The following is a 96,963-nucleotide window of genomic DNA, read 5'->3' as shown; positions in this document are numbered from 1 at the left end:
CCGGCCGGGCTGGGAACGCAAGCGGCCGCCATGCTGTTTTTCTGGTCGACCTACGGGGACCGCGGTGCGATCGTTGCTCTCGGTCTGGTACTGCCGGTCACGCTGACGCTCACGCGCGTGCTTCTCGGATTGCCCTACCTCGCCGAGTTTCGTCGGCTGCGCAGCGCCCAATAGGGAGCACGGAATGTCCGATCCCGTAAACCCATTCATCCGGAAATTCGCGACCGCGACCATTATCTTTGCTGCGATTCACTTTGTTCTTGAAGGACTCTACACCCTCCGATTCGGGCAACACTTCCTGGGATTGCTTCCCGACCTCGTGGCTGACGCACTTCTGCTTTGGGGCAGTTTCCTGGTTCTGCGGGACCAGCGGGCGACAGGAATCCTCTGTGGGGCCTGGGGCTTCACTCTTTGCCTGCACTACCGAGCGTTTGCCTGGAGGCTCGAGGAGTTCCTTGCCGGAAACGCAGATGATGTGATTACAGGGACGATGGTTGTCCTCGGGTCAACGATGGCGATCTCCGTGATCTGCTTCGGGCTGACTTTGCAGATGTGCCTTCCGAAAGGTGGGGAGGGAAGATGAGCAGGATTCTGACCTCGATTGCGTTGTTTGGCGGAGCACTTCTGCCGGTTTTCATAGACGTCAGCAGTTCGCACCTTTTCAATGACCTCTGGGATGCCCATGCGCGCGCCCATCTGGCCTGGATGTTGGCGACCAACGCGCTGCTGTTTTTTCTGGGCATGTATTATCTGTGGGTGAGGGGCAATGAGTTGTTCCCCGCCTTGATCAGTTTATGCATTCTGGTCGGCTACCAAATCTCGGGCATCACGATGCCTCTGTACGGGGGAGTCTTTCTGGGAGAAGGCGGCGTGGAGCCGATGCCGCTCGGCGTACCCATCAACATCTGGCATTTCTCCGGGATGCTGATCCTGCAGCTGATCGCCTTCTGGTTGATCATGCAAAGAAAAGAATCGAACGCCTAGTTTTCCGAACCGCGCGCCCCGCAATGGTTATCGTTGAGAATTTTCGCGACATTCTGGCTGCCGAGATTGCAACCCAGTACGTTGTGCTCGAGGTCTCGGAACCCTATGCCACCACCCGCGGGGAGACACGTTGACCCCAAGCAGAGGAATAGGCAAAGAAGCTGCCTATGAATTCCCCCGAAAGAAATCGTCCGAGTCAAACCCCCTCGTCCCGACAAATCCGTCTTCTCGTTGCCTGCGCTCTGCTGTCGGGTTGGGTGCTTCCCGGAACCGCCACACACGCCGCCTCGAAAATCGAAGCCACGGCATACGCCATGACCAGTGCGGCTAAAACTCTGCAAGAATCCTTGCCCACAGATCAACGCGAGCAGGCGTCCTACAAATTCGCCGACACCGAGCGATATGATCTCCGGCTCGCTCCGTTCTTGCTCGAGGGGCTTGAGATGGCCGATATGAGTGACCCCTCGCAGGCCAAGCTCACCGAGTTGCTTTCGGCATCGCTCGGGACAACCGGGCTTCGCAAGGCAGACGAGGTGCGCGCACTCGAGGCCGAGGTCAAACGCCAGGAGGCCTGGTACCGGACAGTCGCCATCGGTCTTTTCGGCGAAGGCGGTGACAAGGCCTACTTTCTGTCGCTCTACGGAGACCCCGTTCACGATCAGCCATGGGGCTACCGCTTTGACGGCCATCATCTCTCCCTGAATTTTACGACTCTCGAAGGTGGCGTCTCGCCCACTCCGTTTTTCCTCGGTGCGGAACCGCGCAGCATTCCCCAAGGTGGCGTCGGCGGGCCGGTGGGACTGCGAGTATTGGCCGACGAGGAAGATCGCGCTCGCGAGCTCTACGAATCTCTCGACGACCTCCAACGCGAGAAGGCCACGCTCGCGCTGCAACTGGACCGCGGCCTCTTTGTCGGCAGCGGCGAACGCGTCGACCCCAACCTGCCTCGAGTTGGAATCGCGGGAGCCGATTTGGGCGATGCGCAAAAAAAACGCTTGATGGCATTATTGGAAACCTATTTCGGCAACGTCGCGCCCGGGCTTGCGGCCCGCGAAAAGGCGCGACTGGAGGCCGCAGGGATCGACTCCATTCACTTTTCCTGGGCCGGCTCGACCACGCCCGGCGCCGAGATGTACTACCGCGTGCACGGCCCTACGGTTCTCATCGAATTCGACAACACCACGGGAGACGGCGAGCATATTCATACCCTCTGGCGCGACCCGACGCGAGACTTCGGACGCGACTTGCTGCGCCAGCACTATGAGTCGGACCAGCACGAGCATTAGGGCGCAACGATCACCAAAGCCCAGATCCGCGGCGGTTTGCGCGCGGCACAGGCGTGCGGCATCGTGCTGAGACTTGGCATGGTGCCGAGACTTCCTGCCGGGAGGGCCTGCGGATGAAGAAGGTACTGAAATGGATCGGGATCGCACTGATCACGCTCGTACTCGGGGTATTCCTGCTCGACTCTTTCGGGGGCTACTTCATGGACGGGCCGCTGGGGCCGATCCCCGGGGGCCGGATGAGTGGCCCCGTGGTCGATAGCGACCAGCCCTTTGATTGGAGCGGCGTGGAGGAGGAAATCGCGATCGAGGTGCGCCCCGAGAAACCCTGGTCGCTGACGGTCTGGCGTGCCGTGCTCGACGGGAACCTCTATATCCCCTCAGGCAACGGTGCCGAGCGTCGGTGGACCCAGGTCACACTCGCCGACCCGCGCGTTCGTATCCGCAGTCAGGGACGGATTCAGGAAGGATGCCTCGTGCGCATCGAGGACCAGGCCACTCGCGGACGGGTCCGCGCCGAGTTGGCCAAGATCTATCCACTGCCCAGCGGTGGGGGGGAAGACGACGGCTCCGTGTGGCTGTTCCGCGTGGACCCACGCGCAACCTGTAGCTGAGTCCCTCGACCGCCGATTGAGAAATCGTTTATCGGTATCGAATCAAGGCATGGCCGTGCACATCCGAGACCCCGATGGTCTCGGACAACCCAACAGTCGAGCCGACTTCATCCAAGGGGAAAGAACCAATGGACGAAAAAGCAATGGAGCTGGATAAATCGATTCGGGAGCATCTCGGCCCGGGCGCCTTCGCGGTGGGCGGCGGTCGGGATCTCTTCATGGAAGTTTCCGACACGGCAACCGGTTTGGTGTGGATGTCGACTTCGCCGGTCACGCGCGCAGAGTTCGACGGCCTTGCCGTTGAGCAACCGCTGAAAAAGGTTGGTATTGGCCGCGCACCTATGGATCGCGCCGTCTTTCTATGGTCACCGGGAGCACCTGACCAACCCGTCCTGCAGCGCGAGATCGGCGGCCGGGAATGGATCAACGTCGCCACACCGCAGAAAATCACCCCACCTGACGTCCCCGACGCTCCGGCACGCGTGTCGGTCGACAAGGCCCACGTGATCGGCTTCGAGGCCGGACGCGATGTCTCGATCCTGCGTCTGCCTCACGGCGATTATGTGGAACTGGTGGGCGACGAGACCGAAGATGATCAGCTCGTCCTGCCCGAAGGTGGCGTCATCGAAAAGGTACACCTGAAGGAACCTTGGGTCGTGCGGCTTCCCACGCCGACAGATGCGTATTTCTGGTTCAGCCAGAGGATGCGCAGTTTTCAGGGCCCTGTAGAGGACAGACCATGACCATCGAAGCCTTGCGCACACCGGAGGAACGTTTCGCCCTGCTACCGGGATTTCCCTGGGAGCCTCGCTACGCCGACGACCTGACCGGATACGAAGGCTTGCGGATGGCCTGGGTCGACGAGGGCCCGACGGACGCCGACCATGTCTTTCTCTGCCTGCACGGCGAGCCGACCTGGGGCTATCTCTATCGCAAGATGCTGCCGGTATTACTCGAGGCCGGCCACCGCGCCGTGGTGCCGGATTTTTTCGGCTTCGGTCGCTCGGACAAACCTGTCGAGGACGCCACCTATACGATTGATTTTCATCGCAACAGCCTGCTGCGACTGATCGAGCGTCTGGACCTGCGCAGAATCACCCTGGTCTGTCAGGATTGGGGGGGCATCATCGGTCTGACATTACCGATGGAGATGCAGGAGCGGTTCGAGCGGTTGATCGTCATGAACACGGCATTGCCGATCGGCGAGTTTGTCTCCGACGGGTTTGCGGCCTGGAAAGGTTTTGCTGCTGCCGCCCCCGACATTCCCGTCGCCGGACTGATCGCCACCGATGCATTGGCGCAGAACAACCTGATGGATGCGCTGGCCTATGACGCGCCCTTTCCCGATGCGCGCTACAAGGCCGGCGTCCGGCGTTTCCCGCAGCTGGTTCCGGTCGAGCCGGGCATGGCGGGCATCGAATATACGAAACGCGCGCGCGCGTTTTTTCGCAACGAATGGTCGGGCAAGAGCTTCATGGCTATCGGGATGCGCGATGCTGTTTTAGGCGAGGCTGTCATGCAGGAACTCCGCGGCATCATTCGAGGGTGCCCCGAGCCGATCAAGGTTTCCGACGCAGGCCACTTCGTGCAAGAATATGGCGAACCGGTCGCCCGGGCAGCGCTTGCCTACTTCAGTACAGAATGAACCCGGGCCCTCAGGCGGGTTGGCTCTCCACCAGCTGAGCCTTGGTGCCATTAACGAACCGCTCCCGCTTACGAACAGAGACCCCGGACTGCCAACTCAGACGCCGTGGCGATGGCAGGTAACAAGACCTGTCTCAGGGGACCAGACGAAAAAGCCAAACTTCGGAAAACTGGGTAGGATCGCGCAAGAAGAAGCCTTGACTCGTCCAGACTTTGCCAAAACGAGCGATCTCTTCCTTATCCTCGACCCGGACTGCCCGAACCGGATAAATTTTTCCGTCGAGGCGAAGCCGGACATTCGGGTCGGCGATGACATTCGCCGCCCACGGGCTCTCGCGGCCACCGGCATTTACATACATCTGACCATCCACCAACGTGCAGGATACCGTAACCGAATACGGCTCCTTTGGATTCGTTTCGATTTCGCAGATCTCGGACTCGCCAATCCCGGCCCAATCCGCCGCGCGGACAGCCGGCACTCCCTGTAAACGACCTCCAGGAAATGGACCCAGCGGTCCTCCGGCGCAACCGCTTGAAAGCCCCACGAAAACGGACAGCATTCCCCCGACGATCAGCTTTCTGGAAATCCTCATCATAACGGACTTTTGCCCTAAGGATTGTTTACCCGTCAAGCCGCCGCACAAGAATCTTGCAGATCGCAGATCCCGAATTTGACTTTGGAGCTGCATCCGAACTAGGGTTTATACCTATGACCAAGATCTCTCAGCTTTTCCGTTTCTCGATGCTGCTTTCGGTGCTCGCTCTAACGATGGGGACAGCTCCCGCGGCCAACGCGTCGCAGGAAAATGGTTACAGTTCGTTGTTTATGGGTCACAGCTTTTTCCGACCCTTTGCTGACGGAATGCCCGATCATACGGAACGAGCCGGGATCGCCGAACACACCCAAGTCGTGGTGTTCAGCGGCGGCTCGGGCGGCGCACCGATGGCCTTGTGGAACAATGCCAGCAAGCGCACGCAGATCCAGGCCGCACTCGATACCGGCGAAATCGAGTTGTTCGGCATGACCTACGAGCCCACCTATTCAACCACCGAGGGATATGAGCTTTGGTTCGACTACGCTCAGACCAACAACTCGGATACGATCTTTTCCGTCGGCCTTCCCTGGCTGGATTACCCGCAGAACTATAGCGACGAGGATTATATCAACATCTGGATGGCCGGCCGGGACACCCTCTGGCAGGACTTCATGGGCAGCCTGCGCGAACTTTATCCGGACAGCGAAATCTTCACGATCCCCTACGGACAAAGTGCGATCGAATTGCGACGCCTTTGGGCCGACGGCAACCTTCCCGGAATCAATCTAACCGGCAACGCCAGCTCATCGATTTTCACCGATGCCAAAGGTCATCCGGGGCATATTCTCAGGGATCTCGGTCGACTGGTCTGGATCGACGCCATCTATGGCGTCGATCTGCTGAACTATTCCTGGGATCACGGCTGGAGCGTCGACCTGCAAGGCATCGCCCACGACATCATGGAGGAATACCGGGACAAGTATGGGCCCGAACCGGAGATCGCCCCTATACGTGCAACCCGTTTCCAGATGAAGGACGATCGCTCCAACCCGAGCGATCCGCGTAAACGTCGCTTCTCCTTCCGCTCGTCTGCCTACCGCGGCAGCCCCTCCGGCCTGGTCGTGCCCGAGTTCGGCAGTGAAGGCGATCCGACCTCGTCGGGCAACAGTGGAGGCGGCGCCACACTCACCATCTATCCCACCGCGGGTGACCTGAGCGACGCCGTGGAACTCGACCTGCCGGCGACGCGCTGGGAACGCAGCGGCTCGACCTCACGCCCGGGCTATCGCTACAAGGATTCCCAGCTGAGCGAAGGCCCGATCAACAAGGTTTCGCTGCGCAACGGCACGCTGACCATCTCCGGCAAAGGGGCGGGACTCTATACACTTGAGGAGGCTCCCCAGGGCGAAATGGCCTTGCGTCTTCGACTCGGCACGGGCGAGGTTTTCTGCGCCGCAGCGGAAGCTCGAGATCCCGCCAGCAAGAACGACTCGACGTCCCGTTTCATGGGGGTCAAGAATTCTGGACAGCCAGATCCCTGCCCACCCCTGAATGCCGCGCCTTATGGTTCGGCTTCGGCGGCGTTCCTGAGCGCCCCACCAAGCCTGCTGGACTGAAGCAAGCGGTCGTAAGCGAAACCTTTGCCCCTCTTGGAACGAAACGGGTTGACCCCCTTCGGCCCAACTTGATACGCCGTATCAAGGACATGCTCCGATATGCGCTGTTCATTTGGGGAGGTTCGGGTCGATGAGATCAACAGAAAAATATCTATGGGCCGTGGCCCTGACCATCGCTCTTGTCACTGGCGGCTGCGGCGACAGCGGTTCCGAGGCCGATCCTCTGGCCGGAATGCAGTCGAACTTCACGCACAAAATGATGCAGTCGACCGGCGAGAACCCGTTTGCCCAGCTCGGCTACGAGTGCCGCGAATGCACCTGGGAGCAAATTCAAGCCATCGTGCCACCCCCAGGTTGGACCAAGGGGCCCACACAGATCTTGATCCCCACCGGCGAAATGCGCAGTCGCCCCTCCTTCGAAGGGGTTCCAGACTCAATGGATTTCGTTCCCGAAATTCCCGGCAACGAATATCTGCTGATTGTGAAAAACGTCGACGCCCGGATCATCGAGATCGGAGCCATGGGTGTCGTCGTTGAAGCTCAGGTGATGCGCGACACCCTGCTACGCTTTCCGCCAACAGCCCTCGTCCATGAACTGACCGATCCCGACGGCAACGTCTTCGTTCTCTTTGTCCACGGAATCGACCCCAACGACCCGTATCGAGTCAACTATCTGGACCCCGACGCCCTCTCCTACCTCATCCCACCCGAGGGATGGACCTACAGCAACCGCGTCCTCACCGAGGAATTGCTGCTCGACGCCGACGGCAGCACCACCGTGGTGGCGATCCGCGGCGAGGTCGACTCGACCTGGGAGAAGCGCTAGCGATCCCGCCGGGCTGCCCCACCAATTCGCTCGTTATCCAGTCAACGTCTGCGCGGCAGGCGTTTGGCGACGACCAGCCAGTCCCAGGGGTACGGTGCTCGCATCCATCGCGGAGCATCTCCGAACTCGCTGTCCCAAGCGTAGGGCACCTTGTCGAGATGCTCGATCTGGAGACGCGAGCCCTGCAGCATGAGGCTTAACTCCTCGGCCAGGTAATGCTTTGTCGGCACCCCGTCGATTCGCATCACGCCACGCAAAAGTTCCCGACTGGTGCGCTTCGAAGGCGCGCGCGCATCGTCTTCTGCATCCGTCTCGGGATCCTCGGAGCCATCACGACCGTACCATTCGACCAGACGGCGATGGGCGAGGAGAGCACTTTCCAGCGAGGGAACCACCAACACGAGCCGGCCCTTCGGCGCCAGCGATTTGCGAGCCGTATCGAGGATCGCTGAGCGAAGCTCCTCGTCGGCCATGATCAGCACATTCGCACAAACAACCACATCGGCGCGGACCATCGTGGTCGGTCGCCCCTTGGCCGCATCAAGCATTCGGATGTCGACATGGCTGCGGTGCCCGTGTTCATGTCGGGCGATTTTCAGCAACTCTTCGGAGTGGTCGACGGCAACGACCTGACCGAAACGATCGGCGAGTGGGCCGATGTACTTGCCGACTCCACAGCCCAGATCGATAGCCGTCTTTTCGGTCCCGGCAAGTTCGTCTAGGCGGTGTGCGATGATACCGGAGAGATCGGCGTCAAAAGAGCTCAGAACCGCCTGATCATACGTCGAAGCAAGGCGATCCCAGTACAGGCGATCCATGCGCGTGGACGTCATGCAGTTTATTGGTCACGAATCGGCCCGGATTCCAAATGTGGTCGTGACGCAATTCGTACAGATTCAGAAACCAAAACCTGCCAGAAGCACGACCAGATAGATCACGATATACCCGGCCAGGAAGACCCAGAAGACCGGTTGCGAGATGCCCCCGGGATGAAGGTGCTCCCGGCCCAGATGTCGGCGCAGGAAGACTCCTTCAAAAACAAGGGCAACCAGAAGGACTCCGGCGAAAGAGACAAGAACTCGCTGCACGGAAGCGGTCGGGGCGGCGTAGAGGAGCAACAACCCGATCAGGGGATGGCTCAGGGTCCGCGGAATACTGATCAGATTGGACAGATAGTCCCGCATCAACCAACGATCGCGAATGTCGAGGATCTGCAATGGGGTGAGCACAACCAGCATCAACCATCCCGCGATCTGCATGGTCGTGGTGGTTGGCTGGTCCCCGGCAAAGCTCCAGGTGCCGTCGAGATACAAAGCTGCCGGCGCGATGGTGCCCAGCAGGTAGGCCGCAAGCTTGCTGAACCGTTCGGCGCGGCCCCAAGGACCCCAGGAAACCCAGCGCCAACCGGCTTGCCGATCATAGGTGGCCTTGTCCACGGGGCCCGACAGCGAAGCAATGAATGAACCTCGAGACGGCCCCCGCAACGAGTCCTGTTCTCGACTCACGTCGCCTTTCGCCATCGGGTCTGGCCCTGCCCGGTCGGCGACGGAAGATCCAGCGGCGTCAGGATTCCTGCCGAAGCCGCTGCTACGGCGGGAATCGCATTGACCATGCGGGCTGCGGCAGTCCCGTTGCCGCCGGCAGCGGCTCCTGTCTCGAAATGATCATCGGCATGCAGCGAAAGTTCGAGATGCGGATTCGCGTCGAGCAGGACGCGATGGGCACCCTGGCCTTCGGGTGGGTAGGGCCACTCGGGCGCGCACGCATCATCGATGCGTGTCACGTGCTCGGCCACAATGCGGGCTGTGCCGTCGACCATGCCGCGCACCTCGAAGCGGAAGGCACCCTGCGTGCCTTCCGCAAAATGACCCATGCCCGGCACCTCGACATCGCGCTCGAGCGCGCGTTTCTCAACTACGGTTTCGACCGCATCCAACGACTCGCCAAGGGCTTCGGCGATCAAGCGCAACATCGGGCCCCAGACCATCTGCAAACCGAAATCCAGCAACATGGGCGGCGTGGCATCCATCGGCTGGCCGAAACCAGCCAGGTCCCGCACGGCCTCGGGCTGGTGGTACAGAGCGTAGTTGAACAATTCCTGCATGCGAATTTCGCGAATATCGGCCACGACCCCGGACAGTAAAATTGGCAATACATCCATCACCCATCCGGGATCCATCCCGGAGACGAAAATCGACGCATCCCCTTCTCGGCAGGCACTCTCGATCGCGGCGCGCACTTCCTCGGGGCAGAGGTCCGGGTGCAACAGCGGATAGAACGACGTCGAGACAACATCCACGCCCGCGCGCAAAAGCCGCTCGAGATCCGCCAGAGCCTCGGCGGGCCGCATATCCCCGCTGGCCGTATAAGCCACCACATCCAGTCCGGCGGCCAGAGCCTGATCCACGTCGCGCGTCGCCTGAACGCCCAGCGGGTCCAGACCCACCAGACCACCCGCATCCTGACCGTCCTTGTCCGGCGATGAGACCATTACCGCCGCCAGCTCGAGTTCGCCATGACTGACCACGGCGCGTACGGCCGGTCGACCCACATTTCCAATGCCCCAGACTCCGGTTCGAATTGCCATCGCCGGAAGCTAGCAGAAATCAGGCGCGAGCTTCTACTCAGTTTGAAGTTTCAGATTTCTGCTCGCGCAACAGAACCATCGGGTCGCGAAAGTCCACAGAACCCGCAACCCCACCACCCGCGTCAATCGCATCATGCATCTGGTAGCCGAGAAGCGCCTGTACCCGCTCGGGCAGGTCCCGCGCGACCTCCATCGGAATGTTCAGATAGTTATTCTCCTCGGTGCGGATCCAGCCGACAATAAAACTGAGATGAATCCCGCGACGCCATCGATCCACTGTGCGATTGGTGCCCGCCCCGTGAATTGTACTGCCCAGATAAAGGGCCATGGAGCCGGCTGGCATCTCGGCAATGGCGACCTCATGGGGCTCGGCCTGGCGCGAGCGATCCTCCCAGAGGTGGCTTCCGGGCACAAAACAGGTCGCTCCGATCTCTTCGGTGAAATCGGTCAATGCGGTCATCGATGCGATCTGAAACGTGGGACATGGCTTGGGCATATGTGGCCAGACATCTTCGTCGCGGTGCAGAAACTGAGCCACGGCATCCGGTCCAACTTCGAGTACCTGCGCGACGTTCATCTGGTAGCTGGAACCCGCCTTGAGCAGAATTTCCTCACAGATCTCGGCCAGCCGCGGATGGGTGAGAACGTCGCAAAAAGTCCGCGACTTGACCGGCAAGGCACCCATCCGGCGCGTCTTGTCTCCGTAGAACATCTGCAGCATCGGATTCATATCCGGGACGGTGGTCGCGGCCTCGCGCATGAAAGGGTCCAACTCCTGATTCATGCGCTGAAGCTGTTCGGGCGTCACCAGCCCCTCCAGAATCACCACACCGTCGCGTTGGAGAACTTCGAGCAACTCTTCTTTCGATTCCGTCGCTTGCCGATGTTCGATCTGCTCTGCCATACGCGATTCTTACGCCGGTAGCCGCGAGAATTGCAACCGGACTCCATGGACTCCGACGAGTAGCGGTCTGTCGGATCGCCCAAGACCGAAAGACGTCTTCTGATCCCCAAGTACGCAAAGATCCTGCCACATTTCTCCTTGAGACCAACACGCATCCCCATATGATCGGGCATTCCGAAAGGGGATCTGATGAAACGAGCACACCAAACCAAAGGGACCATGGAACGGGCACGCCGGCGGACCTTGGGCGCCGGCATCGCCGTGAGCATCGCAGCCTTGAGTCTCGGCGGCATCGGCTGTGCAACGCCCACGGGACAGGCCAGGCACCACCCCGCAGAGCACAGTACTCAAGTCCGCGATCTGACGCTGTACGAAGTGACGCGTGCGGAGCAGCCGACCTCCTATCTCTTCGGAACGTGTCATATGGGCATTTCTCTGGTGCAAATGCTTCCTGCGAAATACGAAGCTCTGCTCTCCGAGGAGATGTTCTTTGTCGGCGAAATCGATGTGCAGGATTCCAGTCTCACTCCGGACTTGCTGGAGCTGCCCGATGACCAGACCTTGAGCGAGTACATGGGCGAAGATAAGTGGTCGGAAGTGGTGGACGTTCTCGAAATCGGACCTGCCGCCACGAAACTCGATCGCATGCACCCCTTTGTCCTGCTCGGGATCTCTACCCAGAAAGGCATCGCGAACCAGATGTCCGAAACCGCAGGTATCGGCGTGGATCAGGAATTGCGAGCCATCGCCCGGGATCGGTCGCTGACCACTGCATGGCTGGAGACACCCGCGGAGCAATTGGCCATGATGAAGAGTCTTCCCATGGAACAATGGATCGAGGTGCTGCACGCGATGACAGATCCCGAATTTGACACCAAACGAGAAGAATCCATGACCCGAATGCTCGACGCGTGCAGCACAGGCGAAGCCAAAAAGTTCTTGATCGCATTGCAGAAGATGGACTCCGAGGAAGATGCGTTCGACGAATGGAAGGAACTCTTGACGACCAAACGCAATCAGAACTGGACACCGAAACTCGACACGATGTTCTCCGAGGGCCCTCATTTTGTGGCTGTCGGCGCACTCCATCTCTACGGAGACCAAGGGTTGGTCGAGTTGCTGGAACAACGCGGGTATACAGTCCGACAACTCAAGGGGGTGACGGCATCCTCGCCGATGGTCTCGCAGTCCGCCTTCCTGCAACAAACCGAACTCCAATATAATGCGATGTTCTGCACCGAGACAGGCGTGATCCCCCAATGTACCGGGGCCACGCCAAAGGAGTGCAAGTGGCAGACCGCGGCAAACATCCGCGACTGCACAGCGCCCGCAGTCGCTGCGATCAGCGAGACCGCCGCGAACACGACCACACGAATGTCGCCCCAGGCCGCTGCCAAGTTCGGGCAGGAATTGGGAATTTGTCTTGGACTGAAAAACTCGGAAAACCTGCTTCGCAGCATGCCCCAAGCCAAACCGGGACCGGGCTGCCGAGCCGCGCTGGAATCGCTGCAGGAAATGGCGTCCCAGATGCAGATGTGATTTGGCGCATCCAGAGTAGCGACGCTCGGATTCCGTCCGCGGCCCCCGTGGATTTGATAAAAGATCGCCGAGGCACGCGTTTCGATAAAGCCATTGCGGCGTCCATTCATTTCGAATGGCCGCCGGGGTGTAACGATAGCAATAGCGCTTGGGAAAACTTCCTGAGAAAGCGCAACCGGGAACTTTCGCAGAAGTCCCGGCCGCGCTGAAATCTCGGTCTAGAAAATTTCGAACAGTCCGGCGGCACCCTGCCCGCCACCGATGCACATGGTCACAACGCCCCATTTGGCCTTGCGACGCTTGCCTTCAAGCAGGAGATGACCCACACATCGCGCGCCGGTCATACCGAAGGGATGGCCGACCGAAATGGAGCCGCCGTTCACGTTGTACTTCTCGGGGTCGATCCCGAGCGTGTCACGGGAATACAGGCACTGGCTGGCGAACGCCTCGTTGAGTTCCCAGAGGTCAATATCGTCGACGGTCAGGCCGGCGCGCTCGAGCAGGCGTGGCACGGCGTAGACCGGACCGATGCCCATTTCGTCAGGCTTGCAGCCGGCGGCCGCAAAGCCTCGAAAGGCACCCAGAGGTTCCAGGTTCCGCTTGCTGGCTTCGCCTGCCTCCATCAAGACGAGCGATGCCGCACCATCGGATAGCTGCGAGGCGTTACCGGCGGTAATATAATGCTCTTCTCCGCGGATCGGCTTTAGTCCGGACAAGCCCTCAAGGGTGGTGCTGGGGCGATTACATTCATCGCGTGTCACCGTGTAGGCCTTTTCCGAGGTCTCGCCTGTCTCTCGATCCTTCACGATCATCACGGTGTCCATGGGAACGATCTCGTCCTTGAAGAGATCGGCTTCCTGCGCTGCGGCCGTGCGGCGCTGGCTCTCGAGAGAATATTCGTCCTGCGCCTCGCGACTGACGTTGTAGCGGTCCGCCACGATGTCCGCGGTCTCGATCATCGGCATCCACAGTCCGGGGTATTCCTCGGCCAGCGGCTTGTCGACCTGCAGGGTAAACCCCTTGCCGGTCATGCTATGCGTGATCGATTCCACACCGGCACCGACAACGATCGGCGCGCCGTCGACAATGATCCGTCCCGCGGCGGTCGCGATCGCGTTGAGACCGGAAGAGCAATGGCGGCTGACGGTCACGCCGGCGGTTTCAATCGGACAACCGGCCTTGAGCGCCGCTACGCGACCAATATTATTGCCGGTCGTCCCCTGCGGGTTTCCGCAACCGAGTACGACTTCTTCCACCTCGGCAGGCTCGATGCCCGCGCGCTCGATCGAGTGCTTGATGGCATGGCCTGCCATGGCGGCCCCGCCGGTATTGTTGAATCCGCCACGATTGGACTTGGCCAGTCCGGTTCGCGCGGTCGAAACGATGACTGCTTCACGCATATTAATTTCCTCTCTAATCTCGGGGATCGGCCCCGCCGATCGACGGAGACCCTGTGTTTCATATCACCGGAAAACCGATCTGGCACTGAAACCCGCGCGGCGCACTCGGAACAGTATATTTCGGGCAATCCTGCAGACCCGGCCTCATGCCCCTCGGGGGGGGGCTGTATCCCCAAGCGTGGGGACCCATGTCCTGGCGAGGAAAAAGCTCCATGGGACTGCCCCATAAACGCTCGATGGTTTTCAGGAAGCCTCGGAAAGTCGCGGGGATGTCGTCAGCGCCCCTCTTCCCTGACCGGATGCGCTCGAATATGAGGGTCAGTGCTGGGGCGTACAGACGTAGCAGGGTTCGTTTGCACCAGGCGGGCACGGTCGCACCTGACAGACGCCAATCGGTCCATCTGGTCGCTGACAACGCTGGCCGATCGCCGAACACGAATCCGAAGGGGGCGGCTCGACCATCGAGCCCGGATCGCAGCCAGCCAGCACCACCAGTGCGACCAGCAGTGCCGACCATCGGAGGACCACGCCGAGGAGTGCGCAAAAATCCCGGCCTGAAGTCATGGGAATATCAGCTTGCATTCCCTCCACCTACTTGGAATCAACGAGCAGCGAAAGCTGATGCCAGAAGGAGACCCTCGACGATGCATTTTCAGCACGGACACTTTCACGCCCTACAACCAAAAACACCCTCGCCAAAGGCCTTCCCCGTGCACCGGGTCCGTATTCGCGAAGAATTGAATATTGCGTATATCGCCGAAGGCGCAGGCTACCCCATCTTGTTGCTGCACGGATGGCCGGAAACCAAGCGGATCTGGTGGCGGAATATCGAACCTCTTGTTCAGGCCGGCTACCGCGTCATCGTTCCGGACCTGCGGGGCTTCGGGGATTCTGACGTCTCTCAGGACGATCGCCACGATATTACGGAGTACTCGCTCGACTGCCAGGATCTCATGACGCGCGTGCTCGGCCATGACCGCTACTCGATTGCCGCGGGCGATGTTGGCGGCGTCGTCGCAATCGATATGGCCTTGCGCTTCGATACCCATGTGGACCGTCTCTGCTTTTTCAATAGCGTCCCCCCTTTTCTCGGAGCCGCCTATACCGATCAAGGTTTGGACGAAGCAGGTTTGCGAGGTGATGCCACCGGCGACTATCGCCAATGGCAGGGCCATCAGCCCGACGCACTGATCGAGCAACTCGACACTCCGGCCCGGCGACGGCGCTGGGTCGCCGATATGTATGGGCATCGCCTTTGGGCGGCCCCCGCCACCTTCACCGAATCTGACATCGATTTCATGAGCGAACCTTTTGCGGATGCGGCCCATATGGAGGCAAGTTGGGCGTGCTACCAATTGGAAGCAGGCACGCGAACCGCCAGAGAATTCCCGCGACTTCTGGAGAAGGTTCCGACGCGCACATTGCTACTTTATGGCCCCGAAGATCACGTGATTGGCGATGATTTCGTGAGCCGCTGCGAGATTGCCTTTCTCGACCGGGTCGGTCCTCTTGTCGTGCCCGGCGCGGGACACTTCCTGCAATGGGAACGTGCCGATATCTTCAATGACCTGCTGGCAATGTTTCTCGGAGACCTGCGCTAGGCCTGATCGGCCAGCAGTTCTTGCACTCGCTGGGCTACAGCGACCAGAACCTGCGCACAGGGCTCGCAATTCCCGCCGCAACATTCGGGCCATTGCTTGCGAGGTAGCTTGATGATCGGTCGCACCAGATCCCGATAGTAGGATTGCAGACCGAGTTCATCGCTCGCCTGGTCGAGTGCGTGGGTGAGAACATCAGACACGGGTTGTTGCTAACAACAGCGCCCCACCAACTCCAGAAAAACTCTCCGGCAATGCCGCGCGACGAAGCTCGGATCAGGAGCGGCGATCCCGAATCAGAACTTCCTGACTGACGGTCGCCACCAACTGCCCCTCGCGATCAAAAATTGAGCCGAGAGCCATCCCGTGGGAACCAATCAGGCTCCGGCATTCAAACGAATGCAACTGAAACTCATCGGCGCGAACGGGACGATGAAACCAGATCGCATGATCGAGGCTCGCGTTCCAGAGCATATCCTCTTCCGACTCAAAGCCCTTGAAACTGGGGTGCCGCACCATCACACTCTCACAGGGAAGATCGTCAGAGAGGTAGGCCAGAGCGCAGGCCTGGACAAGGGGGTCGGCGTCGGAGAGATCATCACAGATTCGCATCCAGATACGCAGCGAATCAGCCCTCTCAACATCCCGACGTTCAAAAAGTTGTGTCCATGAAGTATTGGCGACAGAATCGGGGCCAGCGACGTCCGGGATCGACAGCTGCTCGTAATCTTTCGGTGTCTCATGGCTGAGCTGAAAGGAAGCCGAGAGGTTGAGGATGGCACCGTTCGCCTGTCGCGCCACAACGCTTCGTGTCGCAAAGCTCCGCCCGTTGCGAATCCGATCAACCTCAAAACGAATCGGCTGCTTCGAGTCCCCCAGACGGATAAAATAAGCGTGCAGCGAATGCACCTCGAACCCGGGGTCTACTGTTTCCCCCGCGGCACGGAGAGCCTGTGCGACGATCTGGCCGCCGTAGAGTCCACCCCAGGGATAATCGGGACCGTGGGCCACGAAGGTATCCGGACCGTGCGCCTCGAGCCGCATCATTTCAAGAAAGTTCATGAACTCTTCCTTAAATGAGCCGATGACCGATGTCCCGTCGGAGCCCGACCCTCAGCAACTGGCACCCGGGAGTTTCCCTCCCGAACGGGTGTTCCTCAGGATCTCCGCCAGACGACGCTATGATTATTGGCCGGCATCGGGACCGTCTCCAGACGAGAAAATCCCCAATCGCGCGCGACTTTGGTCACATCGTCGATCGAGCGGACCCCCCACTCCGGATTGCGAAAGCGAAGCGAAACATCGAAGTTCTCGTTGCTGGGCACTGGTTCACGACCCGGGAAACGATAGGGGCCGTATGTGACCACCACGCCGCCGTCGCGCAGGATCCGATCCGCACCGCGAAATAGGCCGATGCAGCTCTCCCAGGGGGCTATATGAATCATGTTCGAACATAAGATGGCATCCGCCTCGCCGACGCCCCATGGCTCTTCGCGAGTGTCCAGCTCCTGAGCCGGTTCCAAGTTGGCCAAGCCCGCGTCCTGACGCCAGGCCTCAATACTCTCTCGTGCTTCGCTGTCCGGATCGGTGGGCACCCACTGCAGATCCGGAAGATTGCGTGAAAAATGTAACGCGTGCATGCCTGTGCCGGCCGCGATCTCGATCACGCGCCCCTCATGCGGAAAAACTCGACGGAGCACATCCAACAAAGCCTCTCGGTTTCGCTCACAGGCCGCCGAGTATATTCGCCGGTCAGACACTTGCTCCTCGCCTTCGAACGCAATTTTTCCCTTCGTCATGTCTGGTTCGACGTCTACCCCCGGATTCGCTTCGAGTCGTCATTTATATTTCATCCCCTAACCCTTCATTTTTGCGCATAGCGCATAGATTCTGGCAAAAAAACCCGGAGCGATCGCAAGATCTCGTCGATTCCCGATGCAATGTGGGTCTAAGGGGGCGTTTACCGACAATACAGCCGCCGCCCTTTCGCCGACTGCTCCAGTCCAGTATCTCCCCTCGAGTTGTGAACGTTCTCGAGAACCAGATTACTCAGGAAATCCTGCGCCGACGTACGTTTGCCATCATCTCCCACCCGGATGCCGGCAAAACGACCCTCACCGAAAAAATCCTGCTTTTCGGGGGAGCCGTGCGGGAGGCTGGCGCCGTCCGAGCCCAAAAAGCAAGCAAGCATGCGACCAGCGACTGGCTGGAGATCGAAAAACAGCGCGGAATTTCCGTCTCGAGTTCCGTCATGCACGCAGATTACGCGGGCATCAGGATCAATATCCTCGACACCCCGGGCCATCGCGATTTCAGCGAAGACACCTACCGGACGTTGATAGCCGCCGACAGCGCGGTCATGTTGATTGACGCGGCCAAGGGCGTGGAAGCCCAAACCCGACGACTCTTCGAAGTCTGCCGGATGCGCAAAATCCCCATCTTCACTTTCATCAATAAGATGGATCGCCACGGGCAGGACCCCCTCGATCTGCTCAGTGAAATCGAAGATGTTCTGGGCATCGAATCCGTGCCGGTCAATTGGCCTGTTGGCGCAGGCAAGGAATTTCGCGGCACCTACGATCGGCTGTCCCGTCGTCTCGATTTGTTCTCCGGAGGAAACCACGGAACCACAACCGTCGACCAGCAGTCCGTAGACGGCGAACCCGAGAGCGAAGAAATCCAGAAAGCCCTGGGGCATCTCTCGGAGAGCGTCATGGAAGGGCTCGAACTGCTCGAAGGCGCTGGCACCGAATTCGACGAGGGCCGTATCCGTCGCGGCCAACAAACGCCTGTTTTTTTCGGCAGCGCTCTGACCAATTTCGGATTGAAACCCTTTCTTGATCGCTTCGTGGAACTCGCCCCTCAGCCCTTGGCTCGACGTGCGATGTCTGCCGAAGAGGTCGACCCGACGACTGGAGGGTTCTCCGGCTTCGTTTTCAAGATTCAAGCGAATATGGACCCTGGCCACCGAGACCGCATTGCTTTCATTCGCATTTGCTCCGGAAAATTCGAGCAAGGGGTTCAGGCCGTCCACCGGCGAAGCGGCAAGACGATGCGATTGAGCAAATCGACACTACTGATGGGTCGGGGTCGGGAGGGCGTCGAGGAAGCCTACCCGGGTGACGTCGTCGGCCTGTTCGACCCAGGCTTTCTCCAGATTGGCGATACGATTTGCGCGAGCGGCGATTTCGACTTTCCCGAATTACCGACCTTCGCACCCGAACATTTCATGCGCGTCGAATTGGGCTTGGTCTCCAAGCGAAAAGCCTTGCAAAAAGGCCTCGATCAACTGGCTCATGAGGGAGCGATCCAGATTTTTTCTGACCCCGAGGGTGCCGGAGCTACAATTTTGGGCGCGGTCGGACCGCTGCAATTCGATGTCCTCAAACACCGTCTGGCAAGCGAATACAAAGTCGAGCTTCGCCTATCACCGCTGACGTTCTCGGTGGCACGTTGGGCGACCGGAGATTTCAAACCAGAAATGGTTGGACACTCGCGGTTGAGCAAGCTGGTCTACGACCATGTCGGTCGACCCGTTCTCGTATCGCAGGGAGTCAATTTTCTCGAGCGAATCCTCGCGGAACACGAGGGCGTCGGACTCGCTGAAACCCCGCCGATGCAGGCTTGATCGAAACAATCAGGAGCCATTACCGTGACAAATGAAAACGAGGGCAACAGCCCGATCGTGGATCCCGAAGCGTGGATCGCCCCGTCCGTGCAAATGTTCGGAAAAATCCACATCTCGGCCGGGGCCTCTGTTTGGTACAACTCGGTATTACGGGCCGAAAGCCATCATATCTCTATCGGTCGCATGACGAACCTTCAGGACTTCGTAATGGCACATATCGGTTACGCCAGCCCGACGATCATTGGCGATTTCTGCTCGATCACGCATCATACAACGATTCATGGCTGCACGATTGGCAAAAATTGCCTGATCGGGATCAATGCGGTGATCATGGACGGAGCAGTAATTGGCGAGGGCTCGATTGTCGCAGGTGGGGCTCTGGTGACCGAGGGAAAGGAATTTCCGCCCTATTCCATTATCGGTGGTGTCCCCGCAAAACTGCTGGCCACAAGAGACAGCACGCACGCCAACCGCATGAATGCCTGGTACTACCACCGCAACGCCGAAGCGTATCGCAACGGGGACCATCGCGCCTGGAGCGGCGATGCTCACGCGCTATGGCTCGAAAAAAAGATGCGCGAAATTCAGGCGGGCACCGACGAATAGTCGCCGAGAACTGCCGGACTTGTCTCCCCTCTCGTGACCTTCTAGGCTGCCGCGATGCGATGGGAATATCAAAAAGGACTCCATGACCTCGGCAATGGCTCCTACGCATGGCTCGCTCCGGATGGCACGTGGGGCTGGAGCAATGCAGGCCTGATCGTCGATAGCGGGGAATCCCTGCTTGTCGATACTCTTTTCGACCTTCGCATGACGCAGGAGATGCTTGACTCGATGCGGAGCGCCGAACCCCAAGCCGCCGCTTCGATCGGGACGCTGGTCAATACGCATGCCAATGGGGATCATTGCCACGGCAATGAGCTCGTTCACGGAGCGGAGGTGATCGCCTCGAAGGCCAGCGCCGAGGAAATGGCCGAGGTCACGCCCGAGATGCTCGCAGGCATGATGGACATGGCCGCGGATGGCGAGGATGATCTTTCCGGCTACCTCCGACATTGCTTCGGTGCCTTCGATTTTCATGGGATCCGCCACACCCCTCCCACCCGCACCTTCACAAAAAACCTCAGTCTCGACGTCGGGAACAAAAAGGTCGAATTGATCGAAGTCGGCCCCGCGCATACTCGGGGAGATGTCCTGGTCCATGTCCCCGAGGACCGAACCGTGTTCACAGGAGATATCCTTTTCATTGGGGGCACCCCCATCATGTGGGCCGGCCCGGTCGAGCGCTGGATTGATGCCTGTCGTCGTATCGAAGAGATGGATGTGGAAACGGTTGTTCCCGGCCATGGCCCGATTACCGATGCACAAGGGGCCGCCGAGGTGCGCGGGTATCTGGAGTGGCTGCGCGCGGAAGCCCGCGACCGCTTCGATGCCGGCATGGAGGCCGTGGAAGCCGCCAAGGATATCGCATTAGGCCCCTATGCCGACTGGTCGGATGCGGAGAGAATTGCGGTCAACGTGCATACGATGTTTCAAGATTTCGCCGCCAAGGACACGTCCCCAAGCACGCTCGAGCTCTTCACCAGCATGGCGACCCTCAGGCAGTTCCAGACGCGATCCATCAACTAAAAAAGGTTCAGAATACGCGCGAACCTCAAATTCTCGATTAAAAATAGTGCTTTTTTATTTTAGCTACACACCTGTGTATCATTGCACTCTAATGTAAAATGGCGATAGATTCTCCTGATGGGTGCTGCAGAAGCCATCGCGTTGGGAGAATCCACCTCCCGACGGGAACGAAAAAAACAGGAACTGCAAAACCGCATCCTCCAGAGCGCACAACAGTTATTCGAGGATAAAGGCGTATCCGCGACCACCGTGGCCGAGATCTGCGAGGTTGCCGATGTCGCGACCAAGACCTTTTTCAATCACTTCTCCACCAAGCAACAACTGGTCGAGAGACTGGCCCATGCTTCGCTGAATATTTTCCTTGCCGACCTCGCCTCCCTCCGGACCGAAGCAACCGATCTTCAAGATTGGCTGCTTCGCTTCTTTGCGAAAATGGCCGACACTGTAACGCAGGCCGGGCCCATGCACCGAGAACTGGTCAACGAAATCGTTCATGCGATCTCGAGCGACTCAAACGAGACACGACAAAAGTTGCAACTGCGCGAAGCCTTTCTCGACGTCGTCCGCGACGGAGTCGCGCGCGGCGAAATCGGCACGCAGCACGACGCAGAAACTCAGAGTGAACTGATCATCGGAGCCTTCTATTCCCTGATGTTCAGCTGGACACACCTCGAAGAATATCCAATTCGCGAGCGCGCACGCGCACTCGCGCTTCTGCTTGGCGATACGCTGCGAACCCAAAATCAAGACAAGGAGATACCCCATGGCTCGGCGTGAAGACGAACACGTACAGCTTCCGATCCCCAACGGCTGGTATGCCGTCTGCTGGAGCCGCCAGCTTCAGGATGGCGAAGTTCAATCCGTTCATTGTTTCGGCGAGGATCTGGTCGTCTTTCGGACCCGCTCGGGGCAAGCGCGAGTGCTGGATGCGTACTGTTCCCACCTCGGCGCTCACCTTGGCGAGGGGGGTCGCGTCGTCGGCGAAACGATTCAATGCCCGTATCACGCGTGGCAGTATGACGGCGAAACAGGGGTATGCGCGAAGATTCCCTACTGCGAGCAAATTCCGAAAAAAGCCCTTGTACGTCCTTGGGAAGTCCGCGAACGAAACGGATTTGTCTTCGTATGGTACCACGCGCGGCAAGAGCCGTCGTCGTGGGAAGTGCCCATTCTGGAGGAGATCGGCGACCCCGAATGGACCGAGCCGCGCGAGTTCGAAATCGAAGTCCCCATTCATGTGCAGGATATTCACGAGAACAATAATGATCCCGTGCACTTTCAGGTTGTCCACGGCATGGATGATATTATGGATACCGAAGAGATCGAGTATTCGGCCGATGGCAGAATCTCGAAGCTGATCGGCCATAATGAAAGGGTGACGCCAATGGGCACCTTCCAGACAACCTTGGAGCGCGAGTCCTTTGGCATCGGCATGAGCACCGTTCGAACCATCGGCATTCCCGGCGCCGGCCTCCTGCTCTTTTCATCGACAACCCCGATCGAACCCAATCGAACGATTTCACGCTGGCTGATCACCGTCACAAAAAATCTCGTCGATCTCGTCGGTGAAGAGTTCCAGCAAAATCTGGTCAAGGGTGTGGAAGACGATATGCGTATCTGGAAACACAAAGTGCACCGCAAACAGCCCGTCTTCTGCAAAGAAGATAAATTCCTCGGCGAGTACCGCCAATGGGTCAAGCAGTTTTACGTCTGAGCTTGGAGAAAACAGAAATGAAAAATTATATTGTTGTTTCGAGCGATGGTCACGCCGGGCTCAAACCCGAAGCCTATCGCAACTACGTCGACCCCGAGTTCCGAGAGACGTTCGACGTGGCATTGCCGATTCAGATCGAGCAAACCCAGATTGCTGCAAAAAAGTTCCTGGTCGACGAAATTAACGAAGATTGGCGTCAGGGACACGAGCGAGGACTGAGTGGCGCGTGGGACCACCAGGCCCGCAATGAGGTTCTGGATGCCGACGGTATCGCAGCCGAAGTCCTCTTCCCCGACGGTATTACCGAGATGAATGCCCCGCCCTTCGGTGCCGGCATTTCTCTTCCAACGGAAAATATTGTTCCCGAACTCCAATGGGCTGGCGCCCGCGCCCACAATCGTTGGCTGAGCGAGTTCACGTCGCAGCAACCCGATCGTCGGATCGGCATCGCCATCGTGCCCGCGCTCTGGGATGTCGACGAGGCCGTCGCCGAGGTCCGATGGGCCAAAGAGAACGGACTGCGCGGCGTCATGCTCCCGGTTCAATGGGGGAAGCTGGCCGGCTATCACGACCCTAAATACAACCCCCTCTGGGAGGCCATCGAGGATCAGAACCTCGCCATCCACTTCCACTCCGGCCCCGCGCCGACCGCCGAATACTTCGGAGATCTGACCGACCCCGATGCCAAACCTCTCCCTGGAGCCATGGGGATCTATGTCTCGGAAGTCTGCTGGTTCAACGTAAGACCGTTGACCTTCATGATTTGGGGCGGAGTCTTTGAGCGCTATCCGAAACTCAAAGTAGCGATCACTGAGGGAACGATTGTCTGGGTTCCCGAGTACCTCAACCTGCTTGAGCATCGATATGCACAAACTCGCGAGTCGCAAAAATTAGGAGACTATACGAGCCACCTCTCGATGAGTCCTACCGAGTATTTCAACCGCAATGTGAATCTCGGCGCCTCCTGCCTGTCACGACGCGAGGCCGAGATGCGGGGGGATATCGGCACAAGCAATATAATGTGGGGCAGTGATTACCCCCACCCCGAAGGCACTTGGCCCATCACCAGGGAACAAATGCATACTTCGCTTGATGGACTTCCCGATAACGATATCGAAGCCATCCTCGGCCGCAATGCGATCGAGTTCTATGGCCTCGATGAAAAAGCTCTCCTCCCGCACGCCGAGCGGATCGGTCCGGCACGCGAATCTTTCCAATCGAACAAGGCCTAGAAAGGAAAAATCTATGGCAATCCTGCGCTATGTGAAATCCGCCGAGCAGATCGCAAAAGCGGCTGACGCCAACCCCGAATTCATGGAGTCAACGGTATATTCGATCCGCTGCGTCTATGAGACCGACCCCGCAATCCACAGAGCCGTCCTGCCCCAGCCTCTCGAGCCGGCTGACAAGCCCGAAGTTTGTCTGACCTTCTCGAAAGTCGCGATGCATATCTCTCCGGAATTCACCTTCGAGATCGGATCAGCCGTATTTGGTGTCCGCGCCAGCTACGAAGGAGTCCCGGGCACTTACCTCATCACCATGCCCATGACGACCGAGCAGGCCGTGGTTCCCGGACGCGAAACTTTTGGCGAGCCCAAAAAGATTGCCGAAATTGATTTCCAGCACGAGGGCTCTTCCGTGTCCTCTGCTGTCTCCCGGATGGGCATGACCTATCTCTCCGCCAGAGGCACTCTCGGCAAGGAACTCGGTCCACGCGAATGGAAGGAATACGGGTACTGCTTCAAGGCCCAGCCTTCCTGCGAAAAAGGCAAGGCCTTCGACGTCGATCCGATTCTGGTTCGTCTGGAATGGCGCCATACCAACAAGCAAGTCTGGGAAATTGAAAATCCCGAAATCATTTTGGGCGAGTCTCCTATGGACCCGGTCGCTGATATTCCGGTTCGCAAGATCATCAGTTGCGTTTTCGAAGAAGGCTCCAGCGAAAGCAACGGGAGCGTGCTGCGCTCGGTGCCCGGCGACTGGCTGCTGCCCTTCCTCCACCAACGCTATGACGATACCAGCGGCGAAGGCGTCGAGATCGCCGGCTGAATCGGGGACCCATGGACTATAAAGGAAAAACAGCCGTCATCACCGGCGGAGCCAGCGGCGTCGGACGAGCCATGGGTGCGAGATTTCTCCGCGAGGGCATGAAGGTTGTCCTCTCGGATGTCGAGTCCGGGCCTCTGCAGGCCACCGTCGATGAGCTTCTTCCGCTCGGATCTGTCTCCGGCGTCACCTGCGACGTCTCCAAATTCGAACAAGTTGAAAATCTGGCGAGCGAGGCCGTGGCTCGCCACGGCAAGGTACACCTGCTGTGTAATAATGCCGGCGTCAGCGCCTACGAGGACGTCCCGGCGTGGGACCTGCCAATCAATGATTGGCGCTGGGTCTTTGACGTCAACATCATGGGCGTCGTTCACGGGATCAAGGCCTTTGTACCCGGGATGATTGCCCACGGTGAAGAAGGTGCTGTCATGAACACATCGTCGGGAAACGGCGGGCTTCTGGTTCTACCTTTCACCCCCAGTTACTCCGCCAGTAAAGCGGCCGTAAGCAGCATCACCGAAACCTTGTACCACCAGCTGAAGGTGAATCAGACCAGACTACGCGCTCACGTTTTATATCCGGGGCCGCATGTGGTGGCGTCGAATATCTTCACGGCCTACCGCAATCGCCTGCCGGGCTATGAGAGAGGGCAGGAGCAGGCGGCGCCCTATATGACGATCGACGACCTGAAGACGATGTACGAAGGTATGGGGCGACATTTTGAGACGACCACGCCGGAGGAAGTTGCGGATCACGCTTGGGATGGTTTGCAATCCGGAAGCTATTTTATCAACCCAACTTCCGACGAACTCATCGAACAGATGAGGGCCCGGTTCGAAGCCATTCTGGCAAAACAAGACCCTCCGGGTTGAGCCGAAATCGCCTCAGCGAGCCACGGGATCATGGGGTCCCGTGGCTCCTTTGATTATTGGCCCAGAAGATTACCCAGAATTCCCTTCGCCGCAGCGCCCGCCTCGCCACCGAGATGCTCGTCGACCAGCTTGCCAATTTGCTTCTCGGCTTCTGCTTTCGCGACAGCCGTGCCGACTTTCGAGACATAGGTCTGGGCGATCGCCTGAGCGAGCACTTCCGGCGCGGCTCCCGCACCTCCGCCCACATTGGACTGACGGAGAGCGGGGACCTTGGCGTTGAAATCCTTGCCCCCAACCGCCGACAGATCAGCTCCCAAGCTGGCACCGGCAATCTCCAACCGGTTGATCCGCACGCGGAGGTCACCCGAGGACGCACTGCTCGAGGCTGAGGAGGGTTTGCTCGAAGATCCCGAGATATTCGCCAGCAAGGCCTGGATATTGGTGGAACCGTTCGCCGCAAGGATCAGCTTCACGGAAGGAGACTTCACGGTGACCTCGGTAATCACGATAGGGTCCTGAGATAATATCGACGCCGGGTCGATCCCGATGACGATGTCCTGAAACGAAATTGCTTCGCCGTCAAAGCCCTTCGGGTTGGCCACGGTCAGACCGGCAATCGAACCCTTGGCCTCCTTGAGCGAGATCTTGACGTCCGAGACACGCACGGTCGTGCCCAATGCCTTGGATCCACTCTCCTCGATCAAACTGGCAACAATCCCGTCGAGCGAATTGGCCAGATAATAGAGTCCACCACCGGCCAGCAGGACCAAAATCACCAAAAACATTCCAATTTTACGCATTTATTCCTCCCCCTTTTGACTCTTACCATCGAGGGTTCGCGGCCTGGAATCAAGGCGAGCATGATTCCCCTGCACACTCGCGCCCTTGCCCGCGGCCGCGACTAACGCATCGCAGCATTATTTTTCGCTTGTCACCTGCCTCCCGCAGGAGTAGCGGTGGGCACGCATAGATAAATCAATCGATTGAACCAGAACCGCCAACCGGAACCCTCCAGAGGAGTCAAAATGACAGGAACTGCGAAAATGAAACTCTCGAACGGATTTTTCTATACTCTCGTCGGGGCGATGACGGTGGCACTCGTGGGCATGGCACCGGCCAACGCCGAAGCCAAGGACAAGCTCATCATGAGCATGACGCAGGACGGATCAGGGTCCGACCTTTTTGTCGGCTGTCAAAGCAGCGGCCTGGTGAAAATGATGGGCCCCAAGATTCAGGTGCAGCTGAAAAAACTGGCCGGAAAACCGAGCGGCGACGGTATTCTATGCACGGACGATGACATTATTTGCATTATCGAATCGGACGTTCATATGTCCGGTGCTCAGGATGTTTTTGTTTCGCGCACCGTGGTTCGAGGAGATCTCAAAAGAGGAAACCTGAAGATCAAGCACGATACCTGCGACGATAACCCGGCCCTTTGTGCAGTTCCCATTCTGGATGTCCGAACCACGGGTACGCAGGTTACTTGTTTCGAGGCCGATCCCGACTTCGTGACGCCGACATTCAGCGGCGGCCCGCTGCATGCTTGCGCAGGCGTTGCTCTGAGTGCCTTTCCCCTGCCGACCAGCCAAGTGATTGCAGAAACCGGGATGATGGGGACCTGCGACGGTTGAGCTCGCACTGAATGCCGGAAAAGTTTGACTCGCTGGCGGCGCCACATTAGGAAGGGAGTTCCACTCAATTCGGAGGCTCCGCCTGCCCTTCAAGGGCCGTTCCTGTCCCCCATCATGTTCGATTCACTTTCTGAAAAACTGGATAGCGTATTCCGCCGCGTGCGAGGCACGGGCAAGCTGACCGAGGCCAATATCGAGGAGGCCCTGCGTGATGTGCGCCTGGCGCTGCTCGAAGCCGACGTTCATCTCGACGTCGCCAAATCCTTCATCGAGAAGGTCAAGACTCGCGCGATGGGCCAGGAAGTCCTTCGCAGCCTCACCCCCGAACAGCATCTGATCAAAATTGTCGGGGAAGAGTTGGTCGCCATCATGGGCGGCGCCACCGGTAGTCTCGATCTTTCAGGCGAGGGCCCGGTCATCCTGATGCTCGTTGGCTTGCAAGGTTCAGGCAAGACCACGACGACCGCCAAGCTCGCCAAGCATCTGATCGCGTCGGGGCGGCGCCCCTATCTGGTGCCGCTCGACCTTTCTCGCCCGGCAGCCATCGAACAGCTGAAAACACTGGCCGGTCAGGTGGGCGACGGGTGCGCCGTCCACGATACGCCCAGCGATACCAAGGACGCTGTCGCTGTCGCCACCGCGGCTGTCGCAGCAGCAAAAGCCGGTTTCCACGACACGATTCTGGTCGACACCGCGGGCCGTCTTGCCGTTGATGAAGCCCTGATGTCCGAATTGACTCATGTTCGTGACACCATTCGCCCGCAGCAAACTCTGCTGGTCGCGGACGCGATGACCGGTCAGGACGCGGTCGCGGTCGCCACCGGATTCCGCGATGGCGTTGGTATCGACGGAATCATCCTCTCGAAAATGGAGGGTGATGCCCGCGGCGGCGCCGCGCTCTCCCTCCACGCAACCACGAGCAAGCCCGTATTGTTCACCGGTATCGGCGAAAAATTGGAAGATCTGGAGGTCTTCCACCCGGATCGCGTTGCCAATCGCATTCTCGGCATGGGCGATATGATGTCCCTGATCGAGAAGGCCGAGGCCGCCTTCGACAGCAAGGAAGCCGCCAAACTCGAGAAAAAACTCAAAAAGAACGAGTTCACTCTCGAAGATTTCCGTGACCAGCTCCGGACCATGAAAAAGATGGGTTCGGTTGGCGACCTGATGAGCATGATCCCGGGAATGAAAAAAATGGCGAAAAAGGCAGATCTCGCCGGTGCAGACTCCGAATTGAAAAAAATCGAGGCGATCATTGATTCAATGACGCACCAGGAACGTCAAAATCACCTCATTCTCAATTCGAGTCGCCGAAAACGCATCGCTGGCGGCAGCGGGACACGCGTTTCCGACGTGAACCGTTTCCTGAAGCAGTACAACCAAACCCGGAAAATGATGAAATCGCTCACCAAAGGTGGCGGGCGAGGCCTCCTTGCCCAACTCGGAGGCGGGCGCTAAAGGGAGGGTCTTGCGTCGGGTGGAATAAGCCGTCCGTCGTTGTCCCTCGGTTAATTTTAGAGATTCAAGTCAGGTTTCACGGAGAGTTCTCATGGCAACCACCATTCGCCTTGCACGTCACGGATCGAAAAAACGTCCTTTCTATCGTATCGTGGCGGCTTCCAAAAAGTCCCCACGCGATGGGCGCTTTCTGGAGCAACTCGGCCATTATGATCCGACCTCGGAACCTGTGAATCTTCGTGTCCATCTCGACAAAGTCGAGAAGTGGATCCGAAACGGTGCGAAGCCGAGCGACACTGTGGCCATCCTCCTCAAGCAGGCGGGATGGACGGGACTTCCCGCCACAGAAGCTGCTCCGGCCGCTGCTGAGGGCTGATATGATGAAAGAACTGGTAGAGTTGATCGCCCAGCATCTGGTGAATAACCCGGATGCGGTGGTCATCACCGAGACGGAGGGCGAAACCGCCTCCATCATCGAACTTCGCGTCGCTCCCGAGGATCTCGGACGCATTATCGGGAAACAGGGACGCACCGCTAAATCCATCCGTACTCTGGTGAATGCGGTGGCCTCGCGGCAGAGCCGCAAGATCGTCCTCGAAATCATCGAAGAGAAATAGCTCACGAAACCCCCGAGATCAGATACGGATCCTTCTGCAGCCATCGAAGTTGCTGCCGTCGAAGTTGTTGCCGAGCAAGGCTCAGCAAAACAGCCTCCAGACGAAGCCATTGCCGTTGGCAAAATCGTTGGCGGGCATGGTGTCCGAGGGCTCGCCAAGATCCACCCGTTCAACCCCGGCTCCCCTGGCCTCCTTTCGGCCGATACGATCACACTGATCAGCCGAGACGGCAGCGAGCAAAAGGCCTTCCGAGTTCTGGAGAGCCGACCTCACAAGAACATCATTCTTATGGGCCTCGCAGATATCGAGAGCCTGAATGCGCTGCAGCCCTGGGTGGGTTGCGAAGTCCGCATCGAGCGAGACGGACTGCCGGAAGCAGGAGATACCGGCATCTATCACTGGGAGGCCATCGGTCTCGAAGTGCGCACGAAACAGGGACAGCTGGTCGGTCGTATCGAGGAGATCCAGTCCATGCCGGCCAACGACCTCTGGATCGTACGTCTCGGAGATCGCGAATCTCTGATTCCGGTTGTCGAGCCGATCGTGGTCGAGATCGATCTGCCCGGACGCACCGCGACCATCGACCCGCCTGAAGGCCTCATTCCGGAAGAATAGACTCTGGTGCGCATCGATATCCTGACAATTTTCCCGGAATACTTCTCCGGCATTCTGCAAACCAGCCTGATCGGCAAGGGCATCACTGCCGGCAAGATCGATATCCGCTTGCACCAGCTGCGCGACTGGGCGACCGACAAGCACCATACCGTTGACGACACCCCCTATGGTGGTGGGCACGGCATGGTGATGAAAATTGAGCCATTGGTCACAGCGATCGAGGAGATCGCATCCCCGACCACCGTCAAGCTCCTGTTGGCGGCACGCGGCGAGAGCTTCACGCAAAAAAAAGCGGCCCAGTTAGCTGAAACAGACCAGCTCCTCCTGATCTGTGGACGGTACGAGGGCGTCGACGAGCGACTCGACGCCTATATCGATGGACAGATCAGCATCGGGGACTACGTCCTCAACGGTGGCGAAGCTGGCGCTGCCGTTGTGGTGGATGCGGTCACGCGACTCGTACCGGGAATCATAGGCAATCCCGCGTCGCTGCAAACCGAATCCTTTAACGAAGAATTGCTCGAACACCCCCAGTTTACGCGACCGGAAGTTTTCCGCGGCGAGGCGGTGCCCCCGGTGCTGCTGTCAGGGAATCATGCCGAGATTGAAAAATGGCGCCAGGAAAAATCCCTGGCCGATACGCGACGACGACGGCCCGATCTGGTTCCTCCCAATCGAACCCGCAAGGGCTGAGACGGTCGCCTTATGCCAGCTCGGTTCTATATCGCCCTCCTCCATCACCCGGTCGTCAATCGTGACGGTGAAGTCGTTACGACCTCCATCACCAATATCGACGTCCACGATATCGCTCGATCCGCTCGGACCTACGACGTCGACGGGTTTTTTATCGGTCATCCTGTTCTGGGAATGCGGAAACTGACCGAACGTATCCTCTGGCATTGGATGGAAGGCCACGGCGCGACCTACAATCCGACGCGCGGGGACGCCCTGCAATTTGTCCGGATCTCCTCCGATCTCGACCAAATTCTCGCTCAGGTCGAAAACGAGACCGGGTCTTTACCCACCATGATCGCAACATCCGCACGGCCCGGTATCGGGACCATTGGCTACCCTGCGATGTCCCGCGAAATCGCGGAAAGCGAGACCCCCTTCCTTCTGCTTTTGGGCACCGGCTACGGGCTAACGTCGGAAATCCTGGAACGATGCACCCGACGCCTTGCGCCGATCGACGGCGCCTCGGACTACAACCATCTGTCGGTCCGCGCCGCCGCCGCGATTATGTTGGACCGCCTCTTTGGCCAGCGAAAACAATGAATTTTCGGGGAATTTCCTTCCAGCCGCGGCTATCCATGCAATCTCGATCGCCAATCGTTAGAAGGAGTCTCTCGGAGGCACCTCTCGGTCAGGAGTGTGGACGCAATTCTGCGAACACCCCGCATGGCGCGACGTGATCCGGTCCAATTTTCGAGGAAAATCATGGGCAAAGGCGATATCATTGCGGCGATCGAAGCCGAACAGCTGAAAACTGACCTTCCGGAATTCCGCCCGGGCGACAGCCTGCGGGTCCACGTGAAAGTCGTTGAAGGCGAAAAAGAACGTATCCAGATCTTCGAAGGCGCCTGCATTCGTCGACACCACGGCTCCGTGAGAGAGACCTTCACCGTTCGAAAAGTCTCCTATGGCGTCGGCGTCGAGAGAACCTTCCCGCTCCATTCGCATCGAATCGACAAGATCGAAGTCGCGACGCGGGGCCGGGTCCGACGGGCCAAGCTCTATTACCTGCGCGAGCGATCCGGCAAGGCCGCTCGCATCAAAGAGCGCCGACGCGACTGAGTTCGGCCCGAGCGCCGATCTCATGCCGACGGACACACCACTCGATCCTCAGAGATCGCCCTCCCAGCAGGACCACAACGAGACGGCTCGCGGCGAACCGCAGTTTCGCCATGAGATCGCGTCCGACGTTGTTCTTTCCGGAAGGATTCACTTCCCGGCCGACGCACGGGTGGATGGGCGACTCAAAGGGGAAGTCCATGCCGACCAATTGCTGCTCATCGGACCAACGGCAGAAGTCGAGGCCAGGATCCGAGCACAGGATCTGGTCATCGAAGGAACTCTGACCGGTGATGTGATCGAAAGCGGCGATGTCCGCATCGCCAGCACCGGGAGTGTCTTCGGCTCCATCCAGGCGCGATGCCTGACCGTTGACGCCGGCGCCCGCTTCGAAGGACAAGTGCGTAGCCAGGCAACCGCCCGGACCGAGCTTCTGACCGTCGAGGAAAGCGCCGGTGGGAAACAGCCGTCGGAACAAGAGCCTGCCGCCCGAAGCCACTAGCCCCGGAGCTTGCGCGATCCCCTCGAGGAAGGAACGATGAGGCTATAATGTATACGGGAATCACTCGCGGGGCCTTCCCCGTAGCCAACGTCTCTCGACAGCCAGACCTTCTCACTTACGATGTAGAACTGCCGGAAGCTCTGCTCGAGGGTCTTGTCTCTGGTGCCAGCGTCTCTATCGACGGCGTCTGTCAGACCGTCGTCGCCATCGAGGGGTCCCTGGTCCGGTTTGATGCAATTGCCGAAACCCTGCAACTCACAACACTCGGCGATTTGGCACCCGGTCAAAAAGTAGCCGTCGAGCGCAGCTCTCGGGTAGGCGATGAAGTCGGTGGCCACGACGTCGCTGGCCACGTGAGCGGCACAGGCAGGATCAGCTCACGAAAAGTCGATGGCCACGTCTGGGATCTCGAGATTACTGTGCCGGCTCGGTGGATGCGCTATATCAGCACCAAGGGGTTTATCGCCGTTGACGGCTCGAGCCTGACGGTCGGAGAACGCGACGCATCGGGCTCTTTCTGGATCCACCTCATTCCGGAGACCCTTCGACTGACCAATCTCGGCGAGAAGAACGAAGGCGACCGTGTGAACATCGAGCTTGATGCTCGCACGGTCGCGATCGTTGATACCGTCGAACGAGTCCTCGCCGAACGCGACGCCTGAAACTCAGCGGCCAAAGCCGATGACGTCATACCCCTTGTCCGTCATGCATTTGCGGACGAAGGCCTCATAGTTTTGAGGGGGCTGCGCGCCTTTCGAAAGACCGCGCAGCAGGCCCAGCCCTGCCCCGACGCCGGCTCCAATTGCGGCACCCTTTCCGGCGTTCCCACCGATGGCCCCGCCAATCGCGCCGAGAGCAGCGCCGCCCGCAGCACCTCCGACCGTGTTGCCGGCGGCGTCCGCGGCTGCGTTGTTTTTCTGCAGGTATTGCTGCGACAACGCCTGACAATAGGCGATATCCTGCTTCGCCTGAGCGTCACCGACCTTGCGCAAATGAGCGTTCGGATAGAGCTCCGGCTGGGGGTCTCTGGCCGAACAACCAGACGGCAAAACCAACATCGTTACCAAACCCAAAACACTGACGGTCATCCCTGTTTTCTTCATCGCAATCACTCCTAAAGTTTCTTCTCCGGTTTATCTTGGCCTTTTGTTCCGCCGGGGGCAACGGGAGACCCATCGAGTGGAAAATGACAAGCAATGGCATGGCCCGGATCCCGATCCGACAATGACGGCTGCTCCTGACGGCAGCGATCAGCGGCATAGGGACAACGGGGGTGAAACGCGCATCCCGAAGGTGGACGGAGGGGGCTTGGCGGCTCCCCGGCGAGTTGCACCCGTCCCTGGTCCACAACGCCGATTTCCGCCACCGCGGAAAGCAGGCTCTGGGTATAAGGGTGGCCCGGCCGCGCGATCAGAGCATCACGATCAGCCAATTCCACAACACGACCTGCATAGAGCACCGCAATTCTGTCACTGAAATGTGCGACCACGCGCAGGTCATGGGCCACGAAGAAGTAGGCCAGTCCCCGTTCGCGCTGCAAATCGGCCAGCAGGTTCAGAACCTGCGCTTGAACGGATACATCCAGCGCCGATACAGGCTCGTCCAAAACGATAAAACGCGGGGAAACCGCAAGCGCGCGAGCGATCCCGATCCTCTGGCGTTGCCCACCGCTGAATTCGTGGGGGAACCGCCGCCGGTGATCGGAGGAAAGCCCCACCTCTTCGAGGAGGCGAGCAATGGTGCGAGAGCGTTCTTTCCCCTCTGCCAGTCCATGAATATCCAGACCTTCCCCGATCAGATCCTCTACCCGGAATCGAGGGTCGAGCGAGCCCACCGGATCCTGGAAGACAACCTGCATTTCTCGTCTCAGCCGCTGCAACTCGAGGCGAGGCAACCCTGCCAGATCCTGCCCATCGAAAAAGACCTGACCGGAGGTCGGCGGCAGCAATCGCAGAAGCAATCGGCCGAGGGTAGACTTTCCGGAGCCGGACTCCCCGACTACGCCCAAGGTTTCTCCCGCCGCTATCCGAAGGCTGATATCGCGGACAGCCGGTACCATCCTTCGACTCCAACGACTGCGGCCGGTCGCAAACGAACGTGAAACTCCGCGCGCCTCCACAAGCGCCTGTTCCCTTTTCACAACAACTCTCCGGGCATCAAGCGATGCTGACAAGCGACGAACCGAGAACCCGCGAGGTTCTCCAACTCGGGCTCCTTCGGCGCACATGCAGCGGTCACCCGGGGACAACGATCCCGAAAGCGGCAACCCTCGGGGCGCTTGCCAGGCTCCGGAACCGCGCCCGGAATCGCGACCAGACGGTCGCGACGCTCGTAGAGCCGGGGAAGAGAGTCCAATAACATACGGGTATAGGGGTGTGCCGGTGCCGCAAAGAGATCTTCCGTCCGCGCCCGCTCGATAATGCGGCCCGAGTAAAGCACCGCAACTTCACTCGCCCGCCGAGATACCACACCCAGATCGTGGGTGATGAGAAGCACACTCATGGAAAACTTTTTCTGCATTTCGCCCAGAAGGTCTAGGATCTCGGCCTCAATGGTCGCATCCAGGGCGGTCGTAGGCTCATCCGCGATCAACAACTTGGGCCGACAGACCAACGCCATGGCGATCATCACGCGCTGTCGCATTCCGCCCGACAACTCGTGTGGATACGCCGACGCCCGATTTTCCGGATCGGGAATCTCTACTATCCGCAACATCTCGACCGCTCGGCCCCAGGCCTCGCGCCGTGAAACTCTTTCATGGTGCCGAACCACCTCTGCTATCTGGCGCCCCACCGTAAAGAGTGGATTCAACGACGTCATCGGCTCCTGGAAAACCATCGAAATCTCTTTGCCCCGCACCCTGCGGAATTCCCGCGCGGAGAGCTGTAAAAGATCTCGCCCGGCGAATTGAATCGTTCCCGAGACCACGCGTGCAGACGGGCTCAGAAGCCCCAAAATCGACAGGGCAGAGACGCTCTTGCCCGAGCCTGATTCGCCGACCAACCCGAGGGTGGCCCCCGATGAAAGATCAAATGACGCTCCATCGACAGCTCGAGCAACCCCGTGTGGCGTGTGGAAATCCACCACAAGGTCCGTCACCTGCAGAATAGGGGCTCCCTTCATCGGTCAAGAACTCTGGTTTGGGGATCGAATCGGTCCTGCAGACGATCACCCAAAAAATTGAAAGCCATCGTTGCCACAACGATCAAAATACCCGGGGCCAGGACCCACGGCCTGTAATCAAGATTGGTGAGATTCTGCGCGTCGCGCAGCAAGGCTCCCCAACTCGTTCCCGGCTCCTGGATCCCGACCCCCAAAAGCGACAAGGCACTCTCGCCGAGAATAAATCCGGGAATCGCCAGAGTGGCCGCAACGAGGGTGTAGGAGAAAGTTGCCGGCAGCACATGCTGCAGGACGATTCGCGTGGGAGAGGCCCCGAGCGCACGGGCCGCCTGCACATAATCTCGTTCGCGAATCGATGCCGTCATGCCACGAAGAACCCGAGCCAAACCGGCCCATCGGATAAAGCTCATCAAGGCGACCAGCAGAAAGAACGTTTGCACAGGCGATAGCCCCGGCGGAATCACGGCAGCGAGAGCCAGAAGGAAGAAAAACGAAGGCAAGGCCATCATCACCTCGCACAATCGCATCAAGAGATGATCAACTCGCCCGCCGGCATATCCCGCCACCACCCCGACAAAAATCCCGATTGTGAAACTGATCACAACTCCGACGATACCGATCGACAGGCTGACACGACCGCCGAACAAGACGCGGGAGAAGAGATCTCGCCCGAGGGCATCCGTCCCCAGCAAAAAGACATTTCCATTCCCCGGCTCAGGCGCCAAAAGATGTCCGTGGACGAAAAACTGCAGAGGGATTCGCTGCTCGAGGTCCACCCTGTAGAGACGGCGCATGGGATCGACCAGGGTCTGAGGATGGACGTAGAGAAGACTTTCCGAAATCCAATTCTGAGGCGGAGAAAGGTGGAGAATCATCGGCGGCGCGTCGGGGGACTGGCGGTCCTGAGTCTCCGGTGAATGGAACGCGATCCATGGTGCGAAAATAGCCGAAAAATAGAGCAGAAAGAGGATTGCCCCACTGAGCCCCCAAGAGGGCCCTCGCCATGCTCGAATGCGCATCACGAATCTTCCAGTCGCTGGAAATCGATTCGAGGGTCCACCCAAACGAGGAGCAGATCGGCCATCAGATTCCCGAACAGCAGAAGCAACGAACTGATCAACACCGATCCCATCACCAGATAGATATCGAGAGAGAGAACCGCGCCCAGCATCAGCGATCCCAGCCCCTGCAGGTTCATGACATTCTCGACCAATGCGGCGCCACCGAGCAACGCCCCCAACTCGTAGCCGGCAAGTGTAACGAAAGGATTGAGCGCATTCCGCATTATATGGATGAAGAGAACTCGTCCTTCCCCCAAACCTTTGGCCCGGGCCGTGCGCGCAAAGTCCGAACGCTCCAGTTCAATAACCGCACTGCGCATCAGGCGCATCAAGCTCCCCATACCGGCCGTTCCCAGCACGATCGTCGGCAGAACCAGATGGTGCAATCGATCAGCCACCTTGGCGAGCGGTGCGAGTTGCTCATAGTCCAGCGAGAAAGTCCCACCCACGGGGAACCATCCGCTGTGCAACGCCCAGCGCATCAGGAGAAAGGCGAGAAAAAAATTCGGGATCGACATCCCGAGAAAGCCCAAAATCGAAAGAATTCGATCCGAGAGTCGACCGCGACGAACGGCGATCCAGACACCCAGGGGAATCGCAAGAGTCCAGGTAAAGAGCGCCGCAGACAGGGAAAGTATCAAGGTGTTGCCGGCGCGTTCCGCGATTAATGTGAGCACACTGACCCGATGAGAAAGGGAAACGCCCAGATCCCCCTGGACGGCCTGCCAGAGCCACTTTCCGTAGCGCAGCAGCAGCGGATCCCCGTATCCAAAATCAGCCTTCATCGCCTCGATTGCCTGTGGCGAGATCGAGGGATTCATTGCGAGAGAATCAAAAAAGTCGCCCGGGGCGAGTGCCACAACAAGAAAGGAAATAAAGGTAATTCCCAATAAAAGGGGAATCATCGTCGCCAGACGATGCGCCAGAAAGCCAACCATAGGTCACTGCGATATCAGCATGCCGCGTCGAGTGCTTGCTCTGCACGAGCCTTCGCACGTTTTATTACGTGCCCGCATATGCTTAATGCCCATGGAGACTAGAGGGGAATCGAACATGGCGAACCTGAAATTGAAAGAGCTGGAAGAAGCGATGGAAGTGATGTCGGACGGGGGCTCTGCCGCGGCCACACGCGACAAGTTTGTCCGGCTGGGTGCTTTCCATTCACGACGAGGGATCGGCAATTTCACAACTCTCGCCAAGCGCGTCTATACCCTCAGCGGCGGCTTGCAGCGCGAAGGGCCGCCGGCCGCAGCCTTTCAGGCCCTTTGGGGTGATTTCATGCACCAGCGCCTCTCGGAGGACAGCGGGGGTAAGCTCGACGAATTGGCACAGGCCATCAATGAACATCTGGATGACGCGGAGAGAATCAAGGAAGGGGCGCAGGCGGAATTGGAGACCGCCCTCGAAAGTTACGAGAGCTTCCTCGCCACCAAAGTCGGCGGCCCTGCCGCTCGACTCGACACCCTGCAGAAAGCGCTACCTGAGGTCGCCGAGATCCTGCGCGCCAAACCCGTACAAGATGTCGTGGCCGAACCCGATGCCCAAGACGACGAAAACTGAGCCAATTCAGGACAAATGAGCCCTCCGAAAATCCGTTTCGGTATTACCCTTCCGCAGCATAATGCCTCCTGGGAGGAAGCAAGATCGACCGCAATCCTTTGCGAGGAAATCGGCTTTGACTCCCTCTGGGCCGTCGATCATTTATTCAGCATTCCTGACCCGACGGATACGCTGCTCGAAGGCTGGACCGAGATCACCGCAATTGCCGCGTTGACCAATCGCATTCATATAGGCCACCTGGTGCTTTGTATGAACTACCGGCACCCGGCTCTCCTGGCGAAGATGGCTGCCACGCTGGACCAGATCTCCGCGGGGCGGTTCATCCTGGGGCTGGGCTGTGGATGGCATGCCGAAGAAGCTCAGGCATACGGCATTCCGTTCCCGCCGGTGCGCACTCGTTTGCAACAACTCGACGAAGGCATCTCCCTGATCAGGACCATGTGGCAAGAGTCTCCCGCCGAGTATTACGGAGAACAGTTCCAGATCGAAAACGCATATTGCCAACCAGCCCCCCTGCAGAAACCGCACCCCCCGATTCTGGTCGGTGGGGGAGGCGAGAAGGTCCTGCTCCGGATCGTCGCCGCACAAGCCCAGATCTGGAACAATCTTGGTATCGACCAGCCACAGCTCGAAAGAAAGACACAAATCCTCCGGGAGCATTGCGACGGCGTGGGCAGGGACTTCGCCGAGATCGAAATTTCCCAGCAAACAACGGCTGCGATCGGCGCCACCGAGGCAGACGCCCGGAAGGCAAAAGAAAAGATTCTGACGGATCTGCCTTTTCTGGGCGGCGGCGAAGACTGGGTGATCGCCGGTACACCCGAGCAATGTATCGAGCGTGTACAAAAGACGATCGACGCAGGAGCCACCACCCTGCTTCTCAATTTCGGTCGAAATCCCGCTCACGAGACCCTGCGAATGTTCGCCGAAACCGTGATGCCGACATTTCGCTGATCAGTTCGACCGAGCCCTTGCCGCCATGCTACCCAGAGGCATGACCATCTTCAGATTTGTTTTCGCCCTCACTCTGATCGGCACGCTGGCGCCGGAGGTTTCGCAAGCGGAATGCCTGGTGCCACCCTATCAGGCCAGCTTCGAGGTCAAGGCAATCGGCATCGACACCGGCGCGAGTCACGAAAAGACAACTCGTACCGGAGATCGTTTCGAGATGGTGACGCAAGCCGACGCGCACGTTCTTTTCTACCACCGGAATGAGGTGGAAAAGTCGGCCGGCGTCATCGCCGGCACGCGTCTCGAACCTGAGGTCTATAGCTGGAAAACCGTCGACGGAAGCGACGGCAAGGTGAAAGTCAAGAAAGGCCATCTCGACACCCTCACTGTCGGCCTCCAACTACGTGTCGATCTCTCTCGTGGTAAACTCCCCAAGAGTGTCCAAGTCACTGACGGCAACGACGACACACGGACAGCAACTGTCGAATTGCTACCCGGCAATAAAAAACTGACCACGAAAATCGGAGATTTCGAGACGCAGGTCGTGAAGGTCACGGGGCTGCCGCTTATTCGTGAGCTATGGTTCGACACCGCCGACCGCCATCGCCTCGTGCGCATCGTGGTTCACGACACCGCGGTCGGCAAGGTGGAGATTACGATTTCCGAATACAAGGAGCTCGCCTCCGCTTGTGTGATCGAGTCCTGATCCTCCGAGGTCATTGCCGCGTCGAGACACCGCCTGCCGCTCAGAGGAATCCGCCGACTTTATGGGTCTGCAGACTGAGCCGCCATTGTGGGTGATCGCGACAGTATTCGATCGCCATTTGCATATTCCTCTTCAGGTCAGGACCATCGAGCGGCTGCAGAAAGAATCGATCAAACCTGAGCGATGAGACACTCTCGGGCGTCACTTTCTGAGGAAAGACCAGCTTCAACTCCTGGCCTTCCTGTAGAACAAGATCCGCCAACGTCTTGGGACTCACCGTCACCCAATCGATTCCTGCGGGTAGTTCGAGCGTACCGTTCGTTTCGACAGCGACCTCGAAGCCCGCCCGATGACAGGCTTCCACCAACGACTCGTCGAGTTGCAAAAGCGGTTCGCCACCTGTGAACACCACATAGGGTGCCCCCTCGGACCCCGCCGAGGGGGACCAGGTTTCGGCAACGGCCGCCGCAAGATCATCGGCAGCAGCAAAGACGCCCCCGCCCGGCCCGTCGGTGCCGATAAAATCCGTATCGCAAAAATCACACTTGGCTCCGACACGATCCTCTTCGCGCCCGGTCCAAAGGTTGCAGCCGACAAAGCGGCAGAATACCGCGGCCCGACCGGCCATCGCACCTTCCCCTTGCAGGGTATAGTGAAGTTCTTTTACGGAGTACGCCATGCGTAAATCCTTCTACACTGCGCGGAAGGGCCTCGCATCCGTCGCCAACTAGCGATATCACCAATAGCCGTTGACTTCTTCCAACCAAAACCCCACGAACCATCCGCGCCTCCCCCAGATCGATATGGTGAAGGGCTGGGCGATTATCGGCGTGACACTGATCCACTCGTGGGTGCTCGCCGACTCCCGATGGATGACCTTTCTCTTCTATCATTCCGTCCCGGTTTTCCTTGTTCTTTTCGGTCTGAATTCGGAAGGCTGGTTCGAACGGCACGAAGGAAAGCACCGTCTCCAACGATGGTACGGGCGCGGTTTCCGACGCATTCTCATTCCCGCATGGGCGAGTTGCCTGGCTTGGTGGGCGATCGTGATCATCCTGCGCCCGCCCGAAGAGATGGTCCGGCTGAAACTGACGCTGCCCTTCTGGCACCTGATCGGGTGGTTCAAACAAATTGGCACCAGCTGGTTCATTACGCTGATCTTGCAGCTTTTTGCCATATTCCCGCTCTTCTTCGCCTTTCGCCGCAAATTTGGCTGGACGGCGCTTCTCGTTACTGCGTCAGCGATCACTCTGCCGATCACCATGTTCCCCCTCGACGTCAAGGGCGTTCTGGGCGATGCGGGGTGGCTGATCTTCGCGCCTCGGTTCGCGATTCATGTCGCCTTCGGCATGTGGCTCGCGGCCCGCGTCGATCGAATAGGTCCTCGCTCCGTTGTTCTCGCCGTGCTCGTCCTCCTGCCGCTATACGCGATCGAAGATCGGCTGATTCTTCCTGCATGGTGGCGCGTTGCCGACAGATTTCTGGAAATGCCGCTCTCGGTCGTCCTGCTCGCCGGAATGGCCGCGCTCTCGCGAATCGCCTCGATCGAAAAACCTCTATCGTGGCTCGGACAACACTCGTGGGGGCTCTACCTCGGCCAAATGCTCACCCACAACGCGTTTCTCTACCGCTTCGGGGGTGGCTGTAATCTCTATGGGTGCAGTGAGGGAATTTTCGAACGCTGGAACCTCTGGATCTATTCAGGCGTTCTTCTCGCAGGATCGATCGCCTTTGTCTGGTTCGGGAACTGGCTTGTCGAGCAGAACGAGCAACTCCGGCGCAAGGGTTGGGCACTGCCCTCGCTGGCCGATTAGCGATCATTCCCAGGAGCCGAAAGACGCCGGAAGCCTGACCTCCGCATGTTCACTCAGGCGGGACAGGTCGGCCCGCTCCAGCAAATCATCCAGCGAGGAGAGAGGATGGCTCCGGTCCCCATTCACCAGACCCAAAAGGGAGGCCATTTGTTCGACAATCCTCAAGGGATCGTCACCAGCAAGCTTCCTCGCACCTAGTTGAAATCGACGAGAGCGTTTCGCCAAACGACCACCCTCCCCGTCCAGGACCATCGGCAGATGTGCGAAAGTCGGCGCAGCGGAGTCGAGCAGTCGAGCCAGCAGGGCCTGCCGCGGTGCCGAGGAAAGAAGATCCGCGCCCCGAACCACCTCGGTCACTCCCATCCGCAAATCATCCACGACTACGGCAAGCTGATAGGTGGTCACGCCATCGCCGCGCCGCAGGACGAAATCACCGACCTCTCGAGACACCTCTTGCTCAATTTGCCCCTGCCACCGGTCGACGATGGCCATCGTACCCGAGGGTACCGCCAGACGAATCGCCGGAGGACGGCGAAAGTCCCGGCGGCGCATTCCAAAGGCACGGCAGCTGCCCGGGTAGACCGTATCGCCCTCGCCCGGATGAGGTGCGCTGATCTGGTCCGCAATTTCCCGTCGGGAACAGTCGCAGTAGTAGAGAAGCCCCTTTGCCTCGAGGTGGGCGAGAGCAGCATCGTAGAATTGGCTCGCCTCGGATTGCACATGAGGCGCGGACGGCCCACCCGTATCGGGGCCTTCATCCCAATCCAGACCCAACCAGCGAAGATCTGCCATTTGCTCGGCCGCGGCTCCGGTCACCACGCGCGGCTGATCGAGGTCTTCGAGACGAAGCACCAATCGGCCGCCCACCTGTCGGGCGGCCAACCACGCGACCAACGACGCGGCGAGACTGCCCAAATGCAGCGCTCCGGTGGGGGACGGAGCAAAGCGGCCGACATAATTTCCCATTGCATGGCCGTGCTACAACAGCGGCGGTCGGGAAGCTACGATACCTTCATGGGTAGCTATCCCGAGGGACATCGCGCATTCGATCTGAGCGGGAAAACCGCTGTCATCACCGGCGGAAGCCGTGGGCTCGGCCGTGAAATGACATTGGCCTTCGCGGCACACGGCGCAAACGTGGTCATCGCAAGCCGAAAATTGGACGCCTGCAAAGCTCTGGCGAAGGAAGTGCAGGAGAAAACCGGCCGCGAGGCCCTGCCGGTCGCAGCCCATGTGGGGAACTGGCAGGAATGTGACCAGCTCGCGACCACCGCACTGCATCATTTCGGCAAGATCGATATCCTGGTTAATAACGCCGGGATGTCGCCTCTCTACGCCTCCCTGCCGGAAGTCAGCGAGGCGCTTTGGGACAAGGTGATCGCGGTCAATATCAAGGGGCCTTTTCGGCTCTCCTCGCTTTTCGGAAGCGCCATGGTCGAAAGTGGCGGCGGCACGATCATCAACATCTCCAGCATTGCCGCGATCGCACCGACAGCCAGCGAAGTTCCCTACGGCATCGCAAAGGCCGGACTGAACAATATGACCGCGAGCCTCTCGCGAACCTTTGCTCCCAGCGTTCGGGTCAACTGCCTGATGCCGGGGCCGTTCCTCACCGATATCAGTGCGGCATGGCCCGAAGAGGCCCATGAGCACTTTCGCAAGACAATCCCCCTGCAACGAGCGGGCAACCCTGACGAAATCGTCGGTGCCGCGCTCTATCTGGCCAGCGACCTTTCGAGCTATACGACCGGAGCCGTCATCAAGATCGACGGCGGCAGCACCCATGCCCCCGCATAGGTGCCGTCGGGATCTCAGGCCGCAGCGGAGCCATCCTTTTTCTGCTCGCTCTGCTGTTCGGTCTGATACTTCGAAAAGTTCGTCCGAATCAGCCAGCCATCCTTGACCTTGCGTCCCACAGCCATCAGGCGGCGGGGGGCCGGGGTTTCAGCATTCGGGCGACGGGTTTCCTCTTTCATATTCATCATGATCAATCTCCTCGCTGCCCTGTCATTGCGGGATTCATGCCAAGAGAGGACCGGGAAAATAGATTGATTTTACTGACTTTATCCCGGCAGAAGGCTCCGGTTGAACAGAATTGGACCGCACAAATTGGAACGTTTGGACGGAATTGTCCGGCTCCGACACAACCGCTTGACCCCCGGAGTCTTCCGTGGCGGTTAAAGACCCATGTCTTCCGTCTGGTCGCGCTGTTCCCTGTGGCTCTCGCTACTGCTCTTTCTCCCCGTCCCTTTCTGGGCTTTTGGCACCGGTTGGGCCTCTGTCGCCTGGCTGGCCGAGATCAGCGGGTTTACCGCGATCATATTCCTGGTCGATGGGGGCTTGGTCGCAACGATGATGACCGCAACCCTGGTCACGCAAACCATCCTTTGGGCTGCCGCCCTGTTTTTCGCCAGCGCGCGAATCGTCCACTACGTGCCGGGTTCCCGCCGTGCCGGATTTATAGCGACAACCGGTCTGCTCCTTCTGGCGGGTTCCCTGCTTTTCCCGGTCTATGCGACCTCCTTTGTCCGAGACGGCGAGCCCGTTAACCTGATCGGACTTTTCCAATGATCTATCGCCGATCGATCTGGGTCCTGATCGCTCTCTTGCTGAGCGCCCCTCCTGCCCGAGCGGAGACCGTTGCGGTCCTCGCCCCGCCCTTGGCCCTCCCGGCCGGGCTCAATCCCGAGGGCCGAGTGGCCTGCGCGGATCGCACCCCTCTTCGCAAGGCGCTTTTTGGAGATCTCCATGTGCACTCCACGCTCTCGCTGGATGCAGCGACTCAGGGCACGCGTAATCGGCCGCGCGACGCCTATCGCTTCGCGCGCGGCGAGAGGCTCGGTATCCAGCCTTATGATGGAGACGTGGCGATGCGCGAGGTCCAACTGGAAAGACCGCTTGATTTTGCAGCAGTCACCGACCACGCGGAACTCTTCGGCGAGTTGCATATATGCCGCACGCCCGAAGCCGAGGGCTATGATGCAACCGCCTGCAAGATTTACAGGCGCTGGCCACGACTCGCTTTCTTCCTGATCAACGGATCCATGACCGACGGGAGCAGCTTCGCTTTTTGCGGCGAGAATGCTGCGATCTGCCTGAAAGCGGCGAAGGGCCCTTGGGAAGAGACCATCACGGCAGCCGAGGAGGCCTACGATCGCAGCTCCGCGTGCAATTTCACCAGTCTGGTTGCCTACGAGTGGACCGCTGCCCCCGAAACCAACAACCTGCATCGCAATATTATCTTTCGGAATGGAAAGGTTCCCGAACTACCGATCAGCTCTCGTGACGCGCGGAAAGTATGCGACCTCTGGGCGGCCCTCGATGAGCAATGCAATATCGAGGAGAACGGCTGCGAAGCACTGATCATTCCCCACAACTCAAACCTGAGCGGCGGCGTCATGTTTGCGGAAACCGAGGAGGATGGAACTCCGTTTTCGAGAGATTACGTCAAACGTCGCGCCGAAATGGAACCGCTGGTCGAACTGAGCCAGCATAAGGGCGATTCCGAGTGCCGCATCGGCGTGGGAACGCGCGACGAATTTTGCGACTTCGAACTCCTGCCCTACGGCAATTTTGGCGGCAAGTTTGCCGACTTCCAAAACGTTGCTCCGAGCGAGGGGAGCTTTGTGCGCAATGCTCTGAAGAAAGGACTCGCGCTGGAGAAATCCCTCGGAACAAACCCTTTCCAAATGGGCGTGATCAGCAGCACCGACACCCACCTGGGTACGCCGGGTGCGGTGCGGGAAGATCAGCACCCTGGACATGGGGGGGCCGGTGCCCCTTCTTCTGTAACGATGCCGCGCGGTCTGCCCGACGATATCGATTTCAATCCGGGTGGACTTGCCGTCGTATGGGCCGAGGAAAATTCGCGCGATTCTATTTTTGATGCGCTCCAGCGCCGGGAAACATACTCAACGACCGGCCCCCGGATGAAGGTCCGATTTTTTGCCGGCTGGAACTACGCCGATGATCTCTGTGCGCGAAACGATTTTGTCGAGAAGGGCTACGCCGGAGGCGTACCCATGGGCGGGATATTACCGCCCATGGCAAGCTCGGCGCCGCGCTTTGCCATCCAGGCCTTGCGGGACAGCGGAGGATTGGAAACGCCGCTGCAACGAGTCCAGATCATCAAGGGATGGTTGGACGACGCCGGGAATGTTCATGAAAAAGTCTACGACGTCGTCGGACGCGCCGCCGGCGAGGCCACGGTGGACTCGCAAACCTGCACCACCGCAGGTCCCGGTGCCGACGAACTCTGTCAGGTTTGGACCGATCCCGACTTTCGCCCCGGGCAATCCGCTTTCTGGTACGCCCGCGTTCTGGAGAATCCGACCTGTCGTTGGCAAAGCTATATCTGCAATGCCGCCGGTGTGGACTGCAACGATCCCGGGACGATCGGCGAGGGAATGGCCCCCTGTTGCGACACCTCCTTTCCCCGAACGCTTCAGGAGCGTGCGGTCACTTCAGCCATCTGGTTTCTCTCCGACCCCGTTCTTTAGCGCTTTGCGACCCTCCGGACCTGTGCTATCTCCGCTTTAGACCTGGTGGTTTTTAAGGGAAGCTGGTGAAAATCCAGCACGGCTCCCGCCACTGTAAGTCGAACGAAAGCGTCGGAATGCCACTGTCCTTGATGATGGGAAGGCGACGTCAGTAGGAAGACGACAAGTCAGGAAACCTGGCCACCGGGAATGATTGAAATAGATCCCACGGGAGTCCGGGTTCTGGCAGAGAGTTTTCCTGATTCTCTGGATTCGGCCCTGCGGGTATCCCCTGAGCGCTGCGGGCAGCAGCCAGAAGGAAAGCCCCATGCAAACCCAAACAATCGCCCTGGCACTCGGCCTGCTGTCCACGATTCTCGTTGGCTGCGGCTCCAGCAACGCACCTGCACCGATGCCCGAAGACGATACGACGGCTTACGTGCGGGGAGAACACAGGCTGGGAACTCCACTCCAGAGCGATCTCGCGTTCGCCGGCACCCATATCTTCGTCGGCCAGGGAAGCTACGGCGCGGGGACCGAATCCATCCAGCGCCGCGGGCATGGCGGCCTTCTCGAGACTGCCGTGAGCGGATTGAACTCGATCGGTGGCATGGCCTACGACAGCGAAAGTGGCACCTTGTACTTCACGGATAATGCGGGCGATTTTCCGGGCGCCATCACCGGCGATACCGTCTACGCGCTCCCCGACGCGCTCAGTGCGAACAACGTGAACGCAGCGGATCTCGAAATCCTACCCAGCGGATCAATTCCCTTTGCTGCTCAAGTGATCGTCATGGATGCGGAGACGCTTCTGGTCTCGGACGCAGGCGGTCCCCCGGGCCTCGGTGGCGTGATCTCGGTTGATCTCGCTACGGGCACCTTTGCGTATTTGATCGAAGGCCTCGAATACGCGGCCGGAATCTCGGTTTTGCCCGAGGGAAACCTGCTGGTCGGCAATGTCGACGGAAATTTTGTTGGCTTCATCCTCGAGTACACAGCTGAAGGTACCCCGGTTGACGCCGGCGGTTCGGCCATTGGTGGAATCGAACTCAGCGGCGCAGCCGATCAGGTTCTGAATCAGCGCGGCAGCCTGCTCGTCACCGGAGGAAGTGCACCGGACTTCTCGAGCTCGATCGTCGTCTCTCTCGACCAGGACGGCATGCCCTCCACCATTGCCGAAGGGTTCCAGTTCTCGCTCGGTATCGATATCGATACGCCATCGGGACAGATCGGTATCGTCGACTCCTGCTTCCCGGAAGGTTGTCCGGAAATCACACTCCTCACCCCCACCAACCGCATGACCGGCCTCGGGATGGATGCTGAAGACTGCCAGGCCGCGTTCTGGGGGGGCACGCCGCATAGCCCTCAGGGCAACGTATGGCGATGCCGCGACGGTGAGATTGATTGTGACCGCGACCGCGAAGAAAACGGTTCCTGCACCTTCGAAGTTGGTGCCTGCTTGCGACTCGCCGATCCCAACGATTCGACCTGCACACCGGAGAATACGAGTTCGGTCGCCGTGAGACGTTCTCCGCGTGTCGACCCCGATGGTCTCTTCCTCGCCATGCAATTGCGCGTCGACGCAATCATCCCCGGTAACGAAGCCGCCTGCTCGGGCAGCACCATTGTCGAGGTGGACAAGGGCAAGAAGGTGGAAATCAGCATGGAAGTTCTGACCGTGGATGGAACGACCGATACAGACAGCCTCACGCTACGTTGTCGCTGATGTTCTCGATGGCGGCAAGCCCGAGCCTTCGTCGACGAGCCTTCGTCGCCACGGCTGCATTGGTGCTGACATTCATCGGGGCAGGGATAGCGAGTGCCGACCCCTGCGCCGATGAGCTGACCCAATTTGAGCAGGGCAATGATGGCGGGTGGATCAAGAATGGCTTGCGGCTTCCGGACGTGGTGCTTGGGCTGCCGCGAGGCGGGAGCGAGTTTGCACAATCTCTGGACGTCCTCTCGCTTGGCACCGGAGGTTCTCTGACTCTGGGATTCCTCGACAACGCCATCATCGATCTTCCCGGCGATGACTTCCGCGTTTTCGAGAATGCCTTCCGCAATTCACCTACCGCCGTATTCCGCGAGGCCGCCTACATCGAGGCCAGCGAAGACGGCCTCAACTTCTACCGTTTTCCCGTGACCTATGCCGACGGGAGCCTCGCCACATCAAACGACCTCGAAGCGACGCCGGTCTTTAACTCGGAGGGAATTCGCGGGCTCGCAGGGCTGAACCCCGGACTTTCCCATCCCGACAACGGTATCGACCCCAGAAGCCCGGAAGCTGGCGGCGATGGTTTCGACCTTGCCTCGATCGGGCTGCAGGAGGCCCGCTATATCCGTATCGTCGACGCCGGAAACTCGATCAATGACGAGGGCAACCAGTTCCCGATCGTCGGCCAGGGAAAAGCTGGAGCCGATATCGATACCGTCGTGGCCATCCATTCTCGCGACACCTGCGGTCGGTGCTGCGATGCGGTCTTTGATGGTGCTCTGCTGGCGCAGGACCTCCTCGCCTTGCAGCGGGTTGCGAAGGGGATCGATACCGCGGGGGCCTGTGGCCCTCATCCGTGCCAAGCCAAACAATGCGGCGATATGGACGATGATCAGGATGTCGATCCGGATGATGTCTGGCTTTGCGTCGATCGTGCGCTGGGGGGCGACGTACCCTGCCCAGCCGGAAACTGCGATCTCGCGCCTGCAATTTCGGGGCGACGCGCAGCGATCAGCAACACGTCTTCGGCACTGGAAATTCCGTCGCCCGGCAGCATCCAGAGCGGCATCGGAATTGTTTCGGGATGGAAATGCTCAGCGGGAAAGTTAACCGCGACATTCGATGATGGCGACCCTCTCGAAGTCGCCTACGGGACAACCCGCGGGGATACCGAGACAGTCTGCGGAGACCAGAACAACGCGTTTGTCATGCTCTGGAATTACGGCAACCTTGCCGATGGGCAACATACACTGCGCCTGTACGACGACGGTGTCGTATTCGCCTCGTCCACCTTTGAGACCCGAAGGCTTGGGCAGAGGTTCCTTTCCAACGAACAAACTTCCGGCGAACTCGAGTTCACCCTCACAAATTTCCCTGACCCCGCAGTCGACCGCGGCGTTCGTATCGGATGGCAGACGGCCTCACAATCGTTTGGCATCCTCCAAACCGAAGCAAACCCCGGAGCTTCGGAGAGCCCCCTCGAAAATCTGGCGCAACCTGCGCAAAGTACTCCGGGAAGCTTGGAGATTCCAGCTCCGAACAGCACCATGAGCGGCATATCGCTGGTCTCCGGATGGCGATGCGATGCTGGCGAAATCACCGCAACCTTCGATCAGGGGGAGCCGATTCCGGTAGCCTATGGAACGTCCCGTCGCGATACTTTGTCGATCTGTGGTGATGAAAATAATGCCTACGCCCTGCAATGGAACTTCGGGCTTCTCACAGCGGGTGCCCATACGTTGGAGATGCGCGACGACGGCGAAGTTTTTGCCACAAGGGAGTTTCTGGTTTCCGGGCTCGGCGTTCCCTTCTATCGTGGGGCTCGCGGAACCTACGCACTGCCCGACTTTCCTCGCGACGGGGAAAGCGTTGTAATCGAGTGGTCCCAATCAAGCCAGGGATTCGAAACCATCGACTACCAGCCGGAAGGCCCCACAACACCGACCCCCGAACCGACGCCGGAGCCTACGCCGGAGCCCACGCTGGTCCCTACGCCAGAACCCACGCCGACATCGGTGGCTCCAACACCCGGCAACTGCACCGGGAGCCTGGAGGTCGGAATCGCTATCGATGCACCTGATCCGGCCGCGATGATCCTGCGACTATACTATCCCGAGAATGTGAGCCTGCCCGAGTCGCTGGAGACAAGTAGTGCTCCGTCGCGGGTGGAGATCCTCAGCGAACCAATTCCGGAGATCAGCGCCTTTGCGCACCGTGGCAATCATGTCGCAATCGGGTTGGTCGACACCGAAGGCATCGCCAGCGGCGCTCTGGCGAGGATCCGTTTTGACTGCAACGGAGTCCGTCCCGCGAGCGATCTTTTCCGCTGCGAGTCCGATGTTTCAGATCGCAGCGGTGCAATCGTTAGCGGGTCCTGCCAGATCAACCTGGAATAGCCCCGCTTCTCAGCGATGAACTTCAGCCCAGCTCACGCCGTCGAGCGAAGCAAATATCCTCTCATCGCTGCCCACGGTCACGAACTTCTCATTCCCGAACGTAACGCCATTGAGCTGCTCGGCACCCGGCACACCGGATGAGTAGAAGCGCGAGCCGTCGACCGTCTGGAGGACGGCGCCGTTTGCCCCGACCAAAATAAAGATGCCTTGTCCGGCGGTAATCCCGAAAATCGGTTGCGTCGCGAACACGCTTTTCTGCGACCAATCTTCACCGCCCAAAGACTGGAGAATGACACCCTCCGCGCCCGAGGCGAGGAAAAGACCCTCGCCAAATCCGACCGTGAGAAGAAGGGTGAACTCCCCCTCGGGAAGCACGGCTTTCACCCAGGTCCGGGCGTCCGCCGAAGTCCAGATTCCACCCGCTTCGCCAACGGCGACATATTTGTCGTCGCCCCATGCAACTTGACGAAGTGTTTCCAGAATCCCGGTCTCGATTCTCTCCCAGGCGACGCCATCCTGCGTGAGAAAAACAACACCGCCGACACCGACGGCAAGAACGCCCTGCGGGCTGTTGGTCAGCCCATAAATATCGTTCTCGGCACCAACCGTTCCCGTTGACCAATCCTCCGGAGATGCCCACCAGATGGTGTTCCCACCACCGCCGGCCGCGATAAAGAGTTCCCCGGTCCAGACCACGCTGGTCAGTGTCGGCAGGGCAGCCTTGCCAGCGATCAACTTCCAGTCCGTCCCATCCGATGAAGTCAGGATATGACCGTTTTCACCGACAGCAACGAAACCGTCATCGCCCCAGGCCACGGCATTGAGCGCTGGTTTACTCTTGGAATCCCCGCCGCACGACGTCAGAAAAAAGGGTAGGATCGCCAGAACCAGCACGGCTAGACCTCTTTTCAGGCCGAGGCTTTCCGGGCGTGCCTGATGCATCGGTCTCGAAAGCTTCTTCTGTATGCGCGATTTCATCTCGCCTTCTTGTACATCGCCACGACCGCAGCACCACCCAAACCGAGATTATGCTGCAAAGCGACCGTCGCCCCATCCACTTGGCGCGCATCGGCTTGCCCGCGCAATTGCCAATTCAACTCGGCACATTGCGCCAGACCGGTCGCTCCCAGAGGGTGGCCTTTGGAGATCAGGCCGCCAGAGGGGTTCACGATGGTTTTGCCGCCATAGGTAAACCGCCCCTCGTCGATCGCCTCACCGGCTTTACCCTCGGCACAAAGACCGAGACCTTCGTAGGTGATCAACTCATTTGCGGCAAAGCAATCATGCAACTCGACCACATCGACGTCTTCGGGACCAAACCCCGATTGCTCGTATACCTGCTGGGCGGCCTTTGCGGTCATATCGTAGCCAATCAACTTGATGCAGCTTTTCTCATCGAATGTGCTCGGGAAATCTGTGGTCATCGCCATGCCGATAATTTCCACAGCCTTGTCCCACAATCCGTTCTTCTCGACGAAGTCTTCGCTGGCCACAATCGCAGCCCCGGAACCATCCGAGGTCGGACAACACATCAACTTGGTAAGAGGATCGTGCACCATCGGCGCCGCCTCGATATCCGCCAACGAATACTCGTCCTGAAACTGCGAGTAGGGGTTGTTGACCGAGTGCTTGTGGTTTTTCCAGCCGATTTTGGCAAAGTGCTCCGGCTTGGTGCCGTACTTTTCCATATGCTCACGACCTGCGTTCCCGAAGATCTGGGCCGCAGGGGGGCCGGACTCGAATCCGCGGAGCTCGACCATCAGCCCGAATTGCTTGTCCATCGGGTTGGTGCGGTCGGTGTATTTGGTCCCGAGTGAACCTTTCTCCATTTTCTCGAAACCGAGAGCGAGGGCGCAATCTGCGATACCGCCCTCGATAAATTGCTTGGCCATCAGCAGGGCCGTCGATCCGGTCGAGCAGTTGTTGTTCACGTTGTAGATCGGCACGCCCGTAAGTCCGAGGCCATAGACCGCGCGTTGCCCGGTGGTCGAGTCTCCGAAGCAATACCCGACAGCGACCTGCTCGATTTGATCGTACCGGATTCCGGCATCTGCCAGTGCATTTTCACCAGCTTCCTTTGCCATATCCGGATAGTCCCATTCCTTGCTGAAGGGCTTCTCGAACTTCGTCATACCGACGCCGACAACATATGCTTTTCGTCCCATACGATTCTCCTCGCTTCTTCGGGGTTTTCCGACCGGGGAAACCCGACTCCGGAAACGACAGCAAACCCTCTCCTCAGCCGCAAACCCTGCTCGCATCCCGGACAGGACGCAGGCTATGGTAGGTGTATGCCGGCACCGCTCGAGATCATTGCCTACTCCGACTTTCTCTGCCCCTGGTGCTTTAACTTCAGCGTGCGTATGCGGCGGCTGGAGCGCGAGTTTGGCGACCAGATCGACATTCATTGGCGCACCTACCTGCTGCGGCCCGAACCTCGATCCGGGCGAGACTCCGAGCGCTTTCGAGAATATACCCGCGGATGGCAACGGCCTGCGGCTGAAGAAGACGCCGGGCAATTCCGGACTTGGACCGGTGATGCTCCCCCCCCCTCGCACAGTATCCCCGCACATATCGCCGCCAAGGCTGCCGAGACGATCTCCTCGGCGGGTGCAAAAACGCTTCACGACAACCTTCTCTCTGCCTACTTTTCTCAAAGCCGGGACATCAGCAGCCACGAGGTTCTATCCGATTTATGGGCGCATGCAGGACTTCCAGCAGAAACCTTTCCGGAACTGAACAACCCGGCCTTGATCGAGGCCATCCAAAGCGAACATGCCGAAGCTCTGGCGCTTGGGTTGACCGGCGTACCCGCAGCGCGCCTCGCCAAAAACCCGGCTTTCGTGACCGGCGCATTACCCTACGCGATGTACCGCCGCTGGGTGGAAAGACACCTCCCCTAGCTTCCCAATACCCCCAAAAAGCTGCTAGATTTTCGCAACAAGCTCGCCCCGTGATGATGAGATCTGCCCCAAATGCCCGGACTCGGGTACGACCAACCGCCTCCGGCAGGCGAACGGCCAATGGCCCGATCGCCTCAGTCGTGCGGCATCTGGCATGCTGTGGAGGTCTGCTGCTCGCCCTGCTCTCCGCGCCCCCGGCATCTGCCGAGAGTTTTTTGGAGGTCACGGAATCCGCCGATGGATTCACCATCGAAGCCGAAGAAGTCAGCGTGGCGCGCATCCTCAAGGCGATCGCAGCAAAAGCGAACTTCGAAGTGGTCGACGCCACCGGTGTCGCCGAAACCCTCGCGATATTTTCAGTCGAAAACCAGCCTCTCCCGGAGGCTCTGCAATCGCTGCTGGCCAAGCAGAATCACCTGATCGTATACGCCGGTAGCGAGAATCCCGAAGCGCAGGGGAAAATTGCCAAAATCATCCTGATGCGCCCGGCATCCGAGACTCGACCGGGAGCTACCCGCGGTCGGGGAGCATCCCCTCTGGCGGGGCCTGATGCGAAGCCCGCATCTCGAGAGACCCGCGACGCACCAGCCGCGAGAGGTGCAAGTTCCCCGACGGAAACTCTGACGGGAGATCCCGGGGAACTTGCCAATCCACAGGACTTCGCTGACCCCGATGAGGAATTCGACACCTTGCTCGACAGCCTCGATCCGGCGGATGCAGATGAGATTCGTCAGGCTTTGCAGGCCGAATTTCGCGCCAACGAAGAGTAGGGCCACAGCGTCGAAGCTGTTTTCCACCCTCAGCGACTCTTGTCGGGTCAAAAAAAGAGTTGCCAAAAGAAGTTTCCCATTAGATCCTCGGGAGGTGACCTCTTTTTTGCAAATCCGAAAGACAACGACCCGATGGCGCAACCTACTCCTGCTGGCCATCGGCTGGCTCGGCATGGGAGCCCTCTCAGCCGCGGCCGAGCCCATCCAGGCGCGCATCGTCAACGGCCTCAATACCAGCGACTTTCCGGCAACCGGAGCTCTTCTGGTCGGAGGCGATGCCGATACGGCGTCGAGCTGGTGCAGCGGCACGCTGATCGGCTGCAACACCTTTCTGACCGCAGCCCATTGCGTCGAAGGCAACAGTAATCCAGCTGGATATCAGGTGTACTTTCAGCACGCCGGCACCTTCTCGGTCACGAGCATCAACTCACACCCCTCCTACGTGTTTCCGAAGGCAGACGTCGCGGTGCTCTCGCTCGGGGAGACGGTCACCGGGATCGAGCCGATTCCTCTCAATGACATCAATCCCAACAACCATATCGGGACCGCCGGGCTGATTGCGGGCTTCGGGCGCAGCGGTGGCAACAGCGACGACTACGGAGTCAAACGTTGGGGCACCGTCCAGACGATTGACTGCGCCGATATCGGCCGGAACCGAAACCAGCTGGTGTGCTGGCAGTATGAGAATCCGGTTGGCGCACCCGGCGACGATTCCAATACCTGCAACGGAGACTCGGGCGGACCCCTGTTCATGGATCTGGGTGCCGGCACGACCGTCGTCGGCATTACCTCGGGCGGCAACAACTTCAGCTGCCTTGCTACGGATTCCAGCTATGACGCCAATGTCTACAACTACCGCACGTTCATCCGGCAACATCTGGGGGCCGACCCCATAAGCAACTGCAGTGCGCTGCCTGTGGTGGGCGACAATGAGGTCGCCGTGACCGGATTCGAGGGGCAGCTCGGCGGCGGCAACACCGTGGCCAACCATGTCCTGACCACGACCATCCCCGCCGATCAATTGCGCATCTCGCTCAACAGTGCTGATGACGGCCTATTCAACGCCGACCTCTATGTCCGCCAAGGGGCGGCCGCCACGACGAGCATCAACGATTGCGCGCGCGACGGGAGCGGCCCGCACGGCACCTGCATTTTCGATAATACCGCGGCCGACGATTGGCATATTCTGGTCCGGCGCACCTCGGGTTCAGGCGAGTACCAGATTACCGCCACGGAATTCGCCGACACCGACACGGTCTGCGGCAACAATATCCGCGAATGGGGCGAAGACTGCGATGGCACGGACGCCGATAGCTGCTCGGGCCTCTGCCAGGTCGATTGTACGTGTCCGGCGCCCGTCTGTGGCAACAATGTGGTCGAGACAGGCGAGGTCTGCGATGGCACCAGCGATGCCGCCTGCCCCGGTGAATGCAGCGGCTGCGGTTGTCAAAGCGACCCTTGCACTGGATCCGGCATTGCCACCAACGCGCGCCTGACGCTGAGCCGAATCGACCGCCCGGATGGGGACCAGAGCCTGACCTTCACGGGCGATCTGGTATTCCCCGGAGGCGGCAACTCAATCAGCCTGGACCCGATCGCCACCGGCGCGCAAATCATTGTTCAGGACATCGGCAACGCCCATGCGCGGATCCTCGACCTGAGCCATGACACGACGCCGATCCCGCCGGGGCCGACCGGCATCGGCTGTCACCCCAATGACGGTTGGACGGTCAACAAACAAGGCACCACGTTTACCTACCGGAACAAGACCGGCGACTTTGATGGCGGACCCTGCATGTCGGGCAAGCCCGAGAGGCTGACGGTGAAATTCATCGACAAACGCGCCAAGACCGGAAAGATCCGCTTCACCGTCAAGGCCAAGAAATCTGCTCTGGGCGGAAATCTGGTCGGACCGTTTCGGGGCACGATTGCTCTGGGCGAGATGGCCAGCGATATGCAAAGCACCTGTGGCGACTATGAGTTCGCACCGGGCGATTGCACCGACAATATCAAGGGCACGACCAAGAAGTGCCGCTAAGGCCGGAGTCGCTCATTTCCAGACGCCAGAGGACCTGAAGGGAAGGTCCTGGCGCGAGGAGCGAGGAGTGAGACGCGAGGACTGCCGCGCGAGGCATGCCGCACCGGCATCCCTCACGCGGCATGGCCTGTGCCACATCCACGGCTGATCCTGCCGGCACTTGCTCCGCTGCGGGAATTTTTTCTCGACACCGCATGCGTTTCCTTCCACAATCCGATCGATGTCGATGCCCGAGAACTCCTCACCGCCAATCGACGCGGGCGCGAACATGACTCGGGTCGAAGCGTGGAACGCCGGGCTGCGCGAGGGCATCCGCGGCTACCGCGGTTTTGTCATGATCGGACTGATCGGACTGATGGGAGTGATCGACGCGCTTGATTTCCCGGAGTCCTCATTTGGCGTAAAAGTCGTTTGCCTGCTGGCCCCTATCGTGGCGATCGCAATGGGCGTGTTTACCCTTGAAAATTGCTCATCGCATCTGCCGCATATGGAGAGACCATGGGCTTTTTCGCTCGGGGTACTGACACCACCAATGATCATCGTTCTGTGTGTCTCGGGGGTAGTCTTGACCACGCTGAACGTATCTCCGTTGCGGGTCAGTCTTTCAGTTCTCGGATTTATGTGCGGAGCCACACTTCCGTTATATTTTCTGATCAACCGCACAACTTCCCAAATACTCAAGGATCCTATGACGGGCGGACTGTTGGTCATCGGAGCGGAAGCCGCGACGTCTCTTGGGGAACAGTACCCTCTCGACGCTTTTCTGCGGTCACTAGGCTTCGCCTTATATTTCTGGCACCTTCCCGACCTGTACGCGAAATGGAAGACCAAACGGGCGAAAACCAAAACCCGCGATCCTGACACTCTCGCTCATGACACCGGCTTGACGGACGCCGCCGGCTCGATGCCGGATAACGCAAGCGAAGGCAGCCAGCAGGTGCCTGCAAGCACGCTCTGGTGGTTCTTCCCGGCAAGTCTGGTCGTCTACGGCGCGTTTTTGTTTTTTCGCACCTCCGAGGGGCCAAAAAACCCGCCCGAAGCATTGCTCACATCCATGCCCCTGATCGCGGTAGTTTTCGGGGCGCTGGCCCTTGTCATGTATCACCGCAGCGGGGGACGCGAGGCGATGGCGGGGCCTTCGGGCGTTGTCGCGACAAGCGGCGTCATCACGTGGTCTCTGGCCGAGGCCGTCGCCATCTGTGGGTTGGTCGCGGCCACGCTAATGGCCTACCCGCTCTCGTTTCTGCCCTACGCGTTGGCAAGTCTCGCATTGCTGCTCTGGACGCGCCCGCCGGCTGCCTGATCGAGCGACCTCCGCGAATTTGCCTTAGCGAATTTGCCTCAGCGAATTTGTCCCAGCGAAAGGGCGCGTCCTGCCGGGCGCTCGTAGGCAAGCGGGCGAGCGCCGGCCTCGCGCAGAACAAGGTTCAGAAACGCATCCTGCTTGCGGCGCGCCTCCGCGACCGGCAGGCCGTGGTTGAGGATGACAAAGGTGATCCGGCCAAAGCGACGGGTCGAGACCACGCCCGCCAGGGCCGAGACCTCTACCGAGGGAAGGGTGCCGGTCTTGCCCACGACCGCGCCGCGGGCGCTGGCGCCACCCAGGCGATCGGCCAGCGTGCCGGGGTCAACACCGGCTACCGGCAGCACATCGCGGAGCCGAGCGCCTTGGGCGGCAAGGACGTCTTCCAGGATCTCGATCTGGTCCACGACAGCCCGGGCACTGAGACGATTTTCCCGACTCAGGCCGGCGCCATTTTCGATCACGATCTCGCCTGCCGGCAGGTCCGGGGAACGCTGGCGCGCATCGGCCTGCACGAAGCCGACGCCTCCTACGGCCTCGGCAAAGTCGTGGAAGACGTTATTGGAATACGCGTTGAGTTCCTTCAGGATGGGCAGCAGCGGTGGCGAGATATAGGTGAGCACGACCACCTCGCCGGCATCCGGGAACGATTGGCCGCCGAACGCAACCAGCGGGCCGGGCTGCATCGCGCCGGGAAAGATCGCCTCGGTAGCCGCGCGCTGGGCGGCAGAAGGCTTGCGGGTCAGGAGTCGGCGGGTCGCGCGAGGGTCCGCCTGCGGTTTCCAGTTCAGAAAAAGAGGGCCGCGAACCTCAAGCGAGCCATCGAGACGCCCGTAGCCGCGCGCGGCTACCTCCGAGCCGATCCACAGCAGGCTTTCCGAGACCAGAAACGGGTCACCCGAGGCCTCGACCACCAGGTCACCGGGACGGGTCGCGGTCGAGGCTGCCGATCCTCCGCGGTAGATCACACGGGTCCGAAACCTGTGGTCGGGGTCCAGCCGGCCAAGGATGGCCGTGGTTGCCGGGATCTTGCTGAGCGACGCTGGAATCAGCGGGCGGTCCGGCTCGATCGCCACCAGAGGCGACCCCACCTCGGAGACAAAGTAAATCCCCTGATCTTCTCCGAAGATCTCCAGAGCCCGCGCCTGCAGCCTGGACTCGAGTGCCAGGCAGGCAGATGGGTCGGCAAGCAGCCCGCCTGCCATGACGACAAATATGTTCAGAACCCAGACTGCGTGACGCCCAATCATCGGCCTCGTTTTGGCAGACGGCGTCACGCCTGGGAAGGCGCCGGGTTCAGCCCCTCCCGATGTCCAACAACTTTCCCACATCCCGCAAGGTTCGGTTGTGATCGTCGAGGGAACCCGTCACCAATGCCTCGCGCAGATTCTCGGGCGAAACGCCGATCGCTTCGCAAATATTGGCGAATGAGTAGGGCCAGTCGCGATTGGAAGACAGAATCCAATTGCGTGCCTTGCGATAGACCCGCTGCTCGCTCTCGCGCAGAGAGCGTCCGAACTTGCAGAAATCGACGACGGCGAGCTGCAGAACAGCGATCGCTAATCGAGGCTCGGGATCCGTACGATTGGCTCGACCCCAGAGGTCTCCAAATTGGTCGGGTAGTGCAATATCAGGGGTGAGTGATTCGAAAGAATGGTCCAGGGCATGTTTGGAAAGTCCGTCCATGATGAGTCCTCCAACCGGCCTGACCGAGTACCCCTCCCCCGAGGGAACGTACCTGAAGGTCAGGCCTCTCTTTTTCGAGAAGTCCCAAATTGTCTATGGGTTTTCCTTTATAGGGAAATGCCTAGATAAGGGCAAGCTGCTACCCCCTATCGTAGATCCACCCGGTAAAATCGTTGATATTACGGATAAAGCGCAATGAAAACGGAGCTTTTCTGTCGAGGGGCTTGCAACGAGTCCGATTCAGAGACAGTCAAACGATGTGGCTAATTGCTCTTGGACAAGGAACCTGCTGCTGCTGATGCTGGCGCTGCTGATCCCCGCGCACGCCTTGGCGGAGGTAAACCTCGACGACGGGACCGCCATCAAGGGGTTCGACCCGGTCTCGTACTTCGATGGCGTGCCCCGGATGGGAAAACCGACGATCACCGTGACCCACGAAGGCGGGCTCTATCGGTTTTTTGATCAGCGGAACCAGACGCGCTTCCAGAACAACCCCGACCGGTTTGTTCCCGCCTATGGGGGATATTGCGCGTGGGGCGTGCTGGACGACGATGATCGCGAAGATATCCAGCCCGGCAGCTGGAAAATCGTGAATGATCGTCTCCTGCTTTTTCATAAGAGCTACCTCGGCGACGGACGCCGGGACTGGAACGCGGCTGCGACAGAAAGAGGCGGGGATGCCGCCCTGCTCGAGCAGACCGACCTCGCCTGGCAAAAACTCGAAGCCGAATAAGGGCAAACCGGAGCAACCATGCCTCTCGATGAAGATGTGCGACAAATTTTGAGCGTGATGTCGCCCCCCGATGCGCCCGATCTGGCAGAGCTGACCGTGGAGAATGCCCGTTTGGCCATGGGCGCAACCTCGGCTCTCAACGCGAACCCGGAGCCGGTGGCCAAAGTTGAAAATCGCACCATCCCGGGGCCCGAGACTCCTATTCCCGTGCGCATCTACACACCGGACGGCCAAGGACCGTTACCCGTACTCATGTTTTTCCACGGCGGGGGATGGGTCCTCTGTAATCTGGATACGCACGACGGCACCGCGAGACGACTGGCCAATCACGCCGGCTGTATCGTGATTTCTGTGGACTACCGCCTCGCGCCGGAAAACCCCTTCCCCGCCCCGCTCGATGATTGTTGCGCCGCCACTCGCTGGGCTGCCACAAATGCGGCCTCGTTAGGCGGCGACCCGAGTCGATTGGCCGTCAGCGGGGATTCAGCCGGTGGAAATCTCGCGGCCGCGACCGCCTTGCGCCTTCGCGATGAATCAGGACCGGCGCTCTCGCACCAGCTATTGATCTACCCGGCAGTCGACTCCCGTTGTGCCACACCGTCATTCGAAGAAAACCGCGAGGGCTACTTCCTGACCGCCGAGGCCATGCGATGGTTTTGGGGGCATTATCAGGGATCCCCGGCCGACCGGAACAACCCCTACTTCACCCCGATATGCAGTCAGAATCTGGCCAACCTTCCGTCAGCCACGGTGCTGACCGCCGAATTCGATCCGCTCCGCGATGAAGGAGAAGCATTCGCGCACAAACTGATCGAGGCCGGCATTCCTTGCGATCTGATGCGCTACGACGGCGTCATCCACGGGTTCTTCGGCATGCACGATATGCTCCCCAAAGCCCGACAGGCCGTCGAGCGGGCTTCGCAAAATCTCCGGGAAGCCTTTCGCACCGCCTGAAATTCTCTTCGCCAACCCGCAAGGCGCGCCGCGTCATCTCCGGCGCTAGTTTGATTTGACGGCTGGCGCCAGAGAGCGCCCTGCAGGACGCGGTGCGTCAATTCTGTCTTGAAGAAATTATGGAAATCGCCACAATTTCGGACCTGATTGGCAAATCAAACGTTGACCTCGGAGCCAAGTGTGTGGGAGGGATACACATGACGAAAGTCATGCTCTCGCCCCATGACACTCGTCATGACCAAAAACCGCAATTCAAACCAAGTCGTGTCCCACAGGAGGATCACCATGCACCCGTCTCTCTCCACGAAACTTACCCTGGCAGTCGTGGCCATCGGTATCGTCTCGCTGCCCCAGACCGCAGCCGCTGCCTTCACCTGGAATGGTACGGTCGACCCGCCTGAAATTACCTACGCGACGGTCCCGTCCAAGGACGCCCAAAAATGTCAGAAGCGTCTGGTTCTGGAATCCAAGAAGTATCTCAAGAAAATCACCACGGCGCAGAACAAATGTATGGCGAGCTCCAAGGTCGCCCCGCAGGATTGTCTGACGGCGAAAGATCAGGAAAGGCTCGACAAGGCCTACCTGAAGATTGTGGAGTTGGTCGACAAGGACTGCGGTACGGCCGCTGTCGCGGACGGCGCCCTCGACAACGTATGGGCGTCGGCACCTTTTCGCGGCAGTGGCGCCGAGACGACCAGCTGCCTGATCGGTCAGGTTCATACCATCGGCGAAGTGCTCTCGGGCAATACACACGGTATCTCGCTCGAACTTGGCATCGAAGATTCCGACCTCAAGAAATGTAGCCGACGAGTCGCCAGCGAAGGCATCAAAGTGTCCACCGGGGCTATCACAACCATCTCTCGCTGCATGGGCAAGCAGATCAAAATCGGCACGGCCGGAGATCTGGGCCAGGTCTGCTTTGGCTCTGTAGCCAATGGGACCTATACGCCTCCGACCGAAACCAAGACGGCGGAAAAGCTCCAGAAGCTTTTCGACAAAGCCGAAGAAAAACTCCAGAAGGACTGCGGTCCGGTTCAGACGACGGGGCTGATCGAAGTCATGTCGGCCTGTAGTGGATCGACGACCGTTGCCGATCTCAGCGCCTGCGTAATCGGCGAGAGCTACGGCTATGGCGCCCATGTCGCCGGACTGGCCTACGGCGAGAAAGCCACTGTCCTCAGCAACGCCGACAGCGTGCAGGATGCCGCCGATGCGGCCGCCGATGGAACCAAATTACTCCTTCGCTCCGGCAGGTACACCCAGTCCGTATTTCTGGATCGCGGCAACCTTGAATTTGTCGGCTGCGGTTCGGCTCAGGATCAGCGCCCCTTGTTCGTGCCCGCGACAGCTGGGGAAGCGAATGGCTTTAACGCGACATCCGCCCCCCCGCAGCTGCCCCTCGAAAATCTCGTTTTCCAGTCTCTGGCCTTCGGCGAAATAGGCAATGCCTGGGCTGAGAACGGTGTCTTCGTTTCGGGCGCCGACCAACTCGTGATGCGCGATCTCACGGGTGAAGGAGACCGGGAATCGACCTACCTTGTCTACCCCGTCAAAAGCACCAACGTGCTGGTCGAGACCACTGACGCCAATAGCACCGTGGATGCCGGGATCTATGTGGGCCAAACCGTCGATTGCGAAGTTCGTTTCAACAAGGCCTGGGACCATCCGGCCGGCGCCGAAATCGAGAACTCGGGTCGATGCGACGTCCATAATAATATCGCCTACGACAATACGGCCGGTCTTCTGATCTTCAAGCTGACCAGCCCGCGCCTGCAGATTTCGCGCGATCACGATATCCACCACAACTATATCGCGCAGAATAATATCTCGAACCATTGTGAAGGCGGTGCGGTCTGCAACGCGGTTCCGGGCACGGGCATGATGACCATCTCGGACCGATTCACGCAGTATCGGTTCAACGAGATTCGTGACAACAGATCGGTCGGTCTGCTCATGATTGACCAGGAGACCGTTAATGTATTCGTGGCGCCGGGGAGCTTCGATCCAACCAGCGACCCACAGGCATTGGAAGGCAACTGTTTCCGGAACAACTATCTCTTCAACAATGGCTACGATGCTGACGGCGGTATTCCTTCCGGCCTCGAAGGGCAGGCCTTGATCCTGCCGCTCGGCGGCCAGACGAACCCCGCCTACGTCAATGCCTGGAATAACAACATTACCGTTCAACCGTCCTACACCTCGACGCTTGGAACGGAATGTATCGATCCGGCAACCGTTGTGCCGCAGCCGGGCCCTTATCCCGATCCGCTCTTTCCTTCCGTGAGTGGTTCCTTTGTGGACGGGCCTGTACTGTTCTGAGGTTTTTCGCAAACCTGAACTCAATTCAATGAAAAAAGGAACCTACGTTTTCCAGCGAGGCGCATCCCTGTGGTGCGCCTCGCTTTCCTTTCTGGTGCTGGCCCTGATCGCGGTCAGCAGCCCTCAAAGTCAGGCTTCTCCCTATCCCACCACGATGCGAGATTTCCTGGCTCCCGGCACGCAACCTTTGATGCTCGACCATCCGATCTCGGATCCGTCGTCCTGCACCAACTGTCACTCGGATTATAATCAGGACGAGGTGGAGCCCTACCGAAACTGGGCCGGCTCCATGATGGCACAATCCGGTCGTGATCCGCTTTTCTGGGCGGCGCTCGCCGTCGCCAATCAGGATGCGGACCATTCTGGCGAGACCTGTTTGCGGTGCCACCTTCCTGGCGGCTGGCTGCAGGGGCGCTCCAGCCCTGAAGATGGCTCGCAAATGACGGCCGCGGACCGCGAAGGCGTGCAATGCAATATCTGCCACCGAATGGTCGACCCCCTCGGTGTCGCCGGAGCACCGGCCGAAGATGCGGCGATCCTCGCCGCTTTGACCGAACCCGTCATGATATTTGCGAATGCGATGATGGTGATCGACCCGAAAGACCGCATGCGCGGGCCTTTTGATGTTGTTGCCGACAACGGCGGAGATCCTCATTTACCGAACCGCTCGACGCTGATCTCCCCCTTTCATCAAAGCGCGGACCTCTGCGGCACCTGCCATGACCTGCGTAACACCATGTTTACGCGCGACAGCAATGGGGATTATGTCATCAACGAGCTCGACGAGCCGGGCAATCCGGACGAGGGCTTTCCCGAACAGCTGACCTTCACCGAATGGAAACTGAGCGAGTTCGCAACCAATGGCGTCGTCGACCCTCGGTTTGGCGGCAACAACCCGCTGCTGACCACTTGTCAGGATTGTCATATGCCCGACGTCACTGGGCGGGATGCCAAAAATGCACCGCTTCGCGATGATATGCCCCTGCACAGCCTCCTGGGCGCCAACACCTTCATCCCGAAGGTGCTGCCATACCATCCGATTTTTGGCGATGAAGTCGACGCGGCTCTCCTCGACCGCAGCGCGGCTGCGGCGACCGACTTTTTGCAACGTTCGGCCGACCTGAGCACGCATTTGGAAAACGGCGAGCTCGCGGTCCGGATCATCAACCGAACGGGGCATAAATTACCCACTGGCTATCCCGAAGGCCGGAGGATGTGGCTGCACGTGCGTGCCTTTGATGCCGACGATCATCTCGTCCTCGAGTCCGGTCGCTATGTCTTCGCAACAGCGACTCTGATCGGGGCCGAAGCGGAACCTGGCGATGTCGATCATGACCCAGAGCTGGAGATCTTTCAGGTCCGCATGGGGATGACCGAAGATTGGGCCGCTGAAGTCGGCAAGCAAGCCGGCAAGAGTTTCCATCTGGTCCTGAGCAACGCCATTTTCGAGGATCGCCGGATTCCACCCCGGGGCTATGACGAGGCTGCCTTCGCAGCGGTCGGCGCCGAGCCCGTTGGTGCCGACTTCGCGGATGGAGAGTATTGGGCCGACGCCGTCTACGACGTGCCAGGCGCCGAGCGCGCCGAGGTCACTCTCTATTACCAGACCTCGTCGAAAGAATACGTCGAGTTTCTGAAAGACGAAAACACCACCAACGCCTCGGGACCGATTCTCTTCGATCTCTGGGAGGAGCACGGCAAGTCCGAGCCGGTCGCCATGGCACGGTCGGTGGTCACAGCCGATAAAAAAATTGAAGCCTCCTGTGTCAAAAACGTCGACCGAACGCAGGCCAAATACCTCAAATCGTGGACGAAAACCTGGAACGTCTGCCTTCTCCGCGAGGCCCGTGGGCTCAGCTGCGATACGGCAAGCCGGGACGAAAAACTGAACTCGGCTCGCGCGGATATCGCCAGTCGCATCGGCGGGCTTCGCGACTCCAAATGCGCTGGCGAAGGGCTGACAGGCCAGTCTCTCGGACATCAGGCCGTATGCCCCGCGCCGTGTTCCTGGTCGACCACCCTCAACACCGTCGAGGACCTTGGGACATGTGCGCAATGTCTGGCTGAGGCCTATGGCGGCGTCGCACTGGAATCTGCCTATGGCGAGGCCCCGCCGACATTCCCGACAACCACGCTCTCCCGCGACGCACAGAAATGTCAGCTGCTGCTGGCAAAATCTGCTGAAAAGGAAGCGCTTGGCTGGGCCAAGGAAATTTCTCGTTGCGAGGCCGAACGACTGCCTGGCGACTCCAGCCTGAACTGCCAGACCAATCGAGCGGCAGCACTCGCCAAACTCGCAGTGAAAACCGAGAAGCGTCTCTCCCGTTGCAAGGATTGGACAGGACTCGCAGGATGCGGGGCTACCGGTAACGCCACGGACGCCGCTGCCTGCATCGCCAGCAATCTGGCGGCGTCGATCGACGACTTCACCGCGGCCGCCTATCCGACCGGTTCGCCCGAAGGAGACGCCTCATGAGGCAATCACTTGCAGCGCTCGCCCTCCTCACCGCAAGTCTGATCGCACCCCTGCATCAAGCTGAGGCAAGGCCCACATATTTTCTTGAGATGAAGTCATTTTTCGCGGTCCCCGACGATAGCAACGTCGATCACTGCAGTGTCTGCCATGTGAACTACGAAGGCACCGGCACGCGAAACCCTTTCGGAAATGCGGTTCAGCAACAGCTATATACCGGCAAGTCCATTCAGGAGACTCTTCCTCTTGTCGCCAGTCTCGACAGCGACGGCGACGGCTACACAAATGATGATGAGTTGCGCATCTATCTGACCCAGCCCGGATTCAGCTGTGATAATTTCGAAGACGCCCGCGGCGAGCCTCTGGATTTCGACGCCGGCGTCACGCCAAATGTGGCCACATGTCGGGCACCGACAGAAATCAAAGTCCTGCCAAGCAGTGCCGGTTTTGTGACAGACGCCGGAACCACGGACGCTCTGGTGATCGACATCTGGAATCTCGGGTATAGCGATGACCTGACGATCTCCGACCTGAACCTTTCGGACCTGAACAATGCGACTCTCAGCCTGGCCAATGGGCCGGCCCTGCCCATTGTCCTGGCGCCTGGCGAACAAACCAGTGTCGAAATCGTATTCGACCCGATTGGCACCGTCGCCAGTGCGGGGCAGTTGAATATTGTCTCCGACGACCCCGCGACACCATCGATCGTGATCCCCATCAACGCGCTCGGCGTGCAACGCACACTGAGTTCGCTTGAGGACCGCATTGCCTGTCGGCAAAGTATCCAGAAGCAGTTTTCCATATACAGTCGTATGCAACTCAAGGAATCGCTGAATTGTCTTGCACGACAAGCCTCCAACGTTCGTTGTGCGCAGGCCCGGAGCGATCAGAAAATCCAGCGCGCGGCGATCAAGCTCGCCAGCTTCGTCGGTGGCGAGAAGGACTTGCTGTGTCTGGCAAAGGGCGTCACGGCGTCACGGCTGGATATGCCGGCAACCTGCGGCGGCGGATGCAGCGATATTGCACTCACCGGAATGGCCTCGGTCAACGCATGCCTCATCTGCCGTCAGAACGAGACGACAAACGCCGTCTTGCAGGCCACTTTTGATGCGAGCCCTCCCGACGCGCCGTCAGGAACCTCGACGGCGGCGGCCCGCAAATGCATCAAGTCGATCTCAAAGGCTGTCGCCAAGGTAATTCCCGCGATCCAGAAGGAACTTGCGGAGTGCGCCGGCGACAAGATGCAAAACGGCGAGGATGCCTCGACCTGCACCAGCGAGCGGGCCGGAAAAATCGCTCAGCTACAACTCAAGATCGATGCCACCGTTGCCAAATGCGCTGACGTCGATAGTGTCCCGGGCTGCTCTTTTGCGACGCCTCCTTCTTCGAACTGCCTCAGCGATGCGGCATTAACGGCGGCCGAGAGTCTTGTTGAGGCCGTGTGGGACGAGTATTAAAATTTCCTCGCATTCCCGGAATTCAGGAGCCGGAACCGGCCGAGTCTAACCAATCTGAAGATCTCCGCGACCTGGATCTTACCTCTCTGGCGTATCAGGAGAATCCTGCACCCTGGCTGCACCGGATTCGCGAGGAGGAACCGGTCTTCCATACTCGACATGGATACTGGTTGCTCACCCGCTACAGCGACGTGAAAGTCGCTCTCCGCGATCCGCGCTTCTCCAGCGACTGGAGCCGCCTGCGTGGCGTTCCTCAGGGCAACTCGCGGACCAATGCCAACAAGAGACTGGTCCAGAGCTCCTTCAACATGAAAGATCCGCCGGAGCATACGCGCATGCGGTCGCTGATCAACCTGGCTTTTGCGGGAATTGCAGTCGAGAGCCGTCGCAACCGGATCGCCGAGCTTTCCAACCAACTTTGGCAAGCGCGTGGACCACAAGCGGAGTTTTGCCTCGTCGAAGACTTCGGCTTCCATCTTCCCATCATCGTAGCGGCAGAAATGATCGGCATTCCGATCGAGGACCGTCTTCTTTTCCGGCGGCTTTTCGAAGATGCAGAGCTTCTGTTTCTTTCAGGGCGAACGCCAGAGCAGGAAGAACGCGGCCGGAGGGCTCTGGCCGAACAAATTCGATATATCCGCGCGCTGGTCGCAGACCGCCGGAACCACTGGCAAGACGATTTAATCAGCGAATTGGTACGTGCCGAGACTCAGGACGCTCCACTTACGGAAGACGAGATCATTTCTACGGTCGTCACAATCTTCACCGCGGCGGGCACAACGACAGAGCGGTTGATCTCCAGCGGCCTGCTCGCGCTACTGCAACATCCCGAGCAACTCGCCAAACTGCGCGAAAATCCCTCACGAATCGATGGTGCTATCGAGGAGATCCTGCGCTGGCACCACCCCGACCAGTCAACCTCGACACCCCGATGGACGACCGAAGACGTTCGGGTTGGGGGCATCACGATCCCGAAACATGCGACCGTTCGTCTGTCGCTGGGGGCCGCAAACCGTGATCCAGCCCAGTTCTCCGACCCGGATAAATTCGATATCACGCGCGCCCCGAATCGCCATTTGGCGTTTGGCCGAGGGAACCATTTTTGTCTCGGCGCCAGTCTCGCTCGCCTCGAAGCCAAGATCGCGATCCAAACGGTGGCCTGTGCCGACGGCCGCGTCGAACTGTTGACGAAAAACCCGCATCGGGACCCTCGTCGACCGGATCGCTACGCAAAAATTCTGGTTCGAGTGCGGCCAGGCCCCGATCCTCTCGGCTGACGAGAGGCCGACACCACCCCGGGCCGACGGGCTAGCATCGGGAACGAGACGATCAAGCCAATTCCAAACAAACGATCATTTGTCATCTGCGTCAGGTGTAGTAGGAGCGAAGGAACGGCGAGTGCTCGGGTTCCGGTGATATTCCGGGTCCGAATCCGAAGAGGGCAACTCCCCTCCGCCGCAACAACGCAAACAGGGGAATAATCATGTCGGACGCTCAAAATGAAGGCGCCTTGCGCGCCGAACACGTCTTGGAATATCCCTTCCGCCGCTCCCTCGGCCCAATCCTTCAGCGCTTCTTCACAGGATTGGCCGAGCGGCGGTTCGAAGGGGCGCGAACGCCGAGTGGGAAGGTCATCGTACCGCCAGCCGAGTACGACCCGGACACATCGGAATCCATCACCGAAGCCGACCTTGTTGAGGTCGGACCCGGTGGCACCGTCACCACGTGGACGTGGGTTGCCAAGCCGCGCGAAAAGCAGCCCTTCGCACACCCCTTTGCCTTCGCCTTGGTCAAACTCGATGGAGCTGACGCACCCATGTTGCACGCAGTGGACGCAGGCGACGAGTCGCGGATGAAGACCGGAATGCGCGTCCAACCCCGTTGGGCCGCCGAGCCCCAAGGCAGCATTCGCGATCTCGAATGCTTTGTTCCCGAGGAGGCATGAAGATGGCAGACCCGGTAAAAAGTATCGTCACCCCGATTCAGCTCACCTATGATTTCACACCTGGCGTCGCTGCATCGAAGTTCTTGCACGGCTTGGCCAACAAGAAAATTCTTGGTGGTGCCTGCCCCCAATGCAAGGCCGTCATTGTCCCGCCCCGCGGTTCCTGTCCAATGTGCGCTGTCGCCACCGAAGAAGTTGTTCAGGTCAGTGACCACGGCACAATCGTGACCTTCTCGATCGTCCGCGTCCCGTCTGACAATCTGGACTTCGAACTTCCCTATGCCTGCATCACCGTGCTGCTCGATGGCGCAGGCTTACCCTTCTTTCACGTCGTCCAAGGTTGCGATCTGGACGATGTGCGGATGGGCATGCGCGTCAAAGCGGAATGGGTCGAGGACGACCAACTCGAAACCTCGATCAGTTCGATCAAATGCTTTGTCCCCAATGGAGAACCCGATGCGGACTACGAGACCTACAAGGAGCATGCCTGATGCGTGATGTAGCCATTGTTTCCTTCGCTCAATCGTCAGCCGCCTTCGAGGACGAGCGCAACGAGGTCGAGATCCTCCTGCCGGTCGTGCAGGATGCCATCGCCGACTCCCATCTCAAGCGCTCGGAGATCGAGTTTACCTGCTCGGGCAGCAGCGACTTCTTGCAGGGACAGCCCTTTGCTTTTGTCATGGCGCTCGACGCCGTAGGGGCCTGGCCACCGATCAAGGAATCCCATGTCGAGCAGGATGGGGCGTGGGCGCTCTATGAAGCGTGGGTGAAAATCCAGACCGAAGATGTTGATTCCGCGCTTGTTTATGGCTTCGGCAAGAGTGCCTCGGGTGATTTGCCCGAAGTTCTCGCGCTCAGCATGGACCCTTATTGCGTAACGCCTCTATGGCCGGACATGGATAGCGTCAGCGCGCTGCAAGCCCGCCAATGGATGGAGAAAAACGGCAAGACCGAGCGAGACCTTGCGGAAATCGTCCAGCGCAACCGGCGAAATGCGACAGACAACCCGCATGCCATCCACAAAGGCGCGGTGTCGATCGAGGAACTGCTCGCCGAACCGCACATAGCCTCGCCATTGCGCGCTTCGGATTGCGCGGGCAAGGCCGATGGCGCAAGTTGCGTCGTCCTGATGGCCGGCGACAGGGCACGCGAACTCTGCGAGAGACCTGTATGGATCCGGGGATTCGACCACCGCGTGGATCCCGCCGCTCTGGGGGTCCGCGACCTCACGACCTCTTCTTCTGCCAAAATTGCGGGCGAGAAAGCCGGGGTCGGCAAGGACAAGATCGACTTTGCCGAACTCTACGCGCCGTATTCCCATCAGGAACCAATTCTGGCGGAATCTCTCGGCTTGGGAGAGGACGTCCTGTTGAACCCATCTGGTGGGGCTTTGGGAGCTCATGTTCTGATGTCATGTGGCTTGCAACGAATCGGAGAAGCCGCGCAACGAATTGCTTCAGGTAAAGCCGATCGAGGCTTGGGTCATGCAACACACGGTGCCGCACTTCAGCAAAATCTGGTGTGCGTTCTGGAGGGAGAATAATGGCTGAACTCTGTGGAATCGTCGGAATCGGTCAAACCGAACTCGCGGCCAAGCGCATCGACGTCTCGATGCCCGGTCTGGTGCGGGAAGCCGCCGAACGCGCCTTGCAGGACGCCGAGCTGACTTGGGCGGACATCGATGCCGTGGTCGTCGGAAAAGCCCCGGATACCTTTGAAGGCTGCCTGCTACCCGAGCTCTATCTAGCCGATGCCCTTGGTGGCGCCGGCAAGCCGATGCTGCGCGTGCACACAGCCGGTAGCGTGGGCGGGTCGACCGCCAACGTGGCTGCCAGCCTGATTCAGGGCGGCATTCACGATCGGATCCTGACGGTCGCTTACGAAAAGCAATCCGAGAGCAACGCGATGTGGGCACTCACCATCTCGGCACCTTTTGGTGTCTCGGTGGTCGCTGGCGCGGGAGGATTTTTCGCTCCCTTGATTCGTGGCTATATGCGGCGCTCGGGAGCCCCGGAAGACACCGGCATCCTCACCGCGGTCAAAGATCGTCTCAATGCCTTGAAGAACCCATACGCGCACCTGAAGCTGCCGGACATCTCGTATGACATGGTGAAGGAATCCCCGATGCTCTGGGATCCGATTCGCTACCTCGAAACTTGCCCTTCCTCTGACGGCGCCTGCGCCATGGTCATGGCCCGCGAGGACTTGGCCGACAAGGCATCCAAGAAGCCTGCTTGGGTACATGCCACAGCCATGCGTTCGGAGCCGACCATGTTTGCTGGCCGCGATGCAATCAACCCGGAAGCGGGCAAACAATGTGCGCGCGAGCTCTACGCCAAGGCGGGCATCACCAACCCGCGTAAGGAAATCGATTGCGCGGAGGTCTACGTGCCTTTTGCCTGGTTCGAAGCCATGTGGATGGAGAACCTGGGCTTTGCACCCGAGGGTGAGGGTTGGAAGGCCGTCCATGACGGCTCTACCGAACTTGACGGTGACATTCCCTGGAATATGTCCGGCGGCGTCTTGTCCTCCAACCCGATTGGAGCCTCGGGCATGTTGCGCTTTGCCGAGGCAGCGATGCAGGTTCGCGGGCAGGCCGGCGAGCATCAGGTCGATGGAGCCAAGGTGGCATTGGGCCACGCCTACGGCGGCGGGTCGCAATACTTCTCCATGTGGCTGGTGGGCGCTGAAAAGCCCTAGGGAAACGCAACCGGGGTGAAGCTTCACAGAGAAGCTTCACCTCGCAGCTTCACCTCGCGGCTTCACCTCGCAGCTTCACCTCGCGGCTTCACCTCGCGGCTTTTACTCGAAACTTCATAGCCACACTCCACGCGGGAAACCCTTCGGATAATCATCGCTAAAAAGGAGCTCGAATGGCAGCGGACTGGGGAACGCAGGAACGGCGCCTTGGCCAACACGTCAGTGTCCTCGTCGGAGCCGATCTCGGGAAATATCCCTCAGGCAACAGCCTGCTGGTCCGGGGACACACCGAAACCATCATCATCGACCCGTCGATCGATGTTGTGAATCGCGGGGGGGCCCCACTTCCTGTGGATGCCGTGCTCAACAGCCACGCCCACGAGGATCATCTCGCTGGCAATAGTCTGTTTCACGATGCGCGTATTCACATCCACGAAGCCGACCTCCCCGGAGCCCAATCCATTGATGGCCTGATGGGCATCTACGGATTCGAGGGAGAAGGCCGACACGCATTCGAAAAGATCGTGGTCGAAGAGTTTCACTTTGCCCCGAGACCGGATGCGGTTGGATTCAGCGATGGCGACCGGTTCGATCTGGGTGGCACAAGTATCGAGGCGGTTCACCTGCCTGGCCACACGCGGGGTCATAGCGGGTTTCGGATCTCGGACGGTGTTTTTTTCCTGTCGGATATCGACCTTACGGGATTTGGTCCCTACTACGGTGATGTCTGGAGCGACCTCGAGGATTTCGAAGCCAGCTTGCAGCAAGTCCGCGACGAAGAGGCCGATTTCTATGTCACCTTCCACCACAAGGGCGTCATCGAGGGCCGGCCGGCTTTCCTTGCCCTGCTCGATGATTTTGCCGCCGTCATTCCGCGCCGCCATGAAGCCATGCTCAAATACCTCGGCGAGCCGCATACGATCGAGGAGATGGTCGCACACCGATTTATCTACCGCCCTCATATTCAGTCACCCTATGCCGATCAGGTCGAGCGCCGTTGCGCCCATCTCCACCTCCAGCGCATGCAGTCCCGGGGCGAAGCCAAAGAGGTCGAACCGGGGCGCTTTCAGCATTGCAGTTAAGTCCAGCTGTCCTTCCCCAGGCCTTCCCCGCGGGCAGGTTGGATTCCAGCTGTCGGGACTCTAGACTCAGCAAGTGATTTGGGACCGAATCCGAGCAATCGCTCGAAACTGCATTCTTGCCAGCTTGCTCTGGATCACGCCTCTAGCTGGATGCGAGACTCGAAAAGCTCTCATACCGCCAGAGGCCTGTCGTGATTGCAACGTGATCCTCGTCACATTTGATGCCCTGCGTGCCGACCGCATGGGTGTTTACGGCTACTCGAAAAACACCACCCCCAACCTGAACGTCTTTGCGGAAGAGGCTTTTGTCTTCGAGGACAATATGAGCCAATCCGGTACAACCATCTCCTCGCTACCCTCACTCTTCACCGGAAAGTTCCCGGACACGGACGGTCTATTGCAGGCCAAAAGACGACTGGGAATGAGTGCGGATCAGGTCACCCTTGCCGATCGCATGAAAGCGAGTGGGCGCCAGACAGCGGCTGTCGTTGCCCATGAATACGCGAAGAAAAAATATGGTCTTGGTCAGGGCTTCGAATTCTTCGACGATCAGTACGGCGATATCGAGGGCATAGAAAAAACTGGGCAGCGCATCCGACGAATGCTCGATAAATTGAAGCCGCCTTTCTTTCTCTGGATCCACTTTCGACAACCGCATGCGCCCTACGAGAGTACCCCGGAAGACTTTCGAAATTTCTACAAACCGGCCTCCAGTGAACCCACCCTGACAAACCATAGTCACGAGAAACTGCTTGCGAAGTTGCGCAAGACCGAGCCCGCCACGGTCTATACTTTCGGAGCCGTGCTCAAGGAGATGACCCCCACCCTGCTCAAGCAATGGCAAGCAATGTACGATGGGAATCTCCGCCAGGCCGACCGAGCGTTCGCCTCGCTCGTCCGCGATCTCAAATCAAGCGACCTGTATCAGGATTCGATCATTATCGTTGCCGCAGACCATGCCGAGAGTCTCGGAGAGCACGGGATTTTCGACCATAATAATCTCTACTGGAACGATCTGCATACGCCGCTGCTGGTGCGAACCCCCGGAACGATCGGTCATCGCGTCGATCAGCCAACGATGAACGTCGACATACTGCCCACCATCCTTCGCCTGACGGGCGAACCTCCAGCCTCCGAGATACGCGGCATGAACCTCTTTGCCCCCGATCGAGAAATGCGACCGCAGATCGCCGAGTATCCGAACCGGCGAACCATCAAACTTGGGCAATTCAAGTTGATGGAGAAACCTCCCGGCCAGTCATCGCCACAACTTTTCAACGTCGAAGAAGATCCGGGGGAGACACGGGATCTCTATGCAGAAAAGGCCGATATCGTGGCGGAACTCGAGGCAATCCTTGCCAACATCGATGGCCGTGAGCCCTCGGTCGAAGATCCCCTTCGCGATCGCCTCCGTGCGTTGGGATACCTCCACTAGACCGACTACCAGCATGCGCGCGGCGCGCCCCCGGGGGAACCCGGGAAAACTGCTCGGGACGAGATCCCGCGAAACGCGTCTCCTGCGAGGGATGCGGGCACACCTTGGTAATTCCCGCTGCAAGAGCCATACTTGCACCATGGCGCCTGCGAAGAGCAATTCCGGCAAGGATACCCGAGTCAAAATCCTGAATGCGGCCGAAGAGTTGATTCTCGAAGCCGGCTCGAGCGGTCTGGTCCTGGATGAAGTCGCGCGGCGCGCCGGTGTGAGCAAAGGCGGGCTTCTCTACCATTTCGGGAGCAAGGCGGAGCTTGTTTCAGGCCTGCTCGAGCGACGAATCGCCTACTACGACGAAATCACGGATCCACAGAAGACCTCCGGCGACGAGAGCCCCGGCAGTTCCACCCGCGCCTACCTCGACTCGGCCGTAAGCGACGACGGCCGACCCGCCGACAAGTCGGCTCAACTCCTTGCGACATTGCTCGCCACCTTTGGCAGCGAACCGCAGGTTCTCGACCCTCTACGCGAAGCTTTCGCCCGATGGCAGCAAGAGATTGAAACTGACGCGATCGATCCAGTCGAGGCAACCATTGTTCGACTCGCAGCGGATGGCCTCTGGCTAACCCAACTTTTGGGGCTCACACCTCTCTCTCAAGAACTCGCGGTGGAGGTCGTTCGCAAATTGAAGGAACGCACCCGTTGATACTGCGCAAGCGCCCCGCCCCAATCGTCAGCGAATGGTTCGCGAGACAAATTTCGGCGTTTCTATTCCTTCTCCCGTTGGCGCTCCTTGGATGTGCCGAAAGCGCCACCGAACGCCCGATCCTCCCGGAACAACCCAAAATCGACGACTCGAGCAAGACAGCTACCGAGGCCCCGACCGCGGAAGCGATTATGGCCCGTGTGGAAAATCCCGAAATCTTGACGCGGGAATTCGAGAGTCTCTGGAAACCCTGGACCGGTGATTTGCCCGGCATGTTGAATCGGCGGCACCTCCGAGCCCTCGTCACCTCCGGCACCTATCTTTTCTATCACGAGAACGGCCATCCCAAGGGTTTGGTTTGGGAGCAACTGCAAGACCTGCAGAAGAATCTCAACCATGGTCGCAAAACGTCGGAGTTTGTCACGGTCGTCCCCATTCCTGTTCCGCGAGACCGGCTGATTCCTGATTTACTGGCAGGTCACGGCGACTTCATCGCCACCGACCTGTCGGTGACACCGATGCGGGCCACGCAGGTGGCGTTCACGATCCCATGGCGCAGTGATGTGAGCGAGATTGTCGTCACCGGACCGGGAGCCCCCAAACTGGAATCCCTGAACTCCTTGTCCGGCGAGGACATCGCCGTCCGGCTATCGAGCAGCTACGACGAGCACCTCGAAGCGCTGAACAAGAAGTTCCGCGAACAAGGCCTGGTCCCGGCTCGGATCCGTCCTCTCTCCGAGATCCTCGAAGCAGACGACATCCTCGACATGCTGACTGCGGGGCTGTTTTCCATCACTATCATGGACGACTACAAGGCCCGGTTTTGGGCCGAGGCCTTCCCTGACGCCACTCTCCACGAGGATCTCGCTCTCGAAAAGAACAACCAGCTTGCCTGGGCCACCCGGCCCCAAAATCCGAAATTGACCGCCAGACTCAATCGCTTCCTCAAAAAGCACCGCAAGGGGAGTCTGCTGGGCAATATCCTGATCCGACGCTACCTCAGAGATTCGCCACAATTGGCCCGGGCGATCTCTCGGGAAGGCATGCAGAACGTTCAGCAGTTTCAGGATATTTTCGAGCAGTACGGCAAGCAATACGGCTACGACTGGCTGCAGGTCGCCGCTCAGGCGTATCAGGAATCCGAACTGAACCCGAAGGCTGAAAATCGCTCGGGTGCCACCGGGCTGATGCAGATCCGCCCCGCGACCGCCCGTGACAAGAACGTCGGAATCCATGATATTTCCGCACCGCAATCCAACGTTCACGCGGGCGTGAAATATATGCGGTTTCTCGCTGATCGCTATTTCAGCGACGAAGAGATGCACCCGATGGACCAATGGATGTTCACTTTGGCCGCCTATAATGCGGGGCCGGCTCGGATCCAGAAGCTGCGCTCAGAGGCACAGAAACGGGGCCTCGATCAAAATCGATGGGTCGACAACGTGGAAACGGTCACTGCACACCGCGTCGGCAGCGAGACGGTCCGCTATGTGACGGACATCACCAAATATTTTCTCGGCTACAAACTCGCCTTCGAGCGCCACCTTGCCTTGCAGGAACTACGCGCTCGCTTGAACCCCGACCGGGCGCAGAGTGAACCCTGACACCCGGTCGAAGTCCTGACGAGGACGAATACAGACTCATGCCGCCTCGGCGAGAGGACGCAAGACCCCGTTGCCTGCGGGCTCTGGCGCCGAAATCGAACCCACCTGGCGCATCACCTTTCGCTCGTCGATCGCCTCGGCCACCAATCCCATAGCGACAATCGCCAGAATTACTCCCGGAACCAACCCCAAAAACTCTCCGCTCAAGAATTCCACTCTTCTCTCTCCCTTCCGGTGTTCCCACCTGATTACCCGACGCATCCGAGCGTCGGACCAAAAAAAAGCCACCCGGCTTGGCTCCGGGTGGCTTCTTGCTGTCCGGATTCCCGGACAACTCCTGTTTTCACACACCGCTACCCAACCCACGCTCCCGAGTTTGCCCTCTGCGCAATCGAACAGTTCCCCCGAGCTGAAAACGCCCGAAACCACGATTGCCCGGCAATCGCCCAGAAATCTGCCCTGCTGTGGTCCTTAATTTTGAAGTTATTGCGCATTCGATTCGGGCCCCTTGCCCCATCAAGAAGATTCCATAAGAGATAGCTAGAGGAAATAGGCGACGTCTCCACAACCGTGGAGCGGCGGACGCGGGCAGAACGGAATATCAGTCTTTTGCACGCCTGCCCGATTCATGAACAACTAACCGGAAACTCGACGCTCAGGAGAATATTCGATGGATCTGATGAAGTACGCGCCCGTGGGCGACAAGAAAAATTCGGACTTTTTCAACGAGTACCGATTGAAGATCTACGATCGGCGCCGTCAGTCGGGAGTCGATGATCTCCTCGGCCGGATGCGCGGGATTGTCTTGCAAGTCGAGACCGGCGACGCGATGGACTACCTCGAAGAGTTGTATCATATGACCCGATATCGCCTGGCCTCGACCAGACTGAGCGATACCCATCGTATTTTCATTCTCCGCGGCGGACCGGAGATGCCTCTGATGTTTGTCCTCGAACCCCTCTCGAAGGAATTCGTCGACTTCATCACCCGCCTGAACAAACTCTACCCTTTGGCGCGCAAGAAAAAGAACGCACGATATATTGGCGAAATTTTTCATACAAAGGATCTGGCGACGACTCGCCAAACCCTTGAAGATCAGGATGTGCGCTTCGTCTACCCGGGCGAAAGCGAAAACTCCTTTTATACGACCAACCGGATTAACTGGACCGTCCCTTCCGACCAGACCACCAACAGTGTGGGCTATACGGACTCGGACTTCGAGGACCTCTCGGAGTTGCCGCTGGGCGAAACCTTCGAACTCACCGGCGCCGAGCAAGGTCGTCTCGATGCCGCGGACGCGTTTGCCACCGAACATGGTTTGGGTGACCTCATCCTCGGCATCGATCATATGGCCACGCGAATCCTCGCAGGGGAGCGAGAAGACGCGATTCTGGAGTTCCTGACGATGTCGCCCTACTACTTTTGGGGAGCTTATAATATCGCTGACCAGAACTCGTCGACCAACGTGAACCGAAACCCGAACGTGACCGACGACAAGATGTCGCCTGCCAAAGTCTTCACGGCCAATAATACACCATCTTTCGTCAACTCCTTCGAGAAGTTGCCGATGCCGACCGAAGACTTCGTCCGAAATTTCGGTCGCCGCATGCACCATATCGCGCAGGAAGTTCGCGACGGTGACCATCCAAGCGGGGTCAAGAATATCGACTTCGTGGTGGAAACGCTGCGCAAGTCGGGAACGCCGTTCCTCGCCAATGTGGTGGGCGAATGCACCGACAAGCCCAACCTCAAGCAGATATTTTCCAAGCACTCCCCGGCAAGCATCCTGATCACCGAATATGTCGAGCGCTGCCTCGGCTATGATGGTTTCTTCACCAAGGACAACGTCGCTGCACTCACGCAGGCGGCAGGTCAGGATGAGCATTACCAGCACGGCAACGTGTTTGACTGAGTCAGGAAACGAATATGAAAAATCAAGTGAATACACTCCGCGGCCGTGAACTGATCGACGAACCCCTTGGCAACAAGGGGACCGCATTTTCCGAAGATGAGCGCGCAGCGCTGGGCCTCTACGGTCTTTTACCGCCGCATGTGGACACGCTCGAAGACCAGGTGCGCCGCGAATACGACGCCTACAGCGCGCTCCCCAACGAGGAAGAGAAGCATGTATTCCTGCGCAATATTCAGGACACCAATGAAGTTCTTTTCTATCGATTGGTCGTCGACCACCTCGCCGAGATGATGCCGATTATTTACACGCCGACTGTCGGTCTCGCGTGCCAACGGTTCAGCGAGATCTACGCACGACCGCGCGGTATCTTCATTCCCTACCCACACCGGGACCGGATGGAAGAAATGCTCCGCAACTACGACGCTGACGACATCGAGGCGATCGTCGTCACCGATGGCGAGCGCATTCTTGGACTGGGCGATCAGGGCACGGGCGGGATGGGTATTCCGATCGGAAAACTCTCCCTCTATGTCGCGGTCGGGGGCATTCATCCTTCCAAGACGCTTCCGGTTTGCCTCGATGTGGGCACCAATAACCAGGAGCGGCTCGACGACCCGCACTATATCGGATGGCGGGAAAAGCGAATCACCGGAGACGAATATATCGCCTTCGTGGACCAATTTGTTGCCGCGGTCAAAAAGATCTGGCCCCACGTCCTCCTGCAGTTCGAAGACTTTGCCTTCCAGCATGCCACACCCTTGTTAGCTCGCTATCGCGACCAGCTTTGCATGTTCAACGACGACGTTCAGGGCACCGCCTCGGTGGCCCTTGGGACAGTCCTCTCTGCTGTGGAAGCTGCGGACAGCCATCTGAAGGATCAGACCGTCGCCATCCTTGGGGGCGGATCAGCCGGTTGCGGAATCGCCGAACAGATCATTGCCGGCATGGTGGAAGATGGGCTCTCGGAACAGGAGGCTCGCGGTCGACTCTATATGGTCGATGTGAACGGACTCCTGGAAGACAATATGAAGGGCCTCTCCAGTTTCCAGCAGAAACTCGCTCAGCCTGGCGATCGGTTGAAGGATTGGAAACGAACGGGGAAAGATCAGCAGATCACCCTCGCTGACGTGGCGCGGCAAGCCAAACCAACGATCCTGATCGGCGTCTGCGGACATCCGAACTTGTTCACCGAAGAAATCATTCGCTGTATGGCCGAGAATACAAAACGCCCGATCGTATTCCCGCTCTCCAACCCCACGTCGCGCATCGAGGCGGCGCCCAGCGATATTATTGAGTGGACCGATGGCCAGGCGCTGATTGCTACCGGAAGCCCGATCGATCCGGTGACCTACAAGGGCAAGACCTACCCGATTGCCCAGTGCAACAATACCTACATCTTCCCCGCCTTCGGCCTCGGGGTGGTCGCGGGGAATGTGACGCGCGTTTCGGACGAAATGTTCCGGGAAGCCTCTCGGACACTGGCATCATGCGCGGCGAGCGAGCGCAAAAAAACGGGTGCTCTGCTTCCTCCGTTGCCGTCGATCCGCGAGGTCAGCAAGGATATTGCCTTTGCGGTGGCCAGCAAGGCGCAGGAACAGGGGCATGCTCCCAAAACAACCCCCGAGGAGCTGCGCGCAAAAATCGAGCAGAAGTTCTGGGATCCCGCCTACGACAGCTAGGTCCGGGTCCAAACCGGATCGCGGGAAAACCGCCACGGGACCCCGCCCCCGGGTCATTTCGTAAAGGGACTTGACCGAATCGGGGTCGAGTCCTAAGACAAGGGACAGACGCCGGATTCTGCCCGGCCTCAGAAGGGAATCCATCATGTCACTGGAAGTGCTCGCGCCCGAAACGCGCAATTTCATCGACGGGGAGTTGGTAGAGGGCTCCACCGGTAAACGTTTCGAGAACATCAACCCGGCCAGCGGCGAAAGCATCGGCACTTGTGCCGACGGTACGTCGCTCGACATGGAAACCGCGATCGCGGCGGCAAGGAAGGCCTTCGACGAAACGGATTGGTCGCGGAACGCGCCGCTTCGCGCGAAATGCCTGCGACAGATTCATGAAGGGCTCCAGAGTGAGACCGAACAGCTGCGCGCCATCGTCACGGCGGAGGCCGGAGCCCCCGTGGCCCTCTCGAGCTTCATGCAAATCGATGGTCCTATCGAGCATATGGCGTATTGGGCCGAGAAAGCCGCTACCTTCGAGGCCGAGTCCGAAATGTCCGACATCCCTTTTTTCGGCCAGCAGAACCGCAGGATTCTGCGCCGCGAGGCGGTGGGCGTTGTAGGTGCCATAACTCCGTGGAACGTCCCTCTCTACCTGAATATCGCCAAGATCGGCCCGGCGCTGGCCTCGGGTTGCACCGCGATTCTCAAGCCGGCTCCGGATACCCCCTGGTCGGCAACCCATATCGGAAAGATCCTGGCCCAGACCGATCTCCCGCGCGGAGTCCTGAGTATTGTCGCCTCCTCCGACCACCTTGTCGGCGAGGCATTGTCCACTGATCCGCGGATCGATCTGGTCACCTTCACTGGTTCGACCGCCACGGGGAAGCGGATCATGTCCTGCGCTGCCGACACCGTGAAGAAAGTTTTCCTCGAACTGGGCGGCAAAAGCGCCTCGATCGTTCTGGACGACGCCAATTTGGAAGCCGTCCTGCCGCAGGCCGCCATGACCTGCGTCCACGGTGGTCAGGGCTGTGCGATTACCACTCGATGGTTGGTCCCCCGAGCCCGCTACGAAGAAGCTCTGGGGATTCTCGAGAAAGCCTTCTCCAACTGGAATTTCGGCGATCCCACAGATCCAACCAATATGCAGGGCCCTCAGGTCTCCAAGCGGCAGCAGGAGCGCGTCCTTGCCTATATCGAAAAGGGCAAGGCCGATGGCGCCCGTTTGATCGCTGGCGGGGCAGCCGGACCAGGACCGGGCTTCTATGTGCAACCCACTCTCTTTGCCGATGTGGACCCCGCGAGCACAATCGCGCAAGAAGAGATTTTCGGTCCGGTTTGCTGCGTCATTCCTTTTGACGACGACGATGATGCCGTGCGCATTGCGAATGATTCGGTTTACGGACTCTCGGGTTCCATTCATTCCGGCAGCGAAGAACGAGCGCTTGACGTTGCACGTCGCATTCGCACGGGAACGATCGCACTCAATGGGGGCCAGTGGTTTCATGTCGACACTCCCTTCGGTGGTTACAAACAAAGCGGCCTCGGCCGCGAGAATGGCCAGATGGGATTCGAGGAGTACCTCGAGACCAAGGTCATGTCGCTTCCCCCGAGAAGCTGAGGCAACCCATGGAGTTTTCCCCTTACGCTTACGAGTTCCACGAGGATCCCTATCCGATCTACAAGCAGCTTCGTGAAGAAGCGCCGGTCTACTACAACCCCAAAGAGGACTTTTGGGCTCTTTCCCGCCACCGTGATGTGATCGCAGGCTTCAAGGATACGGATCGATTTTCGAATTCACATGGCGTCTCCGTGGACCCTTCGGCAGCTGGGCCGGCGGCTCGAGTCGGGACATCTTTTTTGGGAATGGACCCGCCCGAACACACAAGCTTTCGCTCACTCATCTCCAAGACCTTCACGCCGCGGCGCGTTTCGGCTCTGGAACCGCGAATCCGCGAGCTGACCATCGAACATCTGGATCGCCTCGTTGGTGCCGGGGATTGTGATGCCATCAATGACTTCGCCGGCCTGCTGCCGATGGACGTCATCAGCGAGATGTTTGCCGTCCCCCGCGAGGACCGGGCCGAATTACGCCGTCACTCGGATATTCTCGTCCATCGAGAACAAGGAGAAAACGATTTACCCCCGACAGCTGGTATCGCGTTCGGGGAAATCCGGCAGTACTTTCAGGATCACATAAAGAAACTTCGGGCTAATCCTGGCGAGGACCTGCTTTCCTCGATGATTGCCATGATTCCCGAGCATGACATCCTCAACGAAGAGGAGCTGCTCTCCTTCTGCAATCTGCTGATTGTTGCGGGCAACGAGACCACCACCAAGCTCCTCGGCAATGCACTCTATTGGCTTTCGCTGAACCCCGGCGAACGACAGAAAGTACACGGGGACGCGAAAAGAATTCCCGACTGGGTCGAAGAAACGCTGCGCTATGACAACTCGACCCAACTCCTGATGCGCCTCATGCTCGAGGACGTAAAAATCGACGATATCACCATTCCTGCGCAATCCCGCGTCGTTCTGCTGGTCGGGGCCGCCAACCGAGACCCGGAAGTCTTTGAACGCCCCGACGAGTACGATCTCGATCGTGACAAGACTGCCTCCCTTGCTTTTGGTCGCGGTGCGCATTTTTGCCTCGGCGCCTCTCTCGCAAGGATGGAAGGCGTCGTCGCTCTCGAAGAATGGATCAAACGGTTCCCCGACTATGCCGTCGACCCTTCGGGAATCGAGCGCGTCCACTCGGTGAACGTTCGCGGCTTTGCCAAGCTGCCGATCCGCCTCACCTGAAGCGATCGGGGCGATCGGCGCTAGGAAGTGGCCTGGTCCTGCTCGCTTGCACCCACAACGGTGGCCACCATGGCGTCACCGGTCACGTTGCACGCGGTGCGGCACATATCGAGAAGCCGATCGACGCCGAAAATAATCGCGACCCCCGAGGCCATGACCTCGGGTGAAAAGCCCAGCGAACCAAGCACGATGATCAGCATCACAATCCCCACCCCGGGAACCCCGGCGGTACCGATCGAGGCGAGTGTCGCGGTCAGAACAATGGTGAGCTGATCGCCCATCGTCAGCGGGATCCCGTAAAGCTGCGCGATAAAAAGTGCGGCAACGCCCTGATAGAGCGCGGTTCCATCCATATTGATCGTGGCACCCAACGGAATCACGAAACTGGTCACTTCGCCGGAGACTCCGAGGCGATCCTCGACGCACTCCATGGTCACCGGCAGAGTGGCGGAAGAGCTTGAACTCGAGAAGGCCAGCAGCTGAGCCGGAGCAATTCCGGCCAGAAATCGGCGCCGAGAAATCCCCGATGCCAACCGCAAGATCGTTGGATAGACCAGGAAGATCATGATGCCGAGTCCCGTCACGACGACGCCGCTATAGACCAGCAAGGCGCCGAGAACGTCCAGGCCCAGCGAAGCCATCACCTCGACCAACAAGGTAAAAACCGCAAACGGTGCGACCTGCATGACCACCCGAACCAGCGCCAGAATCACCTCGGTCATCCCCTCGCATACCCGCTTGACGGGGTCAGCCTTGTCCTCGGGAATCAACGTCAGGGCCACCCCGATCACCAGAGCAAGAAAGACGATCTGGAGCATATTCCCATCCGCCAGTGCCTCGGCAGGATTCCGCGGCACGATATCCAGCAATCGATCCCAGCCCGTCGCGAGTTTGCCTTCGGCAACAGCGATGCTGGTCTCCGCCTCGACTTCACGCTCGGCGGCGAGACGGTTGCGCACATCCTCGCTGACAAACGATCCGGGTTGGGCCACATTGGCCAGAACCAAGCCAACGGTAATCGAAAGAGCAGTCGTCGCGAGGTAGATCCCCACGGTCTTGCCACCGATGCGTCCCAATTTCCGGAGGTCCCGGAGACTGCTGACGCCGACGATCAAGGAGAAGAGAACGATCGGCACCGCCACGAAACGCAGGCTGCGCAAAAATAGATCGCCAATGAAACCGTTGAGGCCGACAACGAAGTCGATCAGGCCGCGGACAAAACCGTCCTTCCCGGCGAGAGCCAGAATCCGGTCCCCGGTCTCGTTCAGGATAATACCGAGAACCAACCCCGAGACCAGACCGATCAGGATGCGAATATGGAGCGCCAAAGGCTCCCTAGGCGCACCGTCGGCCTTCGACACCTCTGCTCAGACCTCTTCGAGAACGATGGCCTGACGGGGACAACGGCGGATGGAATCCTCCACCTTGGCGCGAAGGTCCTCGGTAGGGGTTTCCGTCGAAAGGTACAGGCAGTCGTCGTCCTTCACCTCGAAGACTTCGGGACAGACCTGCATGCAGATCGCGTTTGCTTCACAGCGATCGTAATCTACTACGATTTTCATACCCATAAAGACAACTTTGGAATATTGAGCCGCTCAGCGCAAGCGATGGCTACTTCATCTTGGCTTCTTTGTACTCAACGTGCTTGCGGGCTCTCGGGTCGTATTTACGGAGGACGAGCTTTTCGGTCGCCGTCTTCTGGTTCTTTTTGGTCACGTAGAAGTGGCCGGTACCTGCCGTCGAAATCATTCGGATCTGGTCGCGCATTTTTGCCTCCCAACGCGCGGACAGAAGGTCCCGCGTATCGAAAAGAACTCGCAAAAAGTCCCTCTCGGCGCAACCAGGGCCTGTGGGGAGTACTTCCGCTCTTGCTCCGTTTTGCCAGCTTTGGCAGTGATAGAGGTATGTATTTGCCTATTCAGAAGATCGCGCTGGCCGCCGGCTTGCTAGCATTCGCCGCCTGCACAAGTGATTCCGGGAAAAATGAAGCGCCCACGGCGCCTGCAGCCGCGGCAAAGCCCCGCGCGGCGGCGGCTCCCGTAGCACCGCCCAAGGCACCCGAAGCCCCCGCCGAACCCCGCCGGGAAGCGCTGAGCGGGGGGCCTTACCCCACTCTGGTTCTCTCTCAGGCCCAATTTGTGGATAAAAAGGGCCCTGACGGTCGGATGATGCCCGCCCCCGGGCCGGCCAAGTTGACCATTGTGCGGCAAACACCGGAGGGCTGGCAGACCACCATCCTCGAGGATCCCGAATCCAACGTCTTTCACAAGGCCACGGCCTTCGGAGACGGCCTGCTGACGATTGGCGGCAACAAGGCCATGCTCAAGACGTGGAAGATGGAAAACGGCGCGTGGACCGAGGAAATGCACTGGAACCCAACCTTTGGGGGACGATTCAACCGGCTTCGCGACTACGAGCAGGGTGACGTCGACAACGATGGCAAAGACGAGATTGTCATCGCCACACATGATCAGGGCGTCATCGCGATCATCCACCCCGACGAAGACTGGCGCGTCGAGCAAATCGATGCGCTTCCCAACACATTTGTCCACGAGATCGAGCTCGGAGACGTTGACGGCGACGGTGATCTGGAAGCCTTTGCCACCCCGTCCAAGCCGAACAAACTCGACCAACACCAGCCCGGCGAGGTGACCGGCTACCGTCGTTCGGCCGATGGCACCTGGGTCAAGGAAGTCGTCGATGCGCCCGGAGACACTCACGCCAAGGAGATTTTGGTCGCGGACACCGACGGGGATGGCAAGGCAGAGGTCTTCATCGTCTGGGAAGGTGCGATGGACAAGGGGAAATTGGTACGCGAGGTGACCATCAAGCAATACCGCTGGAACGGGGAATCCTGGGACGGCGTGGTCGCGCAGACCCTGCCGGACCGCCTGACAAGAGCGATCGCCGCAGGCGATGTGACGGGCAACGGTAAAATTGATCTCGTAGTCGGGACGCAGCGCTCCGGGCTCTACCTCCTCGAGCAAAGCCCGGAAGGCTGGTCCAAGCGGCATATCGACCGCGCTTCCAGCGGGTTTGAGCACCCGGTGACCCTCGCGGACCTTGATGAAGATGGCACCCTGGAGGTTTATGTGGCCTCCGAAGACCAGAACCAACTTCGTCAGTATACGATTACGGACGGTCGAATCTCCAAGAAAGTGGTGACGCGCCTCGCTCCGGGGGACATCACCTGGAACGTCGACGCCGTTGGGCTCCAATAAGCCGTTCCCAGATGATCGATCTCTACACATCTCCAACGCCTAATGGGCACAAGGCCTCGATTACACTTGAGGAATTAGAGCTTCCCTACCAAGTGCACCCGATCAATCTCGGTGCAGATGAGCAGAAGACGCCGGAATTTCTGGCGATCAACCCGAACGGTCGGATACCGGCGATTGTCGACAGAGAAGCCGGGGATTTCCCCATCTTCGAATCTGGCGCGATCATGATTTATCTGGCCGAAAAAGCGGGCCGCTTGTTGCCGACAGATCCCAAAGGACGTTCTCGGGTCATCCAATGGCTGATGTTCCAAATGGGGGGTGTCGGCCCGATGATGGGTCAGGCGAATGTGTTTTTTCGATACTTCCCGGAGAAACTTCCGAGTGCGATCTCTCGCTACCAGAACGAGACGCGCCGACTTCTCGAGGTGGTTGACCGCCACCTCACGGATCGGGAGTGGCTCGCCGATGACTTCTCGATTGCCGATATCGCCAACTGGGCCTGGATTCGCACCCATAAATGGTCAGGCGTCTCGATCGAGGGCCTCCCCGCTCTGGAGCGCTGGAAAACAGCCATGTACGCGCGGCCCGCTTCGCTTCGTGGTCTCGACGTTCCAGCGCGCATGCCGGACCTCAGTGAGAAAGAAGAGGAAGCCGAGCGATTTTCCCGCCAAGCGGGTAAACTTTTGCAACGCTGAGGCACGCCTGCAGTCGATTTCCCCGGCCTGGGAACTTCCGGGATATACCGAAAAAGTTCTCGACAGACTTGCCAAAGTGAGGAACCCTCATTAATGAGAAGTTCTCAACCTTTGGAGGAGAGTGAAAATGTCCGTAAACCCAAATTACCGCACCGTCGACCGCGACGATTTTTCCGCCATGATGGTGAATGGGCGCTACTTCGAGCGATCCAATGCTTTTGAAAATATCATCGCTCGGACGGACGAACATTTCTGGAATCCGGAAGACCCGGCCTACATCAACCTCATCAACCCTCCGCCTCTCGAGGGGTCCATTCTCCCCGAGCAATTTCTGATCGAGCCTCGCACGGCGGTCTGGGACCGCCTCGACGAGAAACAGCGCATGGAGTTCATGCACGACAGTGCCTGTTGGACGATCTCCCAACTTCTGCATGGCGAACAGGGGGCACTCAGCCTTTCGTCCTCACTCTGCGACATCTTTCTTGATCCGGGCGCACAAGAATATGCCGCCAACCAGGTCCGCGAAGAAGCCCGCCACGTGCATGCTTTCACCCTTTATATGCAAGCTCGTTTCGACGGGAAGATCATGGCCCCGGGAGATACTCTCGGTGGGTTGCTCAAACAGATCGTCGCCAGCCCGATCGTCTACCAGAAGATTGTCGGCATGCAGATGTTGGTCGAGGGGCTGGCCATGGGCGCGTTCACGACGCTCTATCAGGAATCCAATGATCCACTCCTCCGACGACTCTGCCAGCTCATCATGACGGATGAAGCCTTCCATCATAAATTCGGGAAGATTTGGGCTCACGAGACCGTTCCCAATCTGCCCGAAGCCGAACATAATGCTGTCGAAGACTGGGCTGAAGAATGTTTCCAGCTCCTCCTTTTCAACCTGGTCAGCCCTGAACAGCGCCGGGCCCTCTACCCCAAATACGGCCTTGACTGGGAGTGGGTGCAGGGAGCGATGGCCGAAGCGGTCACCGACGATGAACGTCGGGAGCGGATGATGGAAGGAAATGATATCTTCCGCACCCTGATCAAAACTCTCGACAATGCGGGGATCATCACCGACCGAACTCGCGCGACCTACGGTAATTGGGTGGACATGGCAGCTCTGCGGGCCGAGGGCGATTCCCTTATCGGATACGATGTGGCAGAAGCGGGAATCAAGGATCTGCAGGCGATCAATGCAGGCAAAAGAAAGATCGTCCAAAAGGTCTCTGCTTAAGAGACGTGAGCAAACCATCCCGGAAACTGGTCGAGGTCGATTCCAAGCCTGCGACTCGCCCGACCCGTCGGGAGAAGACAGAACGCGCACTCATCACTGCCGCCAGAGAGGTTTTTCTCGAGCGCGGCTATGATGGAGCGACGACTGGGGAGATCTCGCGCGCGGCGGGCGTGGCCGCCGGGACCTTCTATCTCTATTTCGGCGACAAGCGGAGTGCTTTCGGAGCGGTCTCCCGGGAAACCGGGCGCAAACTTCTCGCGGAAATGCTCTGCGCGCTCGAACCGGGTGTCGACCCAGAGAGCCTGACCCGCCTCACCCTCCAGTTGGTGGCTGATTTCTGGCGATCCGATCCCCCTCTATCGAGATTGATCCTGTCCGGAGGCCCGGCGTTGGGCATGGCATCGGACCACGCCTTTGTCGACGAGGTATGCGAAGCACTCCGAGAGATCGGCGTCAGCGATCAAGAGGAGCCCATGGCCCTCTCGCTATTTCTGATCGGACTCAGTCTCCAAATCGGACATCTGATCGTCGCCCGCCCCGAGGCTGAAGAACAAGTACAATCCCTGATCACTCTGGCGGCCCGGCGATTCTGAATCGTCAGACGAGATTCTCCGGCACCTGCCCCCGCAACACAGCGATCACGCTCGCGGTCGCCATCTCGATCACCCAGTTGCGGTCCTCGGCGGTAGCACTGCCAAGATGGGGCAAGAGCACCACGTTGGGCAAAGCCGCCAGACCATCCTGCAGCGCCGGCTCCCTTTCAAAAACATCCAGTCCGGCGGCAAAAATTCGTTCCGCCTCGAGCGCCCGAACCAACGCAGCCTCGTCCACAACCGGGCCGCGAGCCACATTGACCAGGACCGCAGAATCCTTCATCAAGCCCAGGCGCCGAGCATCGATCAAATGATGAGTCTCTTCGGTTAGCGGCACGCTCAGGCAAACGAAATCCGCCTGCGCCAAGCCATCCTCCAACGCAACGCGGCGGGCCTCGATTGGTGACGACTCGAGGTGTGGTTTGTTGCTGTTCGCAACGTAGAGGACGTTCATCTCCCAACCGATCGATCGCCGCGCGATCGCCCCGCCGATCCGCCCGGCGCCGACAACCAACAGAGTTTTTCGCAGCATCTTGCGCCCCACCAGAAGAGTTGGCCAGAAACCCTCCCAGCTACCGCTACGAACCAGTTCCTGCGCCTCTGTCACTCTGCGTGCCGCCGCCAACATCAGCAGCCAGGCTGCATCCGCAGTTGGTTCGCAAACGGGATCCGGTGTGTTGGTCACGCGGATTCCTCGGCGGCGCGCTTCCGCCAAATCTATATTATCCACCCCGACGGCCGTATTGGCGACAATGCGCAGTTGCGGACCCGCCGCATCGAAAAACTCGGCGTCGATGAGGTCGCGGCCGAAGGCAATCACCGCATCCGCACCGACGATCTTCGACAGCAGAATATCGCGAGGGAGTATCTGCCCCGTGCCGTTAGATCGGACCTCGGCATCAGGGAAAGCCTTCTGCAGGCACGCGATCGGATCCTGCAGGTAATCCGCTGTGACGGCAATAATCACCAGAGCTGATCGGTATAGGTGTCCGTGCCTGGAACTGTCGGCAGCCAGGGCGAGGCAAATACAACCTTGGCCAGGCCACTGCCCTCCAGAGCCTCGGCGTAAAGGCGAAACCGGGACCAGGTATCGGCGGCCGGTGCATCGACGAAAAAGATCTGCATATCGAGAGCGTCCGTGCGCTCCACCTTGGGAATGGACATCGGAGCATCGCCCTGGGGGATCGGCGACCACACCGAACATTGGGCCACCGGAGATCCCTCGAGGAAACCGGGCAGATAATCCTTCATCCACGTATCGAGTTGGTCTTGCTCGACACCCGGATGGCGCTCGACAGCAAGCGTGACGAGCCCTGCGTATCGATGATCGAGAGCCAATTCGACAGGTACCGGATCTTCGTCCCGATAATGCGTCCAGTCCAGATTATAGAGCAGTGTATGGACGTGGGTCCGATGCTCAAAACCGCGGTTGTTCTTGTAGAGCCAGAAGACCTGCTTGCTGCCCCACTCGTTCCACTCCTTGAGCTTCCCTTCCGTCACCCAGTACATGGCAAGAAAAGAGCCCGCGTCGACGGCCGGTTTTGCGAGACTGCTCTCGTTGGGAAATCGAAGGTCCTTGAGCGGCCGGGTCGATACCCATCGACTCCCCGCCAAAAGCCACGGCCCCTGCAAGCAACCACCATAATAATGGTCGCGCTCATACCAACGGTTGAAGTCCACCTCGTGACCCTGATGAGGGTCCACCATCGTGAACAACATGCTGCCAACCTTGACCGGATAATCCTTCATCGCCTTCTATCTCCCGAAATTCTGGTACTCAGGCCACAAAGCATAATCTTTTGCATGCCTGCATGTCGACACCAAATCGTCGCCAGATCGTCACAAGGCGGCATCATCCGGCGAACTCGACCTCAGTTCCGTGCGACGATTGGCTCCACCGGCGCGGCGCGGGCCAGTCAGAGAGGACCGCAGGCTCCCTGTGTTGCTTCAGGCTTCCACGCCCGCCTCCCGGATCGCACGGGAAGCAAGGCGAGCAACGAAAATAGTCACCGCCATTGTCGCCGCAGCGCCGAGAATATTGAGAACCGTCGAAGCCATACTCCCACCTGTTGCTGCGCCTGCAGCGGCGGTCCCCACGTAGACATAACCTATCGTCCCTGGCAGCATCCCAACGAAAGTCGCCAGAATGTAGGGGCCTGGCCGAACACCCGTCAGACCAAAGGCATAGTTGCTGTAGGTGAACGGGAATACCGGAGCGAGCCGGACCAGCAGCACGATCTTGGCCCCTTCTTTAGCGATTGCTCGATCGAGCGCCTCAAATCGGGGATTCCCCCGGGTCATCTTTTCAATTCTTTCGCGAAGGAAAGTCCGGGCAAGAAGGAACGATAGCGCCGAGCCAAGATTCGCCCCCAACAGAACCACCCCAAGCCCACCGGCAAGGCCGTAGAGAGCCCCTGCGCCCAGCGTAAGAATCGAAGCGGGGATGAAAAACACGACACAAACCGAGTAGGTCAGGGCGTAGACCAAATACCCGAGAGGGCCCAGGCCCTGGACCCAAACCTGAAATTCCTGCATCCATTCCGCGATCGGCAGATAGCGAAAAAGCAGAAACGCGACGGCGATGGCGGCAAGCGCCAGCAAAATCGTTCGAATCGGGAAACGACTATTTTCCAATTTATCGGCCACGCTGAAGAACCCTACCACGGGGACTTTGGGTGAGATAGACAGGGGGGGTGCAGAAAGTGCTCATCACCGGCATCGCGGGCGGTCTGGGCCGACTCGTTGCAGAGCGTCTCGGCAAGAACATGTCGGTCGTGGGAGTCGACCACACACCCTGGGTGGGGCACCCCCCCCAATTCACGATGATCACCGCCGACCTGCGCAAGAAGAAGGTGGAAGACGTCTTCCGGCGCGAGAGACCCGATATCGTTGTCCATCTGGGGCTGGAGCGCCATAATTTTGATCCCGCCCTGCGGCATGATGTGAACGTCGGCGGAACCAAGAGAGTCATTGAAGCCGCAGCCGCCTACGGCACGTCGAACATCATCATCCTCACCAGTTCCTATGTCTACGGCGCACTCCCCCGCAATCCATTCTATATGGACGAAGAGACGACACTGAATGTCAGCCGTCACTATCCCGAAATCCGGGACATCGCCGAGATGGATGCGATCGCGACCAATTTCCTGTGGCGCTACCCCGAAATTCGCACGGCGGTGTTGCGGCCCGCCAGCACCCTCGGCCCCCGCACTCATAGCTCGATTGCCACCTATCTTCGGCTGAATCCATCGCCAAAGCTGATCGGTTTCGACCCGCTGGTTCAATTCATTCACGAACTTGATGTCGCCGAGGCGATCCAAAAAGCCATCGATACCGGAGTCCGGGGGGTATTCAACATCGTGGGCCCCGGAGCCGTCCCGATCTCGACCGCCATTCGCGAGAGCGGGGGCACGGCCCTGCCTGTGCCGGAAACTCCAACGCGAGTCTTGCTGCGCAATCTTTTCCGCTGGGGCCTCTTTCCCTTCCCTGCCGATGCCGTGGACTTCATCAAATACCCCTGCACGATCGACGGAAGGCGGTTTCGAGAGGCGACAGGCTTTTTGGCGCAACGCTCGCTTGGCGAAACTCTGCGCTCCGTGCGACCCTGAAACCACCAGATCCCATGGCGGAAATTCGTAACATCACTTCTGCACCCCGTCGGAAACGGCCCGGGGCCAGCGGACCCGGACCACGGCAGAGATCCGTCGACGCCGATGCCGTTCGGGCCACACCCTCGGGGCAAAGTCTCTGGCAAAGGTTGCAGGAGTTCGGGCAGGTGGTCGCGAGCGCGGCGACACAGCATCTGGCCCCCGAACTCCTCCGCGACCTCGATACCGAGATCGCCACGAAAATCGATGCCGCCCCGCTGGCAACCAACGACTTCGGTTTTGACCCCTGGGGGTTCGAGAAGGAAACCGCCCGCCGCTGCTTTTTCACAAGCGCACTTCTCTACCGCTACTATTTTCGGGTCCAGACCCGCGGGATCGAGAATCTGCCCGCAGGGCGCGTTCTCCTCATCGGCAACCATGCCGGGCAAATCGCAATCGATGCGGCCATGATCGCGACAGCCTGCCTGATGGAAGGAAACCCGCCCCGCATCGTTCGCGGCATGGGGGAATATTGGCTCTCTCGACTCCCCTGGCTGAATATTTTGATGGTTCGCTTCGGGAGCGTTGTCGGCACCCCAAAAAACTGCGTCGATCTGCTTGAGCACGGCGAAGCCGTGCTCGCCTTTCCGGAGGGGGTGCGCGGCATGAACAAGGGGTTTTCCGAGCGCTACCAACTCCAGGACTTCGGTTTGGGGTTTTTACGCCTCGCACTGCAGACGGGGACCCCCATCGTGCCTGTCGCAACAGTAGGATCCGAGGAGCAAGCCCCGTCTCTGGGGAACCTCGAGAGTTTGGCAGGAATTCTCGGCATGCCCGCCTTCCCCATGGTCCTCACTCCGGTGCCCCTGCCCGTTCGGTATCATGTGGAATTCGGCGAGCCGCTGATCTTCGAAGGCAACGCCAACGATGAGGACCACGTCATCGAGGAGAAGGTAAACATCGTCAAGGCACGGCTCCGCACCATGCTGCGCGACGGACTCGAGCGGCGCGTCGGCATCTTCAGCTGAAGAGCCCGCCACGCGTCCTCTGGTTTGCAAGCTTCCTGGCAGATCGATAGTCTCTCCGAGCTGAACGGTCGCGGCGACATGGCGCCTGGGGCAGCGATTCGAAAACGTGACCGAAGAACGGGGACGAGGCGGATGATGGCGGTTGGTTCGGGCTACGAGGGTCTATCGAGACTCGACGCAGCATTTCTTTCATTTGAGACAGTCAATGCCCCCATGCATGTCGGTCTGACCCTCGTCTTTCAGGAAGGTCCGCTGCGTGGCCCCGGCGGTGGCGTCGACATGACCAAGATCCGGCGACACATTCAGGCGCGCCTGTCTCGCATGCCCCGCTACCGGCAGAAAATTCGCAAGATTCCATTGACCGGCGACCATCTCTGGGTCGACGACGGCAATTTCAATCTCGACAATCACGTGCGTCACACGTCGATCCCGAAGCCCGGCAATCAGGAAAGCCTGAGGAGGCTCTGCGGCGACCTTCTCGAGCGCCCTCTCAATCGGAATCGCCCCCTTTGGGAGATCTGGATCGTTGAAGGATTGGCCGACGAGCAATTTGCGGCCATCTGTAAAGTACATCATTGCATGGTTGACGGCGTCGGGGGCTTGTCCCTGCTCCACGCCCTGCTTTCAACCAGCCCCGTGGAGCCCTCGGGTGTCGACGAAGGATGGGTCCCGCGACCGGAGCCAAGCGAAACGCAGCTCCTTCAGCTGGCAGTGCAACGCCGACAGGGCATGATCCAGTCGGCGGGCGAAACTCTGGTCAACGCGCTCACTGACCCGGCGAGTTCGCGCAAAGCCCTGCAGGAGCGAGCAACGGGACTCCTCGCCTTCACCCGACGAGGACTGCCTTTGGCCAGTTCGATGAGCTTCAACCAACCGATCGGGCCAAACCGCAAAGTCGAATGGCTCTCGCTCGAACTCGCACGCATCAAGGCCGTCGGAGCCTCCCTCGGTGGGACCGTCAATGACGTGACTTTAGCTGCACTGGCCGGGGGATTCCGTGAATTCCTTCTGGGCCGCGGGCAACTCGACAGCGGAAAAATCGTTCGCACGGTGGTCCCGGTAAACCGCCGGGCACCCGACGCCTCGACCGTGCTCGGGAATCAGGCATCGTGCTGGATGGTCGACCTTCCGCTGGACTGTACGAATCCTAAAGAGACGCTCCGCCGCGTGCACGCGCAGACGCTGATCCACAAGAGCAGCCAATCCGCTCTGGGCGGCGAAGTCCTGACTCAGGCAGCCGAATGGGCCAACGCAGGAATCATGCACCGTCTGGTGCGCGTGCTCAGCAACCTCCATCCTTTCAATCTGGTGATTACCAACGTTCCGGGACCGGCAACGCCTCTCTATATGGCGGGAGCTCCTCTCGCCGCAGCGCACCCCCACCTCCCACTATTTGAAGGACAGGGAATCGGTATCGCCATCTTCCGCTACGTCGACCGCCTGCAAATCGGCCTGACGGGCGATCGAGATCAAGTCCCCGACCTCGATCATTTGTCACAGACTATCGAGAAAAGTTTCGAAGCTCTCGAAACAGCAGCTGGTACCGCGAAGCCTCTCGCCGCCAAGACCATGCACGCGGCGGCCGGCGGTTGATGAGAGTCGGACGCCGGGCGGAGAAAATCTACTATGCCCCGTCACGCTCGCATCCGGCCGCGGCCCCGCTTGTCGCGCTCCTGATCTTTTTCGCATCCGCCTGCACGGCGGTACGACCGACGGCTGCGCCGTCCGATGCCGCGCCATTCACCTACGCCTCCCGCGTTCAGAAAATTCTGAACCCGTCGACCACCATGCCCAATGGCGCCTGGCTCGGGGGCGACGTGGCAGCCTCCATCCCGATCACCGACGATATGCGCATCTGGCTTTTCGGCGATACGCTGGTGGGGTCTTTCCAAACCGACTGTCCCAAAGGCGCGCCGTTTTGCGACCGCGAAATTTTCAAAGGAAAGGCTACTGGTCCCGTTCATAATTCGGTTGGCGTCCTGCGCGGATTGCCCGGGTCCTACCAACCAATCGAGCGGTTCTGGGGGGAAAAACCCGACGGCGCCCCCACTTCCTTTTTCGCCGCAGACGACCCCGACCACTACCTCTGGCCCCTCTCCGGAGTCTCTCTCGAGGGAGGATTGGTCATTCTCGCCAATGAGAACTCCGCGACCAGTGGACTTTCTCCCGTAGCCGCAGTTCTCCTCCACGTCCTCAACCCACTCGACGCACCGACAGAATGGGAGGTCCGACAACGGGCGCTCCCTTTTCGGAAAAGTACGCCTGAGGACCAGCGGAGCCTCAGCATCACCAGCGCTGTCGTGCGACGAGGAAAATTCCTGATCGTCGTCGGCTCTCGAAGAGATTCGGCCGGCAAAACAGCCACCATCCTCGCGCGTCTGCCCGTCTCGGCCTTGCAGGATTTTGATGGTTCATGGGCGTGGGAGTGGTGGATGCATACGGACAAGAATGAGCCGGAGTGGTCCGCACCGCTTGAATTCCAGAAACTGGCCACGGTTCAGGGGCTTCCGGCGTCTTCGGAATCCACGATCGACCGCCGGCAGGACCAGCTTTGGGAAACTTACCAGATCCAGGGCCTTACTTACGATATTCATCGCTTCACTGCGGAGGTATTGGAGGGGCCATGGCAAGATAGCGGCGCCGTTTACCACGTCCCGCCGCCGTGGAGCCTGCCCGCACGACGGCATTGCGGCAAACCGCTGCTCCGCAGCGCTCGGACCCGACAGGATATGGCCGCTCGGCGTCAACGCGCCCGGAACCTGATGTGCCGCATCGGGAACTTCGTGGTCTATGCCCCCAAATCTCATCCGGGGCTGAGCCCGAACGGAGAGCAGACGCTGACCTATAACGTCAATCTTTTCTTTGGCACTCTGAAAGGGCTCTCCCATGCGGTGGGTAAATTCCCCGGATTCTACGTCCCGCGTGCGGTGCGGCAGCCAACTCCGAGACGCCAGAAAAGCCCGGCTCAGAGCGAGTAGAAGAGCCAGGAGATATAGCCGACGTACGCCAGAAGAAAAATCATGCCCTCGGGGCGGGTAAGCCGATGCCCTGAACCCAGAAAGGGCAGGCAGGCCACCGATGCCAGCAACAAGACAGGCAGATCGAATGACAGAACCGCTGCCGGCACAGCCAAGCCGCCTGGCGCGATCAAGGCTGTAAGACCCAGAATCGCGAGCAGGTTCATGATGTTCGAGCCGACCACATTCCCGACCGCGATATCATTCTCCCCGCGGGTAGCCGCGACCAGCGCCGTCACCAGTTCCGGTAGCGAGGTGCCAACCGCCACGATGGTCAGCGAGATAATCAATTCGCTCAACCCGAGCGATCGAGCGATTCCGATCGCCCCTTCGACAAAAATCTCGGCTCCCACCACAAGCAACAAGAGCCCGGCTACCATCAGGAAGATCTCCCGACCCATCCCGCCCCACCCGGGACCAGCGGCTTCAGAAAACTCTTTCTCGTATTCCTGACGAACGGCATCGGACTCTCCGGTGCTGATCCGGACAGCCGCCACCAGATAACTCACCAACACCACCAACAAACCGATCCCGTCCACTCGGGACAAATGACCATCCCTCGCGCAGAACCAGACCAGGCCCGTCGCAAAGATCATGATGGGGATGTCCCACCAAATCAGTCGCTGCGCCACGACGAGTGGAACCACAACAGCGGCAGCGCCGAGGACCACAAGCAAATTCAGCAGATTGGAGCCGATCACGTTCCCGATCGACACATCAGGCTGCCCGAGAAAGGCCGCGTGAAGGGAAACCGCCAATTCAGGGGCACTTGTACCCACCGCGACCACCGTCACGCCCACAACCAGAGGGCTGATCCCGAGAACCCGGGCCAGGCGCGATGCTCCTCGGACCAGGAATTCACCACCAATCCCCAGCAATCCGAGGCCCAAAATCAATTGTAGCCAGTCCCAGATGTTCAATTAGGCCTCTCCTTCAGGACATAGGACGTCCTGATCTCTGTGGGTACGCCAAGGTTGCCCCTGTGTCGAGATTTGCGACTCCGCCTCCCGTTTGGCAGTTCAGAAGCATGGTTTCTAGGCCCGTTTGGCTCCTGAGTATGGACACCGAGCAATTCCAAGCTCCCCCCATGACCACAGGTGCCCTCAAAGCATTCTTTCTCGAGAAAGGCGCATCCGCCGCAAAGACTGAGATCAGCCTCGTTCATTTTCTTGAGAGAGAGGAGGCCGAGACCTGGCTCCACAAGACCTGGCCGGAAACAATCAGGGCGCAAGCAACTGCCGCTGTCGCTCGCGGCGAGCGGCCCATTT

At 59.3% G+C, this 96,963-nt stretch carries 98 protein-coding genes, 1 pseudogene and 1 riboswitch (1 of these 100 cut by a window edge); of the genes and pseudogenes, 67 read left to right on the top strand and 32 right to left on the bottom strand.

The window, feature by feature from the left end:
- The first annotated feature begins 184 nt into the window (after positions 1-184).
- The 6 genes from P8K07_18690 (at position 185) to P8K07_18665 (ending at position 4,526) form a co-directional block, all read left to right on the top strand.
- Positions 185-583, top strand: a complete 399-nt coding sequence (locus P8K07_18690; protein MDG1960555.1) for a hypothetical protein — start codon at positions 185-187, stop codon at positions 581-583.
- Positions 580-984, top strand: a complete 405-nt coding sequence (locus P8K07_18685) for a hypothetical protein (GenBank protein MDG1960554.1) — start codon at positions 580-582, stop codon at positions 982-984. Before P8K07_18690 ends, P8K07_18685 begins: the two co-directional genes overlap by 4 nt.
- A 167-nt stretch (positions 985-1,151) precedes the next feature.
- On the top strand, positions 1,152-2,270 hold the full coding sequence (locus tag P8K07_18680; GenBank protein MDG1960553.1) for a DUF3500 domain-containing protein: 1,119 nt from the start codon (positions 1,152-1,154) through the stop codon (positions 2,268-2,270).
- A gap of 113 nt (positions 2,271-2,383) precedes the next feature.
- Complete coding sequence (locus P8K07_18675) at positions 2,384-2,881, top strand: hypothetical protein (protein MDG1960552.1); 498 nt, start codon at positions 2,384-2,386, stop codon at positions 2,879-2,881.
- 128 nt (positions 2,882-3,009) lie between these two features.
- Complete coding sequence (locus P8K07_18670) at positions 3,010-3,624, top strand: hypothetical protein (protein MDG1960551.1); 615 nt, start codon at positions 3,010-3,012, stop codon at positions 3,622-3,624.
- Positions 3,621-4,526 (top strand): haloalkane dehalogenase, encoded by a 906-nt coding sequence (locus P8K07_18665; GenBank protein ID MDG1960550.1) that lies wholly within the window; start codon positions 3,621-3,623, stop codon positions 4,524-4,526. Before P8K07_18670 ends, P8K07_18665 begins: the two co-directional genes overlap by 4 nt.
- Before the next feature lie 133 nt (positions 4,527-4,659).
- Here the strand turns inward: P8K07_18665 and P8K07_18660 are convergent, their stop codons facing one another.
- The gene (locus P8K07_18660) at positions 4,660-5,121 is read right to left on the bottom strand and encodes a nitroreductase/quinone reductase family protein (protein MDG1960549.1); all 462 of its coding nucleotides are present in this window, start codon (positions 5,119-5,121) and stop codon (positions 4,660-4,662) included.
- Positions 5,122-5,234: 113 nt separating this feature from the next.
- Between P8K07_18660 and P8K07_18655 the strand changes: the two genes are divergently transcribed.
- Together P8K07_18655 and P8K07_18650 are read left to right on the top strand one after the other, a co-directional pair.
- A complete protein-coding gene (locus P8K07_18655) occupies positions 5,235-6,677 on the top strand; it encodes a hypothetical protein (protein ID MDG1960548.1) in 1,443 nt (480 codons plus the stop codon).
- Between the two features lie 130 nt (positions 6,678-6,807).
- A complete protein-coding gene (locus tag P8K07_18650) occupies positions 6,808-7,503 on the top strand; it encodes a hypothetical protein (protein MDG1960547.1) in 696 nt (231 codons plus the stop codon).
- Positions 7,504-7,544: 41 nt separating this feature from the next.
- Here the strand turns inward: P8K07_18650 and P8K07_18645 are convergent, their stop codons facing one another.
- The 4 genes from P8K07_18645 to P8K07_18630 all read right to left on the bottom strand — a co-directional run bounded on the left by P8K07_18645 (position 7,545) and on the right by P8K07_18630 (position 10,994).
- Positions 7,545-8,336 carry a class I SAM-dependent methyltransferase gene (locus tag P8K07_18645; GenBank protein ID MDG1960546.1) on the bottom strand — a complete coding sequence of 264 codons (792 nt, stop codon included), beginning with the start codon at positions 8,334-8,336 and terminating at the stop codon, positions 7,545-7,547.
- A 63-nt stretch (positions 8,337-8,399) separates the two neighbouring features.
- Positions 8,400-9,008 (bottom strand): hypothetical protein, encoded by a 609-nt coding sequence (locus P8K07_18640; protein MDG1960545.1) that lies wholly within the window; start codon positions 9,006-9,008, stop codon positions 8,400-8,402.
- Positions 9,005-10,090 (bottom strand): dihydrodipicolinate reductase, encoded by a 1,086-nt coding sequence (locus P8K07_18635; protein ID MDG1960544.1) that lies wholly within the window; start codon positions 10,088-10,090, stop codon positions 9,005-9,007. Before P8K07_18635 ends, P8K07_18640 begins: the two co-directional genes overlap by 4 nt.
- Positions 10,091-10,127: 37 nt before the next feature.
- Complete coding sequence (locus tag P8K07_18630; protein MDG1960543.1) at positions 10,128-10,994, bottom strand: phytanoyl-CoA dioxygenase family protein; 867 nt, start codon at positions 10,992-10,994, stop codon at positions 10,128-10,130.
- A 189-nt stretch (positions 10,995-11,183) separates the two neighbouring features.
- Between P8K07_18630 and P8K07_18625 the strand changes: the two genes are divergently transcribed.
- Positions 11,184-12,533 carry a TraB/GumN family protein gene (locus P8K07_18625; GenBank protein ID MDG1960542.1) on the top strand — a complete coding sequence of 450 codons (1,350 nt, stop codon included), beginning with the start codon at positions 11,184-11,186 and terminating at the stop codon, positions 12,531-12,533.
- A gap of 218 nt (positions 12,534-12,751) precedes the next feature.
- Here the strand turns inward: P8K07_18625 and P8K07_18620 are convergent, their stop codons facing one another.
- Entirely contained in the window at positions 12,752-13,933 is a 1,182-nt protein-coding gene (locus P8K07_18620) for an acetyl-CoA C-acyltransferase (GenBank protein ID MDG1960541.1), read from the bottom strand.
- A gap of 318 nt (positions 13,934-14,251) precedes the next feature.
- Entirely contained in the window at positions 14,252-14,515 is a 264-nt protein-coding gene (locus P8K07_18615; protein MDG1960540.1) for a hypothetical protein, read from the bottom strand.
- A gap of 62 nt (positions 14,516-14,577) precedes the next feature.
- On the opposite strand from P8K07_18615, the gene P8K07_18610 reads away from it, so the two are divergent.
- The gene (locus P8K07_18610; protein MDG1960539.1) at positions 14,578-15,534 is read left to right on the top strand and encodes an alpha/beta hydrolase; all 957 of its coding nucleotides are present in this window, start codon (positions 14,578-14,580) and stop codon (positions 15,532-15,534) included.
- On the opposite strand, the gene P8K07_18605 is transcribed toward P8K07_18610, so the two are convergent.
- The 3 genes from P8K07_18605 to P8K07_18595 form a co-directional block, all read right to left on the bottom strand.
- The gene (locus P8K07_18605) at positions 15,531-15,734 is read right to left on the bottom strand and encodes a hypothetical protein (GenBank protein MDG1960538.1); all 204 of its coding nucleotides are present in this window, start codon (positions 15,732-15,734) and stop codon (positions 15,531-15,533) included. The genes P8K07_18610 and P8K07_18605 overlap by 4 nt on opposite strands.
- A gap of 73 nt (positions 15,735-15,807) precedes the next feature.
- Positions 15,808-16,593 carry a thioesterase family protein gene (locus P8K07_18600; GenBank protein MDG1960537.1) on the bottom strand — a complete coding sequence of 262 codons (786 nt, stop codon included), beginning with the start codon at positions 16,591-16,593 and terminating at the stop codon, positions 15,808-15,810.
- Positions 16,594-16,688: 95 nt separating this feature from the next.
- Positions 16,689-17,330, bottom strand: coding sequence for a DUF938 domain-containing protein (locus P8K07_18595; protein ID MDG1960536.1), 642 nt, complete (start codon positions 17,328-17,330; stop codon positions 16,689-16,691).
- Between the two features lie 224 nt (positions 17,331-17,554).
- Here P8K07_18595 and P8K07_18590 point away from each other — a divergent pair, with 224 nt between their 5' ends.
- The 8 genes from P8K07_18590 to P8K07_18555 all read left to right on the top strand — a co-directional run bounded on the left by P8K07_18590 (position 17,555) and on the right by P8K07_18555 (position 25,420).
- Entirely contained in the window at positions 17,555-19,159 is a 1,605-nt protein-coding gene (locus P8K07_18590) for a peptide chain release factor 3 (GenBank protein ID MDG1960535.1), read from the top strand.
- 24 nt (positions 19,160-19,183) lie between these two features.
- Complete coding sequence (locus P8K07_18585; GenBank protein ID MDG1960534.1) at positions 19,184-19,765, top strand: gamma carbonic anhydrase family protein; 582 nt, start codon at positions 19,184-19,186, stop codon at positions 19,763-19,765.
- Positions 19,766-19,819: 54 nt separating this feature from the next.
- Positions 19,820-20,788 carry an MBL fold metallo-hydrolase gene (locus P8K07_18580; GenBank protein ID MDG1960533.1) on the top strand — a complete coding sequence of 323 codons (969 nt, stop codon included), beginning with the start codon at positions 19,820-19,822 and terminating at the stop codon, positions 20,786-20,788.
- A gap of 117 nt (positions 20,789-20,905) precedes the next feature.
- A complete protein-coding gene (locus P8K07_18575) occupies positions 20,906-21,565 on the top strand; it encodes a TetR/AcrR family transcriptional regulator (GenBank protein MDG1960532.1) in 660 nt (219 codons plus the stop codon).
- Entirely contained in the window at positions 21,552-22,502 is a 951-nt protein-coding gene (locus P8K07_18570) for an aromatic ring-hydroxylating dioxygenase subunit alpha (GenBank protein MDG1960531.1), read from the top strand. Before P8K07_18575 ends, P8K07_18570 begins: the two co-directional genes overlap by 14 nt.
- Before the next feature lie 17 nt (positions 22,503-22,519).
- Positions 22,520-23,734, top strand: coding sequence for an amidohydrolase family protein (locus tag P8K07_18565; protein MDG1960530.1), 1,215 nt, complete (start codon positions 22,520-22,522; stop codon positions 23,732-23,734).
- A 13-nt stretch (positions 23,735-23,747) separates the two neighbouring features.
- A complete protein-coding gene (locus P8K07_18560; protein ID MDG1960529.1) occupies positions 23,748-24,551 on the top strand; it encodes an acetoacetate decarboxylase family protein in 804 nt (267 codons plus the stop codon).
- 11 nt (positions 24,552-24,562) lie between these two features.
- Positions 24,563-25,420: an SDR family NAD(P)-dependent oxidoreductase gene (locus P8K07_18555; protein MDG1960528.1), complete on the top strand. Its 858-nt coding sequence runs from the start codon at positions 24,563-24,565 to the stop codon at positions 25,418-25,420.
- 53 nt (positions 25,421-25,473) lie between these two features.
- On the opposite strand, the gene P8K07_18550 is transcribed toward P8K07_18555, so the two are convergent.
- Complete coding sequence (locus tag P8K07_18550; GenBank protein MDG1960527.1) at positions 25,474-26,220, bottom strand: hypothetical protein; 747 nt, start codon at positions 26,218-26,220, stop codon at positions 25,474-25,476.
- A gap of 243 nt (positions 26,221-26,463) precedes the next feature.
- Here P8K07_18550 and P8K07_18545 point away from each other — a divergent pair, with 243 nt between their 5' ends.
- From P8K07_18545 to P8K07_18500, 10 genes are all read left to right on the top strand, one after another.
- Positions 26,464-27,051, top strand: coding sequence for a hypothetical protein (locus P8K07_18545; protein MDG1960526.1), 588 nt, complete (start codon positions 26,464-26,466; stop codon positions 27,049-27,051).
- Positions 27,052-27,165: 114 nt separating this feature from the next.
- Positions 27,166-28,509 carry a signal recognition particle protein gene (gene ffh, locus P8K07_18540; protein ID MDG1960525.1) on the top strand — a complete coding sequence of 448 codons (1,344 nt, stop codon included), beginning with the start codon at positions 27,166-27,168 and terminating at the stop codon, positions 28,507-28,509.
- A gap of 91 nt (positions 28,510-28,600) precedes the next feature.
- A complete protein-coding gene (gene rpsP / locus P8K07_18535; GenBank protein ID MDG1960524.1) occupies positions 28,601-28,885 on the top strand; it encodes a 30S ribosomal protein S16 in 285 nt (94 codons plus the stop codon).
- A gap of 4 nt (positions 28,886-28,889) precedes the next feature.
- On the top strand, positions 28,890-29,126 hold the full coding sequence (locus tag P8K07_18530) for a KH domain-containing protein (protein ID MDG1960523.1): 237 nt from the start codon (positions 28,890-28,892) through the stop codon (positions 29,124-29,126).
- Positions 29,127-29,234: 108 nt separating this feature from the next.
- The gene (rimM, locus tag P8K07_18525) at positions 29,235-29,741 is read left to right on the top strand and encodes a ribosome maturation factor RimM (GenBank protein MDG1960522.1); all 507 of its coding nucleotides are present in this window, start codon (positions 29,235-29,237) and stop codon (positions 29,739-29,741) included.
- 6 nt (positions 29,742-29,747) lie between these two features.
- Positions 29,748-30,434 (top strand): tRNA (guanosine(37)-N1)-methyltransferase TrmD, encoded by a 687-nt coding sequence (gene trmD, locus P8K07_18520; protein ID MDG1960521.1) that lies wholly within the window; start codon positions 29,748-29,750, stop codon positions 30,432-30,434.
- A 12-nt stretch (positions 30,435-30,446) separates the two neighbouring features.
- On the top strand, positions 30,447-31,016 hold the full coding sequence (locus tag P8K07_18515) for an RNA methyltransferase (GenBank protein ID MDG1960520.1): 570 nt from the start codon (positions 30,447-30,449) through the stop codon (positions 31,014-31,016).
- A gap of 162 nt (positions 31,017-31,178) precedes the next feature.
- A complete protein-coding gene (rplS, locus tag P8K07_18510; protein MDG1960519.1) occupies positions 31,179-31,535 on the top strand; it encodes a 50S ribosomal protein L19 in 357 nt (118 codons plus the stop codon).
- Positions 31,536-31,557: 22 nt separating this feature from the next.
- The gene (locus P8K07_18505; protein ID MDG1960518.1) at positions 31,558-32,034 is read left to right on the top strand and encodes a polymer-forming cytoskeletal protein; all 477 of its coding nucleotides are present in this window, start codon (positions 31,558-31,560) and stop codon (positions 32,032-32,034) included.
- A 47-nt stretch (positions 32,035-32,081) separates the two neighbouring features.
- On the top strand, positions 32,082-32,696 hold the full coding sequence (locus tag P8K07_18500) for a riboflavin synthase subunit alpha (GenBank protein MDG1960517.1): 615 nt from the start codon (positions 32,082-32,084) through the stop codon (positions 32,694-32,696).
- Between the two features lie 3 nt (positions 32,697-32,699).
- Here the strand turns inward: P8K07_18500 and P8K07_18495 are convergent, their stop codons facing one another.
- Genes P8K07_18495 through P8K07_18475 form a run of 5 tightly spaced genes read right to left on the bottom strand, consistent with a single transcriptional unit; the run spans position 32,700 to position 37,156 of the window.
- Positions 32,700-33,137 (bottom strand): cell envelope biogenesis protein OmpA, encoded by a 438-nt coding sequence (locus tag P8K07_18495; protein MDG1960516.1) that lies wholly within the window; start codon positions 33,135-33,137, stop codon positions 32,700-32,702.
- An 11-nt stretch (positions 33,138-33,148) separates the two neighbouring features.
- The gene (locus tag P8K07_18490) at positions 33,149-34,174 is read right to left on the bottom strand and encodes an ATP-binding cassette domain-containing protein (GenBank protein MDG1960515.1); all 1,026 of its coding nucleotides are present in this window, start codon (positions 34,172-34,174) and stop codon (positions 33,149-33,151) included.
- Positions 34,171-35,157 carry an ABC transporter ATP-binding protein gene (locus P8K07_18485; GenBank protein MDG1960514.1) on the bottom strand — a complete coding sequence of 329 codons (987 nt, stop codon included), beginning with the start codon at positions 35,155-35,157 and terminating at the stop codon, positions 34,171-34,173. Before P8K07_18485 ends, P8K07_18490 begins: the two co-directional genes overlap by 4 nt.
- Positions 35,154-36,176, bottom strand: coding sequence for an ABC transporter permease (locus P8K07_18480; GenBank protein MDG1960513.1), 1,023 nt, complete (start codon positions 36,174-36,176; stop codon positions 35,154-35,156). Before P8K07_18480 ends, P8K07_18485 begins: the two co-directional genes overlap by 4 nt.
- Positions 36,176-37,156 carry an ABC transporter permease gene (locus P8K07_18475; GenBank protein MDG1960512.1) on the bottom strand — a complete coding sequence of 327 codons (981 nt, stop codon included), beginning with the start codon at positions 37,154-37,156 and terminating at the stop codon, positions 36,176-36,178. The genes P8K07_18480 and P8K07_18475 overlap by 1 nt, the downstream gene beginning before the upstream one ends.
- A 115-nt stretch (positions 37,157-37,271) precedes the next feature.
- On the opposite strand from P8K07_18475, the gene P8K07_18470 reads away from it, so the two are divergent.
- Genes P8K07_18470 through P8K07_18460 form a run of 3 tightly spaced genes read left to right on the top strand, consistent with a single transcriptional unit; the run spans position 37,272 to position 39,435 of the window.
- Complete coding sequence (locus tag P8K07_18470) at positions 37,272-37,778, top strand: hypothetical protein (protein ID MDG1960511.1); 507 nt, start codon at positions 37,272-37,274, stop codon at positions 37,776-37,778.
- A 15-nt stretch (positions 37,779-37,793) separates the two neighbouring features.
- Positions 37,794-38,732: a TIGR03560 family F420-dependent LLM class oxidoreductase gene (locus P8K07_18465; GenBank protein ID MDG1960510.1), complete on the top strand. Its 939-nt coding sequence runs from the start codon at positions 37,794-37,796 to the stop codon at positions 38,730-38,732.
- 40 nt (positions 38,733-38,772) lie between these two features.
- Positions 38,773-39,435, top strand: coding sequence for a hypothetical protein (locus P8K07_18460; protein ID MDG1960509.1), 663 nt, complete (start codon positions 38,773-38,775; stop codon positions 39,433-39,435).
- A gap of 40 nt (positions 39,436-39,475) precedes the next feature.
- Here the strand turns inward: P8K07_18460 and queE are convergent, their stop codons facing one another.
- Complete coding sequence (queE, locus tag P8K07_18455) at positions 39,476-40,114, bottom strand: 7-carboxy-7-deazaguanine synthase (protein MDG1960508.1); 639 nt, start codon at positions 40,112-40,114, stop codon at positions 39,476-39,478.
- Between the two features lie 70 nt (positions 40,115-40,184).
- On the opposite strand from queE, the gene P8K07_18450 reads away from it, so the two are divergent.
- Positions 40,185-41,249 (top strand): acyltransferase, encoded by a 1,065-nt coding sequence (locus P8K07_18450; GenBank protein ID MDG1960507.1) that lies wholly within the window; start codon positions 40,185-40,187, stop codon positions 41,247-41,249.
- Positions 41,250-41,252: 3 nt separating this feature from the next.
- On the opposite strand, the gene gluQRS is transcribed toward P8K07_18450, so the two are convergent.
- On the bottom strand, positions 41,253-42,215 hold the full coding sequence (gene gluQRS, locus P8K07_18445; protein MDG1960506.1) for a tRNA glutamyl-Q(34) synthetase GluQRS: 963 nt from the start codon (positions 42,213-42,215) through the stop codon (positions 41,253-41,255).
- A 48-nt stretch (positions 42,216-42,263) separates the two neighbouring features.
- Between gluQRS and P8K07_18440 the strand changes: the two genes are divergently transcribed.
- Complete coding sequence (locus P8K07_18440; GenBank protein MDG1960505.1) at positions 42,264-43,046, top strand: glucose 1-dehydrogenase; 783 nt, start codon at positions 42,264-42,266, stop codon at positions 43,044-43,046.
- A 14-nt stretch (positions 43,047-43,060) separates the two neighbouring features.
- Here P8K07_18440 and P8K07_18435 read toward each other — a convergent pair whose 3' ends face one another.
- Positions 43,061-43,234, bottom strand: a complete 174-nt coding sequence (locus P8K07_18435) for a hypothetical protein (protein ID MDG1960504.1) — start codon at positions 43,232-43,234, stop codon at positions 43,061-43,063.
- A gap of 202 nt (positions 43,235-43,436) precedes the next feature.
- On the opposite strand from P8K07_18435, the gene P8K07_18430 reads away from it, so the two are divergent.
- The 4 genes from P8K07_18430 (at position 43,437) to P8K07_18415 (ending at position 49,837) form a co-directional block, all read left to right on the top strand.
- On the top strand, positions 43,437-43,820 hold the full coding sequence (locus P8K07_18430) for a hypothetical protein (protein MDG1960503.1): 384 nt from the start codon (positions 43,437-43,439) through the stop codon (positions 43,818-43,820).
- Complete coding sequence (locus P8K07_18425) at positions 43,817-45,748, top strand: DUF3604 domain-containing protein (protein ID MDG1960502.1); 1,932 nt, start codon at positions 43,817-43,819, stop codon at positions 45,746-45,748. Before P8K07_18430 ends, P8K07_18425 begins: the two co-directional genes overlap by 4 nt.
- A gap of 29 nt (positions 45,749-45,777) precedes the next feature.
- A riboswitch (cobalamin riboswitch) is annotated at positions 45,778-45,948 on the top strand.
- Positions 45,949-46,055: 107 nt separating this feature from the next.
- The gene (locus P8K07_18420; protein MDG1960501.1) at positions 46,056-47,453 is read left to right on the top strand and encodes a hypothetical protein; all 1,398 of its coding nucleotides are present in this window, start codon (positions 46,056-46,058) and stop codon (positions 47,451-47,453) included.
- Positions 47,453-49,837 carry a hypothetical protein gene (locus P8K07_18415; protein ID MDG1960500.1) on the top strand — a complete coding sequence of 795 codons (2,385 nt, stop codon included), beginning with the start codon at positions 47,453-47,455 and terminating at the stop codon, positions 49,835-49,837. Before P8K07_18420 ends, P8K07_18415 begins: the two co-directional genes overlap by 1 nt.
- Positions 49,838-49,846: 9 nt before the next feature.
- Here the strand turns inward: P8K07_18415 and P8K07_18410 are convergent, their stop codons facing one another.
- A complete protein-coding gene (locus tag P8K07_18410; protein ID MDG1960499.1) occupies positions 49,847-50,815 on the bottom strand; it encodes a hypothetical protein in 969 nt (322 codons plus the stop codon).
- On the bottom strand, positions 50,812-52,002 hold the full coding sequence (locus tag P8K07_18405; protein ID MDG1960498.1) for a lipid-transfer protein: 1,191 nt from the start codon (positions 52,000-52,002) through the stop codon (positions 50,812-50,814). Before P8K07_18405 ends, P8K07_18410 begins: the two co-directional genes overlap by 4 nt.
- Positions 52,003-52,128: 126 nt before the next feature.
- Here P8K07_18405 and P8K07_18400 point away from each other — a divergent pair, with 126 nt between their 5' ends.
- From P8K07_18400 to P8K07_18385, 4 genes are all read left to right on the top strand, one after another.
- The gene (locus P8K07_18400; GenBank protein MDG1960497.1) at positions 52,129-52,740 is read left to right on the top strand and encodes a DsbA family protein; all 612 of its coding nucleotides are present in this window, start codon (positions 52,129-52,131) and stop codon (positions 52,738-52,740) included.
- Positions 52,741-52,880: 140 nt separating this feature from the next.
- Positions 52,881-53,510, top strand: a complete 630-nt coding sequence (locus tag P8K07_18395; protein ID MDG1960496.1) for a hypothetical protein — start codon at positions 52,881-52,883, stop codon at positions 53,508-53,510.
- 106 nt (positions 53,511-53,616) lie between these two features.
- The gene (locus P8K07_18390) at positions 53,617-55,548 is read left to right on the top strand and encodes a trypsin-like serine protease (GenBank protein MDG1960495.1); all 1,932 of its coding nucleotides are present in this window, start codon (positions 53,617-53,619) and stop codon (positions 55,546-55,548) included.
- 220 nt (positions 55,549-55,768) lie between these two features.
- Entirely contained in the window at positions 55,769-56,851 is a 1,083-nt protein-coding gene (locus P8K07_18385; GenBank protein ID MDG1960494.1) for a hypothetical protein, read from the top strand.
- A 38-nt stretch (positions 56,852-56,889) separates the two neighbouring features.
- Here the strand turns inward: P8K07_18385 and P8K07_18380 are convergent, their stop codons facing one another.
- Complete coding sequence (locus P8K07_18380) at positions 56,890-58,101, bottom strand: D-alanyl-D-alanine carboxypeptidase (GenBank protein ID MDG1960493.1); 1,212 nt, start codon at positions 58,099-58,101, stop codon at positions 56,890-56,892.
- Positions 58,102-58,147: 46 nt separating this feature from the next.
- Entirely contained in the window at positions 58,148-58,537 is a 390-nt protein-coding gene (locus P8K07_18375) for a hypothetical protein (GenBank protein ID MDG1960492.1), read from the bottom strand.
- Positions 58,538-58,796: 259 nt separating this feature from the next.
- On the opposite strand from P8K07_18375, the gene P8K07_18370 reads away from it, so the two are divergent.
- Positions 58,797-59,270: a YHS domain-containing (seleno)protein gene (locus tag P8K07_18370; protein MDG1960491.1), complete on the top strand. Its 474-nt coding sequence runs from the start codon at positions 58,797-58,799 to the stop codon at positions 59,268-59,270.
- Positions 59,271-59,288: 18 nt separating this feature from the next.
- Positions 59,289-60,224 carry an alpha/beta hydrolase gene (locus tag P8K07_18365; GenBank protein ID MDG1960490.1) on the top strand — a complete coding sequence of 312 codons (936 nt, stop codon included), beginning with the start codon at positions 59,289-59,291 and terminating at the stop codon, positions 60,222-60,224.
- A 155-nt stretch (positions 60,225-60,379) separates the two neighbouring features.
- Here P8K07_18365 and P8K07_18360 read toward each other — a convergent pair whose 3' ends face one another.
- The gene (locus tag P8K07_18360) at positions 60,380-60,511 is read right to left on the bottom strand and encodes a hypothetical protein (protein ID MDG1960489.1); all 132 of its coding nucleotides are present in this window, start codon (positions 60,509-60,511) and stop codon (positions 60,380-60,382) included.
- Here P8K07_18360 and P8K07_18355 point away from each other — a divergent pair.
- The 11 genes and pseudogenes from P8K07_18355 (at position 60,510) to P8K07_18305 (ending at position 75,942) form a co-directional block, all read left to right on the top strand.
- Positions 60,510-62,543: a NosD domain-containing protein gene (locus tag P8K07_18355; protein ID MDG1960488.1), complete on the top strand. Its 2,034-nt coding sequence runs from the start codon at positions 60,510-60,512 to the stop codon at positions 62,541-62,543. The genes P8K07_18360 and P8K07_18355 overlap by 2 nt on opposite strands.
- A gap of 28 nt (positions 62,544-62,571) precedes the next feature.
- Positions 62,572-65,019: a multiheme c-type cytochrome gene (locus tag P8K07_18350; GenBank protein ID MDG1960487.1), complete on the top strand. Its 2,448-nt coding sequence runs from the start codon at positions 62,572-62,574 to the stop codon at positions 65,017-65,019.
- Entirely contained in the window at positions 65,016-66,473 is a 1,458-nt protein-coding gene (locus P8K07_18345) for a hypothetical protein (GenBank protein ID MDG1960486.1), read from the top strand. Before P8K07_18350 ends, P8K07_18345 begins: the two co-directional genes overlap by 4 nt.
- Positions 66,458-67,750, top strand: a complete 1,293-nt coding sequence (locus P8K07_18340; protein MDG1960485.1) for a cytochrome P450 — start codon at positions 66,458-66,460, stop codon at positions 67,748-67,750. Before P8K07_18345 ends, P8K07_18340 begins: the two co-directional genes overlap by 16 nt.
- A gap of 206 nt (positions 67,751-67,956) precedes the next feature.
- Positions 67,957-68,909 (top strand): annotated as a pseudogene (locus tag P8K07_18335) (OB-fold domain-containing protein).
- Positions 68,909-69,961, top strand: coding sequence for a thiolase domain-containing protein (locus P8K07_18330; protein ID MDG1960484.1), 1,053 nt, complete (start codon positions 68,909-68,911; stop codon positions 69,959-69,961). Before P8K07_18335 ends, P8K07_18330 begins: the two are co-directional and overlap by 1 nt.
- Positions 69,961-71,118 (top strand): thiolase domain-containing protein, encoded by a 1,158-nt coding sequence (locus tag P8K07_18325; GenBank protein ID MDG1960483.1) that lies wholly within the window; start codon positions 69,961-69,963, stop codon positions 71,116-71,118. Before P8K07_18330 ends, P8K07_18325 begins: the two co-directional genes overlap by 1 nt.
- Positions 71,119-71,291: 173 nt before the next feature.
- Positions 71,292-72,200 carry an MBL fold metallo-hydrolase gene (locus tag P8K07_18320; GenBank protein MDG1960482.1) on the top strand — a complete coding sequence of 303 codons (909 nt, stop codon included), beginning with the start codon at positions 71,292-71,294 and terminating at the stop codon, positions 72,198-72,200.
- 73 nt (positions 72,201-72,273) lie between these two features.
- Positions 72,274-73,635, top strand: coding sequence for a sulfatase (locus P8K07_18315; protein MDG1960481.1), 1,362 nt, complete (start codon positions 72,274-72,276; stop codon positions 73,633-73,635).
- Between the two features lie 139 nt (positions 73,636-73,774).
- The gene (locus P8K07_18310; GenBank protein MDG1960480.1) at positions 73,775-74,338 is read left to right on the top strand and encodes a TetR/AcrR family transcriptional regulator; all 564 of its coding nucleotides are present in this window, start codon (positions 73,775-73,777) and stop codon (positions 74,336-74,338) included.
- Positions 74,335-75,942 (top strand): transporter substrate-binding domain-containing protein, encoded by a 1,608-nt coding sequence (locus P8K07_18305; GenBank protein ID MDG1960479.1) that lies wholly within the window; start codon positions 74,335-74,337, stop codon positions 75,940-75,942. The genes P8K07_18310 and P8K07_18305 overlap by 4 nt, the downstream gene beginning before the upstream one ends.
- 36 nt (positions 75,943-75,978) lie before the next feature.
- On the opposite strand, the gene P8K07_18300 is transcribed toward P8K07_18305, so the two are convergent.
- Positions 75,979-76,158 carry a hypothetical protein gene (locus P8K07_18300; GenBank protein MDG1960478.1) on the bottom strand — a complete coding sequence of 60 codons (180 nt, stop codon included), beginning with the start codon at positions 76,156-76,158 and terminating at the stop codon, positions 75,979-75,981.
- A gap of 454 nt (positions 76,159-76,612) precedes the next feature.
- Between P8K07_18300 and P8K07_18295 the strand changes: the two genes are divergently transcribed.
- From P8K07_18295 to P8K07_18280, 4 genes are all read left to right on the top strand, one after another.
- Complete coding sequence (locus P8K07_18295; protein MDG1960477.1) at positions 76,613-77,854, top strand: hypothetical protein; 1,242 nt, start codon at positions 76,613-76,615, stop codon at positions 77,852-77,854.
- A gap of 14 nt (positions 77,855-77,868) precedes the next feature.
- Positions 77,869-79,533 carry an NAD-dependent malic enzyme gene (locus P8K07_18290; GenBank protein ID MDG1960476.1) on the top strand — a complete coding sequence of 555 codons (1,665 nt, stop codon included), beginning with the start codon at positions 77,869-77,871 and terminating at the stop codon, positions 79,531-79,533.
- 145 nt (positions 79,534-79,678) lie between these two features.
- Positions 79,679-81,145, top strand: coding sequence for an aldehyde dehydrogenase family protein (locus P8K07_18285; GenBank protein ID MDG1960475.1), 1,467 nt, complete (start codon positions 79,679-79,681; stop codon positions 81,143-81,145).
- 8 nt (positions 81,146-81,153) lie between these two features.
- Positions 81,154-82,326 carry a cytochrome P450 gene (locus P8K07_18280; GenBank protein MDG1960474.1) on the top strand — a complete coding sequence of 391 codons (1,173 nt, stop codon included), beginning with the start codon at positions 81,154-81,156 and terminating at the stop codon, positions 82,324-82,326.
- A gap of 20 nt (positions 82,327-82,346) precedes the next feature.
- Here the strand turns inward: P8K07_18280 and P8K07_18275 are convergent, their stop codons facing one another.
- The 3 genes from P8K07_18275 to rpmG are packed head-to-tail and all read right to left on the bottom strand — an operon-like array spanning position 82,347 to position 84,093.
- On the bottom strand, positions 82,347-83,687 hold the full coding sequence (locus P8K07_18275) for a dicarboxylate/amino acid:cation symporter (protein MDG1960473.1): 1,341 nt from the start codon (positions 83,685-83,687) through the stop codon (positions 82,347-82,349).
- Between the two features lie 6 nt (positions 83,688-83,693).
- Entirely contained in the window at positions 83,694-83,888 is a 195-nt protein-coding gene (locus tag P8K07_18270) for a ferredoxin (protein MDG1960472.1), read from the bottom strand.
- 49 nt (positions 83,889-83,937) lie between these two features.
- On the bottom strand, positions 83,938-84,093 hold the full coding sequence (rpmG, locus tag P8K07_18265; GenBank protein ID MDG1960471.1) for a 50S ribosomal protein L33: 156 nt from the start codon (positions 84,091-84,093) through the stop codon (positions 83,938-83,940).
- A gap of 137 nt (positions 84,094-84,230) precedes the next feature.
- Here rpmG and P8K07_18260 point away from each other — a divergent pair, with 137 nt between their 5' ends.
- The 4 genes from P8K07_18260 (at position 84,231) to P8K07_18245 (ending at position 88,063) form a co-directional block, all read left to right on the top strand.
- Entirely contained in the window at positions 84,231-85,547 is a 1,317-nt protein-coding gene (locus P8K07_18260) for a VCBS repeat-containing protein (GenBank protein MDG1960470.1), read from the top strand.
- Between the two features lie 11 nt (positions 85,548-85,558).
- A complete protein-coding gene (locus tag P8K07_18255) occupies positions 85,559-86,242 on the top strand; it encodes a glutathione S-transferase N-terminal domain-containing protein (GenBank protein MDG1960469.1) in 684 nt (227 codons plus the stop codon).
- Between the two features lie 127 nt (positions 86,243-86,369).
- Positions 86,370-87,470: a ferritin-like domain-containing protein gene (locus P8K07_18250; GenBank protein MDG1960468.1), complete on the top strand. Its 1,101-nt coding sequence runs from the start codon at positions 86,370-86,372 to the stop codon at positions 87,468-87,470.
- A 5-nt stretch (positions 87,471-87,475) separates the two neighbouring features.
- Positions 87,476-88,063, top strand: a complete 588-nt coding sequence (locus P8K07_18245) for a TetR/AcrR family transcriptional regulator (GenBank protein ID MDG1960467.1) — start codon at positions 87,476-87,478, stop codon at positions 88,061-88,063.
- A 4-nt stretch (positions 88,064-88,067) separates the two neighbouring features.
- Here the strand turns inward: P8K07_18245 and P8K07_18240 are convergent, their stop codons facing one another.
- The 3 genes from P8K07_18240 to P8K07_18230 form a co-directional block, all read right to left on the bottom strand.
- Positions 88,068-89,030 carry a D-glycerate dehydrogenase gene (locus P8K07_18240; GenBank protein ID MDG1960466.1) on the bottom strand — a complete coding sequence of 321 codons (963 nt, stop codon included), beginning with the start codon at positions 89,028-89,030 and terminating at the stop codon, positions 88,068-88,070.
- Complete coding sequence (locus P8K07_18235; protein MDG1960465.1) at positions 89,027-89,812, bottom strand: hypothetical protein; 786 nt, start codon at positions 89,810-89,812, stop codon at positions 89,027-89,029. The genes P8K07_18240 and P8K07_18235 overlap by 4 nt, the downstream gene beginning before the upstream one ends.
- Before the next feature lie 198 nt (positions 89,813-90,010).
- On the bottom strand, positions 90,011-90,709 hold the full coding sequence (locus P8K07_18230) for a TVP38/TMEM64 family protein (protein ID MDG1960464.1): 699 nt from the start codon (positions 90,707-90,709) through the stop codon (positions 90,011-90,013).
- 47 nt (positions 90,710-90,756) lie between these two features.
- On the opposite strand from P8K07_18230, the gene P8K07_18225 reads away from it, so the two are divergent.
- From P8K07_18225 to P8K07_18210, 4 genes are all read left to right on the top strand, one after another.
- The gene (locus tag P8K07_18225; GenBank protein MDG1960463.1) at positions 90,757-91,671 is read left to right on the top strand and encodes an NAD-dependent epimerase/dehydratase family protein; all 915 of its coding nucleotides are present in this window, start codon (positions 90,757-90,759) and stop codon (positions 91,669-91,671) included.
- A gap of 14 nt (positions 91,672-91,685) precedes the next feature.
- Positions 91,686-92,678 carry a lysophospholipid acyltransferase family protein gene (locus P8K07_18220; protein ID MDG1960462.1) on the top strand — a complete coding sequence of 331 codons (993 nt, stop codon included), beginning with the start codon at positions 91,686-91,688 and terminating at the stop codon, positions 92,676-92,678.
- A gap of 132 nt (positions 92,679-92,810) precedes the next feature.
- Positions 92,811-94,271 (top strand): wax ester/triacylglycerol synthase family O-acyltransferase, encoded by a 1,461-nt coding sequence (locus P8K07_18215; protein MDG1960461.1) that lies wholly within the window; start codon positions 92,811-92,813, stop codon positions 94,269-94,271.
- The gene (locus P8K07_18210) at positions 94,271-95,656 is read left to right on the top strand and encodes a hypothetical protein (protein ID MDG1960460.1); all 1,386 of its coding nucleotides are present in this window, start codon (positions 94,271-94,273) and stop codon (positions 95,654-95,656) included. The genes P8K07_18215 and P8K07_18210 overlap by 1 nt, the downstream gene beginning before the upstream one ends.
- On the opposite strand, the gene P8K07_18205 is transcribed toward P8K07_18210, so the two are convergent.
- Complete coding sequence (locus P8K07_18205; protein MDG1960459.1) at positions 95,644-96,615, bottom strand: calcium/sodium antiporter; 972 nt, start codon at positions 96,613-96,615, stop codon at positions 95,644-95,646. The two genes, P8K07_18210 and P8K07_18205, sit on opposite strands and share 13 nt — an antisense overlap.
- A 167-nt stretch (positions 96,616-96,782) precedes the next feature.
- Here P8K07_18205 and P8K07_18200 point away from each other — a divergent pair, with 167 nt between their 5' ends.
- On the top strand, positions 96,783-96,963 hold the 5' end (the start) of the coding sequence (locus tag P8K07_18200) for a radical SAM protein (GenBank protein ID MDG1960458.1). Its footprint extends 1,616 nt past the window's final position; the window shows 181 of its 1,797 coding nt (coding positions 1-181); its start codon is at positions 96,783-96,785; its stop codon lies beyond the right edge, outside the window.

It is taken from the genome of Candidatus Binatia bacterium (genome assembly GCA_029248525.1).
Taxonomy (GTDB): domain Bacteria; phylum Desulfobacterota; class Binatia; order UBA12015; family UBA12015; genus UBA12015.
This window is presented reverse-complemented; position numbering and strand designations above follow the sequence as displayed.

Coding starts and splice junctions, on each gene's coding strand:
- P8K07_18650 (MDG1960547.1), top strand. CDS start 6,808: ATGAGATCAACAGAAAAATATCTATGGGCCGTGGCCCTGACCATCGCT.
- rplS (MDG1960519.1), top strand. CDS start 31,179: ATGGGCAAAGGCGATATCATTGCGGCGATCGAAGCCGAACAGCTGAAA.
- P8K07_18410 (MDG1960499.1), bottom strand. CDS start 50,815: ATGAAATCGCGCATACAGAAGAAGCTTTCGAGACCGATGCATCAGGCA.
- P8K07_18360 (MDG1960489.1), bottom strand. CDS start 60,511: ATGGTGATCCTCCTGTGGGACACGACTTGGTTTGAATTGCGGTTTTTG.
- P8K07_18405 (MDG1960498.1), bottom strand. CDS start 52,002: ATGGGACGAAAAGCATATGTTGTCGGCGTCGGTATGACGAAGTTCGAG.
- P8K07_18595 (MDG1960536.1), bottom strand. CDS start 17,330: ATGACGAAGGGAAAAATTGCGTTCGAAGGCGAGGAGCAAGTGTCTGAC.
- P8K07_18400 (MDG1960497.1), top strand. CDS start 52,129: ATGCCGGCACCGCTCGAGATCATTGCCTACTCCGACTTTCTCTGCCCC.
- gluQRS (MDG1960506.1), bottom strand. CDS start 42,215: ATGGGAAATTATGTCGGCCGCTTTGCTCCGTCCCCCACCGGAGCGCTG.
- P8K07_18670 (MDG1960551.1), top strand. CDS start 3,010: ATGGACGAAAAAGCAATGGAGCTGGATAAATCGATTCGGGAGCATCTC.
- P8K07_18575 (MDG1960532.1), top strand. CDS start 20,906: ATGGGTGCTGCAGAAGCCATCGCGTTGGGAGAATCCACCTCCCGACGG.
- P8K07_18420 (MDG1960501.1), top strand. CDS start 46,056: ATGCAAACCCAAACAATCGCCCTGGCACTCGGCCTGCTGTCCACGATT.
- P8K07_18580 (MDG1960533.1), top strand. CDS start 19,820: ATGCGATGGGAATATCAAAAAGGACTCCATGACCTCGGCAATGGCTCC.
- P8K07_18675 (MDG1960552.1), top strand. CDS start 2,384: ATGAAGAAGGTACTGAAATGGATCGGGATCGCACTGATCACGCTCGTA.
- P8K07_18685 (MDG1960554.1), top strand. CDS start 580: ATGAGCAGGATTCTGACCTCGATTGCGTTGTTTGGCGGAGCACTTCTG.
- P8K07_18250 (MDG1960468.1), top strand. CDS start 86,370: ATGTCCGTAAACCCAAATTACCGCACCGTCGACCGCGACGATTTTTCC.
- P8K07_18505 (MDG1960518.1), top strand. CDS start 31,558: ATGCCGACGGACACACCACTCGATCCTCAGAGATCGCCCTCCCAGCAG.
- P8K07_18625 (MDG1960542.1), top strand. CDS start 11,184: ATGAAACGAGCACACCAAACCAAAGGGACCATGGAACGGGCACGCCGG.
- P8K07_18545 (MDG1960526.1), top strand. CDS start 26,464: ATGAAACTCTCGAACGGATTTTTCTATACTCTCGTCGGGGCGATGACG.
- P8K07_18620 (MDG1960541.1), bottom strand. CDS start 13,933: ATGCGTGAAGCAGTCATCGTTTCGACCGCGCGAACCGGACTGGCCAAG.
- P8K07_18555 (MDG1960528.1), top strand. CDS start 24,563: ATGGACTATAAAGGAAAAACAGCCGTCATCACCGGCGGAGCCAGCGGC.
- P8K07_18680 (MDG1960553.1), top strand. CDS start 1,152: ATGAATTCCCCCGAAAGAAATCGTCCGAGTCAAACCCCCTCGTCCCGA.
- P8K07_18210 (MDG1960460.1), top strand. CDS start 94,271: ATGAGAGTCGGACGCCGGGCGGAGAAAATCTACTATGCCCCGTCACGC.
- P8K07_18690 (MDG1960555.1), top strand. CDS start 185: ATGTCCGATCCCGTAAACCCATTCATCCGGAAATTCGCGACCGCGACC.
- P8K07_18260 (MDG1960470.1), top strand. CDS start 84,231: ATGTATTTGCCTATTCAGAAGATCGCGCTGGCCGCCGGCTTGCTAGCA.
- P8K07_18255 (MDG1960469.1), top strand. CDS start 85,559: ATGATCGATCTCTACACATCTCCAACGCCTAATGGGCACAAGGCCTCG.
- rpsP (MDG1960524.1), top strand. CDS start 28,601: ATGGCAACCACCATTCGCCTTGCACGTCACGGATCGAAAAAACGTCCT.
- P8K07_18665 (MDG1960550.1), top strand. CDS start 3,621: ATGACCATCGAAGCCTTGCGCACACCGGAGGAACGTTTCGCCCTGCTA.
- P8K07_18235 (MDG1960465.1), bottom strand. CDS start 89,812: ATGAAGGATTATCCGGTCAAGGTTGGCAGCATGTTGTTCACGATGGTG.
- P8K07_18440 (MDG1960505.1), top strand. CDS start 42,264: ATGGGTAGCTATCCCGAGGGACATCGCGCATTCGATCTGAGCGGGAAA.
- P8K07_18470 (MDG1960511.1), top strand. CDS start 37,272: ATGGCGAACCTGAAATTGAAAGAGCTGGAAGAAGCGATGGAAGTGATG.
- P8K07_18635 (MDG1960544.1), bottom strand. CDS start 10,090: ATGGCAATTCGAACCGGAGTCTGGGGCATTGGAAATGTGGGTCGACCG.
- P8K07_18310 (MDG1960480.1), top strand. CDS start 73,775: ATGGCGCCTGCGAAGAGCAATTCCGGCAAGGATACCCGAGTCAAAATC.
- P8K07_18570 (MDG1960531.1), top strand. CDS start 21,552: ATGGCTCGGCGTGAAGACGAACACGTACAGCTTCCGATCCCCAACGGC.
- P8K07_18380 (MDG1960493.1), bottom strand. CDS start 58,101: ATGATTGGGCGTCACGCAGTCTGGGTTCTGAACATATTTGTCGTCATG.
- P8K07_18655 (MDG1960548.1), top strand. CDS start 5,235: ATGACCAAGATCTCTCAGCTTTTCCGTTTCTCGATGCTGCTTTCGGTG.
- P8K07_18430 (MDG1960503.1), top strand. CDS start 43,437: ATGTCTTCCGTCTGGTCGCGCTGTTCCCTGTGGCTCTCGCTACTGCTC.
- P8K07_18365 (MDG1960490.1), top strand. CDS start 59,289: ATGCCTCTCGATGAAGATGTGCGACAAATTTTGAGCGTGATGTCGCCC.
- P8K07_18415 (MDG1960500.1), top strand. CDS start 47,453: ATGTTCTCGATGGCGGCAAGCCCGAGCCTTCGTCGACGAGCCTTCGTC.
- P8K07_18425 (MDG1960502.1), top strand. CDS start 43,817: ATGATCTATCGCCGATCGATCTGGGTCCTGATCGCTCTCTTGCTGAGC.
- P8K07_18320 (MDG1960482.1), top strand. CDS start 71,292: ATGGCAGCGGACTGGGGAACGCAGGAACGGCGCCTTGGCCAACACGTC.
- P8K07_18215 (MDG1960461.1), top strand. CDS start 92,811: ATGATGGCGGTTGGTTCGGGCTACGAGGGTCTATCGAGACTCGACGCA.
- P8K07_18385 (MDG1960494.1), top strand. CDS start 55,769: ATGTCGATGCCCGAGAACTCCTCACCGCCAATCGACGCGGGCGCGAAC.
- P8K07_18355 (MDG1960488.1), top strand. CDS start 60,510: ATGCACCCGTCTCTCTCCACGAAACTTACCCTGGCAGTCGTGGCCATC.
- P8K07_18600 (MDG1960537.1), bottom strand. CDS start 16,593: ATGAACTTTCTTGAAATGATGCGGCTCGAGGCGCACGGTCCGGATACC.
- P8K07_18495 (MDG1960516.1), bottom strand. CDS start 33,137: ATGAAGAAAACAGGGATGACCGTCAGTGTTTTGGGTTTGGTAACGATG.
- queE (MDG1960508.1), bottom strand. CDS start 40,114: ATGGCGTACTCCGTAAAAGAACTTCACTATACCCTGCAAGGGGAAGGT.
- P8K07_18345 (MDG1960486.1), top strand. CDS start 65,016: ATGAGGCAATCACTTGCAGCGCTCGCCCTCCTCACCGCAAGTCTGATC.
- rpmG (MDG1960471.1), bottom strand. CDS start 84,093: ATGCGCGACCAGATCCGAATGATTTCGACGGCAGGTACCGGCCACTTC.
- P8K07_18610 (MDG1960539.1), top strand. CDS start 14,578: ATGCATTTTCAGCACGGACACTTTCACGCCCTACAACCAAAAACACCC.
- P8K07_18220 (MDG1960462.1), top strand. CDS start 91,686: ATGGCGGAAATTCGTAACATCACTTCTGCACCCCGTCGGAAACGGCCC.
- P8K07_18270 (MDG1960472.1), bottom strand. CDS start 83,888: ATGAAAATCGTAGTAGATTACGATCGCTGTGAAGCAAACGCGATCTGC.
- P8K07_18565 (MDG1960530.1), top strand. CDS start 22,520: ATGAAAAATTATATTGTTGTTTCGAGCGATGGTCACGCCGGGCTCAAA.
- P8K07_18295 (MDG1960477.1), top strand. CDS start 76,613: ATGGATCTGATGAAGTACGCGCCCGTGGGCGACAAGAAAAATTCGGAC.
- P8K07_18645 (MDG1960546.1), bottom strand. CDS start 8,336: ATGACGTCCACGCGCATGGATCGCCTGTACTGGGATCGCCTTGCTTCG.
- P8K07_18660 (MDG1960549.1), bottom strand. CDS start 5,121: ATGATGAGGATTTCCAGAAAGCTGATCGTCGGGGGAATGCTGTCCGTT.
- P8K07_18485 (MDG1960514.1), bottom strand. CDS start 35,157: ATGAAGGGAGCCCCTATTCTGCAGGTGACGGACCTTGTGGTGGATTTC.
- P8K07_18475 (MDG1960512.1), bottom strand. CDS start 37,156: ATGGTTGGCTTTCTGGCGCATCGTCTGGCGACGATGATTCCCCTTTTA.
- P8K07_18465 (MDG1960510.1), top strand. CDS start 37,794: ATGAGCCCTCCGAAAATCCGTTTCGGTATTACCCTTCCGCAGCATAAT.
- P8K07_18530 (MDG1960523.1), top strand. CDS start 28,890: ATGAAAGAACTGGTAGAGTTGATCGCCCAGCATCTGGTGAATAACCCG.
- P8K07_18435 (MDG1960504.1), bottom strand. CDS start 43,234: ATGATGAATATGAAAGAGGAAACCCGTCGCCCGAATGCTGAAACCCCG.
- P8K07_18280 (MDG1960474.1), top strand. CDS start 81,154: ATGGAGTTTTCCCCTTACGCTTACGAGTTCCACGAGGATCCCTATCCG.
- P8K07_18285 (MDG1960475.1), top strand. CDS start 79,679: ATGTCACTGGAAGTGCTCGCGCCCGAAACGCGCAATTTCATCGACGGG.
- P8K07_18290 (MDG1960476.1), top strand. CDS start 77,869: ATGAAAAATCAAGTGAATACACTCCGCGGCCGTGAACTGATCGACGAA.
- P8K07_18630 (MDG1960543.1), bottom strand. CDS start 10,994: ATGGCAGAGCAGATCGAACATCGGCAAGCGACGGAATCGAAAGAAGAG.
- P8K07_18500 (MDG1960517.1), top strand. CDS start 32,082: ATGTATACGGGAATCACTCGCGGGGCCTTCCCCGTAGCCAACGTCTCT.
- P8K07_18615 (MDG1960540.1), bottom strand. CDS start 14,515: ATGCAAGCTGATATTCCCATGACTTCAGGCCGGGATTTTTGCGCACTC.
- ffh (MDG1960525.1), top strand. CDS start 27,166: ATGTTCGATTCACTTTCTGAAAAACTGGATAGCGTATTCCGCCGCGTG.
- P8K07_18375 (MDG1960492.1), bottom strand. CDS start 58,537: ATGGACGGACTTTCCAAACATGCCCTGGACCATTCTTTCGAATCACTC.
- P8K07_18350 (MDG1960487.1), top strand. CDS start 62,572: ATGAAAAAAGGAACCTACGTTTTCCAGCGAGGCGCATCCCTGTGGTGC.
- P8K07_18480 (MDG1960513.1), bottom strand. CDS start 36,176: ATGCGCATTCGAGCATGGCGAGGGCCCTCTTGGGGGCTCAGTGGGGCA.
- P8K07_18515 (MDG1960520.1), top strand. CDS start 30,447: ATGCCAGCTCGGTTCTATATCGCCCTCCTCCATCACCCGGTCGTCAAT.
- P8K07_18560 (MDG1960529.1), top strand. CDS start 23,748: ATGGCAATCCTGCGCTATGTGAAATCCGCCGAGCAGATCGCAAAAGCG.
- P8K07_18325 (MDG1960483.1), top strand. CDS start 69,961: ATGGCTGAACTCTGTGGAATCGTCGGAATCGGTCAAACCGAACTCGCG.
- P8K07_18550 (MDG1960527.1), bottom strand. CDS start 26,220: ATGCGTAAAATTGGAATGTTTTTGGTGATTTTGGTCCTGCTGGCCGGT.
- P8K07_18330 (MDG1960484.1), top strand. CDS start 68,909: ATGCGTGATGTAGCCATTGTTTCCTTCGCTCAATCGTCAGCCGCCTTC.
- P8K07_18460 (MDG1960509.1), top strand. CDS start 38,773: ATGACCATCTTCAGATTTGTTTTCGCCCTCACTCTGATCGGCACGCTG.